This is a genomic window from Cellulomonas humilata, from assembly GCF_030814415.1.
Lineage (GTDB): Bacteria > Actinomycetota > Actinomycetes > Actinomycetales > Cellulomonadaceae > Cellulomonas > Cellulomonas humilata_A.
The window spans coordinates 397,353-512,695 of sequence record NZ_JAUSVB010000002.1 but is presented as its reverse complement, the minus strand read 5'-3'; the positions used below and the strand labels follow the sequence as shown (position 1 = coordinate 512,695).

102 protein-coding genes and 3 tRNA genes (2 of these 105 cut by a window edge) are annotated in these 115,343 nt (G+C 72.3%); 44 read left to right on the top strand and 61 right to left on the bottom strand.

The genetic code is table 11. From position 1 onward, the window contains the following. Both J2X26_RS08460 and J2X26_RS08455 read left to right on the top strand, forming a co-directional pair. A protein-coding gene (locus J2X26_RS08460) for a MarR family winged helix-turn-helix transcriptional regulator (RefSeq protein WP_307491401.1) crosses the window boundary here: on the top strand, positions 1-176 show its 3' end. It extends 244 nt beyond the left edge of the window; the window shows 176 of its 420 coding nt (coding positions 245-420); the start codon falls outside the window, past its left edge; its stop codon occupies positions 174-176. Beyond that, the gene (locus J2X26_RS08455) at positions 173-1,156 is read left to right on the top strand and encodes an alcohol dehydrogenase catalytic domain-containing protein (protein ID WP_307491400.1); all 984 of its coding nucleotides are present in this window, start codon (positions 173-175) and stop codon (positions 1,154-1,156) included. The genes J2X26_RS08460 and J2X26_RS08455 overlap by 4 nt, the downstream gene beginning before the upstream one ends. Before the next feature lie 160 nt (positions 1,157-1,316). Here J2X26_RS08455 and J2X26_RS08450 read toward each other — a convergent pair whose 3' ends face one another. Further along, positions 1,317-1,934 carry a CG0192-related protein gene (locus J2X26_RS08450; protein WP_307491399.1) on the bottom strand — a complete coding sequence of 206 codons (618 nt, stop codon included), beginning with the start codon at positions 1,932-1,934 and terminating at the stop codon, positions 1,317-1,319. A gap of 129 nt (positions 1,935-2,063) precedes the next feature. Here J2X26_RS08450 and J2X26_RS08445 point away from each other — a divergent pair, with 129 nt between their 5' ends. Together J2X26_RS08445 and J2X26_RS08440 are read left to right on the top strand one after the other, a co-directional pair. Next, the gene (locus J2X26_RS08445) at positions 2,064-2,945 is read left to right on the top strand and encodes a trypsin-like serine protease (protein WP_307491398.1); all 882 of its coding nucleotides are present in this window, start codon (positions 2,064-2,066) and stop codon (positions 2,943-2,945) included. A gap of 138 nt (positions 2,946-3,083) precedes the next feature. Continuing rightward, positions 3,084-5,021: an FG-GAP-like repeat-containing protein gene (locus J2X26_RS08440; RefSeq protein WP_307491396.1), complete on the top strand. Its 1,938-nt coding sequence runs from the start codon at positions 3,084-3,086 to the stop codon at positions 5,019-5,021. A 46-nt stretch (positions 5,022-5,067) separates the two neighbouring features. Here J2X26_RS08440 and J2X26_RS08435 read toward each other — a convergent pair whose 3' ends face one another. From J2X26_RS08435 to J2X26_RS08390, 10 genes are all read right to left on the bottom strand, one after another. Beyond that, entirely contained in the window at positions 5,068-6,324 is a 1,257-nt protein-coding gene (locus J2X26_RS08435) for a M15 family metallopeptidase (protein ID WP_307491395.1), read from the bottom strand. 294 nt (positions 6,325-6,618) lie between these two features. Next, the gene (locus J2X26_RS08430) at positions 6,619-8,550 is read right to left on the bottom strand and encodes a glycosyl hydrolase 53 family protein (RefSeq protein WP_307491394.1); all 1,932 of its coding nucleotides are present in this window, start codon (positions 8,548-8,550) and stop codon (positions 6,619-6,621) included. A 188-nt stretch (positions 8,551-8,738) separates the two neighbouring features. Continuing rightward, positions 8,739-9,776 (bottom strand): LacI family DNA-binding transcriptional regulator, encoded by a 1,038-nt coding sequence (locus J2X26_RS08425; RefSeq protein ID WP_307491392.1) that lies wholly within the window; start codon positions 9,774-9,776, stop codon positions 8,739-8,741. A gap of 144 nt (positions 9,777-9,920) precedes the next feature. Continuing rightward, positions 9,921-11,978 (bottom strand): beta-galactosidase, encoded by a 2,058-nt coding sequence (locus tag J2X26_RS08420; RefSeq protein ID WP_307491391.1) that lies wholly within the window; start codon positions 11,976-11,978, stop codon positions 9,921-9,923. An 11-nt stretch (positions 11,979-11,989) separates the two neighbouring features. Continuing rightward, positions 11,990-13,999, bottom strand: a complete 2,010-nt coding sequence (locus tag J2X26_RS08415; RefSeq protein ID WP_307491390.1) for a beta-galactosidase — start codon at positions 13,997-13,999, stop codon at positions 11,990-11,992. Continuing rightward, positions 13,996-14,127 (bottom strand): hypothetical protein, encoded by a 132-nt coding sequence (locus tag J2X26_RS08410; protein ID WP_307491389.1) that lies wholly within the window; start codon positions 14,125-14,127, stop codon positions 13,996-13,998. Before J2X26_RS08410 ends, J2X26_RS08415 begins: the two co-directional genes overlap by 4 nt. Before the next feature lie 127 nt (positions 14,128-14,254). Next, the gene (locus tag J2X26_RS08405; RefSeq protein ID WP_307491388.1) at positions 14,255-17,260 is read right to left on the bottom strand and encodes a glycoside hydrolase family 2 TIM barrel-domain containing protein; all 3,006 of its coding nucleotides are present in this window, start codon (positions 17,258-17,260) and stop codon (positions 14,255-14,257) included. Beyond that, the gene (locus J2X26_RS08400) at positions 17,257-18,069 is read right to left on the bottom strand and encodes a carbohydrate ABC transporter permease (protein WP_307491386.1); all 813 of its coding nucleotides are present in this window, start codon (positions 18,067-18,069) and stop codon (positions 17,257-17,259) included. The genes J2X26_RS08405 and J2X26_RS08400 overlap by 4 nt, the downstream gene beginning before the upstream one ends. After that, on the bottom strand, positions 18,062-18,874 hold the full coding sequence (locus J2X26_RS08395) for a carbohydrate ABC transporter permease (RefSeq protein ID WP_307491385.1): 813 nt from the start codon (positions 18,872-18,874) through the stop codon (positions 18,062-18,064). Before J2X26_RS08395 ends, J2X26_RS08400 begins: the two co-directional genes overlap by 8 nt. Positions 18,875-19,123: 249 nt before the next feature. Next, positions 19,124-20,437: an ABC transporter substrate-binding protein gene (locus J2X26_RS08390; protein ID WP_307491384.1), complete on the bottom strand. Its 1,314-nt coding sequence runs from the start codon at positions 20,435-20,437 to the stop codon at positions 19,124-19,126. Between the two features lie 363 nt (positions 20,438-20,800). Here J2X26_RS08390 and J2X26_RS08385 point away from each other — a divergent pair, with 363 nt between their 5' ends. The 3 genes from J2X26_RS08385 to J2X26_RS08375 are packed head-to-tail and all read left to right on the top strand — an operon-like array spanning position 20,801 to position 24,274. Further along, positions 20,801-21,832 carry a LacI family DNA-binding transcriptional regulator gene (locus J2X26_RS08385; RefSeq protein ID WP_307491382.1) on the top strand — a complete coding sequence of 344 codons (1,032 nt, stop codon included), beginning with the start codon at positions 20,801-20,803 and terminating at the stop codon, positions 21,830-21,832. Between the two features lie 40 nt (positions 21,833-21,872). Continuing rightward, complete coding sequence (locus J2X26_RS08380) at positions 21,873-22,859, top strand: phosphotransferase family protein (protein WP_307491381.1); 987 nt, start codon at positions 21,873-21,875, stop codon at positions 22,857-22,859. After that, a complete protein-coding gene (locus J2X26_RS08375) occupies positions 22,856-24,274 on the top strand; it encodes an MATE family efflux transporter (protein ID WP_307491379.1) in 1,419 nt (472 codons plus the stop codon). The genes J2X26_RS08380 and J2X26_RS08375 overlap by 4 nt, the downstream gene beginning before the upstream one ends. On the opposite strand, the gene J2X26_RS08370 is transcribed toward J2X26_RS08375, so the two are convergent. Next, on the bottom strand, positions 24,197-25,033 hold the full coding sequence (locus J2X26_RS08370) for a glycosyltransferase family 2 protein (protein ID WP_307491378.1): 837 nt from the start codon (positions 25,031-25,033) through the stop codon (positions 24,197-24,199). The genes J2X26_RS08375 and J2X26_RS08370 overlap by 78 nt on opposite strands. A gap of 44 nt (positions 25,034-25,077) precedes the next feature. Then, positions 25,078-28,470 carry a DUF5107 domain-containing protein gene (locus J2X26_RS08365; protein ID WP_307491375.1) on the bottom strand — a complete coding sequence of 1,131 codons (3,393 nt, stop codon included), beginning with the start codon at positions 28,468-28,470 and terminating at the stop codon, positions 25,078-25,080. 68 nt (positions 28,471-28,538) lie between these two features. Here J2X26_RS08365 and J2X26_RS08360 point away from each other — a divergent pair, with 68 nt between their 5' ends. The 4 genes from J2X26_RS08360 to J2X26_RS08345 all read left to right on the top strand — a co-directional run bounded on the left by J2X26_RS08360 (position 28,539) and on the right by J2X26_RS08345 (position 34,430). Further along, complete coding sequence (locus J2X26_RS08360) at positions 28,539-29,432, top strand: helix-turn-helix domain-containing protein (RefSeq protein WP_307491374.1); 894 nt, start codon at positions 28,539-28,541, stop codon at positions 29,430-29,432. A 48-nt stretch (positions 29,433-29,480) separates the two neighbouring features. Continuing rightward, positions 29,481-31,865, top strand: a complete 2,385-nt coding sequence (locus tag J2X26_RS08355; RefSeq protein ID WP_307491372.1) for a beta-galactosidase — start codon at positions 29,481-29,483, stop codon at positions 31,863-31,865. A 121-nt stretch (positions 31,866-31,986) separates the two neighbouring features. Next, entirely contained in the window at positions 31,987-32,991 is a 1,005-nt protein-coding gene (locus J2X26_RS08350) for a Gfo/Idh/MocA family protein (protein ID WP_307491371.1), read from the top strand. A 257-nt stretch (positions 32,992-33,248) separates the two neighbouring features. Further along, positions 33,249-34,430, top strand: coding sequence for a PP2C family protein-serine/threonine phosphatase (locus J2X26_RS08345; RefSeq protein ID WP_307491369.1), 1,182 nt, complete (start codon positions 33,249-33,251; stop codon positions 34,428-34,430). A gap of 142 nt (positions 34,431-34,572) precedes the next feature. On the opposite strand, the gene J2X26_RS08340 is transcribed toward J2X26_RS08345, so the two are convergent. Both J2X26_RS08340 and J2X26_RS08335 read right to left on the bottom strand, forming a co-directional pair. Next, positions 34,573-34,746, bottom strand: coding sequence for a hypothetical protein (locus J2X26_RS08340; RefSeq protein ID WP_307491368.1), 174 nt, complete (start codon positions 34,744-34,746; stop codon positions 34,573-34,575). Between the two features lie 16 nt (positions 34,747-34,762). Then, entirely contained in the window at positions 34,763-34,909 is a 147-nt protein-coding gene (locus J2X26_RS08335; protein ID WP_307491367.1) for a hypothetical protein, read from the bottom strand. 257 nt (positions 34,910-35,166) lie between these two features. On the opposite strand from J2X26_RS08335, the gene J2X26_RS08330 reads away from it, so the two are divergent. The 15 genes from J2X26_RS08330 (at position 35,167) to J2X26_RS08260 (ending at position 52,467) form a co-directional block, all read left to right on the top strand. Then, complete coding sequence (locus J2X26_RS08330) at positions 35,167-35,940, top strand: histidine phosphatase family protein (protein ID WP_307491366.1); 774 nt, start codon at positions 35,167-35,169, stop codon at positions 35,938-35,940. Beyond that, positions 35,924-36,787 (top strand): NAD(P)H-hydrate dehydratase, encoded by an 864-nt coding sequence (locus J2X26_RS08325; RefSeq protein ID WP_307491365.1) that lies wholly within the window; start codon positions 35,924-35,926, stop codon positions 36,785-36,787. Before J2X26_RS08330 ends, J2X26_RS08325 begins: the two co-directional genes overlap by 17 nt. A 25-nt stretch (positions 36,788-36,812) precedes the next feature. Beyond that, a complete protein-coding gene (locus tag J2X26_RS08320) occupies positions 36,813-37,580 on the top strand; it encodes a GAF and ANTAR domain-containing protein (RefSeq protein ID WP_307491364.1) in 768 nt (255 codons plus the stop codon). Between the two features lie 249 nt (positions 37,581-37,829). Further along, positions 37,830-38,525: a hypothetical protein gene (locus J2X26_RS08315; RefSeq protein ID WP_307491363.1), complete on the top strand. Its 696-nt coding sequence runs from the start codon at positions 37,830-37,832 to the stop codon at positions 38,523-38,525. Then, a complete protein-coding gene (locus tag J2X26_RS08310; protein WP_307491361.1) occupies positions 38,522-38,932 on the top strand; it encodes a phage holin family protein in 411 nt (136 codons plus the stop codon). Before J2X26_RS08315 ends, J2X26_RS08310 begins: the two co-directional genes overlap by 4 nt. Then, positions 38,929-39,546 carry a DUF3618 domain-containing protein gene (locus J2X26_RS08305; RefSeq protein WP_307491359.1) on the top strand — a complete coding sequence of 206 codons (618 nt, stop codon included), beginning with the start codon at positions 38,929-38,931 and terminating at the stop codon, positions 39,544-39,546. The genes J2X26_RS08310 and J2X26_RS08305 overlap by 4 nt, the downstream gene beginning before the upstream one ends. Positions 39,547-39,616: 70 nt before the next feature. After that, positions 39,617-40,603, top strand: a complete 987-nt coding sequence (locus J2X26_RS08300) for a manganese catalase family protein (protein ID WP_307491357.1) — start codon at positions 39,617-39,619, stop codon at positions 40,601-40,603. Then, a complete protein-coding gene (locus tag J2X26_RS08295; RefSeq protein ID WP_307491356.1) occupies positions 40,596-40,745 on the top strand; it encodes a hypothetical protein in 150 nt (49 codons plus the stop codon). The genes J2X26_RS08300 and J2X26_RS08295 overlap by 8 nt, the downstream gene beginning before the upstream one ends. A 37-nt stretch (positions 40,746-40,782) precedes the next feature. Continuing rightward, the gene (locus J2X26_RS08290; RefSeq protein ID WP_307491354.1) at positions 40,783-41,982 is read left to right on the top strand and encodes a zinc-dependent alcohol dehydrogenase; all 1,200 of its coding nucleotides are present in this window, start codon (positions 40,783-40,785) and stop codon (positions 41,980-41,982) included. A 330-nt stretch (positions 41,983-42,312) separates the two neighbouring features. After that, complete coding sequence (locus tag J2X26_RS08285; protein ID WP_307491352.1) at positions 42,313-43,425, top strand: YihY/virulence factor BrkB family protein; 1,113 nt, start codon at positions 42,313-42,315, stop codon at positions 43,423-43,425. A 615-nt stretch (positions 43,426-44,040) separates the two neighbouring features. After that, positions 44,041-45,936, top strand: coding sequence for an acyl-CoA dehydrogenase family protein (locus tag J2X26_RS08280; protein ID WP_307491351.1), 1,896 nt, complete (start codon positions 44,041-44,043; stop codon positions 45,934-45,936). A 784-nt stretch (positions 45,937-46,720) separates the two neighbouring features. After that, a complete protein-coding gene (locus J2X26_RS08275) occupies positions 46,721-47,815 on the top strand; it encodes a flavin-containing monooxygenase (RefSeq protein WP_307491350.1) in 1,095 nt (364 codons plus the stop codon). Between the two features lie 45 nt (positions 47,816-47,860). After that, on the top strand, positions 47,861-49,486 hold the full coding sequence (locus tag J2X26_RS08270; RefSeq protein WP_307491349.1) for a LuxR family transcriptional regulator: 1,626 nt from the start codon (positions 47,861-47,863) through the stop codon (positions 49,484-49,486). A gap of 278 nt (positions 49,487-49,764) precedes the next feature. Continuing rightward, on the top strand, positions 49,765-50,121 hold the full coding sequence (locus J2X26_RS08265) for a hypothetical protein (RefSeq protein ID WP_307491348.1): 357 nt from the start codon (positions 49,765-49,767) through the stop codon (positions 50,119-50,121). Positions 50,122-50,358: 237 nt separating this feature from the next. Next, positions 50,359-52,467, top strand: coding sequence for a multicopper oxidase family protein (locus tag J2X26_RS08260; RefSeq protein ID WP_307491347.1), 2,109 nt, complete (start codon positions 50,359-50,361; stop codon positions 52,465-52,467). A 439-nt stretch (positions 52,468-52,906) separates the two neighbouring features. On the opposite strand, the gene J2X26_RS08255 is transcribed toward J2X26_RS08260, so the two are convergent. From J2X26_RS08255 to J2X26_RS08200, 12 genes are all read right to left on the bottom strand, one after another. Next, positions 52,907-52,979: transfer RNA gene (locus J2X26_RS08255), tRNA-Ala, on the bottom strand. Positions 52,980-53,050: 71 nt separating this feature from the next. Then, positions 53,051-53,749, bottom strand: coding sequence for a histidine phosphatase family protein (locus J2X26_RS08250; protein WP_307491346.1), 699 nt, complete (start codon positions 53,747-53,749; stop codon positions 53,051-53,053). Then, entirely contained in the window at positions 53,746-54,135 is a 390-nt protein-coding gene (gene rsfS / locus J2X26_RS08245) for a ribosome silencing factor (protein ID WP_055913093.1), read from the bottom strand. Before rsfS ends, J2X26_RS08250 begins: the two co-directional genes overlap by 4 nt. A 32-nt stretch (positions 54,136-54,167) precedes the next feature. After that, on the bottom strand, positions 54,168-55,352 hold the full coding sequence (locus J2X26_RS08240) for a hypothetical protein (protein WP_307491342.1): 1,185 nt from the start codon (positions 55,350-55,352) through the stop codon (positions 54,168-54,170). Positions 55,353-55,504: 152 nt separating this feature from the next. Next, the gene (nadD, locus tag J2X26_RS08235) at positions 55,505-56,110 is read right to left on the bottom strand and encodes a nicotinate-nucleotide adenylyltransferase (RefSeq protein ID WP_307491341.1); all 606 of its coding nucleotides are present in this window, start codon (positions 56,108-56,110) and stop codon (positions 55,505-55,507) included. A gap of 26 nt (positions 56,111-56,136) precedes the next feature. Further along, positions 56,137-56,289: a hypothetical protein gene (locus J2X26_RS08230; RefSeq protein WP_307491340.1), complete on the bottom strand. Its 153-nt coding sequence runs from the start codon at positions 56,287-56,289 to the stop codon at positions 56,137-56,139. A 55-nt stretch (positions 56,290-56,344) separates the two neighbouring features. Beyond that, positions 56,345-57,652 (bottom strand): glutamate-5-semialdehyde dehydrogenase, encoded by a 1,308-nt coding sequence (locus J2X26_RS08225; RefSeq protein WP_307491338.1) that lies wholly within the window; start codon positions 57,650-57,652, stop codon positions 56,345-56,347. A 181-nt stretch (positions 57,653-57,833) separates the two neighbouring features. Then, complete coding sequence (gene proB / locus J2X26_RS08220) at positions 57,834-58,982, bottom strand: glutamate 5-kinase (RefSeq protein ID WP_055913078.1); 1,149 nt, start codon at positions 58,980-58,982, stop codon at positions 57,834-57,836. A gap of 48 nt (positions 58,983-59,030) precedes the next feature. After that, positions 59,031-60,554, bottom strand: coding sequence for a GTPase ObgE (gene obgE, locus J2X26_RS08215; RefSeq protein WP_307491335.1), 1,524 nt, complete (start codon positions 60,552-60,554; stop codon positions 59,031-59,033). A gap of 120 nt (positions 60,555-60,674) precedes the next feature. Continuing rightward, positions 60,675-60,935 (bottom strand): 50S ribosomal protein L27, encoded by a 261-nt coding sequence (gene rpmA / locus J2X26_RS08210; RefSeq protein WP_055913072.1) that lies wholly within the window; start codon positions 60,933-60,935, stop codon positions 60,675-60,677. 61 nt (positions 60,936-60,996) lie between these two features. Further along, positions 60,997-61,305: a 50S ribosomal protein L21 gene (gene rplU, locus J2X26_RS08205; RefSeq protein WP_186814764.1), complete on the bottom strand. Its 309-nt coding sequence runs from the start codon at positions 61,303-61,305 to the stop codon at positions 60,997-60,999. Between the two features lie 262 nt (positions 61,306-61,567). After that, a complete protein-coding gene (locus tag J2X26_RS08200; protein WP_307491334.1) occupies positions 61,568-62,161 on the bottom strand; it encodes a TetR/AcrR family transcriptional regulator C-terminal domain-containing protein in 594 nt (197 codons plus the stop codon). Between the two features lie 92 nt (positions 62,162-62,253). On the opposite strand from J2X26_RS08200, the gene J2X26_RS08195 reads away from it, so the two are divergent. Further along, on the top strand, positions 62,254-62,874 hold the full coding sequence (locus J2X26_RS08195) for an NAD(P)H-dependent oxidoreductase (protein ID WP_307491332.1): 621 nt from the start codon (positions 62,254-62,256) through the stop codon (positions 62,872-62,874). A gap of 18 nt (positions 62,875-62,892) precedes the next feature. On the opposite strand, the gene J2X26_RS08190 is transcribed toward J2X26_RS08195, so the two are convergent. Beyond that, positions 62,893-66,000: an Rne/Rng family ribonuclease gene (locus J2X26_RS08190; RefSeq protein WP_307491331.1), complete on the bottom strand. Its 3,108-nt coding sequence runs from the start codon at positions 65,998-66,000 to the stop codon at positions 62,893-62,895. Positions 66,001-66,491: 491 nt separating this feature from the next. Between J2X26_RS08190 and J2X26_RS08185 the strand changes: the two genes are divergently transcribed. The 5 genes from J2X26_RS08185 to J2X26_RS08165 are packed head-to-tail and all read left to right on the top strand — an operon-like array spanning position 66,492 to position 74,108. After that, entirely contained in the window at positions 66,492-67,994 is a 1,503-nt protein-coding gene (locus J2X26_RS08185) for a cytochrome ubiquinol oxidase subunit I (protein ID WP_307491329.1), read from the top strand. Between the two features lie 15 nt (positions 67,995-68,009). Further along, positions 68,010-69,068, top strand: a complete 1,059-nt coding sequence (gene cydB / locus J2X26_RS08180; protein WP_307491328.1) for a cytochrome d ubiquinol oxidase subunit II — start codon at positions 68,010-68,012, stop codon at positions 69,066-69,068. After that, positions 69,065-70,702 carry a thiol reductant ABC exporter subunit CydD gene (gene cydD, locus J2X26_RS08175; protein ID WP_307491326.1) on the top strand — a complete coding sequence of 546 codons (1,638 nt, stop codon included), beginning with the start codon at positions 69,065-69,067 and terminating at the stop codon, positions 70,700-70,702. The genes cydB and cydD overlap by 4 nt, the downstream gene beginning before the upstream one ends. Continuing rightward, positions 70,699-72,414 carry a thiol reductant ABC exporter subunit CydC gene (gene cydC, locus J2X26_RS08170; protein ID WP_307491324.1) on the top strand — a complete coding sequence of 572 codons (1,716 nt, stop codon included), beginning with the start codon at positions 70,699-70,701 and terminating at the stop codon, positions 72,412-72,414. Before cydD ends, cydC begins: the two co-directional genes overlap by 4 nt. Positions 72,415-72,428: 14 nt before the next feature. Continuing rightward, complete coding sequence (locus J2X26_RS08165) at positions 72,429-74,108, top strand: GAF domain-containing sensor histidine kinase (RefSeq protein ID WP_307491323.1); 1,680 nt, start codon at positions 72,429-72,431, stop codon at positions 74,106-74,108. A gap of 16 nt (positions 74,109-74,124) precedes the next feature. Here J2X26_RS08165 and J2X26_RS08160 read toward each other — a convergent pair whose 3' ends face one another. Then, complete coding sequence (locus J2X26_RS08160; protein ID WP_307492238.1) at positions 74,125-74,751, bottom strand: response regulator; 627 nt, start codon at positions 74,749-74,751, stop codon at positions 74,125-74,127. A gap of 84 nt (positions 74,752-74,835) precedes the next feature. Between J2X26_RS08160 and J2X26_RS08155 the strand changes: the two genes are divergently transcribed. Then, positions 74,836-75,753: an NAD(P)-dependent oxidoreductase gene (locus J2X26_RS08155; RefSeq protein ID WP_439897839.1), complete on the top strand. Its 918-nt coding sequence runs from the start codon at positions 74,836-74,838 to the stop codon at positions 75,751-75,753. On the opposite strand, the gene mutM is transcribed toward J2X26_RS08155, so the two are convergent. The 6 genes from mutM to coaD all read right to left on the bottom strand — a co-directional run bounded on the left by mutM (position 75,750) and on the right by coaD (position 79,269). Then, positions 75,750-76,652, bottom strand: a complete 903-nt coding sequence (mutM, locus tag J2X26_RS08150) for a bifunctional DNA-formamidopyrimidine glycosylase/DNA-(apurinic or apyrimidinic site) lyase (protein WP_307491320.1) — start codon at positions 76,650-76,652, stop codon at positions 75,750-75,752. The two genes, J2X26_RS08155 and mutM, sit on opposite strands and share 4 nt — an antisense overlap. 1 nt (position 76,653) lies before the next feature. Continuing rightward, the gene (gene rnc, locus J2X26_RS08145) at positions 76,654-77,346 is read right to left on the bottom strand and encodes a ribonuclease III (protein ID WP_307491319.1); all 693 of its coding nucleotides are present in this window, start codon (positions 77,344-77,346) and stop codon (positions 76,654-76,656) included. A gap of 58 nt (positions 77,347-77,404) precedes the next feature. Beyond that, positions 77,405-77,602, bottom strand: coding sequence for a 50S ribosomal protein L32 (rpmF, locus tag J2X26_RS08140; RefSeq protein WP_055913037.1), 198 nt, complete (start codon positions 77,600-77,602; stop codon positions 77,405-77,407). A 2-nt stretch (positions 77,603-77,604) separates the two neighbouring features. Further along, complete coding sequence (locus J2X26_RS08135) at positions 77,605-78,183, bottom strand: YceD family protein (protein ID WP_307491318.1); 579 nt, start codon at positions 78,181-78,183, stop codon at positions 77,605-77,607. 109 nt (positions 78,184-78,292) lie between these two features. Next, the gene (locus J2X26_RS08130) at positions 78,293-78,784 is read right to left on the bottom strand and encodes a hypothetical protein (RefSeq protein ID WP_307491316.1); all 492 of its coding nucleotides are present in this window, start codon (positions 78,782-78,784) and stop codon (positions 78,293-78,295) included. After that, entirely contained in the window at positions 78,781-79,269 is a 489-nt protein-coding gene (coaD, locus tag J2X26_RS08125) for a pantetheine-phosphate adenylyltransferase (RefSeq protein ID WP_307491315.1), read from the bottom strand. Before coaD ends, J2X26_RS08130 begins: the two co-directional genes overlap by 4 nt. 64 nt (positions 79,270-79,333) lie before the next feature. On the opposite strand from coaD, the gene J2X26_RS08120 reads away from it, so the two are divergent. Next, positions 79,334-79,978 carry a GNAT family N-acetyltransferase gene (locus J2X26_RS08120; protein ID WP_307491313.1) on the top strand — a complete coding sequence of 215 codons (645 nt, stop codon included), beginning with the start codon at positions 79,334-79,336 and terminating at the stop codon, positions 79,976-79,978. Here the strand turns inward: J2X26_RS08120 and rsmD are convergent. From rsmD to J2X26_RS08095, 5 genes are read right to left on the bottom strand one after another with little or no spacing between them, the layout of a single operon-like run. Continuing rightward, positions 79,933-80,493 (bottom strand): 16S rRNA (guanine(966)-N(2))-methyltransferase RsmD, encoded by a 561-nt coding sequence (rsmD, locus tag J2X26_RS08115; RefSeq protein ID WP_307491312.1) that lies wholly within the window; start codon positions 80,491-80,493, stop codon positions 79,933-79,935. The genes J2X26_RS08120 and rsmD overlap by 46 nt on opposite strands. Continuing rightward, positions 80,490-82,115, bottom strand: a complete 1,626-nt coding sequence (locus J2X26_RS08110) for a DUF6297 family protein (protein WP_307491311.1) — start codon at positions 82,113-82,115, stop codon at positions 80,490-80,492. Before J2X26_RS08110 ends, rsmD begins: the two co-directional genes overlap by 4 nt. After that, positions 82,112-82,804, bottom strand: coding sequence for an ABC transporter ATP-binding protein (locus tag J2X26_RS08105; protein ID WP_307491309.1), 693 nt, complete (start codon positions 82,802-82,804; stop codon positions 82,112-82,114). The genes J2X26_RS08110 and J2X26_RS08105 overlap by 4 nt, the downstream gene beginning before the upstream one ends. A gap of 42 nt (positions 82,805-82,846) precedes the next feature. Beyond that, positions 82,847-85,120 carry an ATP-dependent DNA helicase RecG gene (locus J2X26_RS08100; protein WP_307491308.1) on the bottom strand — a complete coding sequence of 758 codons (2,274 nt, stop codon included), beginning with the start codon at positions 85,118-85,120 and terminating at the stop codon, positions 82,847-82,849. Positions 85,121-85,122: 2 nt separating this feature from the next. Further along, a complete protein-coding gene (locus tag J2X26_RS08095) occupies positions 85,123-86,646 on the bottom strand; it encodes a DAK2 domain-containing protein (RefSeq protein WP_307491306.1) in 1,524 nt (507 codons plus the stop codon). Between the two features lie 281 nt (positions 86,647-86,927). Here J2X26_RS08095 and rpmB point away from each other — a divergent pair, with 281 nt between their 5' ends. Beyond that, on the top strand, positions 86,928-87,119 hold the full coding sequence (gene rpmB, locus J2X26_RS08090; protein ID WP_029289091.1) for a 50S ribosomal protein L28: 192 nt from the start codon (positions 86,928-86,930) through the stop codon (positions 87,117-87,119). A gap of 85 nt (positions 87,120-87,204) precedes the next feature. Next, positions 87,205-87,729 carry a GNAT family N-acetyltransferase gene (locus J2X26_RS08085; protein WP_307491301.1) on the top strand — a complete coding sequence of 175 codons (525 nt, stop codon included), beginning with the start codon at positions 87,205-87,207 and terminating at the stop codon, positions 87,727-87,729. Between the two features lie 3 nt (positions 87,730-87,732). Here the strand turns inward: J2X26_RS08085 and J2X26_RS08080 are convergent, their stop codons facing one another. After that, complete coding sequence (locus J2X26_RS08080; RefSeq protein WP_307491300.1) at positions 87,733-88,713, bottom strand: thiamine-phosphate kinase; 981 nt, start codon at positions 88,711-88,713, stop codon at positions 87,733-87,735. Positions 88,714-88,760: 47 nt separating this feature from the next. Between J2X26_RS08080 and J2X26_RS08075 the strand changes: the two genes are divergently transcribed. Then, on the top strand, positions 88,761-89,237 hold the full coding sequence (locus J2X26_RS08075; RefSeq protein WP_307491299.1) for a DUF3515 family protein: 477 nt from the start codon (positions 88,761-88,763) through the stop codon (positions 89,235-89,237). Positions 89,238-89,241: 4 nt separating this feature from the next. Here the strand turns inward: J2X26_RS08075 and J2X26_RS08070 are convergent, their stop codons facing one another. Both J2X26_RS08070 and J2X26_RS08065 read right to left on the bottom strand, forming a co-directional pair. Next, positions 89,242-90,318 carry a fatty acid desaturase family protein gene (locus J2X26_RS08070; RefSeq protein WP_307491297.1) on the bottom strand — a complete coding sequence of 359 codons (1,077 nt, stop codon included), beginning with the start codon at positions 90,316-90,318 and terminating at the stop codon, positions 89,242-89,244. Between the two features lie 261 nt (positions 90,319-90,579). Continuing rightward, the gene (locus tag J2X26_RS08065; RefSeq protein ID WP_307491296.1) at positions 90,580-91,773 is read right to left on the bottom strand and encodes a D-alanine--D-alanine ligase family protein; all 1,194 of its coding nucleotides are present in this window, start codon (positions 91,771-91,773) and stop codon (positions 90,580-90,582) included. 119 nt (positions 91,774-91,892) lie between these two features. On the opposite strand from J2X26_RS08065, the gene J2X26_RS08060 reads away from it, so the two are divergent. After that, positions 91,893-93,044, top strand: coding sequence for a trans-sulfuration enzyme family protein (locus J2X26_RS08060; RefSeq protein ID WP_307491294.1), 1,152 nt, complete (start codon positions 91,893-91,895; stop codon positions 93,042-93,044). On the opposite strand, the gene J2X26_RS08055 is transcribed toward J2X26_RS08060, so the two are convergent. The 6 genes from J2X26_RS08055 to leuC form a co-directional block, all read right to left on the bottom strand. Next, positions 93,041-94,093 (bottom strand): NAD(P)H-dependent glycerol-3-phosphate dehydrogenase, encoded by a 1,053-nt coding sequence (locus tag J2X26_RS08055; RefSeq protein ID WP_439897829.1) that lies wholly within the window; start codon positions 94,091-94,093, stop codon positions 93,041-93,043. The genes J2X26_RS08060 and J2X26_RS08055 overlap by 4 nt on opposite strands. Further along, positions 94,090-94,854 carry a lysophospholipid acyltransferase family protein gene (locus J2X26_RS08050; protein ID WP_307491292.1) on the bottom strand — a complete coding sequence of 255 codons (765 nt, stop codon included), beginning with the start codon at positions 94,852-94,854 and terminating at the stop codon, positions 94,090-94,092. Before J2X26_RS08050 ends, J2X26_RS08055 begins: the two co-directional genes overlap by 4 nt. An 18-nt stretch (positions 94,855-94,872) precedes the next feature. Further along, complete coding sequence (murA, locus tag J2X26_RS08045; protein ID WP_307491290.1) at positions 94,873-96,189, bottom strand: UDP-N-acetylglucosamine 1-carboxyvinyltransferase; 1,317 nt, start codon at positions 96,187-96,189, stop codon at positions 94,873-94,875. A gap of 95 nt (positions 96,190-96,284) precedes the next feature. Continuing rightward, the gene (locus tag J2X26_RS08040; protein WP_307491287.1) at positions 96,285-96,884 is read right to left on the bottom strand and encodes an HU family DNA-binding protein; all 600 of its coding nucleotides are present in this window, start codon (positions 96,882-96,884) and stop codon (positions 96,285-96,287) included. Positions 96,885-96,989: 105 nt separating this feature from the next. Beyond that, positions 96,990-97,655 (bottom strand): 3-isopropylmalate dehydratase small subunit, encoded by a 666-nt coding sequence (gene leuD / locus J2X26_RS08035; protein ID WP_307491286.1) that lies wholly within the window; start codon positions 97,653-97,655, stop codon positions 96,990-96,992. A 21-nt stretch (positions 97,656-97,676) separates the two neighbouring features. Continuing rightward, a complete protein-coding gene (leuC, locus tag J2X26_RS08030) occupies positions 97,677-99,131 on the bottom strand; it encodes a 3-isopropylmalate dehydratase large subunit (protein ID WP_307491285.1) in 1,455 nt (484 codons plus the stop codon). A gap of 106 nt (positions 99,132-99,237) precedes the next feature. Here leuC and J2X26_RS08025 point away from each other — a divergent pair, with 106 nt between their 5' ends. Both J2X26_RS08025 and J2X26_RS08020 read left to right on the top strand, forming a co-directional pair. Beyond that, complete coding sequence (locus tag J2X26_RS08025) at positions 99,238-99,957, top strand: IclR family transcriptional regulator (RefSeq protein WP_028046824.1); 720 nt, start codon at positions 99,238-99,240, stop codon at positions 99,955-99,957. 1 nt (position 99,958) lies between these two features. Further along, a complete protein-coding gene (locus tag J2X26_RS08020) occupies positions 99,959-100,189 on the top strand; it encodes a hypothetical protein (protein ID WP_307491283.1) in 231 nt (76 codons plus the stop codon). Positions 100,190-100,244: 55 nt separating this feature from the next. On the opposite strand, the gene J2X26_RS08015 is transcribed toward J2X26_RS08020, so the two are convergent. The 5 genes from J2X26_RS08015 to J2X26_RS07995 all read right to left on the bottom strand — a co-directional run bounded on the left by J2X26_RS08015 (position 100,245) and on the right by J2X26_RS07995 (position 103,091). Further along, positions 100,245-100,317: transfer RNA gene (locus J2X26_RS08015), tRNA-Glu, on the bottom strand. Positions 100,318-100,402: 85 nt separating this feature from the next. Next, positions 100,403-100,474 (bottom strand) — tRNA-Gln (locus J2X26_RS08010). 170 nt (positions 100,475-100,644) lie between these two features. Next, positions 100,645-101,100 carry a DUF6912 family protein gene (locus J2X26_RS08005; RefSeq protein WP_307491281.1) on the bottom strand — a complete coding sequence of 152 codons (456 nt, stop codon included), beginning with the start codon at positions 101,098-101,100 and terminating at the stop codon, positions 100,645-100,647. Positions 101,101-101,158: 58 nt separating this feature from the next. After that, positions 101,159-102,427 (bottom strand): AAA family ATPase, encoded by a 1,269-nt coding sequence (locus tag J2X26_RS08000; protein ID WP_307491280.1) that lies wholly within the window; start codon positions 102,425-102,427, stop codon positions 101,159-101,161. A 1-nt stretch (position 102,428) separates the two neighbouring features. Beyond that, positions 102,429-103,091 (bottom strand): hypothetical protein, encoded by a 663-nt coding sequence (locus tag J2X26_RS07995; protein WP_307491278.1) that lies wholly within the window; start codon positions 103,089-103,091, stop codon positions 102,429-102,431. A gap of 118 nt (positions 103,092-103,209) precedes the next feature. On the opposite strand from J2X26_RS07995, the gene J2X26_RS07990 reads away from it, so the two are divergent. Beyond that, positions 103,210-103,443: a helix-turn-helix domain-containing protein gene (locus tag J2X26_RS07990; protein ID WP_307491276.1), complete on the top strand. Its 234-nt coding sequence runs from the start codon at positions 103,210-103,212 to the stop codon at positions 103,441-103,443. A 5-nt stretch (positions 103,444-103,448) separates the two neighbouring features. Here J2X26_RS07990 and J2X26_RS07985 read toward each other — a convergent pair whose 3' ends face one another. Both J2X26_RS07985 and J2X26_RS07980 read right to left on the bottom strand, forming a co-directional pair. Then, the gene (locus J2X26_RS07985) at positions 103,449-103,973 is read right to left on the bottom strand and encodes a hypothetical protein (protein WP_307491275.1); all 525 of its coding nucleotides are present in this window, start codon (positions 103,971-103,973) and stop codon (positions 103,449-103,451) included. Between the two features lie 40 nt (positions 103,974-104,013). Next, positions 104,014-105,321 carry an APC family permease gene (locus J2X26_RS07980; RefSeq protein ID WP_307491274.1) on the bottom strand — a complete coding sequence of 436 codons (1,308 nt, stop codon included), beginning with the start codon at positions 105,319-105,321 and terminating at the stop codon, positions 104,014-104,016. A 304-nt stretch (positions 105,322-105,625) separates the two neighbouring features. Here J2X26_RS07980 and J2X26_RS07975 point away from each other — a divergent pair, with 304 nt between their 5' ends. Next, positions 105,626-107,746 (top strand): class I tRNA ligase family protein, encoded by a 2,121-nt coding sequence (locus J2X26_RS07975; protein ID WP_307491272.1) that lies wholly within the window; start codon positions 105,626-105,628, stop codon positions 107,744-107,746. Positions 107,747-107,811: 65 nt separating this feature from the next. On the opposite strand, the gene J2X26_RS07970 is transcribed toward J2X26_RS07975, so the two are convergent. Then, positions 107,812-108,447: a hypothetical protein gene (locus J2X26_RS07970; protein WP_307491270.1), complete on the bottom strand. Its 636-nt coding sequence runs from the start codon at positions 108,445-108,447 to the stop codon at positions 107,812-107,814. A gap of 232 nt (positions 108,448-108,679) precedes the next feature. On the opposite strand from J2X26_RS07970, the gene J2X26_RS07965 reads away from it, so the two are divergent. Both J2X26_RS07965 and J2X26_RS07960 read left to right on the top strand, forming a co-directional pair. Then, on the top strand, positions 108,680-109,483 hold the full coding sequence (locus tag J2X26_RS07965; protein ID WP_307491268.1) for a LysM peptidoglycan-binding domain-containing protein: 804 nt from the start codon (positions 108,680-108,682) through the stop codon (positions 109,481-109,483). Continuing rightward, a complete protein-coding gene (locus J2X26_RS07960; RefSeq protein ID WP_307491266.1) occupies positions 109,480-110,121 on the top strand; it encodes an Rv3235 family protein in 642 nt (213 codons plus the stop codon). The genes J2X26_RS07965 and J2X26_RS07960 overlap by 4 nt, the downstream gene beginning before the upstream one ends. Positions 110,122-110,173: 52 nt before the next feature. Here the strand turns inward: J2X26_RS07960 and secA are convergent, their stop codons facing one another. The 4 genes from secA to hpf all read right to left on the bottom strand — a co-directional run. Then, positions 110,174-112,981, bottom strand: coding sequence for a preprotein translocase subunit SecA (gene secA, locus J2X26_RS07955; RefSeq protein WP_307491265.1), 2,808 nt, complete (start codon positions 112,979-112,981; stop codon positions 110,174-110,176). Continuing rightward, a complete protein-coding gene (locus J2X26_RS07950; RefSeq protein ID WP_307491263.1) occupies positions 112,944-113,966 on the bottom strand; it encodes a DMT family transporter in 1,023 nt (340 codons plus the stop codon). Before J2X26_RS07950 ends, secA begins: the two co-directional genes overlap by 38 nt. Further along, positions 113,963-115,228, bottom strand: a complete 1,266-nt coding sequence (locus tag J2X26_RS07945) for a winged helix-turn-helix domain-containing protein (RefSeq protein ID WP_307491262.1) — start codon at positions 115,226-115,228, stop codon at positions 113,963-113,965. Before J2X26_RS07945 ends, J2X26_RS07950 begins: the two co-directional genes overlap by 4 nt. An 86-nt stretch (positions 115,229-115,314) precedes the next feature. Further along, positions 115,315-115,343, bottom strand: the final stretch of a protein-coding gene (gene hpf / locus J2X26_RS07940) for a ribosome hibernation-promoting factor, HPF/YfiA family (RefSeq protein WP_056585262.1). 601 nt of this gene lie beyond the right edge of the window; only the last 29 of its 630 coding nucleotides appear in the window; the start codon falls outside the window, past its right edge — the gene reads right to left on this strand; its stop codon occupies positions 115,315-115,317.

The window sequence follows — 115,343 nt, the reverse complement described above, 5'->3', positions numbered from 1 at the left end:
ACGACCGGCGCTCCTCGCTGATCACGCTCGCCCCGGCCGGGGACGCGGCGCACGATGCCGGCGTCGCGCTCGTCGACTCCGAGCTCGCTGCGCACCTCGCGGGTGAGGACGTCACCGACGCAACCGCCCACCTGACGCGCCTCCTCGACCGGCTCACGACGGTGGTGGCCCGGTGACGGCGACCACCATGCGCGCCGTCGTCGTCGACCGCCCGGGCGGGCCCGAGGTCCTGCAGGTGCGCGACGTGACCGTCCCGCGCGTGGAACCCGGTCAGGTCCTGGTCCGCGTGCACGCGTTCGGGCTCAACCGCTCCGAGCTGCACTTCCGCCGCGGGCAAGCCTCGTCCGGGTCGTTCCCGCGGATCCCCGGCATCGAGGCGGCGGGCGTGGTCGAGAACGCCCCCGGCGGCGAGCTCGCGCCGGGCACCCAGGTCGTCACGCTGATGGGCGGGATGGGTCGAACCTTCGACGGCGGCTACGCGCAGTACGTCGCCGTGCCTGCGGCCCAGGTGATCCCGTTCACCAGCGACCTGCCGTGGGACGTGCTCGGCGCTGTGCCCGAGATGCTGCAGACCGCCCACGGCACGCTCGCGGTCGGTGTCCGTCCGTCCGCCGGGCAGAGCCTGCTGATCCGTGGCGGGACGTCGTCGGTCGGCCTGACCCTCGCCGTGCTCGGGCGGCTGCACGGTCTGACCGTCCTGTCCACGACCCGCTCCCCCGCCCGGACGGCGCTGCTGGACTCTGTCGGCGTCGACCACGCCCTCGTCGACGACGGCCGCATCGCAGCTCAGGTCCGCGAGCTGTACCCGGACGGCGTCGACGGTGCGGTCGAGCTGGTCGGGGTCGACGTCCTGCGCGACACCCTGCGGTCGGTGCGCGGCGGGGGCACGGTCTGCTTCACCGGGATGCTCTCCGACCACTGGACGATCCCCGAGTTCTACCCGATGGACTGGCTCCCGAACGGCGTCCGCCTCACGGCCTACTCCGGCGACGCAGCCGACCTTCCGGCGCCGGTGCTCCAGGAGTTCCTCGACGCCGTCGCCGACGGTCGCGCCCAGGTCCCCGTCGGGCAGGTCTACCGCCTCCACCAGATCGCCCAGGCACACGCCGACATGGAGACCGGCACGGTCGGCGGCAAGGGCGTGGTGGTCCTGTGATCGCGCCCGAGCTGTTCACCGCCCAGGCACTCGCCGCCCGCGAGCCCAGTCCCACGGCGTCGCAGGCGACGAGGGTGACGCTGGCCCGGACCTCCTGGGGGCCGAACGCACGTGACGCCCACCCCGGAACCGGTCTCGACCGACCTGCCGAGATCGAGCCTCAGGCGACGTAGGCGAGCACGACCGGGGACTCGAGGCCGGACCACGTGCCCGTGAGGGTGGACTCGTGGTCCGTGGGAGTCGCCTGCCGGTCGAGACGACGGCAGAGGACGAGGCGCAGGGCTCCGGCCAGGTCCATGACGGTCGTCGTGGCGTCCGAGGACACGCTCACGTCGCCGACGGGCGGGACGCCATCCGAGCGAGAGCCGCTCCCGGTCACGCGCATGCTCGGTTCGCGCGGGGCGTCGGCGCCCTCGACCATCTCCTCGGCCTGGTCGACACCCGCCAGCAGCACGGACGCGAGCACGCCGGCATAGACCGGGTCCCCGGTCGCGTCGTAGATCCAGCGCTGCCCGAGCACGGAGTGCTCCATGGTGCAGATCAGGAACCGTTCCGCCCCGTCCAGCGGGGCGCCGCGATAGGTCAGCGGAACCTGGAGCAGGTCCCCGTCTGCAGTCGACAGGACGTGCGTCTCGATCCCGACCTCGCCGTCGGGGTCGTCGAACCGGTACCCACGGACCAGGTCGAACTCCTGCTCCCCCCAGGGCTGGGTAGGAACCCAGTCGGCGAGCAGCTCCGCCTTGGTCGGACGGATGGTGGCGCGGTGGAGAAGGGCCATCGGGCGACCCTAGCGCGGGGCCGGACGACCCGCGTCGGTGCGATACGTCCGGGATGCCCGGGTCGCTCTCCGGTCCTAGCCTGCGCAGAGGCGGTCGACCCGACCGTCTCATCCCCCGAGGGAGGCATTGTGCGCAAGACCCTCCTGGCGCTCACCGCGCTGCTCGGCCTGCTGATCGTCTCGGCGTCACCCGCCGCCGCGATCACAGGCAACTACGTCAAGGACTTCGAGCACCCGTACGTCGGCCTGCTCACCACCTTCGACGCCGATGGCGAGTTCGCCGGCCGGTGCTCCGGCTCGCTGCTCACCCCCACCGTGTTCCTCACGGCCGGCCACTGCACCGAGGACGTCGCGACTGCGGTCGTGTACTTCCAGCAGGACGCCGGCGTGAACTACGACCCCGAGACCGAGCTCGACCCGGTCACCGGGTACCCCGAGTTCTGTGCCGGCGACACGCTCGGCGTCGTGTGCGCGACGTCCGACGAGACCTACAACTGGGGTTTCGACGACTTCGCGGGCTTCCCCGACACCAAGGACATCGGGATCGTGATCCTCGACCAGCCCATCGCGCTGGACGAGTACGGATCGTTGGCCGCGGTCGGTTCGCTCGACAGCCTTGCGACGGCGCAGGGCACCAAGGACGTGACCTTCACGGCGAGCGGGTACGGCCTGTCGTACAGCAGCCCGGTCGCGGTCGAGTCGTTCCGCGAGCGGCTGATGGCGTCCGCTCGCCTGACGAACCTGACCAGCAACAACACCGGCGGGTTCAACATCCAGACCACCGGCAACGGCAAGGGCAAGGGCGGCACGTGCTCCGGAGACTCCGGCGGCCCGGTGTTCTATGGCGGCTACACGTCGAACACCGTCGTGGCCGTGACGTCGTTCGGGCTGAACTCGTACTGCCGCGGCACCGACTTCGGCTACCGCGTCGACACCCAGGCCGCGCAGGACTGGATCCGGTCCGTCGTCGGCGTCGAGGAGTTCGCGCAGATCGACATCGTCGCGATCTGACACACCGTCGCGGCCCCTCCACCACCCGAGGGGCCGCGACGCGCGACCGATTCTCAGGTCGCCCCGCGGCGGTCCTCGTGGCACGATCCTGCGATCGAGCCAAGCAGGGGCCCGGTCGCGGGAGAACGAGGAAGTCTCATGCGTCGTGCCCTGCTCGTCCTGCTCTGCCTGCTGATCGGCGTCGGGCTGTTCCCGGCCGCCGCTTCCGCCGCACCGACGGTGCCCGTGCCGACCGGGCTCACGGTCGTCGCCACCAGCAGCGGCACCGTCCGGTTGTCGTGGAGTCCCGTCAAGGACGCGATCCGGTACGACGTCTACTGGGGCAACGACCCCGCCTACCTCGACGTCATCGCGACGACGACGTCGCCGGCGTGGACCAACGAGGGAGCCAGCTCCGTGCTCCCGACGGAGACGCTGTACTTCGGCGTCCGGGCCATCACGCGCAGGAGCTCCTCCGAGATCAGCCCGCTCGTGTCGGTGGTCATGCCGCCGGCCGTCCCCAGCGGGGTGACCGCGGAGGTGGTGCAGCCCAACCAGGTGCGTCTCACCTGGGGCTTCGTACCGGAGGGCACCACGTTCCGGGTCAGCGAGCTCACCGACGACCGCGCCGAGCAGCCGTCCCAGGTCCTCAGCACCGACGACCGCGGAGCGTTGGTCGCCACCCTCGCCGACTCCTCGTACGTCTTCCGGGTACGCGCGGTGTGGGACGGCGTCGAGTCCCTCGTCTACGCCGAGGTTGCCGTGACCACCCCGCCGCGCTGGGAGACGCAGGTCGCGTACGACGGGAAGGTGTCCGTGCTCGACTCCGGCCCGCAGACGCTCGAGTTCGGCGTCTACCCGGGGTTCTCGTCGGGCGGCGGCCAGCCGCTGGGCGACGTGCAGCTGATCGTCGACGGGCAGGACGTCGGCACCCAGGGGATCGACCCGGCGCTCAACCGGGCCCGGTTCGACGTCCAGCTGGTACCGGGCGCGCACGACTTCACCGTGCGCTACCTCGGCGACGACGGCTACCTGCCCTCCGAGTCGACCGGCACCATCTACGTGTCCGACCCGGTGCCCGACTACCTCGTCGAGACCCTGGCGACGGCGTCCGTCGTCGACGCCGCGATCGCCGACGTGACGTGCGACCTCCGGGCCGACCTGGTGACGGTGGCCGACGTGACCACCGGCGACGGCTCCACGGGCCGCACCACCCGGGTCAGCACGCAACCCGCCCGTGCCGACGGTTCGCTCGGCGACACCCTCGGTGTGAACGTCACCACGGTCTACAGCCCGACCGACGTCGCCGTGGGCGACCTCACCGGCGACGGCTGCGCCGACGTCGTCGTCGCGGCGGGCGACGTCGTCATCCTCACCGGATCGGCGTCGGGCCTGCGGACCCCCACCAAGCTCAAGGGTCTGCCGACCGCCGGCGCGGTGAGCATCGCCGACCTCACGGGCGACAGCGTGGCCGACCTGCTCGTGTCCACTACCGACGGCCAGCTGCTGCTGCCCGGCACCGGGCGTGGCACGTTCGGCAAGGCCCGGACGCTGCTCGACGGCCAGTTCGGCGGCACCGTCGCCGTGGCCGACCTCGACGGCAACGCGCTCGCCGACCTGATCGAGCTGCGCGACGGCGTCCTGACCGCCTATCGCCAGACGACGCCGGGGACGTTCACCGCAGCGTGGACGCGGTCGACGAGCGGTGGGTACGAGCTCGCGGTGGCCGACGTCGACGGCGACGGCCGCAGCGACGTGCTCGTCTCCGGAGACGTCACGCAGCTGTTCTCCGGCGCGGACGGGTCGGTCACGCAGCCGCCGCTGGAGAACGGGTACAGCACGCACGTCGAGCTCGGCGACCTCGACTCGGACGGCGACGTCGACCTGGTCAAGGTGGAGGGCTACGGCGGGCGCCCGCAGGCAGCCATCACCACGGCCGGCGAGCCCGCCGCCTGGCAGGACCTCACCACCGACCCCTTCACCTACTCGTACGGCACGCGTGGCGTGGTCGTGGGCGACCTCGGCAGCGACGGCACCACGGAGATCGTGGCGCTCGACTTCGACACGACGAGTGTGCTCCGACCCGTGTCCGGCTGAGGTCGACGGTGACCCACGCGACGAGGCAGACGGCGCTGCGGCCACGTCACGGAGCGGGCGGCTCCGTGGAAGCGGTCGGGGTGCTGCTCGGGGTCGGCGTGGCGCTCGGGGTCGGCGCCGGCTCGACCGGAGCGACGGCGGGCTGCTCGACGACGGGCGGCACGGGCGAGGTCGGGGGCGGGGTGGTGGGCGCCGGGACGCCCACGGTGATCGGCACCGACGTGCCCGTGCTGGAGTCGTCCGACGTACCGAACTCCCAGTGCCACGGCTCGTGGGGTCCGCGACCGCCCTCGTCCATGTAGACCGGGTGGTGCCAGCCGTAGGTCATCGCGTTGGCCTTGAGCCAGGCGTACTGCGCGGACCGGTAGCCGTTGGCCTGGTCGAGGTCGATCGCCAGGCCCCAGCCGTGGTTGGACGTGCCGGGCACCGCGGCCATCGTTCCCTTGGCCGCCCGGGTGCTGATCTGCTCGTCGAGCGTGCGGTACGAGCCCGAGATCTTCAGGTCGTGGCCGAAGTCCACGCGGTAGGCCGCGTTCAGTCGCGCCAGCGCCTCCGCCGCGTCGCAGCGCAGGTGCTGGCTCGGCGCGAACGCGACCACGCACAGCACCTTCAGCGGGATGGCCCCGTTGGTGTAGCCGTCGGTCGACCGGGCCTGCTGCTCCACCTTGGCGACCGCCGCCTTGGAGGCCTCGTCCCCCGTCACCGCGATCTGCTGCGCCGCGACCGTGATGCCGGCCGCGGCGTCCCGGGCCTGGACCGCGGAGGTGGCAGCCGCGACGACGTCGCGGACCTCGGCGGCGGCGTGGGTGGCCCCGACGGCAGCGTCGAGCAGCGCCACCTGGGGGTCGGCGGAGACCAGCAGGCGTGTCATCGCGGCGTTCTGCGCCGACTGGTCGCCGAGGTCGAGCGCTACCAGCAGGACGTCGGTCTCGACGCCCTCCACCACGCGCGTCGCCTCGGCGACATCACCCGAGGCCACCTGCTGGCGAGCACCCTGGACCCGGTCCGGGAGCTGCTCGGCGGTCAGCCCCGACGTGACGGGCGCTGCCGTCGCGTCGACCAGGTCGGGACGGAACAGCGTCCGCGAGGCGACCTTCGTGGTGTCGACCAGCGGATGGCCGACGAGCGTGACGGTCGCCGCCTCCACCGCCGCCACGCGGTCGTCGAGCCGCGTCAGCGCCAGCGTGTACGCCGACCCCGTCGGCTCCTGCGAGACCAGCGCCTCGGCGCCGGTCTGGTCGACGTCGGCGGAGTGGGAGGTGTCGACGGGCGGCGCGGCCAGGACGGCCGTCAGGAACACCATCGACGCGAGGATGACGACCGACTCCCACGGCCGCCGCCCCTGCCGCGGGCGCGACGAATGACGACCCTGGGTCGTCCGTCGTGGTCCGAGCACTGGTGTCCTCCGCGATGCAACCGTCCGACGATCCCACCGCGACCCCGCGTTCGTCGACCCGCCAGACGGGGGGACTCACCCCGACGACACCCGTGTCTGCCGCTGCGCAGGCCCGAATGCCCGGAATGCGGAGCCCCAGCAGTGCGACCCGGCGGTGACCCCGCGAGGGGCCACCGCCGGGCGTGCGTCGGGCGCGAGCGCTCAGTGGTGAGCGAGCGCTCTCCGGACCACGTCGACGACCGCGGTCACCGGGCCGTGCTCCGCGGTGGTGCCGGCGATGACGATCTGTCCGGGGGTGGACGGTGCACGGGCGGGGACCGCGTCCCAGGTCACAGCCACCGCGTGGCGCGTGTTGTCGGAGCCGAGGACGTCGACGGTGGTCGGCAGCCTCAGCGCGCTCGAGGTGCGGACCGTCCTGTAGACGGTGTCGGCGACCACGAACTCGGCGTCGCTCGCCTCGTAGACCTCGATCGTCTCGTGGAACGTGAGCACCGGCCAGGCGCTGCTCGACCAGTCGATCATCTCCTGCCAGTTCGCGGGCTCCCAGACCAGGACGCCGGCGCCCCGGTTGCCGGGCAGGTCGTTCGCGATCCGGAAGACGTCCTGGAGGAAGAGGCCGGCGCCCTCCGCGGTCTTGGGGTAGGGCGAGTTCGGGACCGGGAGTCCGTCCCAGTCGTTCGACTGGTGCGACGTCTCGGCGATCTCCATGGCGTAGCCCGGGTGTGCCGCGGCGACCTGGTGCAGGTTCGACTCGTAGTGCTCGGGCGTCCCGTGCCACTCGGGGTAGTAGGAGTGCGCGATGACGTCGATGTCCTGGCCCTTGGCGTTCAGCCTGGTGAGGAACTGCTCCCAGAACTCGAGCGTCTTGTCGACCCGCCCGTTGTCGATGATCACGTGGGTCTCGACCTGGATGTCCTCGCCGTGGGCCGCCGAGACGTCCCGGACAGCCTTGATGCCCGACGCCTGGAGGGTGGTGAACCGGTCCCAGGCCGCGTCGTACGCGGTCTGCTCGGCCGGGTCGTCCGAGCCCCAGTAGTCCCAGAGCAGGGCGCCGCCGGGCTGCGAGACGAACGACGGGTCGTGGTTGAAGAAGCACGAGCCGCACCACGCGGCATCGTCGAACCAGGGCTGCGGACGCTCGCTCCCCCACATGAAACCGTTGATGAGCTCGTTGCCCACCGCGACCTTGTCGGGGGTGGTGCCCTGGGCGACCAGCGCGTCGATGGTCGCGTAGGTGTAGTCGTAGACCGCCTGGGTCAGCTCCTCGAAGGGCAGCTCGCGCCACGCGGTGGGCTTCGCCTGCTTGCTCGGGTCGGCCCACGAGTCGGCGTAGTGCAGGTCGATGCCCAGGCCCATGCCCTGCTCGACGACGTCGCTCGCCACGCCGAGGGTGCGCTCCGGGCTCTGGTACGCGGGCTCGAGGTACTCACCCGTCCGCTCGTCACGCGGGTCGTTGAAGACGCGCAGGCGGATGTACTCCATGCCGGCGTCGGCCGCCGCCTCGAGGACGGGCACCGGCTCGGCACCCTCGTCCACGACGTAGGTCAGGCCCTGTGCGTCGTTCTGGTCGGCGTACGAGATGTCCGCGCCCAGCACGACGTCGTCGCGCAGGTAGTTCCACACGGACAGCTCGCTGATGCCGGCGACGGCGCCCGGGGACACGTCGGTGATCGTGACTCGCAGGAAGGCGATCCCGGCGCGCGCGACGAGGTGCTCCTCGCCGCGACCCGGCCGGTCGTTCCTCTTGCGGTCGACGAGGGTCTTCCACCGGTGACCGTCTGCGGAGGCCTCGACCACGTACTGGTAGGTGCCGTGCGCGTCGGGGAAGACGAGACCGACCTTCCGGATGTTGTCGTACGCCCCGCCGAGGTCGAGGACGAGGGAGTGCCGGCCCTTGCCGCGCGCGGTCCACGCGGTCGCCGGGTCGCCGTCGACGGCGAGTCCCGCGCTCGCCTGCGCCGTGCTGGCGTCCACCGAGACCCAGGGCTTCGCGGCGAGGTTGCTGCGGACGGGTGCGAAGTTGACGAGGCCGTCGGGCTCCTCGGCCGGGGCGGGGCCTGCGCTGCCGAGGACGAGGGCACCTGCGGCGAGGAGGGCGAGCGTGGAGGTTCGGCGTCGGCTGATCGGCTGCATGGGACGTCCTTGTCTCATTGAGGTGTGTGCACGTGCACAGCACAAGGTCACGTTACGAGCGGACGAAAGCGACAGTCAAGGGCGCAGGAACGCGGATCAGCGGTGGGAGCGTGCACAGGCCACGCGGAGATGCGCCACGTGTTTGGTGCGGGATGCCCGATGCCGGGCGGTCGGCGTGATCCGGCTCGTCAGGAGTGGGTCGGAGCAACCGATCCGGTGCTGGCGCGCACCACGAGCGAGGTCGGCAGCGTGACGGCGGCCGGCTCCCCGCCCTCGACCAGCTCGATCAGGAGGCGCACCATCTCGGCGGCGATCCGTTCGAGCGGCTGACGCATCGTGGTGAGCGGCGGGTCGAGCGTCGCTGCGAGCCCGGAGTCGTCGAAGCCTCCGACCGCGACGTCCTGCGGGACGCGTCTGCCGGCCTCGCGGAGCACCTGCAGGGCGCCCGCAGCCATCAGGTCGGAGGCCACGAAGACCGCGTCGAGGTCGGGTCGGCGCTCGAGGAGCGTCCGCATGCCTGCCGCGCCACCGTCGCGCGAGTAGTCGCCATGAGCCACGAGCGACTCGTCGTAGAGCGACCCGAGCTCGTCGCGGTAGCCCTGGAGCCGGAGCCTGCCCCCGGGGGTGTCCAGGGGTCCGGTGATCGTCGCGACCCTGGTGCGGCCGAGGTCGAGCAGGTGCCGGGTCATCCGCCGCCCGCCGCCGAGGTCGTCGGCGGAGACGTAGCCGAGCCTGCCCTCGAAGCCGAGCGGTATGCCGCAGGAGATCATCGGGATGCCCTGCCGCACCAGCGCGTCGAGCAGGGGGTTGCCGCTGTGCGACGAGATCGCGAGGACGCCGTCGACGTGTCCGGCGCCGACGTAGGACGAGACCTGCTTCTGCTCGTCGGGGGTGCCCGCGACCATGAGCAACAGCGGCATGCGGCGGGCGGCCAGCGCCTCGGCGGCTCCGCGCAGGAGGATCGAGAAGTTCGGGTCCTCGAAGAGCAGGTGCTGAGGTTCGGTGAGCAGGAACGCCACCGAGTTCGAGCGTCCCGTGACCAGGCTGCGCGCGTGCAGGTTGGCGGAGTAGCCGGTGGTCCGGATCGCCTCCTCGACGGCTGCGAGCGAGTCCGGGGACACCCAGTGCCCACCGTTGATCACGCGCGAGACAGTGCCCCGGGACACGCCGGCAGCAGCCGCGACGTCACGGATCGTCGGGCGCTTGCGCGGCGCGGTCGGTCCCATCGCACGAGACTCTAGGGGAACGGGGTCACAATCCACGCCTTGACCGCGCTGTCGGCCAGGTCGACGCTGCCATCGCGCTGCAGGTGAGGTGCTCCCAGTGATCGCCGACGTGTACGTGCCCGGCAGACCCAGACCATGAGCGGGTCAGTGCACCTCCTCGAGGATGGTGAGGTCCCAGGCGCCGACAGTGAGGTCGGTGCCCTCCGCGACGGTGGCGTCGTCGAGGACGGACCGGGCCGTGACCGGGCTCGTCACCTGCACCGGGCGGCCGGAGTAGTTCAGGAGATAGGTCAGCGGTGCTCCGGCGGAGTTCACGCCTCGTCGAACGGCGACGGTGCCGGCGAGCTCCTGCGGCCAGTCCCACAGGCCCGCGTCGCGCACCGCCAGGGCGAGCACCTCGCGGACCAGGGCGGGACCGGTCATCGTGCCGAGGTGGATCGCCGTGCCGGCCCCCGAGCGGTGCCGGGTCACAGCCGCCTGACCGCCCCACGCAGGGTGGTCGTACGACGCGAGCACCTCCGCGCCTTCGGGCTGCAGGAGCTCCATGAAGCGCAGTGCGGAGCGGTCGTCGGGGCTCAGCGCGGCGGCGCCGGGGGCGGCCGCCAGGTCGCCGTGCAGGGTGAGGCTCACGTCGACCGGGACGGTGAACTGGTTGTAGGTGAGCCCGAGGACGCCCGTGAGCGAGTGCGGCTGCCGGTCGTTCCACACCGTGACGTGCTCGTCGGCGACGAACGACTTGAACGTCGAGACCAGGTGGCCGCCGTCGCCGACGAACGCGCGCAACCGCTGCAGCGTCGACTCGGGCGCCGAGTACAGCGCCGGGACGACAACCATCGCGTACCGGCCGAGGTCCTCGGTGTCGGCGGAGACGAAGTCACACTCGACGTTCAGCTCGAACAGGGCGTCGTACACCCAGCGGAGCACGTCGTTGTAGCCGATCGAGGGGCGGACGAAGGAGGGGAACCCGGTCTCGACGCTGAACCACCTCAGCGCCGTCAGGGCCTCGTTGCTGACCATGATCGCGACCCGGTTGGACTTGCGCAGGTGCACGAGCGACCGCCCCACCCGCTGGAGCTCGGCACCGACGACGGCGGCCTCGTCGTAGGTGGGGTTCGCCTCGAGGTCGTGGCTGAGCAGGCCGCGCCAGTACGTCTCGAAGGAGTTGTGGATGGAGTGCCAGTGCCAGTACATGACGGAGTCGGCGCCGCTCGCGAGGTGGCTGTAGGCCTGCAGGCGCAGCTGGCCGGGGTAGGGCAGCCAGGCAGGCTGTCCTTGGGCCTGGGTCTCCAGCACGAGGTAGTTCGCGCCACCCTTGATCGAGCGGGTCATGTCCCCACCGAACGCGATCTCCTTGCCGGTGAGCGCGGACTGCGTCGGGTGGTAGATGTCGACGCCGGCGATGTCCACGCTGGCCGCAGCCCGGAAGTGGTCGACGGACGGCTGCAGCCCGTAGGACCAGCCCGGCCCCCAGTCGAAGTCGAAGTTGTGCGTGAGGAACTGGTCGTCCCGCGCGTACTCGCGAACGATGGCGGCCTGCCAGCCGAGGAACTCCTCGACCAGCGATCGGCGGAACCTGTCGAACGCCGCGGCGAGGGACCCGTTGATCGTGCCCCGGACGTCCGGGAAGTCCTCCCAGGCGTCGACGCGGTTGGACCAGTAGTCCAGGCCGTAGGCACGGTTCATCGCGCCGAGGTCGTCGTCGAACGTCTCGCGGAGGTGCTGGACGAACGTGCGCTGGACGTCGCTCGAGGCGACGTCGTAGTACTTCGTCTCGTTGTCGAGCTGGAAGCCGATGACGCCAGGGCGGTGCGCGGTGTGCTCCAGGAGCGCGCGGATGACCCGCTCGCTGTGGAGGCGGTAGGCCGGGTGGGTGATGTTCATGATCTGGCGTGCGCCGTAGCGTCCCTGGCCCGTGCTCGTCTCGGCGAGCACGTCCGGGTGCGACGTCACGAGCCACGCCGGCACCGCGTACGTGGGGGTCCCGACGATGACGTGGATTCCGGCGGCCTCCATCGCGTCGAGCGCCCGGTCGACGTGGGTGAAGTCGAACACGCCAGGCTGCGGCTCCAGCGTGCTCCAGGTCGACTCGGCGATGCGGACCACGTTGAGGTTCGCCGCCTGCAGCATCGCGACGTCGGTGTCGATGCGGTCGGTCGGCATGTACTCGTCGTAGTAGGCGGCGCCGTACAGGATCTCGTCCATGTGTGTCCGGCTCAGTCTTCTCGGACGACGGCGACGCCCAGCGCCGGAACTCCCGCCCCCGCCTCGTGACGTCGGTCAGCCACGAGGTCGTGCCCGGAGACGTGCAGAGGCACATCCGTGCTGGTGTGGTTGATCGCGAACAGCCAGCTGCCGGAAGCGCTCGTCCGACGGACGACCTCCACCCCAGCCGGCGACGGGACCACGGACGACACGCCGGCCGCCGCAACCACGCGTCCGAGCAGATCGGTGAGGGACGGGTCGTCGAGGCGGGTCGACAGGTACCACGCGGCACCGCCCGACCGCGTGCTTCGGCGCGTGACCGCAGGACCGCCCGCCGACGGACCATCGAGGTAGGTCGCCAGGACCTCAGCGCCTGTCGACGTCATCCGCTCGGTCCAGACCTCCCCGGTGCTCCCGTCACTCAGCGTCGTCGTTCCCTCGGCCACCAGAGGCGCGAACTCCTCCACGCGCACGCCGAGCAGGTCCCGGAACGCCCCCGGATAGCCGCCCAGGAGGACCCGGTCGGAGGTGTCGACGATGCCCGAGAAGTACGAGACGAGCACCTGCCCACCCCTGGCGACGACCGCGGTCAGCCGGTCGGACAGGTCCTCGGGTGCGAGGTACAGGGTGGGCACGAGGACGACGTCGTACCCGTCCAGCGAGGCGGCCGCGGGCAGGACGTCGACCGCGACGCCCGCGTCGAGCAGCGCGCGATGCATGCGCTGCGCGAGGTCGAGATAGCGCAGATCGACGGTGGGGTGTGCCTCGAGCTCAGCGGCCCACCACGCCTGGGTGTCCCACAGCAGGGCCACGCGTGCATGCTCGACCGTGCTCCCCCGCACCTCCGCGAGCCGGCCCAGGGTCGCCCCCAGCTCGACGACGTCCCGGAACAGAGCAGAGTCGCGTCCGGCGTGCGGGACCATCCCCGAGTGGTACTTCTCGGCGCCTGCCCGGGACTGCCGCCACTGGAAGTACAGGACCCCGTCCGAGCCGCGGGCGACGTGCTGCAGCGCGTTGCGCAGCATCTGTGCCGGTTCCTTGGCGATGTTGCGGGGCTGCCAGTTGACCGCGCTCGTGGAGTGCTCCATGAGGATCCACGGGTGCCCGCCGGCCAGACCGCGCGTCCTGTCGGCGCTGAACGCGAGCTCGGCCCACCCGCGCGGGTCCTCGCCCCACAGGTAGTGGTCGTTGGACACGATGTCGACCAACGGCGTGGTCTGCGTGTAGTCGATCTGGTGGAAGTCGCCCATGACCATGTAGTTGGTGGTCACCGGGAGGTGCGGCGTCACCTCGCGCAGCACCGCCGCCTCGGCCTCGAGGTGCGCGACGAACGCGTCGGAGGAGAACCGCTCGAACGCGAGCTTCTGCCCCGGGTTCGCGATCGTGGTGGTGCGTCGGGGCGGCAGGATCTGCTCGAAGGACGAGTAGCGCTGCCCCCAGAACGCGGTCCCCCACGCCAGGTTGAGCGCGTCGATGTCCGCGTACTCCTTGCCCAGCCAGTCGCGGAACGCGGCCGCGGACACGTCGCAGTAGCAGCGCCCGTTGTGGCAGGCCAGCTCGTTGGAGACGTGCCACATCTTCACCGCGGGATGGTGGCCGTACCGCTCGGCGACCACCCGGGCGATCCGCGTGGCGTGGTGCCGGATGACCGGCGAGCTCACGCACCACGACTCGCGGCTGCCGTGCGTGAACCGCGCGCCGTCGGCGTCGACCGGCAGCATCTCCGGGTGCTTCAGGTGCAGCCACACCGGGGGCGCCGCACTGGGCGTCGCCAGGTCCACCCCGATCCCGGCCTCGTGCAGCAGGTCCAGGACCCGGTCGAGCCAGCCGAACTCGAACCGTCCCTCCTCGGGCTCGAGCTCTCCCCAGGAGAAGATCCCGACGCTCACCAGCGTCACACCCGCCTCACGCATGAGCGCGACGTCCTCGGCCCAGACCTCCTCCGGCCACTGCTCCGGGTTGTAGTCCGCTCCGAAGGCGATGCCCTCGGTGGGCCACGGGCCGGTCCAGCGCGCGCTCACCGGGCCACCGCCACGAACACGTCCCACGCGCCGAGGGTGACGGAGTCGCCCGCGGTGAACCGGGTCGGGGTCGGCGAGGACACGTGCGGCGCCGCGAGGACGTCGAGGTCGGCAGGAACGGTTACCACGGTGGCCTCCCAGGACCAGTTGTGAACGACGTGCACGCGCGCGCCGGCGGTTCGGATCGAGCTGTGGACGGTGATCCCCGGGCCGGCGCTCCGTCGAGGACGGGCCCGACGACCGCACCCGGTCGTGCTAGAGGAGCCCGCGGAAGGCGAACCGGAACGTGAGCTCGGTCTCCGTCGGCAGCCGGTACTCGGGATGGGTCTGCGCACCCCAGGAGTCGTCGCCACCGACCCCGCGACGCTGGAGCGCCGGCCGCAGGACCGTCTGGTAGATCGGCGGCAGCTCGGTGTGGTGCGCTGCGTTCTCGATCTCGAACGGCGTCCACGGCAGGGCCGACAGCTCCATGCCCTGGTCCGACTCCAACCGCAGGCCCGCTCCTTGCTCGTCCGTCACGGTCGCCCAGCGCACGCCGGTGCGGCTGCCCGCCTCCTGCGGGCGCAGGTAGGGCGTGAGCGCGGTGCGCACGTCCGCGTCCCACACACCCAGCCGGGCGCCTGCCCGGCGGTCGACGTACGACTCCTCGGGCCCGTCCCCGTACCAGCGCAGGTTGCGGAACGCGGGGTCGGTCGCCAGGAGGAGACCGAGCTCGGGCATGTCCGGCAGCCCCGCACCGGGTCGCACCGTGAGGGTCACCTCGACGCGACCGTCACCGTCCACGAGGTAGGAGAGCTCGCACTCCCCCGCGGGTGCGGTGGGCAGCTCGTACCGGAAGCTGACGAGGACCCCGGCGTCCGTCTGCTCGACAGCGGGGTGGTCGGCACCCCGGACGGCCGTCGCGTACCGACTGGCGATCAGCCATCCGCCATCCAGCGCAGGGGCACCCCACCCGCGCTCGTTGGAGGTGGGTGCGTGCCAGAACGACGGTCGGGGCACCGAGCGCAGCAGCTCACGGCCACCGTCCCCCGTCAGCCCGTAGCGGTACGACTGCAGCCCTCCGTGCAGCCGCGAGAACAGGGCGGTGAAGTGCCGGCCCCGGACGCCCACGTTGTGGATGCCGTAGACGACCTCCGGCGCAGCGGCCCGGCGGGCCGGCGTCGTGGTCGGCACGACGACGACCGTCTGCTCGTGGGCGACCTCGTGCCCGGCCGACGCCCAGCGGGTCGTGCGACGCAGCCGGAAGGACACGTCGACCGTGTACTCGCCAGGCCCGGACGGCACCGTGACCGGGAGCGCGTAGACCTGCGAGCCCCCCGGGGCGACGTCGGTCTCGAGCACCTCCTCCTGGAGCACCCGGCCCTCCCGGGCGACGGTCACGACGCACTCGTGCGCCGACGACGACGTGGCGAGGTGACGGTTCTCGACCGTGACCTTGTCGCTGCCCACCGAGAGCCGGTAGCCCTGGTAGAGGTAGCGCACCTCCTGGGCGAGCGGCTTGAGGGACCGGTCGGCGAAGACGATGCCGTTGCCGCTGAAGTCGCCGTCGTGCGGCGCGTCGCCGAAGTCGCCGCCGTAGCCGAAGTACTCGCGGCCACCGGGGTCGGTGCGCCGCAGCGCCTGGTCGGCGAAGTCCCAGATGAATCCCCCCTGGAACAGCGGCTCACGGTAGGCCAGGTCGACGTACTTGTGGACCGCCCCGAACGAGTTGCCCATCGCGTGGGCGTACTCGCACAGCACGTAGGGCTTGTCGCGGTGCGTCGCGAGGAACTCCTCGATCTCGGCGGCGGGCGCGTACATCCGCGAGACGACGTCCGTCGTCTGCGGGTGCCGCGGGTCCCAGTGGACGCCTTCGTAGTGCACAGGCCGGGAGTCTTCCCGGCGGAAGTACTCCGACACCTCCAAGATGTTCGACCCGCCGAACGACTCGTTGCCGCACGACCACATCACGACGCTCGGGTGGTTCTTGTCCCGCTCGAGCATGCTCGCGGCGCGGTCGAGGAGGGTGGGCAGCCACTCGGGACGGTCCCCGGGCAACGCCACGTCGATCCCGGCCCCGGCGAACCTGACCAGGTCCCACATTCCGTGCGACTCGAGATTCATCTCGTCGATGACGTACAGGCCGTACTCGTCGCACAGGTCGTAGAAGTAGGAGTTGTTCGGGTAGTGGCTGGTCCGCACGGCATTGATGTTCAGCCGCTTCATGAGCTGGACGTCGGCCTCGGTCTGCGCACGGGTCATCACGCGACCCTGGAGGCCGAAGTCGTGCCGGTTGACCCCGTTGAAGACCACGCGGGACCCGTTGACCTTCAGCAGGCCGTCCTCGATGCCGAACCGTCGTACACCCACCTGGACGGGGACGTGCTCGGTCAGGCGGCCCGACGAGTCGTAGACGTCGAGCGTGAGGTCGTACCGGTGAGGATCCTCCGCGCTCCACAGCCGCGGGCTCTCGATACGGACCACCAGCTCGTCGTCGCCGGTGAGCTGGCCGGCACCGGCGATGCCGGCGTCCACCCTGCCGTCGCCGGCCAGGACGATGCGCACGCGCACCGTCGCCTCGGAGAGGTCGTCGGCGACGTCGGTGACCACGCGGACGTCCTCGACGTGCACGGTGGGCCGGCGGTACAGGACGACGTCCCGGAACAGGCCCGAGAACCTGAAGAAGTCCTGGTCCTCGATCCACGACCCGGCGCTCCACCGGACCACCTGCGCCACGATGACGTTCTCTCCGTCGACCAGGGCGTCGGTGAGGTCGAACTCCGACGGGGTGAAGGAGTCCGTCCCGTAGCCGATGTACGCGCCGTTGAGCCAGACGGCGACGGCGCTCTCCGCACCGTGGAAGCTCACGCTCAGGCGCTCGCCGGGCTCGAGCGGGTGCTCGAGGGCGAACGTCCGCCGGTACGTCGCGACGGGGTTGTACCGCTGGGGAACCTGCCCCGCCTCGAGCTGCTCGTAGCCGTCCCACGGGTACTGCACGTTGGTGTACTGCGGGCGGTCGTAGCCGAGCAGCTGGATGTGGGCCGGCACCGGCACGTCGTCCCAGCCGGAGTCGTCGACGTCCACCCGCTCGAACCCGGGGACGACGAGGGCGGGACTCTTCGCGTAGTGCAGCTTCCACAGCCCGTTGAGCGACTGCTCGAAGGAGCTCGTCCCGGTCGCCGCCTCCTGCGAGGAGGCGAACCACCGGTGGTCGGAGTGCGCGTCCAGGCGGTTCTCCTGGACGAGTGCAGGGTCGGCGATCCGGTCGAGGTCGAACGTCACTTGATGGCCCCCGTGACGCCCTCGGCGAAGTGACGCTGCAGCGCGAGGAAGATGACCATCGTCGGCACCGAGACGATGAAGACGGCGAGCATGAGGCTTCCGTAGTCGGTGACGTACCCGGCGCGCATGTTCGAGAGCAGCATGGGCAGGGTCTGGTACGCGTTGTCGACGAGGATCACCTTCGGCCACAGGAAGTTGTTCCACGAGAACAGGAAGGTGATGACACCCGCGGCAGCGAGGGTGGGCTTCATCGTCGGCAGATAGATGCGCGCGAAGATGCTCACCTCGCCCAGCCCGTCGAGGCGCGCTGCCTCGATGATCTCGTGCGGGAACGACCGCGACGCCTGCCGGAACAGCAGGATCAGGAACGGCGTCGCGATCAGGGGCACGATGACCGCGAACGTGGAGTTCACCAGTCCCAGCTGCGCGAAGAGCCGGAACAACGGGATCATCGTCGCCGCGAACGGGATCATGATCGCCAGGAGCAGGATCGCCATGACGGTGTCCTTCGCCCGCGAGTGGTAGATCTCGAACGCGTACCCGGCGATCGAGCACAGGATCAGCGCGAGCACGGTCGTCGCGATGGCGTTGACCGACGAGTGGTAGAACGCCGACCCCAGCGGCTGGGAGTCGACGAGCGTCTGGAAGTTCTCCAGGAGGTGGCTGCCCGGCAGCAGCTTGGACGCCACGACCTCGTTGCTCGTGTTCGTCGCCGAGACCGCCATGAAGTAGAGCGGGAAGACCGACAGGACGACGGCGACAGACAAGAAGAGGTATGCGGGGATCCGGCGGAGCTGTGTCTTAGTCACGCTTGTCGCCCACCTTCAGCTGGATGGCGGCCAGGATGGCCACGATGATGAGGATCGCGTAGGAGATGGCAGCCGCGTACCCGAAGTTCGGGCTGTTGCGGAACGACACGTTGTACAGGTAGTGCGACACCGTCATCGTCGTGTTGCCCGGGCCACCGTTGGTGAGGTTGTAGGACTCGTCGAACATCTGCAGCGTCCCGTTGGTCGACAGGATCGCGCAGAGCAGGATGATCGGCTTGAGCTGCGGCATCGTCACGTACCAGAACGTCTTGAACCCGTTCGCGCCGTCGACGCGGGCAGCCTCCAGGGTCGACCGGTCGATGTTCTGCAGCGCGGCCAGGAAGAAGATCATGTTGTAGCCGGTCCACCGCCACAGCAGGCCGAGGATGATCACCATCCGGGCGGTGCCGGTCTGGCCGAGCCAGTTGACGTTGTCGTCGAGCAGTCCGAACTTGATGAGCAGGTCGTTGGCCAGGCCGTCCGTCGCGAAGATCTGCCGGAACACCAGCGCATACGACACCAGGCCGACGGCACACGGCAGGAAGATCGCCGTCCGCCAGAATCCCTTGAACCGCAACCACGGTGCGTTGAGCAGGTTTGCCAGCACCATCGCGATGGCGAGCATGATCGGTACCTGGATGATCAGGTAGATGAACGTCGTGCTCAACGTCAGCCGGAACGTCTCGTCCTCGAACAGCCGCTGGTAGTTCAACCACAGCGGCTCTGCCCAGGTCAGCCGCGTCCCGCGTCCCGTCTGCAGCGACAGGAACAGCGCCTGGATCATCGGCCAGAAGTTGACCAGCACGATGAGGGCTGCGGCGGGGATGAGGAACGTCCACCCCGTCAGGCTGCGGCGGCGCGCTATTGCCGACAGGGGTACCCGCTTCGAACGGCCTGGGGACAGCTTCGTCCCTCGGGGGGGTGCGCTTGACGCGCGGTCCTCGGTTGGTGCGGTGGGAGCGGACACGATCAGCTCACCTCTTCTTCGCCGGTGACGGACTGGGTAGGGACGCGGGCGGCGGAGCCGTGACTGGCTCCGCCGCCCGCGCTGGGATCACCCCATGGCGAACTCGACCGTCGCCTGCGCCTCCTCGAGCGCGGCCTGCGGGTCCGTGCCGTTGAAGATGTTGGTGATGGCGACGCTCACGGCGTCGCGCCCCTCGTAGTAGTACGCGCCCGTGTTGTTGCTGGGCACCTCGGCGGCGAACGTCAGGACGTCGGCGTAGATCGGCTGACCGCCGAAGAACTCCTGCGGCTCGCTGTAGACGTCCGACTCACCCGCCGGCAGCCAGTTGGCGAGCGCGCCGGAGGCCGGGAGGATCGTGTCGTAGAACTCGGTCGAGCCGGCGAACGTCGCGTTCAGGAAGTCACTGGCGAGCGCCTCGTTGCCGTTCGGCGTGATCGCCCAGGACGAGCCACCGTTCGCCGTGTAGTTGGTCGCGCCGTCGACGCCGTCGAGCTTCGGGACGTTGGTGACGGCCCACTTGCCGGACTGGTCCGCGGCCGACTGGATAGAGCCGGAGATCCAGACGCCGTTGACGACGCCGGCCGTGTTCGAGTTGACGATGGTGTTGATGTACTCGTCCCACGAGTTGACCTCGACGAAGACGCCCGCCTCAACCATCTGCCCGTACATGTCGATGGCTGCCAGCAGCGCCTCGTTGTCGGTGATCGTCGGCTTGCCCTCGTCGTCGAACAGGCTCGCACCCGCGCTCTGCAGCATCATCATGATCGTGTCGGCCGAGCCGGCCTGGCCGGTCAGCATCGGCTTGCCCGTCTTGGCCAGCACGTCCTTGCCGATCGTGAGGAACTCGTCCCACGTGATGTCGGTGAAGTCGTCGACCGTGTAGCCGGCCTGCTCGAGGATGTCCGTGCGGTACGCACCGATCGCGGTCCCGTTGTCGAACGGCACCCCGTAGTTGACGTCCTCGTACGTGGAGTAGGCGACGACGGACTCGGGGAACTCGCTGAAGTCCACGTCGGAGTCCGCGAAGTCGGCGAAGATGTCCGGGTAGTTGATGACGTTCTTCTGGAACGCGTTGTTCTGCATGAGGAAGATGTCGGGCAGCTGGTCGGTCTCGCCGGACTGGGCCAGCGTGGTCAGCTTGGTCTGCACGTCCTCCCACGGCGTCTCGACGATCTCGAGCTTGAAGTCCGGGTTGTCCGCCTGGAAGACCTTCTCGGCCTCCTCGAGGGCGTAGATGTTGAACGCCGGGTCCCAGGCCCAGACCGTCAAGGTGTTGTCGCCCGTACCACCGCTCGCGTCAGTCGAGTCGTCGTCGCCGCCACCGCCGCCGCTGCAAGCGGCGAGGGCGAGGCTCAGCGACAAGACGGCGCCCAGCGCCCCGAGCGTGCGTGTCTTCTTCATCGGGTGATCCCTTCGTGCTGTTGGTCGTCCCGTGGACCGTCGCCGGCTCTCGCCGAGCCGCCGGCTCCCCCTCACCACACGCAACGTCGCGGTGGCTGAGCGGGACAGGTCGACTGTGCTGTTTGGAGGTCGTGCGCCTTGCTGAGGGTCAGGCGGTTACCAGCTCCGCGCCACGGGGGTCTCGTCCACACCGACCATGAGCAACAACGGCGTCACTCGACCCTCACTGGCGTTTGGTGACGTCACCATAGCAGCGCTCGACGGCTTGCTCTGCAACGCTTTGGTAACGCTCGCAAGCCACGTTTTCGTGCTGTATCGATCCAATGGTTACGTCATCATGCGTGTCACCACTACGATCTCGGCATGACAACCGCGTCAGCACCTGGCCGCCGCCGCTCAGGTCCTTCGATCGGTGATGTCGCCCGCCTTGCGGGCGTCTCGCCCCAGACGGTCTCGCGCGTCTCGACCGGCGCTGACTCGGTTCGGCCGAGCACCCGCGCACGCGTCGTGCAGGCGATGGACCAGCTCGGGTACTCGCCGAACCGGGCGGCCCAGGCGCTGCGGAACGGCACGTTCGGCGCCATCGGGGTGCTCTCGACCGGGTTCCAGCGCACCGGCGAGGCCCTCACCGCCGAGGCCCTGGTCGAAGCCGCCGCGCTCGAGGACTACTCCGTCACGCTCCTGCACGTGCGCAACCCCGCTCGGGAGAGCTGGGACAGCGCAGCGCACCGCATCTCGCACCAGGCCATCGACGGCCTCGTCATCATGCGGGCCGAGCAGGCGTCGCCGGCGACGCTGGCGCTCCCCGCGGGCATGCCCGTGGCGGTGTCCTTCTCCAAGTTCGCCGGCCACTACCCCACCGTCACCGCCGACCAGGTCCAGGGCAGCGAGGACGCGATGCGCCACCTGCTCGGCCTGGGACACCGCACCGTGCACCACCTCGCCGGGCCGCGGGACTCGGAGCACGCCCTGGTGCGCAGCGGCACGTGGCGCCGCTGCCTCCTGGAAGCCGGGATCCGTCCACCCGAGCCGGTGTACGGAGACTGGAGCGCGCACGACGGCTACGAGGCGGGGAAGCGGCTCGCGGCCGACCCCGACGTCACCGCCGTGTTCTGCGCCAACGACGAGATGGCGCTCGGCCTCGTGCGGGCGCTGCACGAGGCCGGCCGCCGCGTGCCTGACGACGTGTCCGTGGTGGGCTTCGACGACATCGCCGTCGCCGGCTGGACCTCACCGCCCCTGACGACCGTCCGGCAGGACTTCCACGCCATCGGCCGAGCGCTCATCACCCTCGTCGTCGGTCAGCTCCGGACACGGTCCGTCCCACCGCCGGCCCTGACGGTCATCCCCACGGAGCTCATCGTCCGGGCGAGCACCGGACCCCCTCCGCGCTGAACCCGGGCCGCACAGCCCGCCGCTCGACGATGAGGACTCGATGGAGAGCATCACGAAGAACCGCCAGTCGCCCGCGACGCTGCGGGCGATGGTCGAGCGTGCCTACGGCGCCGACCAGGTGCCCACGGGCGAGCCGGACACCTGGCTCGAGGAGCTGGGGCACGGCTGGTTCAACGTCGCCTACAGGATCCTGCTGCGCGACGGCCGGGCCGTGGTCGTGAAGATCGCGCCGCCGCGGGACGTGGCGGTGCTGACCGCCGAGCGCGGCGCGATGCGCATCGAGCTCGACGCGCTGGCGCTGATCGCGGCACGCACCGACGTCCCCGTCCCGCAGGTCGACCACGCCGACCTGAGCCACGAGCTCGTCGACGCCGACTACTTCTTCATGCCGTTCGTCGACGCCGAGAACTTCGGCATCATCACCGACGGCCTGAGCACCGAGCAGCGCGACGCGTACAACGAGGCGCTCGGCGCCGCCAACCGCGACCTGAACTCGATCCGTGGGAGCTGGTTCGGACCGCTCGCCGGCCCGGGTGACCCGTCGTGGCGCACCGTCTTCACCGGCCTCGTCGAGGCCGTCCTGGCCGACGGAGAGGCCCGCAACGTCGACATCGGCCGGGACTACGACGAGATCCGCAAGGTCGTCGCCCTGCACGCCGACGTCCTCGACGACGTCATCGAGCCGCGGTTCGTCGAGTGGGACCTCTGGGACTCCAACGTCATGGTCCGCGACGGCAGGATCGTCACGATCATCGACCACGAACGCGCCCTGTACGGGGACCCCCTGATGGAGGCCGGCTTCGCCGGCACCTATCTGTCCGACTTCGGCGACCCGACCGCGTTCATGCGCGGCTACGGCCAGGAGCAGCTCACGCCGAGGGAGCAGACGCGCCGTGGCCTGTACTGCCTGCACCTGGTGGTGATCATGGCGATCGAGACCGTGTACCGCGGGCACACCACACCCACCCAGTACGACTGGGCACGCGAGCAGATCGGCACGATGATGAGCCTGCTCACGGAGCCGTGAGCACCCGCACGCTCGACGCCGCCGCCCTGGGTGAACGGCCCGTCGGGCGGCTGCTGTGGCACGCCTGCACCCAGACCACCATCGCGGTCGGGGTCTACGGGATCTACGCACTGACCAACGCCTGGTTCGTCGCCCGCGGCGTCGGGACGACCGCGATGGCGGCGGTCAACCTCGTCGCCCCCTTGCTCCTGGCGCTGGGCGCGGTCTCGACCGCCCTCGGCGTCGGAGCAGCCTCGGTGGTCTCCCGGCACCTCGGCGCCGGCGACACGAGCACCGCCGCACGCGCCGCTGGGAACGCCTTCACGGCGTTCTGGGCCACCGCCGTCCTGATCACCGTGCTCGGGCTGACCGGGCTCGAGCCGCTCCTGCGCCTGCTCGGCGCGCACGGCCCGACCCTCGACTACGCACGCGACTACGCCGTGGTCATCCTGGCCGGTGCGATCGTCTCGACCGGGTTCTCCAGCCTGGTGCGCGCCGAGGGCCGGATGCGGTTCGCCACGATGCTGTGGGTCGTCCCGGTCGCCGTCCAGATCACCCTCGACCCGCTGCTCATCTTCGGACTGGACCTCGGCGTCCGTGGAGCCGCCCTGGGAACGGTCGGCGGCCAGGCCGTCTCCGCCGCCATGAGCATGTGGTTCTTCTTCGGCCAGCGGCACCGCCCCTACCGCATCCGCAGGTCCGACCTGCGGCCCCACCTCCCGACGGTCCGGACCCTCGTGGGCATCGGCGCCCCCTCGTTCCTTGCCGGCTTCGGCGCCACCCTGCTCGTCGTGGTGGTCAACACCACGCTGTCGCGGGTGGCCGCCGCCACCGCCGCGCTGGCCGCCTTCGCGATCTGCGCCCGCATCCAGACGTTCGTCGCGATGCCCCAGCTCGGCATCAGCCAGGGGATGCAGCCGATCGTCGGGTACAACGCCGGTCGCCGCCTCGCCGCACGCGTCCGACGCACCCGGACCCTGTCGCTGCGCGCCACCCTCGTCTACAGCACCGTCGCCGCCGGCTCCGTCGCGCTGCTCGCCGAGCCCATCACCGCCGCCTTCGTCGACGACCCCGCGGTCCACGCCGAGTCCGTCGACGCCCTGCGCATCCTGGCGATCGGGTTCGCCGCAGCCGGCGTCACCCCACTGGTCTCCGCGTACTTCCAGGCCATGGGCAGACCACGACCGTCCTACGTCCTCTCCGTCGGAACCCTGCTTCTCGTCAAGGTCCCGCTCGTGCTCGCCCTCGGCCACACCGGCCCCACCGGCACCTGGATCGGCCTGGCCGCGGGCGAGCTCCTCTCCGCGGGCATCGCGCTCCTGGTCCTGCGCCGACTCGATGTCCCCGCCACCGGCGGGTCAGCCCCGGCGGACGGCGATCCGGACGGCCGCGGCCATGCCGCCGTCGCCGTACGTGACGTCCCCGACGGGCAGTGAGCGGTCCGCGGCCACCAGGTCCTCCCACCGTCCGGCGGCGTCCATGGCGCGCGCCTCGAGCGCCAGCAGCACCTCCCGGAGGTGCCGCTCGAAGACGGCGCGATGCTTGTCGACGAGCCGGCCGTAGAGCTCGAGCCGGGAGTCCATGGAGCGGACGTTCGCGGAGGCGGGCGCCGTCCGGTACTCGATGAGCGGCTCCGGCACGACGGCGACGTGCCCACCGTCGCCGACGAGCGAGAGGAAGAAGTCCCAGTCCTCGAACCCGCTGCGCATGTCCTCGTCGTAACCGCCGCACGCACGCCAGGCGTCGCGGCGGACCACCGCGGCCGCAGGGCAGGCGTTGCGGTGCAGGAAGTCGACAGCCGACCCTCCGCCGGGCCGCACGACCGCGTCGATCACGCCGTGCGCACGCAGCCACGACGATGCGGCGAGTGCGCCGGGGTCGCCCCGCAGGACTGCGACGGTCCGCTCGAGGAACGTCGGCGCGAGGCGGTCGTCGCCGTCCAGCACGGCCACGAGGTCGGTCCCGGCGGCGGCGATCCCCGCGTTCCGGGCAGCCGCGACCCCACGGTTGGACTGACGCAGCACCCTGACGCGGCCGTCCCCCTGGAGTCGCTCGATGACCTCGACCGACTCGTCGTCGGTCGAGCCGTCGTCGACCACGATGACGGCATCCGGGACGCGGGTCTGTCGCAGGACCGACTCGACCGCCTCGGCGACCAGCTCGCCCTGGTCGAATGCGGTGACGATCACGCTCACGCTCAGCACGCCTCATGCTGGCATGAGAGGACCGGCGGCGGCCCTTACTGGTCAGCGAGCGGGAACGGATCGAAGAGCTCGCGCCGGAGATCGAGGGCCCGCAGCCGGCTGGGCTCGCGGGCGAGGACGTCCTCGAGGCCTGCCGCCGCGGCGGTGACGTCACCCCGCAGGGCGGCGACCTGTGCCTCCAGGAGCATCGCCGACGTCGTCTGGGCGGCCTGGAGGTCGTCCTGGAAGAGCAACAGGGTCGGCAGCGAGGTCGCGAAGTAGTCCACCGTCGCGGGCGTCGAGCGGAGCGTCACCGCGTGCGTGGCAAGGCCGTCGACCAGGGCGCCGGCGCGGGCGTCGTCGCCGAGACGACGCGAGCCCAGCACGGCGTAGTAGGTCAGCTCGGAGAACTCGACCGGGGCCATGCTCTGGAAGTCGCCCGTGGCGCTGGCGGCACGCGACCAGGCGGCGGAGGCGCCCGCGTCGTCACCCGTCGCGGCGAGGGCGTCGCCGAGCATCAGGTGCAGCTGAGCTGTGGTGGCCAGCGGGTGCCGGGCCTCACCGAGGCTCGCGACGGGCTCGAGGGCAGCGCCGACGTGCTCGAGCGCGAGCTGCCCGTCGCCGTCGTCGAGCGCGCGGCGGGCGAGGGCGAGGTGCGCCTCGTCCCACGCCGAGAGCACCTGTCCCTCCCCGCCCTCCCACGGCTGGAACCGGCGAGCACGGAGGAGCTCGAGCGCGACCTCGGGCCTGCCCGTGGCGGTGTGCAGCTGGGCCAGCTCGACGGTGAGGTCGTCACGGGCGTCGACCGCCGCGCGTTCGCCCTCGAGCACCGCGAGGCGCTCCTCGGGCGACGCGGCGGACCGCTTGGCCAGCTGGTCGCGCTCGTAGACCAGGCGGGGGTCGCCGGGAGCGACCGCAAGTGCGCGCTCGTAGTGCTGCCGTGCGGCGGCCGGGTCGGCCAGGACGTTGAACGCCGCGACCGCACGGTTGCGCCACACCACCGGATCGCTCGGGTCCAGCTCGGTCGACGTGCGCCACGCGGCGATCGCGTCGAGGTGACGACGCTGGAAGTACAGCCAGTGGCCGAGGATCGCCCAGGCCCGGGCGTCGTCGGGGTGCCGCTCGACGTGCGCCTGCAGCATGTCCACGTCGTCGAGGCGCGAGGCGAGGCAGTGCACGGCGGGCACCGTCCGCGCCAGGGCGCGGTGCCGGTCGGCGTCGCCGTGCTCGCCGGCCGCCTCCAGGATCCGTGCGGCGTGCAGGTGCACCAGTGGTCGAACCTCCACCTGACCGAGGGCGGGCCCGACCTCGACTGCGGCCTCGAGCAGCCGGACCGCGTCGGGCCACAGACCGAGCGAGTCGTACTCCAGCGCGACGTCGAGCAGCGTCGGGGCGTCCGTCGCGACGTCGTGACCTGCCAGGTCACGGGTCCACACGTCGAGCGGGTCGCGGTCGAGCGCCCGTGCCAGCACGGCGTCCGCGTCGGCGTCGCGGCCGGCGCGCCGCAGCAGGACGACGAGCACCGCCTGGGCCTGCAGGTTGTCCGCGTCGGCGGCGGCTCCGCGGGCGTGGTCGAGGGCGGAGCGGTCGCGGCCGCGCGCAGCGTCGAGCCGCGCCATCGCGAGGAGCGCCGCGCCGCACCACGCCTGGTTCCACCGCGCCTTGCCCCACGCCTCGTAGGCCTCGTCCGGGCGACCGGTGCGCGCGAGCACCCGGCCGAGGCGGAAGGTCGCCTCGCCGTCGCCGGGGTTCGTGTTCAGACGGGTCTGGCGGGCGAGCGCTGCCCGCAGGTGCTGCTCGGCCTCGGCGTACCGCCCGGCCTTGTAGCGCCGCGCGGCGAGCGCGAGGTTCGAGCGGTAGTCGCCCTCGTCGCGACGCAGGGCCTCGAGCCAGTACGGCTCGGGCGACCGGGTCGCGTGCCGGTACTGGTCGAGGTGCACGCCGACGAGGTACAGCTCGTCGACGGACGGGACGTCGGCGGGCGGCGCGGGCTCCTGCGCGGGCTCGGGCATCGCCGGCGAGCCGTGCGCGACGCGGGGTCGCCACGCGATGACCTCGGCACCGCCGTGCTCGACGACCAGCGTCAGGTCCTCAGGAGCCCAGGCGGCGTCAAGTGTCAGGTCATGCACGATCGGACGATCCGGACCCGAGTCCGCCTCGACCTGCCAGAGCGTCGCGCCGTCCGGCCCGGTCAGCCGCACGGCGACTCCGGCGCGGACCTGCGTCATCGCGACCGCCACCCGCACGGCGGTGCTGGCCGGGCCCGGCGTCACGTCGAGGCGGACGGCCGCCTCGAGGTTGGCCTGGTGGACAGGACCGGTCTCCTGGATCGGGTACCAGTACTGGCTGAACGTCTTCGTCTCGCCCGGCGCCAGGAACGTGAAGTCCGGCTGGTTGTCCGTGAAGACGCCGGCCATCAGCTCGACGTAGGGCCCGTCGGTGTCGGTGAGGTTCGCGTCCCAGGCCTTGCCGAACGCGCCGGTACCCCAGGTCCACTGCTTCTTCCCCGGCGCCACCTGGTGGTCGGCCCAGTGCACGAAGCCTGCCCGGCGGCCGTGGTCGTAGCCGCCGAAGAAGTCGTCCTGCGTCCCGAGGGCCATGTAGGACGTGGGCACCGGGATGTTGCGGTACCAGTCGATCCGGTCAGGGTCGGGGGCACTGGCGGGGTGCGCCCCAGCCTTCCGGGCCTGGTAGTCGATCCCGTAGTACGGGCGGTCGGCCGCGGGGAACGCGGTCACCGCGCGCTTGGCGTGGTCCGCGACGGCGTGCACGTCGGTCGGGAAGAACGACTGGTAGTCGTCGTTCACTGCCGCCGCGACGTTCGCCCACCAGAGGAACGTCTGCACCTCGTCGGTGCGGTTGAACAGCCTGACGCGCAGCTCGATCACCGAGGAGTCCGGACGCAGGCGGATGCCGTGCATGCCCTTCATGCGGGCGAACGGGTCGTGGTCCGAGCACCACACCGTGACGGCTCCGTCGGCCTCGTGCTCGATCGTCGCCTCGACCGGCAGGAAGGTCGCAGGGCGGTGGTGCTGTGGCCAGTTGAGCTCGACGCCGCCCGAGAGCCAGGGTCCCGCGAGCCCGACGAGCGCCGGCTTGATGACGTTGTTGCGGTAGAAGAAGTCGTACCCGTTGGTGGTGTCCATCCCGACGTGGATGCGGCCTCCGAGCTCCGGCAGGATCATCAGCCGGATCCACGGGTTCTCGAGGTGGATCGCGTCCCAGCCGTGGGGCGCCTTGGTGGGGCTGATGCGCTCGTGGAACGGCAGCGGGTACACACTCCCCGACGAGCCCTGGTAGACGCGGTTCTCCAGGAACGCCGGGTAGCGGTCCGCCGGGTCCGGCTGGTACGTGTCGATCGTGACCGGCTGGCGCCACGCGGCGACAGCCTGACCCACGAGGTGTGCGGGCACGGCGGGGAGGTCCAGGCGGGACTCGTCATCGAGCATGGCATGACGCTACGTTCCGGTCGCCATGCTGCAGAATGGGCACTCTTCCGAGACACATGGACGAATCGATGATCCCAGCGACTGAGGCGCCGCCCCGCCGACGCGAAGGCTTCCCCGGGCAGCGCATGTGCGTGCTCCCCCGCCCGCTCGTCGCGCAGGCCTCGGCGACACCGCCGCTGTCGCAGCTGCTCGTCACCGACGTCGGGTACTTCCCGCGAGCGTCGACCCACGGGCGCACCCGCACGCACGGCGCCCCGCAGCACATCGTGATCGTCTGCGCGGCGGGCCGAGGGACCTGCACGCTGCCGTCGGGTGTGCACCAGGTGCACGCGGGGCAGGCGCTCGCGATCCCCGCGGGCGTGCCCCACCGGTACGAGGCGGACGCCGAGGAGCCCTGGACCATCTGGTGGATGCACCTGGTGGGCCAGCAGGTGCCCGACCTCCTTGCGGCGATCGGCGCCACGCCGGACCAGCCGGTCTTCGGGCTCGGCGACCCGGCCCCCGTCATCTCCCTCGTCGACACGATCATCCGGCGCATGGAGCGCGACGAGACGATGGCGAGCCTCCTGGCGTCCGCCGGTGCTGCGTGGCACGCGATGGCGCTCCTGGCGGCCGACCGCCGGACGATCGGCAGGCAGCAGCCGGACCCGATCGCGGCGACGATCGAGCACCTGCGCGCGAACGTCTCCACCCGCATCTCCCTGGCCGACCTCGCGGGCATGGCCGGGCTGAGCGTCTCGCACTACTCCGCGCTGTTCCGGCGGTCCACGGGCTACGGCGCGCTGGAGTACCAGACCAGGCTGCGCATGGGCACGGCGCGCGAGCTCCTCGACACCACCGACCGGCCCATCGCCTCCGTGGCCGCCCGGGTCGGGTTCAGCGACCCCCTCTACTTCTCCCGCCAGTTCCACCGGATCCACGGCATGAGCCCGACCGAGTACCGCTCGCACGACAAGGGCTGAGCGCAGGCATACTCAGCGACGAATCCAGGCTTTGCTCCAAGGAGAGACATGACCAGCGCCGTCCGCCCGGGCACCCTCGTGGCGCCGCACCACCTCACCGTCGTCGCCCCGACGGCACCGCGCCGCGGCCACCTGAGCGTCGGCGAGCCGCCTGCGGGCGACGACCGGATCGAGGTGACCAGCAGGTGGGTCGAGCGGGGTGGCATCCCGTGGTTCCCCATCACGGGCGAGATCCACTACTCGCGGGTGCCTCGCGATCGCTGGCGTGACGTCCTGGGCCACGCCCGGGCCGGCGGCCTGACCTCGGTGGCGACCTACGTGCTCTGGCAGGCCCACGAGCCGGAGCCCGGCGTCTTTCGCTGGGACGGCCAGCTCGACCTGCGCGCCTTCATCGAGGAGGCCAGGGCGCACGGCCTCGATGTCGTCGTCCGGCTCGGCCCCTGGGCCCACGGCGAGGCACGGTACGGCGGCTTCCCCGACTGGCTGGTCGAGCGGAACCTCGCTACCCGCACCAACGACCCCGCGTACCTCGACCTCGTGCACGCCTTCTACGCGCAGACCATCGCGCAGCTCCGGGGTCTGGCACATGCCGAGGGAGGGCCCATCGTCGGCGCACAGGTCGACAACGAGCTCTACGACCAGCCACAGCACCTCGCACGCCTGCGCGAGCTCGCCGAGGAGCTCGGGCTCCGGGTCCCGATCTGGACGGCGACCGGCTGGGGTGGTGCGCAGGTCCCCGACACGCTGCTGCCCGTGTACAGCGCCTACTCCGACGGCTTCTGGGACGACGAGCAGACGGAGTGGCCCGAGTTCTCCGCGTTCCACTTCCGCTACAGCCCTGTGCGCGACGACCTGTCCGTCGGGGCGGACCTGCGCGAGGCGCTCGACGGGATCACCCTCGACCCCGACGCGGTGCCGCTGAAGGACGATGACGCCGTGCCCTTCGTGACGTGCGAGCTGGGCGGAGGGATGCACGTCGCGTACCACCGCAGACCGATCGTCGCGCCCGCGGACGTCGCCGCACTCGCGCTCGCCAAGGTCGGCAGCGGCTCGATCTGGCAGGGCTACTACATGTACGCCGGCGGGACGCAGCGCACGGGTGCACACGGCTCTGAGCAGGAGTCTCATGCGACCGGCTACCCCAACGACGTGCCACGCGTGACCTACGACTTCGCCGCCCCGATCGGTGAACACGGTCAGATCCGCCCCCACCACCACGGGCTGCGGGCCCAGCACGTGTGGCTCCAGCAGGACGGGCACCGCATCGCCACGATGGCCACGACGGTCGGCGGCGGCAGCGCCGACCCGGAGATCCTGCGGTGGGCAGTGCGATCCGACGGTCGCAGCGGCTACCTGTTCGCCTCGACGTACCAGCCCGCGAAGGCGGCGCTGCCGGAACAGCGCGACGTCCAGCTCACGGTGACGCTCGACGGCGGGGACGTCACGGTGCCCACCCAGCCGGTCACGATCCCGGCCGGTGTCTCGCTGGTGTGGCCGCTTCGGTACCCGCTCGCGCCGGGCGTCGTTCTCCGGGGTGCAACTGCACGGGTCCTCGCTCGCGTCACCGTCGACGACCGCGAGGTCGTCGTGCTGGGCGCCTACGACGGCATCCCCGTCGAGCTCGTCCTCGACGGGGACCACGAGGTCGGCGGGGCGGGTGTCGCCGTCCACCGCGAGGGCGCGACGATCATCTCCCTCGCCGCACCGGCCGGCCCGACGTGCGTCGTCGAGCTCGAGAGTGCGCGGATCATCGTCCTGGACCAGGAGAGCATCGACCGGCTCTACCTGCTCGAGGTGGACGGCCGGGAACGGCTGGTGCTGTCTTCCGCGCCGCTCTACGCGGTGGACGGCGAGCTCGTCGTGCAGACGGAGAGCCCCGACGTCACCGTCTCCCTCCTCCCCGCTCCTGAGGCACTCCGGGCCGAGGGCAGCGACCTGAGCGAGCCGTCCGACGACGGCCCCTGGCGGTCCTGGCAGGTGAGCGCGCCGCAGGCCGGCCGCCGCACGCTCGTCTCCGGGCTCCGCCCCGAGGCGACCTCCCCACGCCCTGAGCGCGGCGGCCCCCTCAACCGGCTCAGCGCGCCCACCGACTTCGCCGGTGCCGCCGTCGTGCAGGTCGAGGTCCCCCCGGAGCTGTTCGACGGCGTCGACCGCACGCTGCTCCGGGTGCGATGGACCGGCGACGTCGGCCGTGCGTTCGTGGGCGACGAGCTGATCAGCGACCACTTCTGGCACGGTCGCGACTGGGACCTCGACCTCACGCCGTGGGCGTCCGCGATCGCTCGACACGGTGTGCGGTTCGAGCTCCTGCCCTGGCAGCGCAGCACCGGTGTCTGGGTCGACCCGACCGTGCGGCAGATCCCCGACGGGGTGCACGTGGCAGCAGTGGATGTCGTACGCGTCGGCAAGGTCCGGCTGACCTGGTCGATCTGAGGGAGAGATCGTGACCAGCGAGGGCCGAGCACGAACGGGAGATCCACGTCGCGATTGACGGGAGCAGTCAGCCGGGGCTTCACTGCAAGCGCGAGTTGCCCCACCACGAACGGGGAAGGTCATGGCGCCGGCCGACGTCAGCCCGAGCAGCTCGCCCTTGCGCGTCGCCGTCGTCGGTCCCGGCGGTTGGGGCAGGCAGCACGTCCGGGTCTTCTCCGAGCGGCTCGACACGACCGTCGTCGCGATCGTCGGCAGGGACGAGGAACGAACACGCCGGCAGGCAGCGGAGGCGAACACTGCCGGGTTCACCGACATCGCCACCATGCTCGACGCCGTCCAGCCGGACCTCGTCACCGTCGCGCTGCCGAACGAGCATCACTTCGCCCCGACGCTCCAGCTGATCCGGGCCGGAGTGCCGCTCCTCGTCGAGAAGCCGCTCGTCTTCGACCTCGCTGAGGCGGACCAGCTTCTGCGCGAGGCGGCCGAGAGGGATCTGTTCCTGGCCATCAACTTCAACCACCGCTACGCCGAGCCGATGCTCCGCGCCCAGGCCGCGATCACGGCGGGCGCCCTCGGCGACATCGTCTTCACGAGCTGGCGGTTCGGCGGCGAGGCGAACATCGGAACCCACCCGCACGCACAGCTGATCGAGACGCAGTGCCACGCGTTCGACACGATCGAGCACCTCTGCGGACCGATCGTCTCCGTGATGGCGCAGATGGCGCGAGCCGGCGGCGGCCCGTACACGACCGTCGCCATCGCGCTCGAGCTCGCGAACGGGGGCGTCGGCAGCCTCGTCGGCACGTACGACTCCTCCTACGCCTATCCCCTGACCCATCAGATGGAGATCAATGGTCGGGCCGGCCGCCTGCTGATCGAGGACACCGTTCGTCGACTCACGATCTCCGCTGCGGGCGACGAGACGAGCCAGGTGTGGCAGGCCGGCTACTTCAACGACGAAGCGCGGGAGTTCCAGCGCACGTTCGACCGGCACGTCAGCGCCCTGCTGCCCGCTCTACGGTCCGGCGGCCAGCCGCCCATCCACGCTCGCGCAGGCCGACGGGCCCTCGATCTGGCGATGGGGTGCATCGCATCGTTCGAGACGGGCCGACGCGTGAGCGTCTGAGCAGCGCCCGCTCCTCGTTCGCGCCTCGTGCGAAGGCCCGCGTGCCCGCCCTGAGGTCGAGTCCGAACCGACACGTCCACCCAACGGGGAGCGAACGGCGGCTCGGCGCGCTTCCGCCACGACCTTGTTCGCGTGAGCGCACGGAAATCGTCGCGTCTGTGTGAGCCTGGGGGCGCAACAACCTGTCGGCCGGGAGGCGCAGCGCCATGGACTGGAACGACCCAAGCGGTTCGGGCGTCACGCGTCCCCTAGCGGCGATGACGTCCCTGTTGCGTCGCACGCACATGACGCCACCAGACCTGCTGCCGGATGCAGTTGATGAAGCGATCGTGCACCTCGGCGCTCGGGCGACGGTGTACCTCGCGGACTACACGCAGACGTTGCTCGTCGCGATGGCGAGGCCCTCGATCCAGCCTGGGCCGAACCTGACGATCGACGGCACCCTGGGCGGGCGGGCCTACCGGATGCTGGTGGTCCAGACGGCGGTGGTCGACGGTGAGGCGCAGCTGTGGATGCCGATCATCGACGGTGTCGAGCGCCTGGGCGTCCTGAAGATCGTCGTTGCGGACGCGGGTTCGCTCGAGGACCGCGCGTTCCGGCGCCAGTGCTGGTGGTTCGCCCACTACCTCGGGCACCTGGTGACGGTGCTGGACACCTACGGCGACGGCATCGACGCGGTACGGCGTCAACATCCGCGAACGCTGTCCGCCGAGCTGATCTGGCAGCTTCTGCCCCCGCTGACCTCGGGAACCGACAAGGTGATCGTCAGCGGACGGCTCGAGCCGTCCGGCAGCGTCGGCGGCGACGTCTTCGACTACGCGCTGTCCGACACGGCAGCGGAGTTCGCGATCCTCGACGCGACGGGCCACGACCTGCAGTCCGGACTCGCCGCAGCGGCAGCCCTGGCCGCGTACCGCAACGCCCGTCGGCAGGGGCACGGCCTCTTCGAGCAGACCGAGTCCATCCATCGCGCGGTCCAGGACGCGTTCGAGGGCCGCATGTACGCGACCGGGGTCCTGGGCAGACTCGACCTCGGCTCCGGTCGACTGCGCTACCTGTCGGCAGGTCACCCGTCGCCGCTGCTGCTCCGTGCCGGCAAGATCGTCAAGACGTTGGATGCGGGACGCCGTCCCCTGCTCGGTCTCGACATGCGGGAGGGCAACATCGCCGAGGAGATGCTCGAACCCGACGACACCGTCGTCCTGTACACCGACGGCATCACCGAGGCCCGCGACGAGCAGCACCAGTTCTTCGGCATCGACCGCCTCACCGACTTCATCGAACGCGAGGTCTCGGAAGGCACCCCGATGCCGGAGATGGTGCGACGCGTGTGCCGGCGCATCCTCGACCACCAGAACGGAGTGCTCCAGGACGACGCGACCATGCTGCTCATCCAGTGGACCACGACGGGTCAGGCATACCTCGAGCCCACACGCTGATCGCCTGACGTCGAGGTCCGTCCGACAACGCGCCGACGGTGGGTTGCCCGCCGCCGTCAGGACGTCGGCCGCGCCCGGTGAGCACGTGGGCGATGGGCCCGGTGTCGCCCGTGCCAACCCCCTGACCGCGCCGTCCGCGGCGTCAGGCGTTGTCCTCGGCAGACTCCTCGTCCACCAGGGGACGCGACCCGCGCGCGTCCGCGGCGGCCCGTCCGGCCGCGACCGCGTCGTCGCGCTGAAGGAACCCGCCGTCGACGTGCGAGCCGTCCAGCTCGTTGAACCACAACCCGGCCCGCGCGTGCACGCCCTTCGTCATGGCTCGACGTCCTCGTTCATGCCTGGACGATCGGCCCGTGCGCGTCGGGGTTGCCGGGGTCCTCGCTCGCGGGCGGTGAGTCGGCGGGCCGGTCGTCGGGCAACCCGTCGACGTCGTCGGGCAGGTCAGGGACGCCGTTCTTCGGGGTCGGTTCGATGCTCATCTCGTTCCTCCATCTCGGCAGGTCCTGGGCGGATCCGCAGGACCGGCGCACTCTGCCCGACGCCGTCTCCATCGTGGGCTGACGCTCCGCATCACGCACGTCCACAGCGGCACATCTGCCGGCGGCTGCATGCGGTTGCGGGACGCCGGGGCCGGGGCTACGTTCGCCGCGACGTGGCCCAGGCCACCTGAGGCGGTCAAGTCGCGGCCCCGACTCGGATGCGGCAGCTCACCCGGCTGCAGCGAGCGGAGGTGCTCATGGCGCAGCTCGACGCGGAGCCGACGAACCCCGGTCGTCCCGGGGTTCGCGAGCTGGTACTCGTGCGCCACGGCGAGAGTGCGGGGAACGTCGCGGCGGCCGATGCGGAGCGTGCGGGTCTCGAGGTCATCGACCTGGAGACGCGGGACGCCGACACCCCCCTGTCCAGGCTCGGCGCCGAGCAGGCGGCCGCTCTCGGCACCTGGCTCCGGACGCAGATCGCCGGCGACGCCCCGGACGTCGTCTGGTGCTCGCCATACGTGCGCGCGCTCCAGACGGCGGTGATCGCACTGCAGGAGGCGGGCTCGACGCTGGCCGTCCGCCAGGACGAACGGCTGCGTGACCGCGAGCTGGGCATCCTCGACCTGCTCACCAGGACCGGCGTCGCGACCCGCTACCCGGACGAGGACGCGCGGCGGCACCATCTCGGCAAGTTCTACTACCGGCCACCCGGTGGGGAGTCGTGGGCGGACCTGACGCTCCGGGTCCGCAGCTTGCTCGGTGACCTCGACCGGGCGGAGCCGGATCGCTGCGTGCTCGTCGTCGCGCACGACGCCGTCATCTCGACGGTCCGCTACGTGTGCGAGGGGCTGTCCGAGAGCGAAGTGCTCGACCTCGCCCGCCGGTGGCCGGTCCGCAACGCCGCAGTCACCCGCCTCGTCCGTCGTCCGACGGGCTGGGTGGCCACCGTCGTCAACGACGACGCGCACCTTCGCCACGACGACACCCCTGTGACCGAGCACCCCGGAGACCGCGATGCCCTACCGCACTGAGGCGCTCACGCCCGCGCTGCTGCGCGGATGGCCGCTGCCGGAGCCCGCCGGGTCCAAGTACGGGCGTGGCCAGGTGGTCGTCGTCGGGGGCGCACGAACGAGCCCCGGCGCGGCCATCCTCGCGGGCGTGGCCGCGCTCCGGGTCGGTGCCGGGCGGCTGACGCTCGGCGTCGCACGCTCGGTGTCGGTCGCCCTGGCGGTGGCCGTGCCCGAGGCCGGCGTCCACGGGCTGCCCGAGTCGGAGGCGGGTGCTGTCGACGGCACCGGGACGGAAATCCTCGGACCGGATCTCGACGACGCGGACGCCGTGCTCGTCGGACCTGGTCTCGACGATCCCGACTGCACGATCGCCCTGCTGCGCGCCCTCGCGCCACGGCTCGGCCCGGGTGCTCCCGTCCTCCTCGACGCCTTCACCCTCGGGGTGCTCACGGATCTGCCGGACGTGTCCGAACCGCTGCGCGGCCGCCTCGTCCTGACCCCGAACCTGAAGGAGGCGGCAGCGCTGCTCGACGGCGCGGACGTCGACGACGGGGCGAGCGCGCGGATCGCCGAGCGGTACGACGCGGTGGTGAGCTGCGCCGGGACCGTCGCCGCGCCAGACGGTCGGACGTGGACCGTGTCCACGGGCGAGAGTGGCCTCGCCACGTCCGGCAGCGGTGACGTGCTCGCCGGCGCGCTCGTCGGGCTCCTCGCGCGCGGAGCGGACCCGGCGCAGGCGGCGTGCTGGGCGACGCACCTGCACGCTGCAGCCGGCGACCGTCTGGCCGCGCGCGTCGGGCGCGTCGGGTACCTGGCCGGCGAGCTCGTCGACGAGCTGCCCGCCGTGCTGACGGAGCTCTCACCATGACGTTCTCTGACGGAGGGAGACCACGATGAACGACGACGACACGGCGCAGGTCGCGGCTCTCGTCGCACTCCAGTCGCTCCTGGTCGACGCAGTCAGCGTGGAGGACTTCGCCGACGGGGTCGCACAGGCGGCGGCACACCACGTCAGCCCGGCGACGTCCGCGACGATCACCCTGCGTCGCGAGGGCCGACCGACCCTCATGAGCGCGAGCGACCCCGCCGCCGCGGCCTGCGACGAGGTCGAGTACGCGACGGGTCACGGGCCCTGCCTCGAGGCGATCGACACCGGGCGCCTCGTGCACGTCGCCGACGTCGCGCGGGAGACTCGCTGGCCCCGCTGGCAGGCGACGACGCTGGCCCACGGGTTCGGCTCAGCAGCCGCGCTCCCCCGCCCGGTGCGACCGGGCGTGGAGATCGCACTGAACCTGTACGCACCCGAGCCGCGGGCCTGGACGGAGTCGGCACTCTCGATCGCCGACGTCTACGCCGACCAGGTCGCGTGCGGGCTGACGCTGTTCCTGCGGACCGCCGACCAGGCCGAGCTGAACGCCGACCTGCGCGCTGCGCTGGTCTCGCGCGCCGTGATCGACCAGGCCATCGGCGTGATCATGGCCGAGAACCGCTGCACCTCGGCGGACGCGATGTCGATCCTGCGCAGAGCATCGCGGAACCGCAAGACCAAGCTGCGTGACATGGCGGCGACCGTCCTGGAGGGGGTCGCGGGGAGCCCCCCGTGCGACGTCGACACCTTCGTCGAACGCGCTCGAGTGGCGGACCGGGTGTACCGCGCCTAACGTCCGAACCACCGGTCGGAAGGCTCGACCGGCAGACCGTCGCCCGGGACAGGACACGTCGCCGGGCATGGGACAGACGTCCGAGCAGAGGCGCTCGGACATCCCGACAGAGCAGCTCGAGGGCGCCCACGGCGCGCCTCGGCCCCATGCGGACGGCGACGCGGCAGAAGGCCCGCGACCAGGTCAGCCCCACCACGGTGGCTCACCCCTGCGCCCGTCCGCGCCCGCACCCCTGCAAGCGAGGACACCATGACCGACCAGTACGCACCTACCTACCCCCAGACCGGCGCGACACCGCCCCCCACGCCGACGTCCCCCACGACGGCCCAGACCGCCAGGGACGAGAGCGTGCACCTCAAGGACAAGGCCGCCGACGCCGGCGGCCACCTGGTCGACGAGGCCAAGGTCGAGGCAGCCGCAGTCACCCGAGAGGCACGTCGCCAGCTCGGCGACCTCTGGTCGCAGGCACGATCCGAGCTCTCCGACCAGGCGAGCAGCCAGCAGAGCCGGCTAGCCTCCGGCCTCACCTCGGTGGGCGGCCAGCTCACGCAGATGGCCTCGGCACCCTCCGAGCAGAACCTGGCCACCGACATCGTGCGCGAGGTCGGCGACCGGGTCGACGCGCTCGGCGGCTGGCTGGAGTCGCACGGCCCCGACGACGTGCTCGACGAGATCCGCGGCTTCGCGCGACGTCGGCCTGGCACCTTCCTCCTCCTCGCCGCAGGGGCGGGCGTGGTGCTCGGTCGCCTGACCCGGGGTCTCAAGGACGCGCCGAGCAGCTCCTCGAGCACCCCCACGACGGCTCCCGACGCGAGTCGGTGGACGACACGCACCGAGCCGCTGCCGGTCTACGACGACGCGGTCGAGCACCGCCCACGGTTCACCGACGAGCTCGCGTCACCGGTCCCCGGCGCGTCCGCGACGACGTCCTGGGAGGAGCGATGACCGACCCGGTCGAGTCGCCGCCGCGCCAGTCGGTCGGTGACCTGCTGGGCGACGTCACCCGGGACCTCTCGACCCTGCTGCGCCAGGAGGTCGAGCTGGCCAAGGCCGAGGCCCGCCAGTCGGCGAAGCAAGCGGCCAAGGGCGGATCGATGTTCGCCGGCGCTGCCGTCGCCGGCCACTTCGTCCTGCTGTTCCTGTCGGTCGCGCTGTGGTGGGCGCTCGGCGACGCCATGGACTCCTGGGCGTGGTCGGCGGTCATCGTCGCCGTCGTCTGGGCCGTCGTCGCCGCCGTGCTCGCCCTGCGGGGCCGGGCCGAGTCCCGGCGCGTCAGCGGCCTGGCCCAGACGACCGACTCCGTGAAGAAGATCCCGAACGCCATGCAAGGTCACGAGGAGAAGAACCGATGAGCACCGACCCGGACCAGATCCGCGACGACATCGAGCGCACGCGCGCCGAGCTGAGCTCGGACGTGGACGCTCTCACCGACAAGGTGAGCCCCACCCAGGCAGCCCAGCGCCAGGCGGACCGCATCCGCGCGACCGCCACCGACGTCAAGGAGCGCGTCATGGGCGGTGTCTCCGACGGCGCCCAGTCCGTCGGCTCCGCCGCTTCCGCGGTCGGCGACACGGCGACGAGCCTGCCGGCCGCCGCGCGGTCGAGGGCGAGGGGCAACCCGCTCGCCGCAGGCCTCGTGGCCTTCGGCATCGGCTGGCTGGCCTCCTCGCTGCTCCCCAGCACGCGCCAAGAGCAGCAGCTCGCACAGTCGGCGAAGGAGCAGGCCGCACCGCTGGTCCAGGACGCGAAGGACGCCGCACAGGGCATCGCCGAGAACCTCCGCCAGCCCGCACAGGAGGCTGCAGCGGCGGTCAAGGACCGGGCGACCGAGGCGGGTTCGACGTTGAAGGACGAGGGCCGGTCTGCCGCTCAGGACCTGCGCTCCGACGCCACGGACGCCGCGGAGAACGTCCGTGGGTCCAGCACCACCACCCCGCCGCCCTCACCGGGCGGCACCAGCCTCTAGCAGGCGGCGCGGCGGGGCTGACATCGGCCCCGCCGCGCAGCACGCCACCCGGCTTCGACGAGGAGGACGCATGTACCTGCACGTGCAACGACTGATCAACGAGATCGAGGCCGACGAGCCGGATCCCACTGCCGCCAACGCCCTGCAAGAAGGCCTCGGGGGCCAGTTCGGCGAGATGCGGACGATGATGCAGTACCTGTTCCAGAGCATCAACTTCCGTGGCCCGAAGGGGAAGCCGTACCGCGACCTGCTCCAGGGGATCGGCACCGAGGAGATCAGCCACGTCGAGCTCATCGGGACCACGATCGCCCGGCTGCTCGACGGGTCACCGCGCTACAACGGCAAGAAGTCGGACCCGTTGGACAAGCCCGGCGCCGGCGGCGCGACGCCGCTGGAGTCCGCACTCGACCAGGGCAACATCCACCACTACCTGGTCGCCGCCCAGGGTGCGCTGCCGGTCGACGCCGCCGGCAACCCGTGGTCCGGGTCGTACGTCTACAACTCCGGGAATCTCGTCCTCGACCTGCTCTACAACCTCATGCTCGAGTCCACGGGCCGACTCCAGAAGTGCCGGATCTACGAGATGACCGCGAACAAGACGGCGCGCTCGACGATCGCCTACCTGATCGTGCGCGACCAGGCCCACGAGAACGCCTACGCCAAGGCGCTGGAGACCCTCGGGGTGAACTGGGCGTCGGTCCTGCCGATCCCCAAGACCAACGCGGAGAAGTTCCCCGAGGTCAAGAAGCTGCTCGACCTGGGGCTGCAGAGCAAGCAGTACAGCTTCGACCTCACCGCCGCGTCGGAGGCGGGCAAGATCTTCCAGGGCATGTCGCCCTCGAAGGACGGGACCGAGCTCGACGCCACCGAGCAGGCGCCTGCGGGCGTCCCGTCCACGATCGCCGACGAGCGGTTCGAGGAGTTCTCCCCCGGGCTCGACGCCGACCTGCTCGCCCTGATCCAGGCCACCGCCGACCTGGAGATGGCCGACGTCCAGCCGATCTACGGCCCCGTCACGCCGACCTCGGGCTCGACGAAGGGTGCATCCGATGAGTGAGCACACCGTCCCGCACGACGACGACACGCCGCCCCTCCCGGCGACGACGCCGGACTCCGGCGACCCGGACCAGGGCGACAACCAGGACGTGCCGGCGGAGCGGATCTATCCCTCCGATCCGACCGGCCAGGACCCCGCGTGAGCGGGTGTCCGATCGTGACCGCCTCGAGGAGACACGCATGCACGCACTGACGTGGCAAGGACGCGAGAAGGTCAGCGTCGAGCAGGTACCCGACCCGACGATCCAGGAGCCCACCGACGCGATCGTGCGCGTCACGTCCACCGCGATCTGCGGCTCCGACCTGCACCTGTACTCCGTGCTGGGTGCCTTCCTCGACGCGGGCGACATCCTCGGGCACGAGGCGATGGGCGTCGTCGAGGAGGTCGGTCCCGGGGCCGGGTCGCTGCGCGCAGGTGACCGCGTCGTCATCCCGTTCGGCATCGCGTGCGGCACCTGCTGGATGTGCAGCCGAGGCCTCTACTCGCAGTGCGAGACCACCCAGGTACGCGCCCAGGGCAAGGGCGCGGCCCTGTTCGGCTACACCAAGCTGTACGGCCAGGTGCCCGGCGGGCAGGCGCAGTACCTCCGCGTCCCGCAGGCGCAGTTCGGCCCGGTCGTCGTCCCGGACGACGGCAGCCCCGACGAGCGGTACCTCTTCCTGTCCGACGTCCTGCCGACCGCGTGGCAGGCGGTCGCGTACGCCGATGTCACCGTGGGCGACACCGTGGCCGTGCTGGGGCTCGGGCCGATCGGCCAGATGTCCGCGCGCATCGCTGCCCACCGAGGAGCGTCCCAGGTGATCGGGATCGACCTCGTCCCGGAGCGCCTGGCGATGGCGCAGCGCCACGGCATCGACGTCCTCGACCTGGGCAGCACCGACGACCTGGTGGCCGCCGTGCAGGACCTGACCGATGGGCGTGGAGTCGACGCGGCGATCGACGCGGTCGGCATGGAGGCCCACGGCTCGCGCGTCGCCGCGCTCGGGCAGAAGGCAGCCGGGCTCCTGCCCGACGCCCTCGCCGCACCGCTCGTCGAGAAGGCGGGCATCGACCGGCTCGACGCCCTGCGCTCCGCGATCGACATCACGCGCCGCGGTGGCACCGTCTCGATCTCCGGCGTGTACGGAGGGGCGGTCGACCCGCTGCCGATGATGACGATGTTCGACAAGGGACTGACCCTGCGCATGGGTCAGGCGAACGTCCGGCGCTGGGTCGACGACCTCCTGCCGCTGCTGACCGGCGACGGCGACCCGCTCGGCGTCCTCGACCTGCGCACCCACCGCGTGCCGCTGCAGGACGCACCGGCTGCGTACGAGATGTTCCAGAAGAAGCAGGACGGGTGCATCAAGGTGGTGCTCGACCCGCACGCGGCCGCATGACGACCCGTCGGCGCGGTCCGAGGCGGGCGGCGACCTGGCTGCTCGCCGCCCGGGCCCTCTGCCGGTCGCAGAGCGTGCGCGCCATCCGGTGGTCCCGTCAGGCGCGACGCACCGTGAGGTGATGGGGCGACGACAGCTGCGTCGAGGTCCGGCCTCGCCCGACGTCTCTCGCTCGGACGCGATGCCGAGGCTCGACGCGGCGGAACCGTGCACAGCGCCTGAGATGCGTGACGCTACGCCCCGTCCGACGATGGACGTGACGCGGTGCAGCAGACGCCGTCCCCACGCACCGGCCCCGGAGGCCGCGCGCGTCGACGGAGAAGAGGCGCCATGCGCACACGGGCCCACGACGAGAGCAGCACCGCCAGCACCGACAAGGCCGCTGCCCCAGCGCCGGAAGATCCGCGCAAGCCCGACACCCTCGACGACATCACGAGACGCTCGTGGCTCTACGTGCTGCGCAAGACTCTGCGCGAGTTCGTGGACGACCAGTGCACGGACCTCGCGGCGGCGCTCACCTACTACGCCGTGCTCGCCATCGCCCCCGCGCTGCTCGCCGTCGTCTCCGTCCTCGGCCTGGTCGGCGATCCGGAGGCGGCCATCCAGGGTGTGCTCGACCTCGTCGCGGACGTCGGTCCGGCGACCGCCGTCGAGACGCTCGACCCGATCCTCACGCGTCTGACCGACGCGCCGACGGCGGGTCTCGCGCTCGTGCTCGGGTTGGTCCTCGCGCTCTGGTCGGCCTCGGGGTACGTCGCGGCATTCAGCCGAGGCATGAACCGGGTGTACGAGATCGACGAGGGCCGGCCGGTCTGGAAGCTCCGTCCCGTGCTGCTCGCGGTGACGCTCGTCCTGGTAGTGATCGCCGTCGGCGTGGTCATCGCCGCCGTCCTGTCCGGCGGAGTCGCTCGCGCGGTCGGCGCGACCATGGGGTTGAGCGACACCGCGGTAGCCGTGTGGGACGTCGCGAAGTGGCCCGTCGTGGCCCTGCTTGTCGTGACCGCGATCTCGCTCCTCTACCACTGGGGGCCGAACGTTCGTCAGCCGAAGTTCCGGTGGATCAGCGTGGGCGCGTTGGTCGCGCTCGTCGTCTGGGTGCTGGCAACGCTGGGCTTCGGGTTCTACGTGTCGGGATTCGGGAGCTACGAGAAGACCTACGGCTCCCTGGCTGGCGTCATCGTGTTCCTGCTCTGGCTGTGGATCACCAACCTCGCGCTGCTGTTCGGGGCCGAACTCGATGCGGAGCTCGAGCGTGGACGCCAGCTGCAAGCCGGCATCGAGGCCGAAGAGACCATTCAGCTGCCCCCGCGAGACACGCGGGCGAGCGTGAAGCGGCAGGCCAAGCAGGAGGAGGACGTCCGGCTCGGCCGTTCCCTGCGTCTGGCCCGCGGGCACGACCAGACCACATCCCCCTCCTCCGGCCGGGAAGGGGACCCGCCCTGACCGACAACAACCCCAGCAGACGAAGCGACGCTGCTCGGACCAGCTCGTGATGCACGATGCGAACGGCAGAGATCGCGCGATCAGGGTGCCGTGAGTCCGTCGTCGAGCGGCCCGACCGCTCGGGCCGCGCCGTCGGTGCCGGCTTCGGACCCGGAAGGCCTGGCGTCGTCCGCCAGGCCCCCGCAGCTCGGTGGCCGACATCACGGTGGTCTCCATGCCAGCAGGTGTGCGGCAGTTCGCCCAACACGCGCGAGGAGGTCCGAGAGCGGTTTGAGGCGCTGACCTGGCCGAACGCCGGGATCGGCGTTCCTTTCGAACTCCCTTGTCGGGGTTCTTCGAGGGATTTCGAGCACGTTCAGCGCCAATAAGCGTCCACCGCGGCCACTCACCTCTCGCCGACCGCCAACCGAGGTGCCCTCCTGTCCCCGGGAGGTGCCCTGCTCCTCCCAACGGGGGCAGGAGGAAGGCGACGGCAGCTCACACACGACACGCGGCTCGTACGACGTCGAACCGGTGGGTTCCCCGTCCGCAGGGAGCGCACCCGCGCGACCGGTCGGTAGCATCGACATCGAGCGGCTGGCCCGTTCGGTGCGGGTCCCGCTGAGGAGGCTCGTCATGAGCAGCGTCGCCGTGGACCAGACCCCCAACGCCGGTGAGCGGAAGGCTCGTGAGGTCGCCGAGGCGGCCCGGGAGCGGCAGTGGACCCGACCTAGCTTCGCCAAGGGGCTGTACCTCGGCGCATTCGACGTCGGGCTCATCCACCCCTACCCGGCGTCCGACCCGGACGCCGCGGCGCGCGGGGCGGTGTTCCGCCAGGCGTTGCTCGAGGTGTGCAGGACCATCGACGGCCTGGCGATCGAGCGCGAGGACCACGTCCCCGATGAGGTGATCGACGCGCTGCGGCGCGTCGGCGCGTTCGGCATGAAGATCCCGCAGCGGTACGGCGGCCTGGGACTGTCGCTCGTCGACTACTGCAGGTCCTTGATGCTGGTCAGCACGGTCCACCCGAGCCTGGCCGCGCTGCTGTCCGCGCACCAGTCGATCGGTGTGCCCGAACCCGTGCACCTGTTCGGCAGCCCCGAGCAGAAGCAGGCGTTCCTGCCGCGCTGCGCCGCGGGCGCGATCTCCGCGTTCCTGCTCACCGAGCCCGACGTCGGCTCGGACCCCGCCCGCCTCGGCACCACCGCCGACCCGATGGACGACGGGACGGCGTACCTGTTGGACGGCGTGAAGCTGTGGACCACCAACGGTCCGATCGCCGAGTTGCTGGTGGTCATGGCCGTCGTCCCGCCGCACGACAACGAGCGCGGCGGCATCAGTGCATTCGTTGTCGAAGCCTCCACCCCGGGGATCACCGTCGAGCACCGCAACCGGTTCATGGGGCTACGCGGGATGGAGAACGGCGTCACCCGGTTCCGGCAGGTGCGGGTGCCGGCGGCCAACCGGCTGGGACGCGAGGGCGAGGGTTTGAAGATCGCGCTGACCACCCTCAACACCGGCCGCCTGTCGATACCGGCGATCTGCGCCGGCGGCAGCAAGTGGGCGCTGTCCATAGCACGGCAGTGGTCTGCCGAGCGGGTGCAGTGGGGCCGGCCGGTGGGCGAGCACGAGGCGGTCGGTTCCAAGCTGGCCTTTATCGCTGCCACGACGTTCGCGCTGGAGTCGGTGTGCGATCTGTCCGCGCGGCTGGCCGACGCCGGCCAGAAGGATGTGCGCATCGAGGCGGCCCTGGCCAAGCTGTGGGCCAGCGAGATGGGCTACCGCGTGGCCGACGAGCTGGTGCAGATCCGCGGCGGGCGCGGGTACGAGACCGCCGACTCGCTGGCGGCGCGCGGTGAGCGGGCGGTCGCCGCCGAGCAGCTGCTTCGGGACATGCGGATCAACCGCATCTTCGAAGGCTCGTCGGAGATCATGCGCCTGCTGATCGCCCGCGAGGCCGTGGATACCCACCTGGCCGCCGCGGGCGACCTCGCGTCCCGCGACGCGTCCCTCGGCGCCAAGGCCCGCGCATCCGTCGGCGCCAGCCGCTTCTACGCCCGCTGGTTCCCAACCTTGCTGGTTGGGCAGGGCTCCAGGCCCAGCGCCTACGCCAACTTCGGTGCGCTGGCCCGCCACGTGCGCTTCATCGAGCGGTCGTCCCGCTCGCTGGCCCGGCACACCTTCTACGCGATGGCCCGCTACCAGGCCCGCCTCGACCGCAAGCAGGTGCTGCTGGGTCACATCGTCGACATCGGCGCCGAGCTGTTCGCCATGTCCGCCGTGTGCACCCGGGCCACCGCGATGCGCCACGAAGACCGAGCCGTCGGTCGCGACGCGATCGATCTCGCCGACGCCTTCTGCGCCCAGTCCCGCCTCCGGGTAGAGGCCCTGTTCCGGGGCCTCCGCGGCTCCACCGCCTCCGACGACCGGCTGGCCGGCGCCGTGATGGCCGGCCGGCTGCGGTGGGTCGAGGACGGCATCGTCGACGCATCCGAGGGCACCGGCCCGTGGATCGCCACCCGGACGCCGTGACCGGGAACGCGTCCCGCAAGGGCATCAGCCTGTGCGAGACACGACCATCGTGTCGGCCGGATGTGAGGGCGCCGCGGCCCGTCAGAGCGATGGCGCGCGACTCCGGTCAGAGCCTCGACACTTGAACCCCTTGCACGGCATGGGCTTCAAGTCATGCAGCTCGTGCCTCTGACCAGCAAGGACGCACCCGCCAAGCCGCCGTCTAAAGTGTCCAATTTCTGTCCATTCCAGACCAAAAGGCCGCCTCTCCGACTGGAGAAACGGCCTCTGACCAGCACAATTGGTGGAGCTGAGGGGATTCGAACCCCTGACCCGGGGCGCACGTTCTCGCGTCTCCCGAAATCGCGCCGGCCGCGGCCCGACACTCGTTGCTACCTGAACGTGCTGCAGACCCCGGAGCGCAGAAGGGCCACCGATTCCGTCGGGGACACGGGATCGGCGTCCACGTCTTGCCCCGGTGCACGCATTGGGACACCCGGTGTACCCGCCGTCGCCACCGCCGGACAGACAGCCACTGGATCCGCAGCTCGCCGCCGCCTGCGTCGCGGCAGCCTCCTTCTCGGCCGGTGCAGCCGCGGTAGGCATCGGCTGATCGTGGCCACGCGGGATGACCTCGGGCCCCGCTGGTCTGGCAGAGCCGGAGCGCCCCAGACCGGCTCCGCGGCGTGTCGGCGTGTGCGTGATTCTTCCCATCCCGGGCCGGAGAAGATGAGCAATCGTGCCGACGCGTGCCCGGTCCCCGCGCTCCTAACGTGCTGCCGTCCAGCAATGACAGGAGCACGCCATGATCACCCAGCACATCGAGACCCTGGTGATCGGTGCCGGCCAGTCCGGCCTCGCCACGGGCTATCACCTGCAACGGCTCGGCCGCCCGTTCCTGATCGTCGACGGCGAACAGCGCGTCGGGGACGCTTGGCGCCGACACTGGGACACGCTGAGGCTCTACAGCCCGGCGAAGTACGACGCGCTCCCCGGCCTCAGCTGGCCGGCCGCGCCATGGTCGTTCCCCGGCAAGGACGAGGTCGCGGATTACCTCGAGAAGTACGCAATCCACCACGACCTCCCGGTGCGGACGAGCACCCGTGTCGACCGGCTTGAGGCGAGGGCCGAGGGTGGCTACCGCGCGGTGCTCAGCGAGGACACGATCACCTGCGACAACGTGGTCGTGGCCACCGGCACGTTCGGGCGGACGCCGTACGTCCCGGCCTTCGCCGCCGATCTTGATCCGTCCATCCAGCAGCTGCACTCGTGCCAGTACCAGCGTCCGTCGCAGATCTCCGCGGGCCCGGTGCTCGTCGTGGGCGCGTCGCACTCGGGGTGCGACATCGCCTATGAGGTGGCCGAGCACCTGCCCACCACGCTGGTCGGGCGGGACTGCGGGCAGATCCCCTTCCGGTGGGACCGGAGGCCGCTGCGGATCGGCTTCCCCGCGGTCGTCTTCGTGTGGCAGCACGTACTCACCCGGCGCACGCCCGTGGGACGCAAGGCGCTCGACGAGGTCCGGCACCACGGCGGCCCCATGACCCGGGTCAAGCGAGAGGACCTCGCGCGGCGGGGCGTCGGACGAATCACCCTGCGGGTCGCGGGCGTCGAGGGCGGGCGACCCGTGCTGGACGATGGCCGGGTGATCCCCGCCTCGACGGTGATCTGGTGCACGGGCTTCCAGCAGGTCTTCGACTGGATCAGGGTTCCGGTCTTCGGTCCCGACGGATGGCCGCAGGAGTACCGCGGCGTCGTCGAGAAGGCGCCCGGGATGTACTTCTGCGGCCTCGCGTTCCAGTACGCCTTCAGCTCCATGGTGCTGGTGGGCGTCGGGCGCGACGCAGAGTACGTCGCGCGCCGGATCGCGGCCAGGATCGACGCGGTCATGGCCGCATGACGGGTCGTACGCGCACGTCCTAGCATCAATTGAGGGTGGTGCGCCGTGGGACTGGTCGACGATCTGGAACGAGCACGGGAGGCCTACGAGCGCCGCGAGTGGGTGGCGGCGTACGACGCCCTCTCGGACGCCGACGACTCCGCCCTCGACGCCCAGGACTTCGGACGGCTGGCGACTGCGGCCTACCTTCTGGGCCGGCAGAACGACTGCGTCCAGGCCCTGCAACGGGCCCATAAGGCGCATATCGACGCCGGGGAGACCGTGCAGGCTGTCCGGATCGGATTCTGGCTGTCCATGGTTCTCCTGGAGAACGGCGAGTCCGCCGTCGGGGCCGGCTGGGTCGGGCGCTGCCAGCGGCTGCTGGAGCAGGTTCCCGGCGACGTCGTGGAGCGGGGCTACGTCCTGTTGCCCGTGATGATGCGCCACATCTACGCGGGCGAGTTCGAGCTGGCGTCGAAGCTAGCCGTGGAGATCACCGAGTACGGGCGGAGGTTCAGCAACGCCGACCTGCTCGCCCAAGGGCTCAACGCACAAGGCCGGATGCTGATGTACGCGGGCCGCGTGCCGGAGGGCATGTCACTGCTGGACGAGGCGATGATCGGCATCTCGATGGGCGAGGTCTCCCCCATCATCGCGGGGCACGTGTACTGCTCGCTCATCGAGGCGTGCCAGGAGGTCTCCGACTACGGGCGCGCCGCCGAGTGGACCCGCGCACTCACCGGGTGGATCGAGGATCAGCCCGGCCTGGTCCCCTTCACCGGGCAGTGCGCGATCCACCGCGGGCAGATCATGGGGATCCGCGGCGCTTTCCGCGCGGCGCTAGAGGAACTCGACCGCGCTGTAGCGAGGTACCTCGATTCCGAGACGCCGGCGGCCGCAGGACTGGCCTTGGCCGAGGCCGGCAACCTCCATCGCATCTGCGGTGACCTCGACGCCGCCGAGACGGACTACGAACGAGCGACCGGCTTCGGCTACGAACCCCAGCCCGGGCTGGCGCTGCTGTGGCTCGCGCGGGGCCGCACCGCGGCGGCAACCAACGCCGTCCACCGCCTGCTGGCCGAGCCGCGGGACCCGGTCCACCGCTCCCAGCTGCTCGCCGGCTCGGTCGAGGTGCTGCTCGCGACCGGCGAAGTCGAGGAGGCGCGGGCCATCGCCGACGAGCTGGCAGCGATCGCCGATGCGTTCAGGTGCACGGCACTGTCAGCAGCCGCCCACCAGGCGCGAGCGAGCTGCCTGCTCAGCACGGGAGAGCCTGGAGCGGCCGCACTGGAGGCGCGCAATGCCGTGGCGCTGTGGCGGTCCCTCGACGCGCCGTATGACGTCGCACGCTGCCAGGTGCTCCTCGGACGTGCACTGCGGAATCTGGGCGACGACGACTCGGCCGTCGCCGAGCTCGGCCAGGCACGACGCATGTTTCAGGGTCTCGGGGCGGCTCCGGCGGAGCGCGATGTGCTTCGGCTCGTGCAACCGAGTCGGCCGGCGGGACTGACCGAGCGCGAGGTGGAGGTGCTCCGGCTGGTGGCGAGCGGCCGCAGCAACTCGGAGATCGCCGCCGCGCTCGTGCTGAGCGAGAAGACGGTGGCGAGGCACCTGTCGAACATCTACACGAAGCTGGGCGTTGCCTCCCGGACAGCGGCCGCCGCGTTCGCGTTCGAGAACGGGCTCGCCTGACACGTGCCGTCCGGTCAGATCTCAGAACCGGTGATCGACTCCACCAACTCAGGCGACTAGCCCGAACCGCGCCTTCCGAGTCCGATAGATGACCCATGCCCCCTTCGGCAGAAGTGCGTGATTCTCCCGATGCGACCGGACGCGCCGCTCCGCGACCGTGGAGCGAGGAAAGCGTTGGGGGATCCCATGGCGTCATCGACGAGGACGGTACCGAGGGCCTCCGCGCCCGCCTCGGGCCGGGTCCATGAGCCCCTTGCCGCAGCGGTCGAAGCTGCCCTGTGCTGCACAGCGCGCTGGGGATCGGGGCCACGCGGGGGCCCACCGTGATCGCGTTCGCCGAGATCGCCGGACTCGCTGGCTCGGCGGTCTCGCTGGTGCTCTGGTGGCCCCAGGCCTTGATGGTCTGGCGCAGCCGGGGCGACCCGGACCGCCTCCGCGGGGTGTCCGTGACCTCGCAAGTCCTGCTGCTCCTCAACGCGGTGATCTGGGGTGCGTACGCCGCGTCCACCCAGTCCCTGTGGGTCGGGGCACCAGGGTTGGTCAACGCACCGCTCGCCCTGCTGACGATCGGAGTCCTGCGGAAGGCCCACAGGCACGCCGAGTCGCTGACCTCCCGGCGCCTCACGAGAACATGAGCTCAGCGAACCGGTCCACCACCCGTGGCCAGGGGTGCCCTGTGCAGCAGACCCGGTTGAGTGTCGCGGAACGCATGTGCTGCGGGCACCCAAAGGTCGAGGGCGTGGCTGGTGCTCCGAAAGCGGCTCCCGGCCGGTGATGCTCGTAGCAGGTGGTCATATCAGGACAAAAGGCCCTAGACGGGCCTCCGGACGCCGGGCATAGCGTCCAAGCAACGCGCTCAACGAGGAGTCGGAATGAGTGACACCACCACGTCGCCGACAGCAGCCGGCATCACACGACGGACCGTCCTCAAGACTGCCGGCGCCGCCTTCGGCCTCTACTTCGTCGGGGTCCTCGACGGCAGGCCCTGGGTGCTCGAGGCTGCGGCCGGCGAGGTAGCCGCCGGTTTCCTCGACCCATTGTCGGTGCCGAAGTGGGTGGCCCCTCTCCTCGTCCCGCCGGTCATGCCGACCACGGGCCGCACGACGCTGCGCGGAGGCAAGAATGCCGACCTGTACGACATCGCAGTCCGGCAGATCAGCCAGCAGGTGCTCCCTGCGCCGCTCCCACCGACCACGCTGTGGGCCTACGGACCGACGTCGGCCCGCAAGGGCAAGGCTGCCCTCCTCTTCCACGCACCCAGCGCGACGATTGAGGCCAAGTGGCAGCGGCCGGTCCGCGTCACCTGGCGCAACGAGCTCGTCGACGCCGACGGCCGCTTCCTGCCGCACCTCCTGCCCATCGACCCGACGCTGCACTGGGCGAACCCACCCGGCGGCACCACCGACCGCGACAGCCGGCCCGTGTTCGCCGCGACGCCGGAGCCCTACCGAGGTCCGGTGCCGGTCGTGACGCACGTCCACGGCGCCGTCGGCGTCGGCGACGAGAGCGACGGCTACCCGGAGGCCTGGTACCTGCCCGACGCGGTGGACCTCCCAGCCGGTCACGCGCACGACGGGACCTGGTACGCATTCTTCCGATCGAAGGCCGAGAAGGCGCACGGCCTGGCCTGGCCCACGGGCGGAGCGACCTTCCACTACCCCGACGACCAGCGCGCCTCCACGCTCTGGTACCACGACCACACCCTGGGGATGACGCGCGCGAACGTCTACGCCGGACCCGCAGGCTTCTACCTGCTGCGGGGCGGGCCAAACGGAGACGACGCTGTCATCGACTCGCGGGCAAAGTTGCCCGCGGTGCTACCTGGGCCTGCTCCTCAGGAGGCGGACGGGTTCCCCAGCAGCAAGCAGTACCGCGAGATTCCGCTCGCGATCCAGGACCGGTCGTTCCTCTCGGACGGGTCGCTCTTCTATCCAGACTCCCGCGAGTACTTCGACGGCACCGTGGGCCCGTACGTGCCCGAGGGTGACGTCTCGCCGATCTGGAACCCCGAGTTCTTCGGCAACACGATCATGGTCAACGGCCACACCTGGCCGACGCACACCGTCGAGCAGCGCCGATACCGGTTCCGTCTGCTCAACGGCTGCAACGCGCGATTCCTCATCCTCGACCTCGGCCTCCCCGGTGCCGAGGCGTGGCAGATCGGAACCGAGGGTGGCTTCCTCGCCGCGCCGGTGAACCTCACCGCCGAGCACGGTGGCCGACTGCTCCTCGGCCCGGCCGAGCGCGCTGACGTGATCCTCGACCTCACGCACGTGCCGGTCGGCTCGCACATCATCAGGAACCTCGGACCGGACGAGCCCTTCGGTGGAGGGCAGCCCGACGCCGACTTCGATGTCGCCAACCCGGCGTCCACCGGTCAGGTGCTCCAGCTCGTCGTGGTCCCTGCGACGAGCCCGGACCCCACCACGCCTGCGGCCTTCCTGGTGCTCCCCGCGATCGACCCGCTCCCGACGACGGCGGTCCGGCGACTCGCACTGGTCGAGGAGATGTCCACGGCTCCCGAGCTCGCGGACGACCCCCCACCCATCGCTGCGCTGCTGGGCACCGTGGACGCAACAGGCACCTGGTCCACGTACATGTGGAGCGACCCGATCACCGAGAACCCGGCCGTGGGCGCGGCGGAGACTTGGGAGATCTTCAACTCAACCGCGGACGCCCACCCGATCCACGTCCACGAGGTCGTCTTCCAGGTCGAGAACCGGGAGCCGGTGGCGATCGACGAGGCGACGCACTACATCGCCCCCGCAGGCGGGGCCCGACCTCCCGAGCCCGGCGAGAACGGCTGGAAGGACACGGTCATCGCCTACCCCGGGGAGGTGACCCGGATCCGCATGCGGTTCGACCGCGGCGGCCAGTTCGTCTGGCACTGCCACATCGTCGAGCACGAGGACAACGAGATGATGCGGCCATACCGCATCGGCCCCGAGCAGCCGGGACAGCCGGGACTGCCGCCGGCCTAAAGTGGCCGACTACCGACCGACACCGCTGGTCGTCGTCACCCTCGACCGGCAGCCAGAACTCGACCGTGGCGGTGTGGACGACCCCGTCGCAGCGACCGTACATACGCCTGCAGCGCACGTACTCCGACAGCGGCGTCCCCGGCCAGCGACGAGCACATGCGACGCAGGTGGTACTCGGTGGTTCCGAGCACAGTGGCGAGGCAGGCGACGAACTCCCAGATGTGCCGACATCCGTTGCTGATCACGACGGAGCCGCGACCTTCGGACCCTCGGGATCCGGCTTCCATGCACGGCATGGAAGTCAAGTCTCAGGCTCTGCGCCTCTGACCAGCAAGGACACACCCCCCAGGCCGCGACCTTGAGTGTCCAGCTTGTGTCCACCGCAAGCCGAAAGGCCGCCTCCCCGAGTGGAGAAACGGCCTCTGACCAGCACTTTCGGTGGAGCTGAGGGGATTCGAACCCCTGACCCCCTGCATGCCATGCAGGTGCGCTACCAGCTGCGCCACAGCCCCGCGGTCCCCCGAGGGGAACCACTTACGCCCGTAGGCGCTCGGAGAGTCTAGATCGAACGCGGGCCGAAACGCTAATCGGGGTCCCGGGTCTCGGTATCGGCGTCGGAGTCGCGCGTGGTGTCGGGTCCGGCGTTCCAGTCCGTCGACGCGTCGGTGGGCCCGAGGTTGTACCCGACCATCCGCCACGACGGCGAGAAGTCGCCCCGGGTGGCCACGAGCTCGGTCCAGTGGGCGTTGAGCATGCCCGCGAAGCCGTGCCAGTCGGTGGGCATGCCGAGCAGGTCCCCGACGGCGCAGCTGATGGCGGAGCCGTGCGAGACGACGACCAGGGTGTCGTCCGGACCGAGCGCGGCGGCGTGCTCGAGGATCCCCTCGCGCACGCGTTCGGCGACCTCGGCACGGGTCTCCGCGCCGACGCCCTCGGGCTGTCCGCCGGCCCGCCAGACGGCGAACTCGTCGGCCCAGTCCCGGCGCAGATCGTCGCCGGTGAGGCCCTCCCAGAGGCCGAACGCCCGCTCGCGCAGCCGGGCGTCGACCGCAAGGTCGAGACCGGCGGCACGGGCCAGGAAGCTGGCCGTCTCGTGGGCGCGGCTGAGGTCGGACACGACGATCGCGGTCGGCTCGTGCCGGGTCAGCAGCCGGGCGGCCGCGGTGCGTGCCTGCCAGCGGCCGACGGCGTCCAGCGGGATGTCCACCTGGCCCTGCAGGCGCGCCTCGGAGTTGTACGCGGTCCGGCCGTGCCGGACGAGGAGCAGACGCCCCGCCGTCACGCGTCGGCGCCCTCGTCGGTCCCCCGCGCGTCAGCGGGGAGCTCGATCAGAGGGCAGTCCTTCCACAGCCGCTCGAGGGCGTAGTACACCCGGTCCTCCGCGTGCTGGACGTGCACGACCACGTCGCCGAAGTCCACGAGGACCCAGCGGCCCGCGGCCTTGCCCTCGCGGCGGATCGGCTTGGCGCCGAGCTTGAACAGCGCCTCCTCGACGGCGTCGACGATGGCGCCGACCTGCCGCTCGTTGGTGCCGGAGGCGATGAGGAAGACATCGGTGAGGACGAGCTGCTCACTGACGTCGAGAGCGATGATCTCCTCGGCCTTGATGTCGGAGGCGGCACGAGCGGCCGCCACGGCCAGCTCGATCGCTCGTTCGGTCGCAGCCACAGGTCTCCTTGGTTCGGGGTGAGGCAGGTCTGTCAGAGTCCAGCAGGGTCGGCCGGCGGGCCGATCACCAGGTGCGCCGCGGCGGTGGAGCCGGCGTCGTCGGCCGAGTTGTTGCTCAGCAGCAGGACGATGAGGAAGCCGAGGACGAACGCGACGAGTGCGAGCACGATGAGGTGCAGCCACGTGTACGGGTGGCGCGGGCGCTCGACGTAGTCGTCATCGTCGTCGAAGTCGTCGTCCTCGTCGTGGGTGGTACCGAAGCCGACGTGGTCCGGCCGGCCGGCCGACGAGGCGGCGAACGCGGGCGCGGCCGGCTCTCCGCCGGCGCGGGGGGCGGGCACGGTGCCCGACGGCGAGAGCCCTGTCGGCGCCCAGGCGGCCGGTGCGGTTGCTGACTCCGGGGCAGGGGCGGCGGGCGTCTGCGCCCCGGACCAGCCGGGCTGGCCCGTCGGCTGTGCTGCGGGCCGGCTCGTCGCCGGCGCCGACGCCGAGCGTGCTGTCGACGGTGTGGACTGCCACGCGGCGGGCTGCGCGGCAGGAGCCGGTGCCTGGGCAGGACGCTGCTGCTGCCACGGCGCCTGCGGCGGGGCCGGGGCCTGCGGAGCGGGCGCCTGAGGTGCGGGGGCCTGCGGTGCGGACGGCTGCGTGCCCCAGGACCCGACGGTCCCCGCTGCGGCGGCTCCGGAGCCGGTCCAGCTGGGGCTCTCGCGACGGACGGGCTGCGCAGGGGTGCCGCTCTGCGGCGGCGTCGCGGCGCGCTCCTGCGACGGCGACCACCCGGCGCCCGGCGCGGCCGGACCGGTCGGCTCGGCGCTGCGCTGGCCCCACTGCGCCGGAGCGCCCGAGGAGGGTGCCGGGCGCGAGGTGGCGGGACCGCTCGGGGCGGCGGCAGCGGGGCGGGACGTCGCGGGCGACGTCGGTGCTGCGGGACGCGTCGCCGGCGGGGGCACGGCGGCGGGGGGACGCTGGGCCGCCGGCGTGCGGGAGATCGCGGGAGCGCCGGACGGAGCCTGGCGCGGCGGCGGCGGTGCGGTCGGCCGGCTGGGCGGGGTGGCGGCCGGCGGCTGCGCCGACCACGCGGGGGTGCCGGAGCCTGCCGGGGCGGGGCGCGAGCTGGTCGGGTCCAGCGACGTGTCGCGGATGGATCGGCGGGACCGGCTGGCGTCGGACGCGGTGCCGCGGGGCGGGGTGTCCTCGCCGCCGCTCGGTCCACGCATCGCACGACGAGAGACGGGGGCGGAGTCCGGACGGGCAGGTGCGGGGGTGGCCGGCGGTGCCGCGGGCCCGGGGTCGGGTGCGGCGCCCTGGACGTCACCCGTCTCAGGGTTGCGATGGAGCTCGCGACGACGGCGCCGCTCTCCCGGTTCACTCATGACTGACCTCGATACAACCTGTGCTTGGCGATGTACTGGACGACCCCGTCGGGGACGAGATACCAGACTGGCTGCCCGGCGCGTGCTCGTGCGCGGACGTCGGTCGAGGAGATCGCCAGGGCGGGAACCTCCAGGACGTGCACACGATCACCGGGGAGCCCGTCGACCGACAGTGCGTGCCCGGGGCGGGTGACCGCCACGAACTGCGCCATCGAGAAGAGCTCGTCGGCATCCTTCCACGTCACGATCTGTGCGATGGCGTCCGCACCCGTGATGAAGAAGAGTTCGGCGTCCGGGCGCGTGGTCTTGAGGTCGCGGAGGGTATCCACGGTGTACGTCACACCCGAACGGTCCACGTCGACGCGGCTCACGGTGAAGCGCGGGTTCGAGGCGGTGGCGATGACCGTCATCAGGTAGCGGTGCTCGGCGGCGGTGACGTCCTGATGCAGCTTGAACGTCGGCTGACCTGTCGGGACGAAGACGACCTCGTCGAGCTCGAACCGTGCGGCGACCTCGCTCGCGGCGACCAGGTGACCGTGGTGGACGGGGTCGAACGTGCCACCCATCACACCCAGCCGCGTCCTGCGCGGTCGCTCCGACATCTGTTCGGTGCCCTCCGGTCGGTCGGTCAGTGGCGCGTCCCGACACTCCGGAACGCGAACGTGATCAGCAGCAACGCGACGAGACCCACGAACGCACCGACACCGAACACCACGGGCGGGAACGGCAGCTCGTTGGTGTGCTCGGCGGCCTCAGCAGCGGTGATCAGGGCAGCATGCACGTCAATCCTCCAAGGGTGGGCGAGAGCCAACAGTGTCGCACGATCGGCTGTGCGATCAGGGGCGGACGTGCCCGTCCCCGTGCACGATCCACTTGGTGGTGGTGAGCTCGCCGAGGCCCATCGGCCCACGCGCGTGCAGCTTCTGCGTGGAGATCCCGATCTCGGCGCCCAGGCCCAGCTGACCGCCGTCGGTGAAGCGGGTCGACGCGTTCACCATGACCGCCGCGGAGTCCACCTCGGCGACGAACCGCTCGGACGACGCGAGGTCCCGCGTGATGATCGCCTCGGTGTGCCCGGAGCTCCACTCCCGGATGTGGTCGAGGGCCTCGTCGAGCGAGTCGACCACGCGGACGGCGAGGTCGAGCGACAGGTACTCGGTCGCCCAGTCCTCGTCCGTGGCCGGCACGCAGGAGACCTCGTCCGGGGCCAGCGCGAGGGTCGTCTCGTCGCCGTGGATGGTCACGCCCGCGTCGGCCAGCATCGCCAGCGCCACCGGCAGGAACTCGTCGGCGACCGCCTGGTGCACCAGCAGGGTCTCGGCGGCGTTGCAGACACCGACGCGCTGGGTCTTGGAGTTCAGGAGGATCGGGATGGCGACCGCGAGGTCGGCCGTCTCGTCGACGTAGACGTGCACGTTGCCGACGCCGGTCTCCACGACCGGCACTGTCGACTCCCGCACGACCGTCTGGATGAGGTCCGCCCCGCCGCGCGGCACGAGCACGTCCACGAGGCCGCGAGCGTGCATGAGTGCCACAGCCCCTTCACGTCCCCACGCGTCGATCGACTGGACCAGGGCCCCGGGCAGCCGCTGCCCGACGAGTGCCTGCGACAGGACGCCGACGATGACCTCGTTGCTCGCCGCCGCGGCCGAGCCGCCGCGCAGGATGACCGCGTTCCCGCTCTTGAGGGCCAGCCCCGCGGCGTCGACCGTCACGTTGGGCCGAGCCTCGTAGATCATGCCGACGACACCCATCGGCACCCGCACCTGGCGCATCCGCAGACCGTTCGGCAGCGTCTGGCCGCGCACGACCTCTCCGACCGGGTCCGGCAGCGCGGCGAGCTCCCGCAGGGCATCCGCGATCGCCACGATGCGCTCGGGCGTCAGCGCCAGGCGGTCGAGCAGCCCGGCGGACGTGCCGTTCGCCCGGCCGCGCTCCAGGTCGACCGCGTTGGCCGCGACGATCTCGGGAGTGGCCGCGACGAGGGCGTCGGCCATCGCCCGCAGCGCTGCGTCCTTGGTGGCGCGGGTGGCGGTGGCGAGCCGACGGGAGGCGACCTTGGCCCTCTCGGCGACCGCGCGGACCTGCGCGGTCACGTCCGTCTCGGCTGTCGTCTGCACCGGCTGGTCGAGCGACGTCGTCATCGCACCAGGGTAGTCCCGCCGGATCGCGACACCGGCGCCCCCGCTCTGGGTCCGCACCCCCACGCGCTGGAGCCCACCGGAGTGCGGCCGTCGTCGCGCGAGCTCTCGGCGTCACGCGCGGGGGCGCAGACCTCGTGCGGGTGCGGGCGACGCGTGCCCGTCGGCACCGGCGCGAGCAGGGTCAGCGGCGCTTGCGGACCAGGACCAGGTCGTCGCGGTGGACCAGCTCGCGGTCGTATCCCGGGCCCAGGGAGGCGCGCAGCTCGGAGGTCGAGCGGCCCAGCAGCGGCGGGACCTCCTCGGCGTCGTAGGAGACCAGCCCGCGCGCCACCAGGTGACCGTCGGGGCCGACGAGCTCGACGGGGTCGCCCGCCTCGAACGTGCCCTCGACACCGGTCACCCCGGCGGGCAGCAGCGAGGTCCCCCGCTCCAGGACGGCCCGTACCGCACCGGCGTCGAGCACCAGCCGTCCGCGCGTGTTCGCGGCGTGCGCGAGCCACAGCCGGCGGATCGACGTGCGTCGACCGGTCGCCGTGAACCAGGTGCCGACGTCCTGTCCGGCCAGCGCCTGCGCCGCCTGCGCGGCGGACGTCAGGACGACCGGGACCCCGGACTGCGTCGCGATCGCGACCGACTCGAGCTTGGTCACCATCCCGCCGGTGCCGACGGCACTCCCCCGCGACGCGACGTCGATGCCTTCGAGGTCCTGCGCGTGGACGACCGACGCGATCCGCCGGGACCCGTCGCGCGACGGCGGCCCGGTGTAGAGCGAGTCGACGTCGCTGAGCAGCAGCAGCGCGTCCGCGTGCACCAGGTGCGAGACCAGGGCGGCCAGACGGTCGTTGTCCCCGAACCGGATCTCGTCGGTGGCCACGGCGTCGTTCTCGTTGATGACGGGCACGATCCCGAGGTCGAGCAGCCGGGTCAGTGCTCTGTGCGCGTTGCGGTAGTGGACCCGTCGGACGGTGTCGTCGGCGGTCAGCAGCACCTGCCCGACCTGCAGCCCGTACCGGGCGAACGCGGCCGTGTAGTGCGCGACGAGCAGCCCCTGACCGACCGACGCGGCAGCCTGCTGGGTCGCCAGGTCGCGCGGGCGGGCCGCCAGACCGAGCGGGCCGAGGCCGGCGGCGATCGCGCCGGACGACACCAGCACCACCTGTCCGCCCGCGGCGCGGCGCGCGGCGAGCACGTCGACCAGCGCGTTCAGCCGCTCCGGAGCGAGCCGCCCGTCCGGCCCGGTCAGCGACGACGAGCCGATCTTGACGACCACCCGGGACGCCGAGACCAGCTGTTGGCGGTCCTGCAGGGCGTCGACGGTCACGTCCCGCATTCTGCCGCGTGGCCGCTGCAGGTCACGCGCATATCCGGTGGCCGGACGTCAGCTCTCCGCCGCGTCGGTCCAGACGCCGGCCTCGCGCTCGGTCCACAGCTCCTCGCGCGCCTCCGTCTTGGCGTCCATGCGCTCCTTGTACTCCTGGCGCTTCTCGCCACGCGTCGGGCGCGAGTGGTCCTCGAGCCGCAGGTCGACGCCGCGCGGACCGCCGAGGAACTCGGAGCCGGTCATGAGCGTGGGCTCCCAGTCGAACACCACCGCGTTGTGCTCCGGGCCGATGCGCACCTCGTCGCCGGCGACGGCACCCGCGGCGAACAGCTTCTCCTCGACCCCCAGCCGCGCCAGCCGGTCTGCCAGGTAGCCGACGGCCTCGTCGTTGGAGAAGTCGGTCTGGCGCACCCAGCGCTCGGGCTTCTCGCCCCGCACCCAGAAGTACACGCCCTGGCCCTCGACCTCGCGGCGCGTCACGGTGAACCCGGCGTCGTCCACGGCCTTCGGGCGCAGCACGACGCGGGTGTTCTCCGGCGCCGGCGCGTCGCGACGGGCCTTGTCGACGATCTCCCCGAGCGCGAACGTCAGCGGACGCAGGCCCTCGTGGCTCGCGGTCGACACCTCGAACACGCGGAACCCGCGGGCCTCGAGGTCAGGCTTGACCAGCTCGGCCAGCTCGCGCGCCTCGGGGACGTCGATCTTGTTGAGGACGATGATCTGCGGTCGCTCCAGGAGCGGGACGCGCCCACCCTCGATGCTCAGGTCGCCCGCGTACGTCCGCAGCTCGACCTCGATGTCCTCGAGGTCCGAGAGCGGGTCGCGGTCGGGCTCGAGCGTCGCGCAGTCGAGCACGTGCACGATGACCGCGCAGCGCTCGATGTGCCGCAGGAACTCCAGGCCCAGGCCACGCCCCTCGGACGCGCCCGGGATGAGCCCCGGGACGTCGGCGACGGTGTACCGCGCGCTGCCCGCCTGCACCACGCCCAGGTTGGGGACCAGCGTCGTGAAGGGGTAGTCGGCGATCTTCGGCCGCGCCGCGGAGATGGCGGCCACGAGGCTGGACTTGCCGGCGCTCGGGTAGCCGACGAGCGCGACGTCGGCGATCGTCTTGAGCTCGAGCACGATGTCCTGCTCGTTGCCCGGCTCGCCGAGGAGCGCGAAGCCGGGTGCCTTGCGGCGCTGCGAGGCGAGCGCGGCGTTGCCGAGCCCCCCGCGACCGCCGGCAGCCGCCACGTACTCGGCGCCCACGCCGACGAGGTCGGCGAGCACGGTGCCGTCGGGAGCCTTCACGACGGTGCCGTCCGGGACACCGAGCACCAGGTCGGCGCCGGTGGACCCGGAGCGGTGGTCACCCATGCCCTGTGTCCCCGACGGGGCGTGCCGGTGGGGCGAGTGGTGGTAGTCGAGCAGTGTGGTGACCTGCGGGTCGACCGCGATGATCACCGAACCACCGTTGCCGCCGTTGCCCCCGTCGGGGCCGGCGAGCGGCTTGAACTTCTCCCGGTGGATGGACGCACAACCGTGCCCACCGTCACCGCCGGTCGCATGCAGCACGACCCGGTCGACGAATGTCACCACGGCTGAACCTCCCTTGCATTGCTACTTATCGATACTCACACGCAGAAGGGGCGCACCGCACCGGTGCGCCCCTCCCACGAATGACCCGACGCGGACCGATGCCGCATCGTCATGAAGAACTCAGACCTCGGCCGCCACGACGATGTCGATGACCTTGCGGCCACGGCGCGTCCCGAAGGTCACGGCGCCGGGGGCGAGGGCGAACAGCGTGTCGTCGCCGCCACGGCCGACGTTCACGCCGGGGTGGAAGTGCGTGCCGCGCTGGCGGACGATGATCTCGCCGGCCTTGACGACCTGGCCACCGAAGCGCTTGACGCCCAGGCGCTGGGCGTTCGAGTCGCGACCGTTGCGCGAGGAGCTCGCGCCCTTCTTGTGTGCCATGACGAACCTGCTTTCGTGCTCAGAGAATGGGGGTCCGCAGCCTGCAGGCCACGGCGCGAGATCAGGAGATGCCGGTGACCTTGAGGCGGGTCAGCTTCTGGCGGTGACCCTGGCGCTTGCGGTAGCCGGTCTTGTTCTTGTACTTGAGGATGTCGATCTTGGGACCCTTCTCGTCCCGCACGACCTCCGCCGTCACCTTCACCTTGGCCAGGGCCTTGGCGTCGGTGGTGACCTTCTCACCGTCGACGAGCAGCAGGGCGGTCAGCTCGATGGTCGACCCGGCCTGCGCGGCGAGGCGGTCGACGACGACGACGTCGCCCACCGCGACCTTCTCCTGGCGGCCGCCAGCCTTCACGATCGCGTACACCACGTTGCTGCTCATCTCTGCTCGTCGAACTGCCTAGGTCACTAACGCTCTGGGTGTGCCCTGCCTGCGCCCGCGCACATCCCGCTGCCACCGGTTGTCGCCGGTTCCCGTGGGGGTTCGCGTCGGCGCCGCTGCGGCGGCACACCTGACCAGCGCGCACACGACGCGCCGACGTTCTAGGGTACGGACCCCACGCCGCAGGGTCAAACCTGACGGTCCCGCCACCGGGGCGACGTGACCTAACGCACGTCGTCCAGGGTACCCGTCAGCGGGCCGCGGTTGCCGCCACGCCGTCGACCGCGACCCCCAGCCGGGACTCGAGCCCTCGCACGATCACGTCGACGCCGAACGCGAAGCGCTCCTCGACGTCGCCGCTCGCGCCCGCCGGCATCGCCTGCTCCTCCACCGCGAACCCCTGGACGAACGCGAGCAGCGTCCCCCAGGAGCGGGTCGCGTCGGGCACGGTGAAGCCTGCCCCGACGAGGATCGACAGGGGCAGGTCGATCCACCCGGCCAGCCGTTCGTCGGCGAGATACGTCCCGCTGAACACCCGGGCGCCGTCCCTGCGGGCCAGCAGCGCCGCGCGGAACCGGACGGCCGAGAGTCGCACGCAGTCCTGCCACGGCTCCCCCTCGAGCGCGGCGAGCTCCTCGTTGGCCTCGACGATGAGGTCGCGCAGCATGGTGGTCGCCATCTCGTCGAGCAGCGCCGCCTTGCTGGGCACGTGCCAGTACAGCGCCGCGGCCTGCACGCCGAGGTCGCTCGCCAGGCGGCGGAGCGTGAGCCCGTCCAGCCCGACCTCGTCGAGCAGGTCCAGCGCGCGCCGCACGATCCGCTCGCGATCCAGCCGTTGCGCCATCCGAACCTCCTCGGGTCTCGGCCCACCTTGACAACTGAACGGCGTTAAATCAATCTAACAGCGTTCAATTTAACACCGTTCAAGGAGTCGTCATGCGCACGATGGTCATCGTCAACCACCCGTACGAGGGCAGCTTCTGCCACGCGCTCGCCGACGCCGCGGCGCAGGGTGCGCGGCGGGCCGGGAGGGACGTGGACCTCCTCGATCTCGACGCCTCGGGCTTCGACCCGGTGATGCGCCGCGCGGACCTGGCGGCCTGGCGGGAGCACACGACCATCGACCCGGTCGTGGCCGACCTGCAGCGCCGGATCGACGCCGCCGACCACCTCGTCCTGGTGCACCCCGTCTGGTGGGAGACCGCGCCGGCGGTGATGAAGGGGTTCATCGACAAGGTGCTCGTGCCCGGCTGGGCGTACGAGGACGGCGCGTTCGGCCTGCCCCGCGGACGGTTCGTCCGGCTCCAGCGCGTCACCGTGGCCACCACGATGGCGACCCCGGGACCCGCCTACCGGTGGCTGTTCGGCAACACTGCGCAGAAGGCGTCGGTCCGCGGGGTGTGGCAGAAGATGGGCGTGCCGGCGCGATGGCTGAGCCACCCGCGCGTGGCCGAGGTGTCCCCGCAGCGACGCGAGCGGTGGCTCGCGCGCATGGAGGACCGGGTGGCCGGCGTGCGGCTGGCACCCCGCGACGAGGCGCTCGTGCCGGTCGGCTGACCGGCACGAGCCCTGTCGTCAGCCCTGCTGGGTGTCGGCGTCGTCCGCAGGCTCGGCGTCCGCGGGCTCGTCGTCCGCAGGCTCGGCGCTGTCCGCCTCGAACACGTCCGCGGGGACCGCCGTGAGCTCGAGCTCCTCGACCGGTCCGTCCGACTCGGGCTCCGCCGGCAACTGCGTGCCGGCGAACTCGGCGAACACGTCGAGAGCGGGAGCGCTGGGCGCCGGCGCCTCGTCGGTCTCGGCGATGACGGCCGGAGCGTGGTGCTCGTGGTCGTGCTCGTGCGCGTGGGCGGCGGCCGCGGCGATCGTCGCGAGCGTCGCCTTGACCGCCTCCCGGGCCTCGGGCAGGACCGGCACGCCCGCGTGCGGGACGTGCGCGACCGGCTCCTTGGCACCGCCGCGCTTGCGACGAGACCGCTTGGCCTCACCCTCGGCGGCGGTGGTGGCCGGCTGCTGCTGGGCACCGGCGTCGGGACGCTGGTTGTTCTTCTCGATCGGCTCCTCATGCACGATGAAGCCGCGCCCGTGGCAGTGCTCGCACGTCTCGCTGAACGCCTCGACGAGGCCCTGGCCGACGCGCTTGCGCGTCATCTGGACCAGGCCGAGCGAGGTGACCTCGGCGACCTGGTGCTTGGTCCGGTCGCGGCCCAGGCACTCCACCAGGCGGCGCAGCACGAGGTCGCGGTTGGACTCGAGCACCATGTCGATGAAGTCGATGACGATGATGCCGCCGATGTCGCGCAGGCGGAGCTGGCGGACGATCTCCTCGGCGGCCTCGAGGTTGTTGCGCGTCACGGTCTCCTCGAGCGTGCCGCCCGAGCCCGTGAACTTGCCGGTGTTGACGTCCACGACCGTCATGGCCTCGGTCCGGTCGATGACCAGCGAGCCGCCCGACGGCAGCCAGACCTTGCGGTCCATGCCCTTGGCCAGCTGCTCGTCGATGCGGTGCACCGCGAAGACGTCCGTGTCGGACTCCCAGCGGGACACCTTCTGCGCCAGGTCCGGGGCGAGCTCGTCGATGTACGACGAGATCGTCGACCAGGCGTCGGCACCCTCGACCACGAGGGACGAGAAGTCGTCGTTGAAGATGTCGCGGACCACGCGGATGGCCATGTCCGGCTCGCCCTGGAGCAGGGCCGGGGCCGACGCGGTCTTCGACTTCTTCTCGATGGCCTCCCACTGCCCCTGCAGGCGGGCGATGTCGGCGCGCAGCTCGTCCTCGCTGGCCCCCTCGGCGGCCGTGCGGACGATGACGCCGGCGGAGTCCGGGACGATCTCGCGCAGGATCTTCTTCAGGCGGTTGCGCTCGGTGTCGGGCAGCTTGCGGCTGATGCCGGTCATGCCGCCGCCGGGCACGTACACCAGGTAGCGGCCGGCGAGCGTGACCTGCGAGGTCAGACGCGCACCCTTGTGGCCGATCGGGTCCTTGGTGACCTGCACGAGCACGGGGTCACCGGACTTGAGCGCCTGCTCGATGCGGCGGGCCGACCCGCCCTCGAGCCCGGCGGCGTCCCAGTTGACCTCACCGGCGTACAGCACGGCGTTGCGGCCCTTGCCGACGTCGACGAACGCGGCCTCCATGCTCGGGAGCACGTTCTGCACGCGACCGAGGTAGACGTTGCCGACCATCGACGACTGCGCCTGGTTGGACACGTAGTGCTCGACGAGCACACCGTCCTCGAGCACGGCGATCTGCGTGCGGGCGTTCTTCTCGCGCACGATCATCGAGCGGTCCACCGACTCGCGGCGGGCGAGGAACTCGGACTCCGTGATGATCTGGCGGCGACGGCCGGCGTCGCGACCGTCCCGGCGGCGCTGGCGCTTGGCCTCGAGCCGCGTGGAGCCGCGCAGGGCCGTGACCTCGTCGCTCGGCGCTCGCGTGCGGGCCGGGCGGGCCTCGCCCTGCTCGCCGGAGTCGCCCCGCGAGGAACCCCGACGGCGGCGGCGACGCCGACGGCTCGAGCCGTCGCCCTCCACCGCGGAGTCGTCGGCGTCGGACTCGGTGTCGCCCTCGGCACCCTCGTCGGACTCGTCGTCCGACTCGTCGGCGTCCTCGGTCGTGCCCGCCGACTCGGGACGGCTGCGCCGACCCCGGCCGCCACGGCGACGACGGCGACGGGGTGCACCGGCGGCGCCCTCGTCGGACGCCTCGTTCTCGTCGTCCTCGTCCGACTCGACCTGGTCGTCGGCGGTCTGGTCCTCGGCGACCTCGTCGGCAGGGATCTCGTCCTGCGCGTCGACGTCCTCGGCGGCGGCGTCCTCGACGGACGCCGCGTCACCGGTGCGGCCACGACGACCACGGCGGCGTGATCCGCGCGACGACGTCGACGAGGGCGCTGCGGCCTGCTCCGTCGGCTCCGCCTGCTCGACCGTCTCGGCGACCAGCTCGGCGGCGTCGCGGTGGGCGGCCTCCGAGATCTCCTCCGGCGAGCCCGTGCTGGCCTGAGCGCGGCGGCGGCGCGGCCGTGCGGCGCTCGGGTCCGGCGCCTGGAAGAGCAGCGCGGTCGTGGCGAAGCGGGAGCCGGTGGAGGTGGTGCTCGTGGTGGCGCTCGCGGGCTCGGCCGGCTCCCCCGCCTGAGTCGTGGCAGCCAGCTCGGCGAGGACGTCGAGCGTCGCAGCGCCCTCGGCCTCCTCGTCCTCGACGACCTCGGCCTCGGCCTCGACGACGGGCTCGGGTGCCGGCTCCGGAGCGGAGGCGGCGCGAGTCCCGGAGCGGCGGCGGCGAGGCGCAGCCTTGGCCGGCTCGGCCTCGGGCTCGGACGGCGTGGCGGCCGCGGGGGCCTCGGCGACGACGGGCGGAACCTCGGCCTCGGGGGCGGTGACGGCCGGTGCCTCGTCGGACGCGCCGACGACGACGGTGCGCGTCACGCGGCGGGACTTCTTCTTGGGCGGGGCGACCGGCGCGGCGGATGCGTCCGAGCTCTGCTCCTCGACGACGGACGCCGTCTGGACAGGCGGCTCGACCGGCTCTGCGGTGGGGGCCGGCACGGTGACCACGGCGTCGGCCGGGGCGTCGTTGCTGGGAGCGGCGGTCACGCGGGTGGCACGGCGGCGGCGCGGGGGTGCGGGCGGTGCCTCACCCCCGGCGGTCGTCACGTCTGTGGTGGGGGTGTTCTCGTCGGTCACGCGAAGTGCTCCTGGGTACCGGGCATCGCCACCCACACGCGGCGGTACTCGGTCGGTCGGTCGTCGCACGCGTGCTGCGCGGCGACGGAAAGTCGGCGGTCGTGGCTGCTGCACCCGGTCGGCGCCATCGCCTGCGGGGCCGGAGCCGTCGGTCCCGATCGGGGACCAGCGGGTGGCGAAGCGGCGGCTGGCGCGCACGACATGCTGGTGCTGCGAGCTCAAGGGTCCCGAGACGGTGTGGTCGTCCTAGGAGCCGGGGTCAGTATCGCACAGGGGTCTTCGCACGGCGTGCCGCGTGTCCACGTCGGCGCGTCCCGGTGTGACGCACACCCGGCCGCGTCTGGCTTCCAGCACCCCCGCCACAGGAGCAGACTGGACCCGGTCCTCGCGTTGCTGTCCAGGCCACCTGACCTGGACGGTCGTCTCGTCCGTCGGGCGCCCGGACCGTAGACCCGACGCACCCGCAGCTCCTGTAGCACCCCGGAGGACTCGTGGACACGCTGGACGTGGCACGGTGGCAGTTCGGCATCACGACCGTCTACCACTTCATCTTCGTCCCGTTGACGATCGGCCTGGCGCCACTGGTCGCGATCATGCAGACGGCGTGGGTGCGGACGGGGAACGAGCGCTGGCTGCGTCTCACCAAGTTCTTCGGGAAGCTCCTGCTCATCAACTTCGCGATCGGTGTGGCCACCGGCATCGTGCAGGAGTTCCAGTTCGGCATGGCGTGGAGCGAGTACTCCCGCTTCGTCGGTGACGTGTTCGGTGCCCCGCTCGCCATGGAGGCGCTCGCCGCGTTCTTCGTCGAGTCGACGTTCCTCGGGCTGTGGATCTTCGGCTGGGACAAGCTGCCGAAGAAGGTCCACCTCGCCTGCATCTGGGCGGTGGCGATCGCCACGAACCTGTCCGCCTACTTCATCCTCGCCGCGAACTCCTGGATGCAGCACCCGGTCGGTGCCACGTTCAACGCGGAGCGCGGGCGCGCCGAGATGACGGACATCGGCGCCGTGCTGTCGAACAACACGCTGCTCGCGGCGTTCCCGCACACGATCTCGGCCGCGTTCCTCACCGCAGGGACGTTCGTCGCCGGCATCGCCGCCTGGTGGATGGTGCGGCTGGTGCGCGCGGGCCAGGCGGACAAGGCGCGCGACGTCTACCGCCCCGCGGTCGTCCTCGGGGTCATCGTCATGGTGATCTCCGGCGTCGGTGTCGCCCTGAGCGGCGACCAGCAGGCCAAGCTCATGTTCGAGCAGCAGCCGACGAAGATGGCGGCCGCCGAGGCGCTGTGCCAGACGACCTCCAGCGTGCCCTTCTCGATCCTCGCGATCGGGCCGCTGGGCACGGGCGACGACTGCGACCAGGTCACCCACCTCCTCGAGATCCCCGGCGCGCTCTCGTTCCTGGCGACGGGTGACTTCTCCGCCACCCTGCAGGGCACCGACCAGCTGCAGCAGTCGTACGAGGAGAAGTTCGGGTACACCGACGCGAACGGCGACCCGATCAGCTACATCCCGAACCTCGCCGTCACCTACTGGGGCTTCCGTCTCATGATCGGCTTCGCGCTCGGCTCGGCCGCGCTCGCGGTGGTGGCGTTCTGGGTGACCCGCAAGGGCCGCGTGAGCGGGAACGTGTGGGTCGGCCGGCTCGGCATCGCCGCGATCGCGACCCCGTTCCTGGCCTCGTCGTTCGGCTGGATCTTCACCGAGATGGGCCGTCAGCCCTGGGTCGTCGCGCCCAACCCGAACCCCGGCGGCGTCGACGGCGTCTGGCTGCTCACCGCCCGCGGCGTCTCCACGGTGACCAGCACGGGGACGATCCTGACGAGCCTGATCGCCTTCACGCTGCTCTACGGGGTCCTCGCCGTGTTCTGGTACCGCCTCATGCACCGGTACGCGATCCAGGGTGTGGCGGACAGCGAGCACGACCCCAGCCCGGACAACCCCGACAACGACCCAGGCACGGCGCACGAGCGTCCCCTGTCGTTCGCGTACTGAGCGGAGCCGACGACCATGGAGCTCACGACCGTCTGGTTCATCCTCATCGCGGTCCTGTGGACCGGCTACCTCGTGCTGGAGGGGTTCGACTTCGGCGTCGGCATGCTCCTCGGCCTGCTCTCCCGCGGCGACCGCGTGGCCAAGGACCGGGACCGCCGCGTCATGATCAACACGATCGGCCCGGTCTGGGACGGCAACGAGGTGTGGCTGCTCACCGCGGGCGGTGCGACGTTCGCGGCGTTCCCCGAGTGGTACGCCACGATGTTCTCCGGGTTCTACCTGCCGCTGCTGCTCATCCTCCTCGCGCTCATCGTGCGCGTGGTGGCCTTCGAGTGGCGCGGCAAGATCGACGACCCGCGGTGGCGGTCCCTGGCCGACCGGTGCCTGATGGTCGGGTCGTGGGTGCCCGCCGTGCTCTGGGGCGTGGCGTTCGCCAACCTCGTCCGCGGCGTCGAGCTCGACGCCGACCACCAGTACGTCGGGGGCTTCTGGGCGCTGCTCAACCCGTTCGCCCTGCTCGGGGGCGCCACGACGGCGCTGATCTTCCTGACGCACGGTGCGGTGTTCCTCGCGCTGAAGTCGGACGGGGACGTCCGCGCCCGTGCCGGGGCGTTCGCGGCCCGGTCGTCCGTCGTGACGCTGGTCGTGGCGGGTGCATGGGCCGTGTGGACGCAGGTCGCGTACTCCGTGCCGTGGACGTGGGCGGCCGTCGTCGTCGCGGCCGGGGCACTGGTCGTGCTCGTGGTCGCAGCGCAGCGCCGCTCGGAGGGCCTCGCGTTCACCGCGTCCGCCGTGGCGATCGTCGCTGCCGTCGTGCTGATCTTCGGCTCGATGTACCCCGACGTCATGCCCGCGTTCGACCCGGCCAACTCGCTGACCGTCACCAACGCGTCGTCGACCGACTACACGCTCACCGTGATGACCTGGGTGGCCGCGTTCCTCACGCCGCTCGTCCTGCTCTACCAGGGCTGGACCTACTGGGTGTTCCGCAAGCGGATCTCCGCGGACCGGATCCCCGACCACACCGGCCTGACCTTCGACAAGCTGCCCGCCCTGAGCACCCCTGAGAAGTGAGGCCGCTCGACCCACGCCTGCTGCGGCACGCGCGAGCCGCCCGGGGTTACGTCGCCCTCACGGCGGCGCTCGGCGCGGTAACGGCAGCGTTGGTCGTCGCCCAGGCGCTGCTGCTCGCGCACGCGCTGGGTGCCGCCGTCTCGGACGGCGCCACGCTGGACGTCCTGCGCCCGACGATCGCGTGGCTCGCGGCCGTCGTGGCGGTCCGGACGCTGGTCACCGCGGTGCAGGAGCGCTTCGCGCACCGCGCGGCCACCCGGACGGTCGGCGAGCTGCGCGAGCAGGTCGTGGCGCACGCCGTGGCGCTGGGTCCGCGATGGCTGGCCTCCGGCGAGGGCCCGGCAGTGGTCACGCTCGCCACGCGAGGGCTCGACGCGCTCGAGCCGTACTTCGTGCGCTACCTGCCGCAGCTCATCCTCGCGGCGACCGTCACGCCGGGCGTCCTGCTCGTGGTGCTCGGGCTCGACTGGGTCTCCGCCGCGATCCTCGTCGTCGTGCTGCCGCTGGTGCCGATCTTCATGGTCCTCGTCGGGCGGCTCACGCAGGGCAGGTCCGAGCAGGGCCTGGTCAGCATGCAGCGGCTCGGTTCGCAGGTCCTCGACCTGCTCGCCGGCCTGCCGACGCTGCGGGCGCACGGACGGGAGCGCGGTCCCGGTGCCCGCGTGCGGACGCTCGGCGACGCGCACCGTCGGGCGACCATGGGGACGCTGCGCATCGCGTTCCTGTCAGGCATGGTGCTGGAGCTGCTGACCACGTTGTCGGTGGCTCTCGTCGCGGTCGGCATCGGGCTGCGACTGGTGGAGGGGAACCTCGACCTGGTCACCGGGATCGCGGTCCTCGTCCTGGCGCCCGAGGTGTTCCTGCCGCTGCGTCAGGTCGGGGTCCAGTTCCATGCCGCGGCCGACGGGGTCGCGGCGGCGGGGCGTGCGTTCGAGGTGCTGGAGACCCCCGTTCCCGCCGCGGGGACACGGACGGCGCCCGACCTGCGGACGGCGGTCCTGCGCCTCGACGACGTGGCGGTCCGGACCTCGGGCGGCAGCACGCCGCACAACCTCGACCTGGTGCTGCGACCGGGCACGGTCGTCGCACTGACCGGTCCGAGCGGCGTCGGCAAGACCACGGCGCTCGAGATCGCGCTCGGGCTGGTCCGACCCGACGAGGGCACCGCCTCGATCGACGGCGTGGACCTCACCGAGGTCGATCCCGCGTCCCTCTGGGCACAGGTGTCCTGGCTGCCGCAGCGACCCGTGCTCGAGCCGGGCACGGTGGCGGAGCTCGTCGGCGGCGACGACGGCTCGCGCGCGACCGCCGCCGCGCTCACGGGCCTCGACGCCGTGCTCGCGACCCTGCCCGACGGCTGGGCCACCTCGCTGGGCCGCGGCGGCGCGGGCCTGAGCCTGGGCCAGCGCCAACGCGTCGCGCTGACCCGCACGCTGCTGTCGAGCACACCGCTGGTGGTCCTCGACGAGCCCACGGCACACCTGGACGCAGCCGGCGAGCAGGTGGTCCTCGACACCGTCCGCGCGCTGCGGGACGCAGGCAGGAGCGTGCTGCTCGTGGCGCACCGCCCGTCGCTGGTCGCGGTGGCCGACGACGTCGTGCAGGTCCGGTCGACCGCTGCGGTGCTCGCATGACCCGGGGCACGCTGCGCCGCGCGGTCCGGCTCCTCGACCTCGATCCGCGCCGGTTCGCGCTCGCCCTCCTGCTCGGGACGCTCGCGCTCGGCTGCGGGGTCGCGCTGGCCGCGGTGTCGGCCTGGCTGATCGCCCGCGCCTCGCAGATGCCACCGGTGCTCCAGCTGTCGGTCGCGACCGTCGCCGTGCGCGCGTTCGGCATCGGCCGCGGGGTGCTGCGCTACCTCGAGCGACTGGTGTCCCACGACGTCGCCCTGCGTGGCATGACCGAGCTGCGCACGACCCTGTACGAGCGGCTCGCGGTCGCCCGGCCCGAGACGCTCCTGCGGGTGCGGCGCGGGGACCTGCTCGCGCGGGTCGGCGCGGACGTCGACACGGTCGGTGACGTGGTGGTGCGGGGTCTGCTGCCGGCGGGGGTCGCCGCGGCGCTCGGCGCGGGCACCGTGCTCGCCATGTGCGCGTTCTGGCCCCCGGCCGGCCTCGCGCTGGGCGTGTGCCTCGTGCTGGCGGGCGTCGTCGCCCCCGCGATCGCCGCCCGCGCCGCGCACGGCACGGAGCAACGCGCCCTGCAGAGCCGCGCGGACATGACCGCGACTGCGCTCGGCCTGCTGGACGACGCCGGTCCGCTCCTGGTCGGCGGCCGGGCGGACGCCGAGCTCGCGGCGCTGCGCGCGTCCGACCGGCGCCTCGCGGCCGCCACCGACGCCGGGGCCGGTCCCGCCGCGATCGCTGCCGGGCTGGGCCAGCTCGCCGTCGGAGCCGCGATGCTGGCGGCCCTGCTCACCGGCGTCCCGGCCGTCGGTGCCGGGCTGCTGTCGCCCGTCGAGCTCGCCGTGGTCGTGCTCACCCCGCTCGCGGCGTTCGAGGCGACGTCGCTCCTGCCCGCCGCCGCGATCCAGGTCCAGCGTTCCCGCGCCGCGGCGGCCCGGGTGCTCGCACTGCTCGACGCCCCGACGGACCCACCGGCCACCGACGACGCCCCCGGCCGTCCCCCGCTCGTCGCGACGGACCTCGCCTGCGGCTGGCCGGGCACTCCCCCGGTCGTCACCGAGCTGGCGCTCGACCTGCGGCCCGGCCGCTCCGTCGCCATCGTCGGACCGTCCGGCACGGGCAAGACGACCACGCTGCTCACCCTCGCAGGACTGCTCCCCCGGCAGGCCGGCACCCTCACGCTCGACGGGCACGACGTCGAGCACCTCGACCGGCACACCGTCGCCGCGGCGGTCGTCGTCGGCACGGAGGACGCCCACGTCTTCGGGACCACTGTGCTGGAGAACCTGCGCGTCGCGCGCGGTGATCTCACCGCCCCGGAAGCCACCAGCGTCCTGGCCCGGGTCGGCCTGGCGGAGTGGCTCGACGGTCTCCCCGACGGGCTCGACACCGTCGTCGGCCCGGACGCCCGCACGCTGTCCGGCGGCGAACGACGCCGGCTGCTCGTCGCGCGGGCCCTGGTGTCAACCGCGCCGCTCCTCCTCGTCGACGAGCCCGCCGAGCACCTCGACCCGGAACGCGCGGACGCCCTGGTCACGGACCTGCTGAACGACCCGCGCGGGGTGGTCGTCGTCACCCATCGGCTCAGCCCGCTGGCCGCCGCCGACGAGGTCCTCCTGCTCGACGCCGGACGCATCCGCGCGCGTGGCGCGCACACCGAGCTCCTGGCGACCGTCCCGGACTACCGTGACGCGTGGGAGCGAGAGCGCGCGACCGACTGACAGGAGACCGGACCGTGGCCGAGCAGACGCGTTCGGGTCCGCCGCCGATCACGCACGACGCCGTGGTCGCCGCGGTCGTGGCGATCACCGGCGAGCTCGAGCTGTCCACCGTGCTCGAGCGGTTCGTCGAGGTCGCCGCTGACCTCACCGGAGCCCCATACGGGGCGCTCACGGTGCTCGACGAGCGCGGGGTGTCCACGGCCCTCGTGTCCACCGGCGTGCCGGGGACGGTCGCCGAGGTCCTGCGCACGGCGCCCATCGCGCTCGGTGCACTCGGTGAGGTCCCCGAGACCGGGACGCTGCGCCTCACCGACGTGCGCGAGCACCCGGCGTTCCGCGGCATCCAGCCCGACCACCCGTCGGAGGTCGCGTTCCTCGGTACCTCGGTGCGCGTCGGCGGACGCGTGTTCGGTCTGCTCTACCTGTCCGAGAAGGCCGGCGGCTTCACCCAGGAGGACGAGGACGTCGTCGCATCGCTGACCTCGGCAGCCGAGGCAGCGATCACCAACGCGAACCTGTACGCCGACGCGCAGCGGCGCGAGCACTGGCTCCGCGCCGGGCAGGACCTCACCACCATGCTGCTCGAGGGCATCGACGAGGAGGACGCGCTCGAACGCATCGTCTCGACCGCCCGGGACGCCGACCAGGCGGACGCAGCGGCGCTGGCGCTTCCCGGGGTGGGCGGCGAGCTGCTCATCGAGGTCGCGGTGGGTCGCGAGCGTCAGAAGCTGCTCGGCACTCCGATGCCTCCCGGCTCTCGGGCGTGGACGGTGATCACGGAGGGCAAGGGGCTGATCACGTCGTCCCTCGCCCGAGCCCGCACCGTCGCCACGCCCGCCATGCGGTCGTTCGGTCCGGCCTTGTTCACCCGTGTGCCGGCGCCCGGCGGCGCTGTCGGGGTGCTGATCCTGCTGCGGAAGGTCGGCGCACCCCCGTTCGAGCCGAGCGACCTGATCACCGCGGAGTCGTTCGCCGCCCAGGCAGCGCTCGCCACCCAGCTGGCCGCCGGACGTCACGCCCACGACCTCGCGGCTCTGCTGGACGAGCGCGAACGCATCGCCCGCGACCTGCACGACCTCGCCATCCAGCAGCTGTTCGCGACGGGGCTGCAGCTGGAGACCGTCCGACGACGTGCGGCCCGCGGCGTGGACGCCACCGAGCTGACCGCCATCCTCGACGAGGCCCTCGACAACGTCGACGGCTCGGTGCGGCAGATCCGGCAGATCGTGCACGACCTGCGGGACCCGGACGCCACGACCGGCCTGGTCGAGCGGCTGGTGCGGGAGACGTCACTCGCGCGGACCGGCCTCGGCTTCGCCCCGTCCTTCGTCGTCAGCCTCGACGCTGTCACGGTCGTCGGGGGCAGCCTCGACGAGGACAGGCTGAACGGTCGGGTCGGTCCGGAGCTGACGTCCGACGTGGTGGCGGTCGTGCGCGAAGGGCTGGCCAACGCAGCCCGGCACGCGCGGGCCTCGGCCGTCGCCGTACGCGTGCACGTCGTCGGCGCGGGCTCGCAGGGCTCCGTCCGGGTCGAGGTCGAGGACGACGGCGTGGGGCTCCCGGCGGACGGCCGCCGCAGCTCGGGCACCCGGAACCTCGCGCAACGCGCCCGTCAGCACGGGGGGACCGCACAGATCGGCGCGCGTCGCGACGGCCCCGGCACGCTGCTCACCTGGGAAGCACCTCTGGAGTGACCCCGAGGACGCCGGCTCAGCCGCCCGGCTCGACCCGCCAGCTCGTGCGTGCTCGCGACGCCACCCACGCCGCGACCTGGGTGCGGCGCTGCAGGCCCATCTTCGCGAGCACGGAGGTGATGTGGTTCTTCACGGTCTTCTCGACGACCCCGAGCCGTTCCGCGATCTCGCGGTTGGACATCCCCTCGCCGATGAGCTCGACGACGCGCAGCTCGCTGGGCGTCAGTCCGTCCGTCGGGTCGTCGTGACGGGCCTTGTGCCGGGTGACCGTCCGCTGGTCGAGCAGGACCCGCCCCGCCGCGACCGCGCGGATCACCTCCGTGATCTCCGCACCGCGCACGGACTTCAGCAGGTAGGCGGCTGCTCCCTCGTCGAGCGCGGCCGCCAGCGCGCCGTCGTCGTCGAACGACGTCAGGACGATCGCCCGTGCCTCCGGGAGCCGTTCGCGCAGCGCACGCAGGAGCTCGATCCCGGTGCCGTCCGGCAGCTGCAGGTCCACGAGCACGATCTGGGGCCGGACCAGGTCGGCTCGCCGCACCCCGTCCGCCACCGAGCCGGCCTCCGCGACGACCGTCATGCCCTCGGCCCGGTCCACCACCTCCGCGATGCCCCGACGGACCACCTCGTGGTCGTCGACGATCATCACGGTGATGGGACCTGCGGAGGCGCTGGGTGAGGCCACGATGGCATCGTAGCCAGAGTGACGACACTGCTGCTGCCCACGACGATGTCCGACGACCCGACCGTGCCTGCCGACGTGCGGGTGGTGCGCTACGACGTGCACGCACCGGTGCCCGACGACGCACTCGATGCCGAGGCGCTCGTGCTGTGGGGCAACGATCCGGAGCAGACGGCCGACGCCGCCCGCCGCCTCACGGCACTGCGGTGGGTGCAGACGCTCGCGGCGGGCCCGGACGCGGCGCTCGCGGCGGGGTTCGCGGACGACGTCGTCCTCACCTCGGGACGGGGGCTGCATGACGGGCCGGTGGCCGAGCACACTCTCGCGCTGGTGCTGGCGGCGGCCCGACGGCTGCCGGACCTCGTCCGCGCGCAGGCGGAGCGCCGCTGGGCCGGCGAGCTCGGTGGCATGCAGGACGCCCGGAGCGCACCCGAGTTCCGGTCGCTCGACGGCGCGCACGTGCTGATCTGGGGCTTCGGGTCGATCGCCGCCCGGCTGGCGCCGCTGCTCAGCGCACTGGGCGCGCAGGTCACGGGCGTCGCGACCGTCGCCGGTGACCGGCACGGCTACCCGGTGATCTCGGCGTTCGACCTGCCGGACCACCTGCCGCACACCGACGTGCTGATCTCGTTGCTGCCCGCCACCGAGCAGACCCGGCACGCGGTCGACGCCGGCGTCCTGTCCCTGCTGCCCGCGCGGGCATGGGTGGTCAACGTCGGCCGCGGTGCGACGCTCGACGAGGCCGCGCTGCTCGACGCGCTCCGGTCGGGCCGGCTGGCAGGCGCCGCACTCGACGTGTTCGAGACCGAACCCCTCCCGGCCGACTCCCCGCTCTGGGACGAGCCCCAGGTGCTGATCAGCCCGCACGCCGCGGGCGGTCGCCCGAGGGGCGCCGGGGAGCTGGTGGCCGCGAACCTCACGGCGTTCCTGTCCGGGGGCCAGCTCCGCAACGTCGTCGCGCGCTAGAAGCGGCCTCTGCGCGGACGCGGCTGGCACCGCGGGCAGCTGTAGGACGAGCGGTTCATGAACTCGTCGCGGCGCACCGGGGTGCCGCAGCGGGGGCACGGTCGGCCCTCCTGCCCGTACACCGCGAGCGAGCGGTCGAAGTACCCCGAGGCGCCGTTCACGTTCACGTAGAGCGCGTCGAAGCTGGTCCCGCCCTGCACGAGGGCCTCGGTCATCACCTCGGCCGCACCGTCCAGCGCGCGCTCGACCTCGGCCCGGCGCAGCGTCTCCGTGGGCCGCGCGTAGTGCAGCTGCGCCCTCCAGAGGCCTTCGTCGGCGTAGATGTTGCCGATCCCGGACACGACCGTCTGGTCCAGCAGGGCGCGCTTGATCCCGGTCTTCCGCCGACGCACCGCCGCGACGAGTGCCGCGCGGTCCAGCACCGGGTCGAGCAGGTCGCGGGCGATGTGCGCGACAGGCTCAGGGACGACCGGACGCGGGGAGCCGAGGCCGCCCGGTGCACCGTCCGGCGTCGGGACGAGGTCGGGGACGCTCAGGTGCCCGAACGTGCGCTGGTCGACGAAGTCCAGGGCGGACCCGTCGTCGAGGTCGAGCCGGACGCGCAGGTGGGGGTGCTCCGGGCGCTCCTGGCCCGCCGCCCGGACCAGCAGCTGCCCGCTCATGCCCAGGTGCGCCATCAGGGCGTCGTCGTCCTCGTCCAGCAGCAGCCAGAGGAACTTGCCGCGCCGGACGGCCGCGTCCAGGCGTCGGCCGCGCAGCCGTCCCGCGAAGTCCAGGGGGCCGTCGACGTGGCGCCGGACGCTGTAGTCGCGCCGCACCTCGACGCCGGTCACCGTGCGGCCCAGCACGTGCCGCGCCAGCCCGTCCCGGACGGTCTCGACCTCGGGCAGCTCCGGCACGTCAGGGCTGTAGCTGCGCAGCGAGCACCCGGTAGGCGTCCGCGGCGGCGTCCTGCTCGGCGAGCTTCTTGGCCGGACCGACGCCGACGCCGCGCGGCTCACCGGCGACGATGGCGCGCGCCGTGAACGTGCGCGAGTGGTCGGGCCCCTCACCGCTGACGTCGTAGCTCGGCGCACCGAGGCCGAGGGCCGCCGACAGCTCCTGCAACGACGTCTTCCAGTCCAGGCCGGCGCCGAGCTCCGCCGCGGCGACCAGCGAGGGTCCCACGAGGCGCTCGACCACCGCGCGGGCGGTCTCGACGCCGTGGTTCAGGTAGACGGCCCCGAACACCGCCTCGAGCGTGTCGGACAGGATCGAGTCCTTGTCCTGCCCGCCCGTCGACAGCTCGCCCTTGCCCAGCAGCACGTAGCTGCCGAGGTCGAGCTCACGCGCGACGAGCGCGAGCGCGCGCTGCGACACCGTGGCGGCCCGCATCTTCGCGAGTGCGCCCTCCGGCAGGTCCGGGTGCGCGCGGTACAGCGACTCCGTGACGACCAGCCCGAGCACCGCGTCGCCGAGGAACTCCAGGCGCTCGTTGGTCGGGATCCCGCCGGCCTCGTGCGCGAACGAGCGGTGCGTCAGGGCAAGCACAAGAAGCTCGGGGTCCAGATGGACCCCGAGCTTCTCGTGCAAGAGCTCTGCCGCGGCACTCACGCCGGTCCTCCGGTCATCGAATGCTCCACGGCGGGGCGCGTCGCCCACGAGCCTCAGGTCAGCGAACCTCGAACTCGGTACGGACGGCCTCGGCGTAGGCACGGTCCTTGTAGGTACCGCACGACGGGCACGCCGTGTGCGGCATCTTGTTGGCCTTGCACTGCGGGCAGGTGTGGAGCGTCGTGGCAGTGGTCTTCCACTGCGACCGACGCGCACGGGTGTTGCTGCGCGACATCTTGCGCTTCGGAACAGCCACGGCTAGCTCTCTTTCGTCTCGTCGTTCGAACCCAGCAGGCCGCTCAGGGCGGACCAGCGGGGGTCAAGCGTCTCATGCGAGTGGTCAGGGTCGTCCGCCAGCCGCGCGCCACACTCGGAGCACAGACCGGGGCAGTCGGGACGGCACAGCGGCTGGAACGGCAGAGCCGGCACGACCGTGTCCCGCAGCGCAGGTTCCAGGTCGACCAGGTCGCCCTCGAGCTCGCGCACGTCCTCCTCGTCGTCGCCGTCCTCGACCGCGACGGCCGCGCGCTCGGGGTAGACGTACAGCTCCGTGAGCGAGACGTCGACATTCTCGACGACCTCACCCAGGCAGCGCACGCACTCCCCGATCGCCCGACCACGGACGGATCCGGTGACCAGGACCCCCTCCATGACCGCCTCGAGCCGCAGATCCAGCTCGACGTCGGTCCCGGTGGGGATGCCGATCACGTCGGTACCGAGATCATCCGGAGCACCCACGGTGCGCTGCACGGTCCTCGTCGATCCCGGACGTCGACCGAGCTCGTGCGAATCGAGCACGAACGGCGAACGGGGATCGAGGTGAACAGGGCGCGGCACGGCCAGGGTCCCCTCGTTGATCTCGGTCCAGCCATGAGCGGCAGAACCAACGGATAACTCTACGGCACAGGTCAGGGGCCACCCAAATCCTCTGGGAGTGGCGCAGGTCTCACGTCTCGTCGACGCCCAACCGCCCTGCGAGCTTGGCGCGGCCTGCCTGCACCTGGCTCAGCACCTTGCCCAGGTCGATCTCGAAGTCCGCCAGCCGGCGGTCGCAGTAGTCGTCGGCGTCCCGCCGGAGGCCCTCGGCCACCTGCTCGGCCTCCGCGACCAGTTCCGCGGCGCGCTCCTGCGCGGCGACGACCACGGCCTCCCGGTCGACCAGCTCCGCGGCCTGCGCCCGCGCCTGCGCCAGGAGCGCATCGGCGTCCGCCTGCGCGACCGACCGGGCGGCGTCCGCGTCGGCCAGCACCTCGTCGGCCCGCGAGAGCTGGCTGGGCAGCACGTCCCGCGCCTGGTCCACCAGGTCCAGCAGCTCGGCGCGGTTCACCAGCACCGACGACGACATCGGCATCGCCCGGGCGTTCGCGACCGCCGACGCGATCGCGTCCAGCACGCCGGTGAGGCCCTCGGGCCTCGTGGTCGGGTCCTCGTCGGTCATCCTGCGTCCCCTCCTCGTAGTGCTGCTCGCACCGCCTCCGCGACGCCCGCCGGTACCAGGTCGTCGATCGGACCGCCGTAGCGCGCCACGTCCTTGACCAGCGACGACGCGATGTGCGCCAGGGCCTGGTCGCCCACGACGAACACGGTCTCGACACCCGACAGGTGCCGGTTCATCAGAGCCATCGGCAGCTCGGCGTCGAAGTCGGCGCCACCGCGCAGCCCCTTGACCACGGCGACCGCACCCACCGTACGGACGAAGTCGGCGAGCAGCCCGTCGACGGCCTCGACCCGCACCCCGTCCACGTCCGCGAACGCGGCGCGCGCCAGGGCGACCCGTTCCTCGACCGGGAGCAACGACGCCTTCGACGAGTTCCGCGCGACCCCGACGACGACCTCGTCGAACATCGAGCGCGCGCGCCGGACGACATCCACGTGCCCGAGCGTGAGGGGGTCGAACGACCCGGGGCAGACGGCAGTGGTCACCTCGTCAGGGTAGGCCAGCGCCCCGCTCCGACCACCGGAACGCGCGGCAGCCCTACCCTCGGGCATGGCTTCCGACGTCGTCCTGAGCCGAGCGACCGCCGCCGACTCCCCCGCGGTCCGAACCGTCCTGGCCCGCGCCTACCGCACCAACCCGCTGATGGCGTGGGCGTTGCCGGACGCCAGCACCCGCGAGGACGCCTGCGCGGCGTGGCTCGGCCCTTCCGTCGACCGCTACCTGGCGGTCGGTCGTGTGCACGTCGCCCGGCTCGACGGTCGCGTCGTGGGTGTGGCCGCGTGGCGGCTGCCCGGTGCCGCGACGCCGCCGGGCACCCTGCCGTCGCCGGCCGGGGTCCTCGCCGCGCTGGTCGGCCGCGCGCGGGCCGGCGAGGTCTTGGCCGCGCTCGGCTCCGCGGCCCCGCTCGCACCCGAGCGGCCCGCGGCCTACCTCAACTACCTCGCCGTCGACCCCGACCTGCAGGGCCAGACGATCGGCCGCCGGCTGGCCGACGCCGGGATCGCGGCCGCCGACGCGAACGGCCTCGGCACCTACCTCGGCACGACGGATCCGCGGAACCTGCCGTTCTACGGCCGGCTGGGGTACGTCGAGGCGGGTGCGGTGGCGCTCGGACCGGACGGCCCCACGCTCACGGTGCTGCACCGCGATCAGGACCCGGCGAGCTCCGCGAACCACATGACGGTGTCGCCGTAGGCGCGCCGGTCGAGACGCACGAGAGTCGGCGGCCAGGTCGGCTCCGGGGTGCGTGATGCCCGCTCGACGACGACGACCCCGTGGTCCGTGAGCGCGTGCCCGATCCCGGTCAGCACCCCGGCGAGGTCGTTCTCCGGCAGGTCGTACGGCGGGTCGATCAGCACCAGGTCCCAGGGCGCGACCGCCGGCCGCGCTGCGAACCGCTCGGCCTTCTCCGCGACCACCTGCACGGTCGTCGCCGCCAGGCCGAGCGTCGTGACGTTGCGGCGGCAGACGTCGGCGGCGTCGCGGGCCGACTCGACCAGCGTCACGTGCGCGGCGCCGCGGCTCGCGGCCTCGATGCCGAGCGCGCCCGACCCGGCGTACAGGTCGAGCACGCGCGCGCCGTCGACCACGTCGAGGTGCTCCAGGCGGGAGAACAGGGCCTCCCGGACGCGTTCGCTGGTCGGCCGGGTCCCGGCGCGCGGCACCTGCAGCACGCGGCCACCGACCGTGCCCGCGACGATCCGGGTCACCGGCGCGCTCCGGCCCGCTCCTGCTCCTGCGCGTCCATCAGGGACTCCATCAGGGACCGCGTGCGGATGGACGAGGCGATCGCCACGGCGATGACCGCCAGGAAGATCTGCGAGTACAGCAGGGGCGCGTTCACCGTCCGGAGCAGCACTGCGATCCACACCGGCAGCAGACCCAGGATCACAAGGTCCGGCCCGCGGGCCAGCACGGTGGCGACCCCCGTCGGCAGGGCACCCATCGGCGTCGACACGAGCGCGCCGCCCCAGTCGGGGGCCGGTCGGTAGGACCCCCGCACGGCCGCGGCGGCCCACACGGGCGTCGAGGCGATGCCGAGCGCGATCCAGCCCGGGACGTCGGACGCCCACCGACCGACGGCCGCGAACGCGACGACCGACCACAGCAGCATCGCCGCGGCCGGCACGACCATGCGCAGCCGCCGGACCGTCTTGGCCTCCAGGGGCAGCAGCCGGTCGAGGATCGGCGCCATCTCGGCGCGCCGGGCACCCTCGCCGGTCGCGCTCGTCGCGACGGAGCCCGCGACCAGCAGGGCGAGCAGGACGCCGACCGGGCTGGCGAGCTGCGGCACCGTGCTGACGAGCACCGGCACCAGCGCCGCGACGACGAGCTGCACCATGTGCCGGGCCGAGCGTCGCAGCACCACCAGGTCGGCCGTGATCAGCGCGGACACGGGACCGCGAGCCGTGATGAGGGGCGAGATCCACCGCCGCACGGGCGCGGCCGCGCCGTCCGTCAGCGCGCGACCGAGCTCGCGGGAGTCCATCGAGACCACCGCGCCGACGGCCTGCGTGGCCACCGACCCGCTCTCCCGCAGGGTCCGCGAGGGGATCCGGCCCAGCCGACGGTCGACGAGGACCGCGAGCAGGACGATCACGGGGACGAGCCCGACCACGAACCACCACGGTGCACCGGGCACCTCGTCGACGGACCAGCCGACCCGCGCGAGGACCACAGCAGCGACCGGGGCCAGGAAGAGCAGGACGTCACCGGCGAGCGCGATGGAGCGCCGGGACACGCTCGCCGACTGGCCCACGGCGGCGAGCAGGACGATCCCTGCCGCGACCAGGGCCGCGGTGGACGCCACACGGACGACGCGCAGGCCCGGGTCGGCGAGCAGTCCGGCGTCCAGGAGGGCGACGAGCAGCGCACCGACGAAGCCGGCGAGCAGCGGCAGGCGACGCGCCGCGGGACGCAACAGCCCGCGGCGGTCGACCGGCAGCGCGAGCCACCAGGCGGCCTCCGCTCCCCCGGCTCCGACGGGGCCGAGCCGCCCCGCGAGCGACAGCAGCGCCCCGGCGAGCGCCACGATGATGACGACGACGAGCGTCGCCAGGCTCAGCGTGAGCGGCGTCTCCACCTCGGGCGCGGGCGGCAGGGCCGCGCGCATCGCCTGCGCGAACCCGAGCGCGATGCCGGCGCTGATCGCGATGCTGATGACCGCGTAGTAGACGCCACCCAGCAGCGAGCCGATGCTGGCGCCCCCGCGGGAGTTCGCCGCCTGGGACGTGAACCGGCGGATGCTCTTCGCGGACGGCACCGCGCCGACCTCGAAGGGCTGGACCGCGGGCTCGTCGTCGTGCTCAGGCTCGTGGTCGTGGTCGGTCACGGGTTCTCCCGCGAGATCAGGTCGGCCGCCTGGTCGGTGGGTAGCAGCCGGGTGACGTCGTCGGCGACGTGCACGGCCCGGTCGGCGACCGCCCGGAGCAGGTCGGGGTCGTGCGTGGCCAGCAGCACGGACCCGCCGGCTGCCTTCTCCGCGACGATCCGCGCGGCGAGCCGGTCGCGCATCGCGCGGTCGAGCCGTTGCTCGGGCTCGTCGAGGACGAGCAGGGAGCGCGGCCGGACGAAGCCCGCGGCGAGCAGCAGCCTGCGGCGTTGACCCGACGAGAGCGCGACGGGCAGCGACCGGGCGTGGTCGGCGAGCCCGAACTCGGCGAGCAGCTCGGCGACGACCTCCTGCGCGCCGTGCACGCCGTGCCCGCGGGCGGTCAGGTACAGGTGCTCGGAGACGGTGAGCGCCGGGAAGTACGCGTCGTCGTCGAGGACGCTGGCCACCTTGGTGCGGAACGCGACGTCCCGCTCGTCGACCGGGCTGTCGAACACGCGGAGCGTGCCGCCCGACGGCTCGAGCAGCCCGATCACCGCCCGCAGGACCGTCGACTTCCCCGAGCCGTTGGCGCCGACGAGGGCGAGGACCTTGCCGGGTGCCAGCGTGAACGTCACGGGTGCGCACACGGGCGCCCCGCCGTAGCCGACGATCAGGTCCTGGGCGCGGATGACGGGCTTCTTGGGCACGTGCGTCAGGGTATGCGAGGTCGCAGCTCGCTGAGGCAGCGCTCAGCTCTGGCCGAGGAACTCCTCGCGCCCGTCGGCCAGCTGCAGGTCGATCGCGGAACGCAGCGCCGGCCACGCGGTCAGCTCCGGGTCGGCCTCGACCAGCGCGCGGGCGTCGTCGCGCGCCCGGTCGATGACCGCGCCGTCGCTCACGATGCGCAGGAACCGCAGCGTGCCGCGCTTCCCGGACTGCGCCGAGCCGAGGACGTCGCCCTCCTTGCGCAGCTCGAGGTCGACGCGCGCGAGCTCGAACCCGTCCGTCGTCGCCGCCAGCGCACCCAGCCGCTGGGCGGCGACGGTGCCCTCGGGCGCGTCCGCGACGAGCAGGCACAGGCCCGGGGCGCTCCCCCGGCCCACCCGGCCGCGCAGCTGGTGCAGCTGCGAGAGACCGAAGACGTGGGCGTCGAGGATCACCATGATCGTGGCCGCGGGAACGTCGACACCGACCTCGATGACGGTCGTCGACACGAGCACGGGCGTGCGTCCGGAGGCGAAGTCGGCGATGGCCCGGTCCTTCTCCTCGCTCGTCATGCGCCCGTGCAGGAGGCCGACCTCCAGGCCACCCAGCCGCGGGTCGGTCCGCAGGGTCTCGGCGACCTCGAGGACCGCGCGCAACGGCTTCTTGGGTGCGCGCTGCGCGGCGGCCTGCGCCTCTTCGACGGTGGCCGGCTCGTCGGGCACGAGGTCGGCGCCGTCGGACTCCTCGTCGGCGTCGATCCGTGCGCACACGACGAACGCCCGACCGCCGCGCTCGACCTCCTCGCGCACCCGGCTCCACGTCCGGTCCATCCAGGGCCGGTTGTCGGCCGGCACGACGTGCGTGGTGATGCCGCTGCGACCGGCCGGGACGTGCCGCAGCTCCGAGATCTCCAGCTCGCCGAACACCGTCATCGCGACGGTGCGCGGGATGGGCGTCGCGGTGGTCACCAGCAGGTGGGGGGCGTTCGCGGCCTTGGCCTGCAGCCGTCCGCGCTGCTCGACGCCGAACTTGTGCTGCTCGTCGATGACCACGAGCCCGAGGTCCGCGAACTGCACCGGGTCCGAGAGCAGCGCGTGCGTGCCGACGACGATCCCCGCCTGGCCGCTCGCCGCCTCCAGCAGGTTGCTGCGCCGCTCGGCCGTGCTCTGCGCCCCGGTGAGCAGCGCCACCCGGGTGCCGATCTCCGAGCCACCCAGCAGGCCGCCCTCGGCGAGGTCCCCCAGCAGCGCGCGCAGCGTGCGGACGTGCTGCGTGGCAAGGACCGACGTGGGTGCCAGCAGCGCCGCCTGCCCGCCCGCGTCGACCACCTGGAGCATCGCCCGCAGCGCCACGACGGTCTTGCCCGAGCCGACCTCTCCCTGGAGCAGCCGCTGCATGGGGTGCGGCCGCGCGAGGTCGGCGGCGATCTGCTCCCCGGCCGCGACCTGCCCGTCGGTGAGGACGAACGGCAGCCGCGCGTCGAACGCCTCCAGCAACCCACCGGAGCGGGCCGGGCGCGCGGTCGACTCCTCCCGCTGCGCGTGGGCCCGACGACGCGCCAGCTCGGCCTGCAGGACGAAGGCCTCCTCGTACCGCAGCCGTGCCTGGCCCTTGCGCCAGTCGTCCTCGGTCTGCGGCACGTGCACCCCGCGCAGGGCGCTCCAGCGCGACGCGAGATGGCGTTCCGCGCGCACCGGCTCCGGCACCGGGTCGGGCACGTCCTGCTCGGTCAGCGGCTCGAGCGCAGCCCGGACCGCCGCGCGGATCTTGTCCGACTCCAGCCCGGCCGTCGCCGGGTAGATCGGGATCGGCCACTCCGCCTCCTCGAGCGCGACGGCCTCGTCGACCTCGTGCCCGAAGATCGCGTACGTGGGGTTGGCCAGCTGCAGCCGCCCGTTGAAGATGTTGATCTGCCCGGAGAACAGCCCGAGCGACCCCGGCACCAGACGCTTCACGTGGAAGTCCGCGGCGCCCCGGTGCGGCATGAAGATCACCAGGTCGAGCGTGCGGGCGCCGTCGGTGACCTTGGCCTCGACGCGCGGCTTGCCCGTCCGCTGCGCCAGCTTGACCTCGGCGCTGCGCACCTGCGCGACCAGCGAGACGTTGCGGCCCACGGCCAGGCTGGCGATGTCGGTGACCTCGCGCGAGTCGGCGTAGCGCCACGGGTAGTGGGACAGCAGGTCCCCGACCGTCTCGATGCCGAGCGTCGCGAACTTCTTCACCTCGGCGGGCTTGCCGTGCACACGCTCGTCGAGCGGGTCGACGTGCGTGTGCACGCTGTCCTGGTACGTGATGCCCTTGTTCTTGCTCGTCGCCACGGTCAGTCCAGCCCGAGCACGAGGGCGGGCCCGTGCCCGGTCGGTCCGACCACCGTCGCCTCGATCCCGGGGTGGTGCGTCGCCAGGTGCGCGACGAGGGCGTCCAGGAGCGCCCCGTCCGGCGCGTCGCGCCCCAGCACCGTCAGGCTCTCGGCGGGCGTCGGCCGAGGCGTCCGCACGAGCGCGTCGACCGCGTCGGCGACGGCGTGCACCGACGCGGCCTCGACGGTGCGGACGCCCAGACGGGCCAGCGCCGCCTGCGCAGCAGTGCGACCCTGCGCCGTCGGGCCCTCGCCGGCCAGCGCCAGCGACCCGACGACGGCGCGCACCTCGTCGGCCGCGTCGAGCGTCTCGATGACCACGCCCGGGACGGACGGCGCCGTCGAGACCTCCGCACCCGTTCCCGGCAGGAGGACCACGTGCGCCGCGCCCGTGTCCGTGACCGCGCGCTCGAGGTGCTCGGCGCGGACGGGCGCCTCGGGACAGCGGACAAGCACGACCGCACCCGCCGCCGCGTACCAGGCGGCGAGGTCCGGCGCCGCGGTGCAGACCACGACACCCCATCGTTCCCGACCGTCCGCCCGGTCGTGCAGCGCCGACCCGCCCGCGTGCGCCCCGGCGAGGAGGCGGACGAGGATCTGCTCGCGCCGGCCCAGCGCGGCCGCGGTGATCGCGGCGGTCGGCTGGTCGGTGTGGACGTGCACGTGCCACCAGCCGTCCCCGCCGACGACGGCCACCGAGTCCCCCAGCGCGCCCATGCGCCGTCGGAGCTCGGCCCCGGTGTCGACCGCAGCGCCGTGGGCCGCGGCGTCGTCACTGACCAGCAGCATGACCTCGTACGCACCGCCCGTCGTCTCCACCGACGCGTGGTCCGCGGCGGTCGTCGGCAGCCAGTCGAGCGGGACGTGGACGGGCCGCTCGTCACCGACCGCGCGGGCCAGCGCGTCCAGGACGACCAGCAGGGCGCAGGCGCCGGCGTCCAGCACGCGCGCGGCGCGCAGCACGGGGTGCACGGCACTGATCCGCCCGAGCGCGCGCAGGGCCTCCGCGACGCTCTCCGCGAGCGTCGTCGCCAGGTCCGCGCCCGCGTCGGCCGCGGTAGCCGCAGCGCCCGCGACGACGTCGGCCAGCGTGAGGACCGTGCCCTCCTGCGGTTCGACGGTCGCCTCGCGCGCTGCCCGGGCCGCCACCGTCAGGGCGTGCGCGACCTCGGGTGCTCCCGCCCGCGCCGGCAGCGCGCGAGCGAAACCCGTCAGGTACTGGCTGACGATGACGCCGGAGTTGCCGCGCGCCGCCAGCAGGGCGCCACGCCCGAACGCCCTCGCCACGTCCGCCGCCGCGGCGTCCGCCGGCACGAGCGCGACCGCGTCGGCACCGCCCACGACGGTCAGCAGCACGTTGGTACCCGTGTCCGAGTCGGCGACCGGGAACACGTTCACGGCGTCGATCCGGTCCGCCGCCGCCCCGAGCGCCGTCCGTGCCGCCATCGCCCAGGCGCGCAACGCCGCTGCCTCCAGCAGGTCCACCGCACCTCCGTCGTCTCGTCCGCGTCCCACGCCCACCAGGCACCAGGCAGACCCACTGTGACGAAGCACCACCCTGCCTCATCACACCCACATTTGGGCCGACGTGCTCGATGGGCTAGTCTTGACCGGTTGCCCGGCCATGCTGGGCACTGGTGGTGCCCGGTGGCGGCCCCCGAATCCTTGTCCGGAAACGGTACGGAGACGGTGTCGCTCGTGCGCCCCGACCCCTGACTTCGCCGCACACGCGGCTCATGATCCGCAAAGAGCAACAGGAGAAGACCGTGGCTGCCAACTGCGACGTCTGCGCCAAGGGCCCGAGCTTCGGGCACAGCATCTCGCACTCGCACGTGCGCACGAAGCGGCGCTGGAACCCGAACATCCAGCGCGTGCGTGCCGTCGTCGCGGGGACGCCCAAGCGTCTCAACGTGTGCACGTCGTGCCTCAAGGCCGGCAAGGTGCAGCGCGCCGTCTGACGTCGACCCGACGCATTCGAAGGCCCGCGAGGTTGTCACCTCGTGGGCCTTCGTCATGTCCGATCCGTGTGGCAGGGTGACGTCCATGGTCGAGCAGCTGGACGAGGTGACGATCCGTGTCGCCACCGAGGGGGACGCTTCAGGCATCGCCCGGGTGCACGTACGGTCCTGGCAGGAGGCGTACGCGGGCATCGTGCCCGACGCGTACCTCGCCTCCCTCGACGCGGGCGAACGCACCGCGCAGTGGGGCCGGTACCTGCGCGAAGGGCCGGCCGACGAGATCCGTACCTGGGTCGCTCTCGCGGCGGACCGCGTGGTCGGCTTCGTCACCGTCGGGCCCAGCCGCGACGAGGACGCACGCCGCGGTGACCGGGAGATCTTCTCCATCTACCTCGACCCGGGCACGTGGGGCCACGGCGTCGCCCGCGACCTCATGCGGACCGTGATCTCGGAGGTCGGCGACAAGACCACCGTGACGCTCTGGGTACTCGCCGACAACGAGCGGGCCCGGCACTTCTACCGTCGGCACGGCTTCCAGGCGGACGGTGTGGACCGCTACGACGACATCGGCGGCGCGAGCCTCCTCGAGGTCCGGTACCGCCGCGGCTGAGCCTCACCCCGCGAAGTGGTCCCAGCCTGACCGGGCCGGGGCAGGCACGCCGTCGACGGTCACCCCGGCACCCTCGGTCACGCGACCGACGGCTCGGAACGGCGCCGGCAGCGGGGAACCGGCCGGGAACGTCGCCAGCAGGCCGTGATCCTCGCCACCGTCCAGCACCCAGCGCTCGGCCACGGCGCCGAGCTCGTTCGCGACAGTGCGCAGCCGGTCGCGGTCCGGGGCGAACGCGTCGGCGAAGAGGTCGATCCGCACCCCGCTCGCGCGCGCGATCCGGCCCGCGTCGCGCAGCAGCCCGTCGGACACGTCGAGCATCGCGGTGGCACCCGCGCTCGCGGCGACCGGCCCGGCCGCCAGCGGCGCGACCGGGCGCAGGTGGGCGTCCACGAGCGCACGGTCCAGCTCCCCACGGCCCGCCTCCAGCAGCGCGAGCCCTGCCGCGGACTCACCGGCCACACCGGCGTGCGCGAGCACGTCTCCCGGCCGCGCGCCCGATCGCAGCACCGGCGCGCGTCCCGCGAGGTCCCCGTGCGCCGTGACGGCGACGACGACGGCCGGCCCACCCGACAGGTCTCCCCCGACGACGCCCACCCCCAGAGGTGCGCACTCGGCGGCCAGCCCGCGCGCCAGACCCTCCACCCACGCCACGGGCAGGTCACCCGGGATGACCAGGGCGACGACGATGCTCGTGGGCCGCGCACCCATCGCGGCGACGTCGGCCAGGTTCTGCACCGCGGCCCGTCGACCGACGTCCTCGCCCGAGGACCACGCCCGGCGGAAGTGCCGGTCCTCGACCAGCACGTCCGTGGTGACGACGAACCTGCCGTCCGGTGCGGCCACGACTGCGGCGTCGTCACCGGGCGGGACGTGCGTGTCGGCACCCAGCGGCAGGAGCGGGAAGATGCGGGCGAGGAGCGCGTCCTCGGACAGCTCGGCGACCAGAGGGCCGTCGGACGGTGCGCGGGTGTCGGCGGTCACCCCGACACGGTAGAGGTTCGGCGCGGCCCACGGGTTACGGTGAGCCGGTGCCCCGGATCCGCCGACGACTGCTCCTGATCGCCCCCGTCGCCGGCATCGCGGCCCTGGGCGGCTGCGCGGTCACCGTGCCCGTCGAGGTGGCACCGAACGCCACCGAGCCGGTGTGCGCGAGCGTCGTCCTGGCGATACCGGACTCGCTCGGCGACGGGCTGCCGCAGCGGGACACCACGGCGCAGGCGACGACCGCGTGGGGCGACCCGGCGGCCCCCGTCGTCCTGCGGTGCGGTGTCGAGCCGCTCGGGCCGACGACGGAGCACTGCCAGACCGTGGAGACCCCGGGCGGCACCAGCGTCGACTGGGTCGTCGTCGAGGGCGACGACGGCTGGACGTTCACCACCTACGGTCGCGAGCCGGCCGTCGAGCTGCACGTCCCGGCCGAGGTCGCGGCGGAGCGCTCGACGGCGTTCGTCGACCAGCTCGGCCCGGCGGTCGCGCTGACCGAGCAGGTCCGGTCCTGCATCTAGCCGGTCAGCGCCCGTACGTGGCGGCCACCGGGCAGTCGAACGCGGCCCGGTCGGCCAGACCGACGCGGTTGAGGTACGCCACGATGATCTTGTACGACCGGAAGAACCCCACCTCGGTGTACTTCACGCCGAGCTGCTCGCAGTAGTCCCGCACCACGGGCTGCACGTGCTTGAGGTTCGGGCGGGGCATGCTGGGGAACAGGTGGTGCTCGACCTGGTAGTTCAGGCCACCCATCACGAAGTCCACGGCGGCGCCGCCCTTGATGTTCCGGGACGTGAGCACCTGCCGACGCAGGAAGTCGACCTTGAGACCGGCCGGGATGATCGGCATGCCCTTGTGGTTCGGCGCGAACGAGCCGCCGAGCATGACGCCGAAGAGTGCCATCTGCACGCCGATGAACGCGAAGGCCTTGCTGGGCGGGAGGAGGTAGAAGAGCACCCCGACGTAGAGGGCCAGCCGGGTGATGACGATCGGAGCCTCGACCCACCGGTGCGGCACCGCCCCCTTGGCCAGCAGCAGGCGGACGCTCGAGATGTGCAGGCTCACGCCTTCGAGCATGAGGAGGGGGAAGAAGAACCACCCCTGGTTGCGCCCGAACCAGCCCTTGAACCCGGTGCGGGTGTCCAGGACGTCCGCCGTCCAGACGACGACCCCGGGCGCGATGTCCGGGTCCGTGCCCTGCTGGTTGGGCGAGGCGTGGTGCCGGTTGTGCTTGTTGCGCCACCAGGTGTGGCTGAGACCGGCGAACGCCCCGGCGAGGATCCGCGAGGTCCAGTCGTTCCAGGGGCCGGAGTTGAAGATCTGGCGGTGGGCGCTGTCGTGACCGAGGAAGGCGATCTGCGTGAGCACGAGCGCGAGCCCGGCTGCGACGGCGAGCTGCCACCACGAGTCGCCGACGAGGACCACGGCGACCCAGATTCCCGCGAACGCCAGGACGACGGCGATGAGGCGCGTCCAGTAGTAGCCGTAGCGGCGCTTCAGCAGGCCGGACTCACGCACGTAGGCCGCGAGCGCCGTGTAGTCCTGGGCGTTCTTCGCGACGCGCGCAGGCGCGGGCGGCGGCGAGACGGCGGCGCTCACGCGAGGCGACCGGGAACGGTGTCGACGAGCAGGCGACGCGGTGAGGCGGCGTGGGGAGCACCCATGACGGTCACGACCGATCTGCGGAGAGCCGTCACTGCGTGTCGGCCAGTCGGCGCACACCCGAGCCGGGGTGCGTTGGGCCGCCCGGAGGACGTCCCGATCGTGCTGGCAGCGGGTACGGCCACACGTGTGGCGCCGTCGCCCGATCCGTCACGACCTACGGAAGCGTAACCTGCGCGGCTGGGAACGCCCACAGGCTCAGCGCAGCCCGGTCGGACGCGCGAGCGCCAGGCGCAGCAGCTCGTCGACCAGCTCGGCATATCCGACGCCGGACGCCTCCCACAACCGGGGGTACATCGAGTACGGCGTGAACCCCGGCATGGTGTTGATCTCGTTGACGACGACCTCGCCGTCCGGGGTCACGAAGACGTCGACGCGGGCGAGCCCCTCGCACCCGACCGCCTCGAACGTCCGCACCGCAGCGTCCTGCACGGCCTCGACGATCCCCTCGGGCAGGTCGGCCGGGCAGGCCAGCGTGACGCCGGCCTCGTCGAGGTACTTGGCCTCGAAGTCGTAGAACGTGTGCCGGGGGTCGGTGACCACGATCTCGCCGGGCAGCGACGCGCGCGCCCGGTCGCCGTCGTGGCCGCCGAGCACGCCGCACTCGATCTCGCGCCCGACGATCGCCGCCTCGACGATGATCTTCGGGTCGTGCACCGCGGCGGCGGCGATGGCGGCCGGCAGGTCGGCGAGGTCGGTCACCCGGGAGATGCCCAGGCTGGAACCGGCGCGCGCCGGCTTGACGAACAACGGCAGCCCGAGCTCGGCGATCCGAGCCGTGACGCCGTCGGGGTCGCGGTCGAGCTCGCCCGGGAGCACCACGCGGAACGGGCCGACGGGCAGGCCGTGGCCCGCGAGCACCAGCTTCATCATGTGCTTGTCCATGCCGACCGCGGACGCGAGCACCCCGGCGCCCACGTACCGCACGTCGGCCAGCTCGAGCAGGCCCTGCAGCGTGCCGTCCTCGCCGAACGGGCCGTGCAGCAGCGGGAAGACGACGTCGACCTCGCCGAGGACGCGCGGCAGCTGCCCCGCCTCGAGCACCTGGACGTCGCGGTCGTCGACCGCCTGCGGGAGCAGCACGTGCGCGGCCGTGTCCTCCACCTGCGGCAGGTGGCCGTCGGAGATCGCCCAGCGCTCGGGGTCGTCGTCGGCGAGCACCCAGCGGCCGGCGGGCGTGATGCCCACGGCGAGCACGTCGTAGCGGTCGCGGTCGATGGCCCGCAGCACGCCTCCGGCCGTCGCGCAGCTGATCGCGTGCTCGCCGGAGCGCCCGCCGAACAGGACCATCACGCGGGGGCGGCGGCCGTTCCCGGGGGTCTGTCCACGGGTCTGAGCGGGGGTCTGGGCGGAGGTCTGGGCGTGGCCCGAAGGCTGGGAGGTGGCGTCCATCGCGCCCGACCCTACCTGGCGGTGACGGCTGGTCAGGGCTGTCCGAGGCATGGGTGGACGCATCCGTGGGTCAGCCCACCGCTGCGTCCGCGGGGCAGCCCACAGGTAACCTGCGGCGGGTGACCTCCGACCACGACGACGACCTCTCCCCCGCGACGCTCGTCGTCGCCGCCGGCCGGCCGGCGCGCACCCAGGGCGCGCCCGTGAACCCGCCCGTCGTGCTCTCCTCCACCTTCGTCTCGCAGGGCGTGCCCGCAGACGGCGAGCCGCTGTACGGCCGCATGGACACCGCGACGTGGCACCCGTTCGAGGAGACGCTCGGCACGCTCGAGGGCTCCACGCACCCGGCCCTGGTGTTCGGCTCGGGCATGGCGGCCATCGCGGCGGCGCTCTCCCTCATTCCGCCCGGCGGCCGGCTGGTCATGCCCCGGCACGCCTATCAGGTGACCCTCGGCTACGCGCAGGACCTGCAGGAGCGCCTCGGCATCGACGTGACGCTGGTCGACATCGACGACACCGCCGCGGTGGTTGCCGCCCTGAGCGCGCCGCGGCCGGCGTCGCTGCTCTGGGTCGAGACGCCGACCAACCCCATGCTCGAGGTCGCCGACCTCCCCGCGCTCGTCGAGGCGGCGCACGCGGTGGGTGCGCTCGTCGGCGTCGACAACACGTTCGCGACGCCCCTGGTGCAGCGCCCGTTCGAGCACGGGGCGGACGTCGTCGTGCACTCCGTGACCAAGTACCTCGCCGGGCACACGGACGTCGTGCTCGGCGCCGCGCTGGCCGACGACGACGACCTGCACGCCCGGCTGCACGCGTACCGCACGCTGAACGGGTCGATCGCCGGACCGTTCGAGGTGTGGCTCGCCCTGCGCGGCCTGCGCACGCTCGCGCTGCGGGTCGAGCGCGCGCAGAGCAACGCCGCCGAGCTCGCCCGACGTCTCAGCGAGCACCCCGCCGTCGCGGAGGTCCGGCACCCGAGCCTGCCCTCCGACCCGGGCCACGAGCGCGCTGCGCGGCTCATGGACGGCTTCGGCGCGATCATCGGGCTGCGCCCGCACGGTGGACCCGACGCGGCGGACGCTGTCGTCGCGGCCCTGCGGCTGTGGGTGCCCGCAACGAGCCTCGGCGGAGTGGAGTCGACCCTGGAGCGCCGACGCCGGTTCGCCACCGAGTCGCTCACCGTGCCGGAGGACCTGCTGCGGATGTCGGTCGGCATCGAGGACGTCGAGGACCTCTGGCGCGACCTCGCGCAGGCGCTCGAGAGTCGCTAGGCGCCTTCGGCCTTGTGCGGTCGCGCGAGCAGCAGCGGGGCCAGCTGGTCGACCGGCAGGCCCTCGTGCAGCACCTTCACGACCGCCGACGTGATCGGCATCTCGACGCCGAGGGTGGTGGCGAGCTCCAGGACGGACCGGCACGACTTCACGCCCTCCGCGGTGCCCCCGGTCGCGGAGATCGCCTCGTCGAGGGTCATGCCGCGGCCGATGTGGCCGCCGAGCGTGTGGTTGCGCGAGTCGGGCGACGCGCAGGTCGCCATCAGGTCCCCGAGGCCGGCGAGGCCGGGGAACGTGTCCGCGTCCGCGCCCAGGGCCAGCCCGAGCCGGGTGATCTCCACCAGGCCGCGCGTGATGACCGTCGCCATCGTGTTGTAGCCGAGGCCGCGACCCTGCGAGATGCCGACCGCGAGCGCGATGACGTTCTTCACGGCCCCGCACAGCTCGACGCCGACGACGTCGTCGTTCGTGTACGGCCGGAAGTACGCGGACGCGCACGCCCGCGCCACCAGCTGGGCCGTCGCCTCGCTGGTGGATGCCACGACCGTCGCGGTCGGCTGCCGGCGGGCGATCTCGAGCGCCAGGTTGGGCCCGGAGACGACGGCGATCCGGTCGGCCGGGATGCCGAGCGACTCCGCGACGACCTCGCTCATGCGGCGATCGGTCGACAGCTCGACGCCCTTCATGAGCGAGACGGCCACGGCGTGGCCCGCCACGGCGTCGGCCAGGGGCGTCAGCGTGGCGCGCGCGCTCTGCGACGGGATGGCGACCGCGACGACGTCGGCGCCCGCGAGGACGGCCCGGGCGTCGCTCGACGCGGTGACGCGTGCCGGCAGCTGGACCCCCGGCAGGTAGGCCTCGTTGCGGTGCTCGTCGGCGATCTGCCGGCAGACCTTCTCGTCGCGTCCCCAGACCGTCACGTCGCACCCGGCGTCAGCCATCACGGCCGCGAACGTGGTGCCCCAGGCACCGGCGCCCAGTACCGCCGCGCGCAGTCGCGGCGCACCCGGCGTGTGCGGCCGGTCGTGCGTCACCTGGTCCGCCGTCACGGCAGCTCGGGGTGGGTCGCGTGGTCTCCGCCGACCCTCTTCTCGCCCTGCGCGAGAGGCTTGCGCATGTCGTAGCGAACCGCCGGCGGCTCCTCGTCGCGCACCTGCGCCAGCAGGGCCGTGATCGCGTCCATCACCCGCTCCGTGGCCTCCCGCAGCGTCGCGGTGTCCTGCGGGCGGTCGTACAGGTCGTCCAGCACCACCGGGGGGCCGGCGACGACCGTCACCAGCTTGCGCGGGAACGGCTTGAGCAGCTTGCCGTAGCGGGCCAGCAGGTTCTGCGCGCCCCACTGGGCGACGGGGATGACCGGCGCCCTGGTCGTCAGCGCGAGGCGCGCGATGCCGGTCTTGCCGACCATCGGCCACAGGTCCGGGTCCCGGGTCAGCGTGCCCTCCGGGAACACCGCGACCACGTCACCGTCACCGATCGCGGTGACCGCCGCGGTCAGCGACTCGCCCGCCGACGCGGTGTTCCGGTACACCGGGATCTGGCCCGTCGCCCGCAGCACGCCCGCGAGCACGGGGATCTTGAACAGCGGCGCCTTGGCCAGGATCTTCGGCGCGACGCCGTTGTCCCACAGGAAGTGGGCGAACGTCAGCGGATCGATGTTCGTCATGTGGTTCGAGGTGACGATGAACCCGCCCTCGCGCGGGAAGTTCTCGGTCCCGCTCCAGTCGTGACGCGTCATCGCGCGCAGGATGGGCCGCACGATGTGAGCGACGATGCGGTAGGCGCGATTGGATCTGGCCGGCGGTTGCACGGGAGCCGATGCTACCTGTCAGTCCCGGCTGAACTCGGCGCCGAGCGCCTCGAGCTTCGCCGTGAACCGCTCGTACCCGCGGTCGATGAGGCTGATGCCCCGCACCGACGACGTGCCCTTCGCCGTCAGCGCGGCGATGAGGTGGCTGAACCCCCCGCGCAGGTCCGGCACCTCGATGTCCGCGGCCGCGAGCGGCGTCGGGCCGGAGATCACGGCCGAGTGGTAGAAGTTGCGCTGCCCGAACCGGCACGGCCGGCCTCCCAGGCACTCCTTGTAGACCTGGATGGTCGCGCCCATGCCCACCAGGGCCTCGGTGAACCCGAACCGGTTCTCGTACACCGTCTCGTGCACGATCGACAGGCCCTTGGCCTGGGTCAGGGCCACGACCAGCGGCTGCTGCCAGTCGGTCATGAACCCGGGGTGCACGTCCGTCTCGAGCGTGATCGAGCGCAGGTCCCCGCCGGGGTGGAAGAACCGGATGCCGGCGTCGTCGATGGCGAACTCGCCGCCGACCTTGCGGAACGTGTTGAGGAACGTGGTCATCTCGGGCTGCGTCGCGCCGCGGACGTAGATGTCGCCGCCCGTCGCCAGGGCCGCCGACGCCCACGAGGCCGCCTCGATCCGGTCCGAGAGCGCGGTGTGCTGGAAGCCGACCAGCCGGTCGACGCCCTCGATCCGGATCACCCGGTCGGTGTCGACGGAGATGATCGCGCCCATCTTCTGGAGCACGTTGATGAGGTCGAGGATCTCGGGCTCGATCGCCGCGTTGGCCAGCTCGGTGACGCCCTCCGCCCGGACGGCCGTGAGCAGCAGCTGCTCCGTCGCGCCGACGCTGGGGTACGGCAGCGCGATCTTGGTGCCCTGGAGCCGGCGCGGAGCACGGATGTGGATGCCGTTGTCGGTCTTGTCCACGACCGCGCCGAACTGCCGCAGGATGTCGAGGTGGTAGTTGATCGGCCGGTCGCCGATCCGGCAGCCGCCCAGGTCCGGGATGAACGCCTCACCGAGCCGGTGCAGCAGCGGGCCGCAGAACAGGATCGGGATGCGGCTGGACCCGGCGTGGGTGTCGATGTCCGCGACGTGCGCCGACTCGACGTCCGTCGGGTCGAGGTGCAGGACGCCCGCCTCGGCGTCGGCGTCGACCTTGACGCCGTGGAGCTCCAGCAGCCCCGTGACGACGGCGACGTCGCGGATCTGCGGGACGTTGCGCAGCGTGCTCGGCGTCTCACCCAGCAGGGCCGCGACCATCGCCTTGGAGACGAAGTTCTTCGCACCGCGGACGGTGATCTCCCCCGAGAGCGGGTTGCCACCGTTGACGTACAGCAGGTCGGTCATCGAACCATCGTCTCCCACGCGCGGGCGTGCTCCTGACCGCACCCGCACCGGCACGCCGGTGTGGGTGCGAAACCTTCACGTGACTGGGCCGGGCGTCACTTCTTCTTGGCGTGACCCTTACCGGACTTCTTCTTGTCCTTGGCAGCGGCCTGCTTCTTCGTCTTCTTCTTGGCGTCGGCGCGCTTCTTCGCGTCGGCCTTCTTGGCGGCGTCGGCGCGCTTCTTGACGTCGGCCTTCTTCGCCTCGGCCTTGGCCTTCGCCTTCGCACTCGCGCTCGCCTTCGCCTTGGCCGACGACGTTCCCGACGGCTTCGACCTCGGTGCCGGGGCGGGCGTGGGTGCGGCGACCGCTGCAGGCTCGGGCGCAGCGAGGCCCTGCAGGGTGCTCAGGTCCGCGACGGCTCCGAGCGGCTCACCCGGACCAGCGGCGACCCGCGCGCGCAGCGTGGCGCCGGGGTGGAACCGCGCCACCGTCGTCGCGGCCACCTCGAGCGCCTCACCGGTGCGCGGGTTGCGTCCTGTGCGCGCGGCGCGACCGGTGGCCTCGAACGTCCCGAACCCGGTGAGCGTCACCCTCTCGCCGGCCGCGAGCGCGGTGGTGATCTCGTCGAGCACGGCCTCCACCGCCGCTGCGGCGGCGGCTCGAGAGGCGCCTCTGGCGGCGATCCGGTCGGCGATCTGCGACTTGCCCGGCATGGTGGTCCTCCCTCGGCCGGCGCGCACTGCACCGTGGCCCAGCGCACACGCTAGTCACTGTCGCCGTCCGGCGGGCCGCAACGCCTGCAACCCGCCGGACAGGCGTCAGGGGCGGCGGCCGATCTCGACCGGTACGCCGCTCGGCCGCGCGGCGACGATCTCGACGGGCGGCAGGTGCTTGGCGGGCAGCGTGGCGGGCCGCCACGACTCACGACGGGCCTCGAAGTCGGAGATCTCGTCGGCGTGCTCGAGCGTCAGCCCGATGTCGTCGAGGCCCTCCATGAGGCGCCAGCGCGTGTAGTCGTCGACCTGGAAGGGCACCACGACGTCGTCGCAGGTGATCGTCTTCGACTCCAGGTCGACGGTCACCTCCGTGCCGGGGCGCGTCTCGAGGATCTTCCAGATGAGCTCGATGTCCTCCTGCGCCGCCTGCGCGGCGAGCAGACCCTGCTTGCCGGAGTTGCCGCGGAAGATGTCCGCGAAGCGGTTCGAGATGACGACCTTGAAGCCGTAGTCCTTGAGCGCCCAGACGGCGTGCTCACGGGACGAGCCGGTGCCGAAGTCGGGCCCGGCGACCAGGACGGAGCCGGACGAGTACGCCTCCTGGTTGAGGATGAACGACGGGTCGCCGCGCCAGGCGGCGAACAGCGCGTCCTCGAACCCGGTGCGCGTGACGCGCTTGAGGTAGACGGCCGGGATGATCTGGTCGGTGTCGACGTTGCTGCGGCGCAGCGGGACCCCGACGCCGGTGTGCTGGCTGAACTTCTCCATGACAGTGCTCGCTTTCCTGGGTCAGACCGTCTGGAGGTCGGTCAGAGGGCTGCCGTCGGGCGTGGGCGCCCCGGTGTCGAGGTCCGCGTACGACGACAGCGTGCCGCGGATGGCGGTGGCGGCGGCGACGAGCGGCGAGACCAGGTGCGTGCGTCCGCCCTTGCCCTGCCGGCCCTCGAAGTTGCGGTTCGACGTGGACGCCGAGCGCTCCCCCGGTGCGAGCTGGTCGGGGTTCATGCCCAGACACATCGAGCAGCCGGCGTTGCGCCACTCGGCGCCGAAGTCGAGGAAGATCTTGTCGAGCCCCTCGGCCTCCGCCTGGAGCCGCACGCGGGCCGACGCCGGCACCACGAGCACGCGGACGTCGTCGGACTTGTGCTTGCCGCGGATGACCTTGGCCACCGAGCGCAGGTCCTCGATGCGGCCGTTGGTGCACGAGCCGATGAAGACCGTGTCGACCTTGATGTCGCGCAGGGGCTGGCCCGGGGTCAGGCCCATGTACTCGATGGCGCGCTCGGCGGCTCCGCGCTCGTCGGCGTCGGCGATCTCCTCGGGCACCGGCACCGAGCCGGACAGAGGAAGACCCTGGCCGGGGTTGGTGCCCCACGTGACGAACGGCTCGAGGTCCTCCGCCTTGAGGACCACCTCGACGTCGAACTCGGCGTCCTCGTCGGTCTTCAGCGTGCTCCAGTACGCCACGGCTGCATCCCAGTCGGCACCCTCGGGCGCGTGCGGGCGACCCTGCAGGTAGTCGAACGTCGTCTGGTCGGGCGCGATCATGCCCGCGCGCGCGCCGGCCTCGATCGACATGTTGCAGACCGTCATGCGGGCTTCCATCGACAGCGCGCGGATGGCCTCGCCGCGGTACTCGAGCACGTAGCCCTGACCGCCGCCGGTGCCGATCTTGGCGATGATCGCCAGGATGATGTCCTTGCTCGTGGCTCCCGCGGGAAGCTCGCCGTCGACCGTGATCGCCATCGTCTTGAACGGCGCCAGCGGCAGCGTCTGCGTGGCGAGCACGTGCTCGACCTCGCTGGTGCCGATGCCGAACGCCAGCGCGCCGAACGCGCCGTGCGTGGACGTGTGCGAGTCACCGCAGACCACGGTGAGCCCGGGCTGGGTGAGGCCGAGCTGCGGTCCGACCTGGTGCACGATGCCCTGGTCCGCGTCGCCGAGCGAGTGGATGCGCACACCGAACTCCGCGGCGTTGTTGCGCAGCGTCTGGATCTGCGTGCGGCTGGTCTCGTCGGCGATGGGCCGGTCGATGTCCAGCGTGGGGGTGTTGTGGTCCTCGGTCGCCAGGGTCAGGTCCGGGCGGCGCACGGGGCGACCCGCGAGACGCAGGCCCTCGAACGCCTGCGGGCTCGTCACCTCGTGCACGAGGTGGAGGTCGATGTAGAGGAGGTCGGGCGCCCCGTCGGTGCCCCGTCGCACGACGTGCGCGTCCCAGACCTTCTCCGCCAACGTGCCGGCCATCTTCTCGGTCCGTTCTCTCGTTCGATCCGTCGGCCGGGAGAGTGGTTTTCCCGGCTCGTCTGCTGTCGTACTTGCATCTCAGCCTTCGAGACGCCAATATCGACCTATGGACAACTCTAGCGGAGTCGGCGTGCTGGACAAGGCCGCGTCCGTTCTCAGCGCCCTCGAGGCAGGCCCGGCCACGCTCGCGCAGCTCGTCACCGCCACCCATCTTGCTCGACCCACGGCCCACAGGCTGGCCGTGGCGCTCGAGCACCATCGTCTCGTGGCGCGCGACATGCAGGGCCGGTTCGTGCTCGGCCCCCGCCTCTCGGAGCTTGCCACGGCCGCCGGCGAGGACCGCCTGCTCGCCGCCGCCGGCCCCGTGCTGGCCGCGCTGCGCGACCACACCGGCGAGAGCGCCCAGCTCTACCGCCGCCAGGGTGACCAGCGGATCTGTGTGGCCGCCGCCGAGCGCCCGATCGGTCTGCGCGACTCGATCCCGGTGGGCGCCACCCTGACCATGCACGCCGGTTCCGCCGCGCAGATCCTGCTCGCCTGGGAGGAGCCCGACCGGCTGCACCGCGGCCTGCAGGGCGCCAAGTTCACGGCGACCATCCTGTCCGGGGTCCGTCGCCGCGGCTGGGCCCAGTCGGTCTCCGAGCGCGAGGTCGGCGTCGCGTCGGTGTCCGCTCCGGTGCGTGGCCCGTCCGGTCGCATCGTCGCCGCCGTGTCGGTCTCCGGGCCGCTCGAGCGGCTCTCCCGGCAGCCGGGCCGGCTGCACGCTGCCGCGGTCGTGTCGGCGGCCAACCGGCTGACCGAGGTCCTGCGACGGACGGCGGACTGAGATGGCCGTGCGCGGCGCCGCGGCCTCGCGGCGTCGCCTGCGTCGGCGCGTGGCACTCGTCGCCGGTGGTGTCGGCCTCGTCCTGGGCGCGGTCCTCGCCCTCCTGGGCGGTGGTGGTGCCGGCGACGCCGTGCTCACGGGCATCCTCGTCGGCGCGATCGCGGCCGTGATCGGCTGGGGCGTCGTCGCGCTCCTGCCGACGTCGTCGCACGGCCCGCCCGGCCAGCACTGAGGAGCTCAACAACGCAGAAGGCCCGGTCACCGTGGTGACCGGGCCAACTTGTGCGTACCCCCGACCGGATTCGAACCGGCGCTACCGCCGTGAGAGGGCGGCGTGCTAGGCCGCTACACAACGGGGGCCTATACGCTGCTCGGCCCGTAGGCCTCGCTTGCGAGTGAACACTCTACCCGATGCTCCGAGGAGATCGAGCCAGCGGTGCTCGCGCTGGGGTACCAGGACTCGAACCTAGACTAACTGAACCAGAATCAGTCGTGCTGCCAATTACACCATACCCCATGGGGGTATAACGCCCGGAGCTCGAAGGTCGCCTGGCGGGGCGGACCAACGCGCATCCGGACGTCGTACCGGCGGTGAACACTACCCGAGCGCTGAGGCCGGGTCCAACCGGCGACCCTCCACGTGACGAAGCCCACCCGCCGGCAGCCCTGTGGCCGGCCTGCCCGCCATCAGCGCGGGACGTTTGCCAGCTCGGTCGCGTCGTACCAGAGCAGGTCCCGCTCGTCGAGGCGCGCCGCCGCCTCCTCGTCTCCCCCGGCGGCCAGCGCGACGTCGGTCGCTGCCGCGGGCTCGTCGACGTGCACGCAGATGACGTCGGCCTGCGGTACCGCGCGGGTCAGCTCGACCGCGCTGGGGACGTCGTCGTCGTCCGACAGAGCGAGCACCGCGGCGTCGGCCACGTCCGCCGACACGACGCACCGCAGCTGCGGTGCGTCCGGCCGCCCGCCCAGCAGCTCGAGGGAGTCGTCGGCGGCCGCCAGCTGCGCGGCGTACTCCAGACCTTCGTCGTCCTCGTCGGCGAACATCGCCCGCAGCGCCGGTGTCACCGCGTGGGCGCGGCGGGCCGACAGCGGGGCGGACGCGGGATCGAGCTCGTCGAGCGAGGCGGGGAGGTAGATGCGCACGAGGCCCAGTGTGCCCCGTGCGCGCACGTCCGCCCGTTCGGGCGCGCACGGCGGACCGTCAGGCGCGCACGGTCTCCGCGACCGGCTCCTCGGCGGGAGCCGCCACGAGCAGCGCATCGATGCGCGCCGCCACCCCCGCCAGCGCGCGTCGCACGGGCGATCCCGGCGCGGCCTCCCGCAACGTCCGCGCCTCCAGCAGCGCCGTGTCCAGGGCCGGACGGTCGTCGGGCACCACGTGCGCGTCGGTGACGCCCGCGTAGCGCGCGAGGGCCTGACTGACGGCCTCCGCAGGGTGCGGGCCTGCGACGGTCGCGCGCACCCGGTTCACGAGCACGAACCTCGTGCTGCCCAGCCCGAGGTCGGTGAGCTCGCCCAGGCCGCGGACCAGGCGCTGGATGCCGACCGGGTCACCCCCACCCACCACGAGCACCACGTCGGCCGCCTCGAGGGCGCTGATCGTGGCCGCGTTCCGCCGTGGCGCCCTGGTGTCGTAGGTGAGCGCCTCGTCCTGCTCCAGGCAGAAGCCGCAGTCGATCACCGTCCACTCGGCGAGCCCCCGCGCGACCGTCCACACGGCGTCGAGCGACGAGGACGGGAGCTCCGGCCACCGGTCCGCCCGGGAGATGCCCGACAGGACCCGCAGGTCGGGGGCGATCGTCGGGGTGAGCCGGGCGAGCGTCATCAGGTCGAGGGTGCCCTGCCCGGCCGCGCGTGCCGCCGCGGCGAGCCCGGGTGCCTCGTCCAGCATGCCGACCACCTGCGCGACGCTCCCGCCGTAGGTGTCGGCGTCCACGAGCAGCGTCCGGCGCCCACCCGCGGCAAGCTCCGCGGCCACGTTCACGGCCACGGTCGTGCGGCCCGGTGCGCCCGTCGGACCCCACACGGCCACGACGAGACCGCGTGACGGACGGCGGTGGGTGTGCTCGTCGGGCCACGACGGCTCCGGCGTGCCGTCCGGTGCGGCGCCGAGGATGGCGAGCGCCTCCCGGACGACATCGCTCGCGGAGGCCTCGTCGTGCGGCGCGACCGCCACGAGGTCCGCGCCGAGCGCCGCGAGCCGCTCCCCGAGCCACGGACGACTGGCGTCGCCGATGCCGACGACGCGGACCCCGGCCCGGTGCAGCAGGTCGATCGCCTCGCGGTCCAGCAGGTCGAGGTCGCCCGAGACGACGGCGAGCCGCCCGAGCCCGGCCTCGGCGGCCGCGAGCAGCTCGGTCAGGTCGGCACACCGCCTGGTCACGCTGAGCCGTCCGCCCGTCTGCTCGACGGCCTGGACGATGATCGCCTCCGCGGACCCCTGGACGGCACAGAGCACCCCGACAGCCACGTCAGCCCCCCGTGCCCAGGACCGGGACGACGTCGACCGTGCCCTCGGCCGCGAGCGCCGTGAGGATCACGGGGAGCAGCGAGCTGGGGACCAGCACCTGGACCGCGCTCCCGCCCGACGCGCCGAAGGCTCCCGACGGCGTGCTCACCTCGGCGACCGTGAGACCACCGGCCAGCTCGCTCGGTTCCGTCGGCTCGGCGTCCTCCTCGGGCGCGGGAGGGGTGAACCACAGGTCCACGAGCGCGCCGGGCACCACGTCGCTCGAGGGTGCGCGCGTCAGCGTCACCGAGACGGGCCGCAGGTCGAGGTCGGCAGACGAGCCAACAGCGGACGCAGGCACGAGCTCGCCCCGACCGACGGCACGGACCGCGACGCCGTCGGAGGCGACGGGCCGGTCGGCGCGCAGGTAGTGGTCCAGGTTGACCGTGCCCAGCCGGACGTCGACGACCGCGAGGTCCGCTGCCGTGACGCGGTCTCCCGGCACCAGGGCGGCGCGCGTCACGTACACGGGGACCGTGGCCTGCGCCGTCCGCACCGCCCACGAGCCGAGGAGCACCGATGCAGCGACCATCGCGACGCCGGCCAGGAGTCGCGGGTCGCGCCAGCCGGGGCGTCGCAGCCGCGCTGCCACCGGTGCGGGCAGGTCCATCACGCTCGTGTCCATCGGCTCCCCTGGTTCGTGGTGCATCGCTGCAGACGGCCATCCTGCCGTCTGCAGACCGACGCGAACGGAGCATTGTGGACAACCGGGTCCGGGCGCTACCGCGTGCCACACTGCGGTCATGTCTTCGCGGTTCCTGACCCTCGCGGACGTCACCGAGGTGCTGAACATCTCGGCGCCGCAGGCCTACGCCCTCGTGCGCTCCGGTGAGCTGCCCGCCATCCAGATCGGCGGACGGCTGCAGTGGCGCGTCGAGTCGACCGAGCTGGAGAAGTACATCCAGCGGATGTACGAGCAGACGCGTGCCCGGATCTCCAGCGACGGCAGCACGATCGACGACGCCGCCGGGGACTGACCGGCTCAGCCCGTCCGGACGACCTGCAGCGTCGCGAACGCGACGGCCCACCCGCCACGACGCGCCCCGTCGACGTCGGCGAGGTCGAGATGATCGGCGCCGACCCGCTCGATGCGGCCGGTCAGGTCGGCACCGCCGGCCCGCACCCGGACCACGGCCCGGTCCCGGGCGAGCGCCCGCAGCGCGTGCCCGAGCCCCAGCCGCGACTCCACCGCTCCGGCCGCGGGTGCCGCGTGCGCGGCGAGCCCGTCGATCGCCGACGCGGCGGCGAGCGGGACGAGGGCGCGACGTACGGATGACGTCGCCACCAGGAGCCACTCCGGCGTCGCGTCGATCAGCTCGCCCTCGACGACGTCGGCGCCGCCCACCAGCATCCGTACAGGGCGACCGACGGACGCGCGCGCCCGCGCGGCGAGGGTGATCGAGGCGCGCTCGGCGCGCGCGAGCTCGGCCACGTCCGCCCGGACGTCAGCGAGTCGGCCGGCCGCGAGCTGGGCCTCCATGTCCGCGAAGAGCGACTCCCACCGCATGCGTGCACGGTACCGGGGTGGCAGCGCGCCCCCGTGCGGGTCAGCGACCGGCGTCGAGCGCCCGGCGTCGCCGCGTCCACGCCTCGTCGACGACGACGGCGAGCCCGACCAGGACGATCATGGCCCAGAACGAGCGCCGGTCCGACGCGTACAGGTCCACGACGAACCACACCAGCACGAAGCCGGAGACCGCAACCGCGACCGCGGTCAGCACCGGGGACGCGCCGAGCTCGGTCCTCAGCCGGAAGGCTGCCACGGCGACGAGCAGGAAGACCGCGAGCGACACGGCGCTGCCGACCGAAGCGAGGGCCCCGACGCTGAGCACGGTCACGAGCGCGACCATCAGCGCCGCGGTGATGAGCAGCCCGCCGTGCCGGCCCAGCCGCGTGCCCGGGCCGAACACCCGCGGGAAGGTCCCGGAGCTCGCGAGTGCCGCGCTGAGCCCGACCGAGCCGTAGAGCATCGCGGTCACCGTGGAGGCCGTCGCCAGCAGCGCCGCGCAGGCCATCATCACGAACCCGGCCTGGCCGAGCGCCGGCTCCGCCGCGACGGCCAGGGCCGTCGGACCCGCGGCCACGACCTCGTCGACGGGCAGGGTGCCGAACACCGAGAGCGCGACGGCCACGTACAGCACGGTGGTGATCGCGAGCGCCGCGTACATCGCGACCGGCAGCTCGCGCCGAGGCTCTGCCAGGTCGCCGCCCGAGAACGAGATCACCGCGAAGCCGAGGAAGGCGAAGAACGTCAGGGCGATGCTGGCCACGATGTCGTCGACGCCCGGGTAGGTGCTCGGCGCCAGGAGCGCTGCGTCCACGTGCGGGAGCGTGCCGACGACGAAAACGGCGAACACGACGAGGAGCAAGCCCACGATCCCCGTCTGCACCCGGTCGATGAGACGCGGCCCCGCGACCGTGACCCAGGTCCCGAGCACCACCAGCGCTGCGGCGCACAGCTTCGACAACCAGCCGCCCGGAGGTGCGTCGGCGAGCAGCACGGCGGCGTAGTCCCCGAACGACGCGGCGACCATCGCGCCCACCACGACGATCGCGGTCAGGTACCCGAGCCACGCGGCGACACCGACGAGCCGCCGGCTGCGGAAGCCGTGCTCCAGGTACACGATCAGCCCACCGGACGACGGCCAGCGCATCGCGAACTTCACGAGCGTGTACCCGAGCGTCGCGGACATCGCCCCGGCCAGCAGGAACGAGATCCACACCGCGGAGCCGGCGACCGCGCCGGCCTGCCCGAGCAGCGCGAAGATCCCCGCACCGACCATCGCGCCGATCCCGAGCACGACGGCGCCGCGGACCGTGAGATGGGCTGTTTCCGCAGGTGCCGGCTCGGACATCGTGCTCCCTCGGGTGCAGCCGCAGGTGCCGCGGCGGGCACGCCCGACGATAGCCGTGACGCCGGGCGGCGCGGGGGAGCTTGGGCGCGTCAGGATCGATGGGTGCGCATCGCCGGTACACGCGCACAATGGGGTGCATGGCTCGCGCACACGCACCCCGCTTCCTGGGTTCGCTGCGCCCTGCGTTCGTACGCTAGCCCTCGCCTGTCCGTAGGACTCCTGGCGAGGGCTCTCCTGTGCTCGTCGAGCAGATCTCGACTCGAGCTGCACTCCCCCAGGACGTGGACGAACGGACGGAACGACCATGCACACCTCGACCACCTTCAGCGACCGCTACCGCGGTTGGGAGGATGCCGGCGCCTTCACCACCAGTGACACCGCCGGTGCGCCCACCTGGGCGATGATCCTGCCGCCACCGAACATCACCGGCGACCTGCACATGGGGCACGCCTACGAGCACACACTGTCCGACGCCCTGACCCGCTGGCAGCGGATGCGCGGAGCCGACACCCTGTGGCTCCCCGGGCTCGACCATGCCGCCATCGCGACGAACGCCCTCCTGGAGCGGCAGCTGCGCGCCGAGGGCACGAGCAAGGACGAGATCGGCCGCGACGAGTTCACGCGACGGGCCTGGGAGTGGAAGGCGCGGTGCACCGCGGGCATCACCCACCAGATGCGGCAGCTCGGCGCCGGCCCCGACTGGAGCCGGCTGACGTTCACCCTCGACGACGGGCCGAGCCGCGCGACCCGGACAGCGTTCACGCGCCTGTTCGACGAGGGGCTCATCTACCGCGCCGAGCGGGAGACCCTCTGGTGCCCGGGCTGCGCGACCACGTTGTCCGACATCGAGGCGATCGAGACGGCCGCGGGGCCGACGTGCTCGCGCTGCGGCACCACGCTCGACCTCCGGACGACTCCGCAGTGGTTCCTGCGCACCAGCGTCCTGGCGGCCGCGGCGGCGAGGGCGATCACGACCGGTGCCACCCTCATCGAGCCGGCTGACGCACGCCGGGACTACCTGCGGTGGGCGGCGGGCCTCGACGACTGGTGCCTGTCGCGCCAGCTGTGGTGGGGGCACCGCATCCCGATCTGGTACGGGCCCGACGGGCAGGCTCGCGCCCTCGCGTCGGACGACGAGATCCCCGACGGGTGGACGCAGGACCCGGACACGCTGGACACGTGGTTCTCGTCGGCACTGTGGCCGCTGTCGACGCTCGGCTGGCCGGACGACACGACGGACCTGCGCCGGTTCTACCCGAACGACCTGCTCATCACCGGCAACGACCTGATCTTCTTCTGGGCGCTGCGGATGTCGCTGCTCTGCACCCACCTGACCGGGAAGCCGCCGTTCCGTCGGATGCTGCTGCACGGGCTGATCCGGGACGCCGACGGGAAGAAGATGTCGAAGAGCCTCGGCAACTCCATCGACCCGTTGCCGCTCATCGCGGAGCACGGTCCCGACACCCTGAGGTTCGCGTTGGCCCGCAAGGCTCGCCCCGGGGCGGACCTCCTGTTCAGACCCGAGGACCTGCAGGGAGCTCGGGGGTTCCTCACCAAGCTGCGCAGCATCACGGGCCTGGCCGGCCGGTTCGCATGCTCGTGGCGGAGCGCCCGTCCTGCGCCTTCGCACCTGCTGGACCGGTGGCTCCTGACGCGCTTGGACCTCACGCTCGCCGGGGCTGCAGCCGGCTACGACGCCGGCGACCTGGCCCGCGCTGCGGATGCGCTGGCCACGTTCGCGGAGGACGACCTGTCGGGTCTGTACCTGGAGGCTCGCAAGGACGCCCTGTACGGGGGCGACGACGGCGCGCGTGACGCACTGTCGTTCGCGTTGAGCGCGCTGCTGCTGGCGCTGCACCCGATGCTGCCGTTCACCACCGAGGAGCTGGCCGAGGACCTCGGCTGGTCCGGGATCATGGACCACCTCCCGTGCCCGGCACCTGCAGCCCCGGATCACGAGGCGGCCGCGGCCGGTGAGCAGCTGCGGGCCCTGCGTGACGCGGCGCGAGAGCACCGCGGGCGGCAGGGGTTTGCGGCCGCTGCGTGGCTGCCGGCGCGCGCCGAGGGCCTGACGCTCTGGTCCGAGCTGTGCCGGACCGCTCGGCTCACGACCGGCGACCCTGGTCGGGGGACGCGCATCAGCCGGTGGGGTGCGACGTTGACGCTGCCGTCCATGCCGGCGCTCGACGAGGCTCAGCGTCGTGGCCTGGAGCGTCGGCTCGACCAGGCACGCACGCAGATCGCCACCTTGTCCGCCCGGCTGGCTCAGCCCGCGTTCCTCGAGCGTGCGCCTGCGGCCGCGCAGGCGAAGGCGCGGGACGACCTGGCCGCCAACGAGCTCGAGTGCGAACGTCTGATCGGCCTGCTCGTGACCACGCCCAACCCGGCCCGCTCGCTCTCCGGCACGCACCGGCCGGCTCCATGACAAGGCGACCGGTCAGGTCGGTACCGTCGGCCGGCACCCGGACCACGTCCCGTCCGAGAGCGTGATCAGCTCGTCGCGGCATCGACCCATCGGCACCAGGTGTCGGCGGTTCCGTCGTCACCCATCTCGGCGGGGTCGGGGACGATCTCGACAGCGGTGCGCGGGATGGTGACGTCGAAGGTCGACTCGACCCACGTGCGGTACGGCTCGTTGAGCACGGAGCGGTCGGGCTCGGGCACCGGCGGGTTGCTCCAGTCCTCGCTCCAGCAGATCTCGTCGTAGCCGATGCCGATCAACCGGAGGAAGTCGACAGCGTCGTCGCCCAGGACGCAGGTGAGCAGCGATCCGCTGCCCGAGCCCAGGTGGACGATGCGCGTCGCGCTGTCCGGGGCACGCCAGAGCGCGGCCACGGAGCCGTCGGCACCTGTACGACAGAACGGCCACAACGTCGGCGACTCCCCCCGTGCGGAGCCGAACCAGGCCGCGACGTAGTCCGCGGTCTCGCCGGGCCGATAGCCGCGCAGGAGCAGGTTCGTCCCGGGCCCGGGCCACTCCGCCGACAGGCTGCCGTAGAGCTCGCCATCGCGGCCGGTGCTCGTGAACCCGTGTGCATCGACCCACTCGAACAACATCCGGAGCGGCTCGGGTACGTCGATCCCCGCAGGAACCCGGGACAACGTCACCTCGGCGAAGGAAGCCATGCCTCGCCACCGTAGGCGCCGGTCCGGAGCCGCGCGCACCAACCGTGTACGACACACCCGGAGCCCTCGCTGGCACAGCGTGGTGCCCGCTCGTGCCGGGCCGCCGGGCGGCGTGCAACCACGGTGCAACTCACTCTCGTGGACACCACTGGACAAACCTAGGCATTTCCAGGTACATCTATCCCCATCAAGCATTATCAAACTGCATCAAACAACATGATCAGGGGCGAACATGGTGGGCACCGGAGTGCGGAGAGCGGGGAGGTCGATCGGCGGGCTGCTCGCGGGGACGCTGGCGTCAGCGACGCTGGCTGGGGTGCTCGCGCTGCACGTGCGAGCCGTGCTGACCGACCATGTCGGACCGTGGCAGGTCGACTCGGTGATCGAGATCGGGGTGGCCGTCGTCGGCATGCTCGTCGCCCTCTGGCTGGCGGCCGCCTCGCTGCTGGGCACGGTGTGCGTCGTCGTCCGCACCGCCGGTGCCAGCTGGCGCGCCGGTGAGCGGCTGGTCCACCGGTGCGCACCGCAGGTCGTGCGCAAGGCGCTCGTGCTCGCCGTCGGAGCAGGGATCGGGCTCGGCATGGCGACGGGCGCGTCGGCGACCGCGCTGGAACCGTCGCCCTCGGCCACCGTCGCGGCCGCGCCGACCGACCTCGGCTGGTCGGAGACCGCGTCCACCACGGCCAACGAGGCCGCGAGCCCATCCACCGTGGCCGCTAGATCCGTGGTGGAGCCCGCAGCGCAGCCCGTGCCCGCCGAGGCCACGCCCGCGCCCGCTCCGCCGGAACCCCTGTCCGCCGCCGGAGCACCGGCGTCCACCGTGGCGACGGTCGACGGCGTGGTCGTGGCAGCCGGGGACAGCCTCTGGTCGATCGCGGCACGCCACCTCCCGCCGGGCGCCACCGACGCGCAGGTCGCCGCCGCGTGGCCGCGCTGGTACGCGGTGAACGCCGCGGCGATCGGTGCCGACCCCGACCTGATCCGACCGGGCCAGGTTCTCGCGGTGCCCGTGACGGCCGACGGAGCTGCGCTGTGAGCGCCGACGTCGGGGCGCTCGTGCTCCCCCGTGGCAGGACGCCCGCCGAGGACGCGTTCGCCCGGGTGCGCGGGGCCGAGCACGGACCCGTTCCGCAGCGCCCGACCGGCTCCACGCGTCCGGGAGGTGTCCGCTCGCGGCGCCCGCAGGTCCGGCTGGTCCCCGCCGTCGCGCCGTCGCTCGTCGAGGAGGCGACCGGGCCCGCCCACGCGGTGCCCGAGACCGCGGCCGGCCGCATCGCGGTCCTGCGAGTCAGCGACCGGTCGCTCGTCATGGAGGCCGACGACGACACCCCGCGACTGCTCCCCGACGGCGATCCCGCGACGGTCGCCCGCGCGGTCGCGCTGGGCTCGCTGGAGGTGCTGGCCGGTCGACGCTCCGTGGCGCAGCTGGCCCGCTGGCTGACTCCCGGGGTGTACGAGTCGCTCCAGGTCCGCGCCGGCCTGACGCAGCGCGTGCTCGGGACGACCGGAGGGACCCGGCCGCCCGTGATCCGCCGGAGCCGCGCCTGCCGCGTCGACTCGCACGTGCTGGAAGCGACCCTGGTGGCCGACGACGGGGTGCGGGTGCGAGCCGTCGCGCTCCGGCTCGAGGGCCACCGCGGCGCCTGGCGCGTCACCGCGCTCGAGATCGGCTGAGCCCCGACGCACGGAAGCCCGCCCCCGGTGCAGGGGGCGGGCTTCCGACGTGTCAGCGCTTGCGCTGCTGCTTGGCGGCCTTGCGACGCGCCTCGCGGTTGGACTCCCCGTCGGCCACGGCCGGACGGGTGCCGGCGTTCTTGCCACCGGCCTCGCCGCGCGTCACCACACCGCCGTCGCCGTCCACCGACGGCGCGCTGTACTGCAGAGGAGCACGCTGCTCAGGTCCGTCGATGCCCTTGGCCACGAGCTTGCCGCCCGTCGGGCCGTCGGAGACCGACCGCGGCAGCGTCGCCTGCGCACCGGCGCTGGCGGCGGCCGTGACGGCGGAGTCCGCCGTCACCGCGGGGGCGTCGGGTGCCGCGACCTGGACCTCGAGGTTGTAGAGGTACCCGACCGTCTCCTCCTTGATGGCATCGGTCATCGCGTTGAAGAGCTGGTAGCCCTCGCGCTGGTACTCCACGAGCGGGTCGCGCTGGGCCATCGCGCGCAGGCCGATGCCCTCCTTGAGGTAGTCCATCTCGTAGAGGTGCTCGCGCCACTTGCGGTCGAGGACCGACAGGGTCACGCGCCGCTCGAGCTGGCGCATGTTGTCCGAGCCGATCTGCTCCTCGCGCTCCGCGTAGGCGTGCTCGGCGTCGGAGAGGATCTCCCGCTCGATGAGCTCGGAGGTCAGCCGCGTCGGGCCACCGGCCTGCTCGACGACCTCGTCGGGAGTGATCGAGACGGGGTACACGCCCTTGAGCGCGGTCCACAGCGCGTCCAGGTCCCAGTCCTCCGGCCGGCCCTCGGTGGTGGCGCCGGTGATGTAGGCCGAGAGCACGTCGGACCGGAAGTGCTTGACCTGCTCGTGCAGGTCCTCACCCTCCAGCACGCGGCGGCGCTGCTCGTAGATGACGACGCGCTGCCGGGACATGACGTCGTCGTACTTCAGGACGTTCTTGCGGATCTCGAAGTTGCGCGACTCGACCTGCGACTGCGCCGACTGGATGCCACGCGTCACGATCTTCGACTCGAGCGGCATGTCCTCGGGGAACCCGGCGCGCGTCATCATCGACTCCGCGAGCGAGGAGTTGAACAGACGCATCAGGTCGTCCTGCATCGACAGGTAGAAGCGGGACTCGCCCGGGTCACCCTGACGGCCGGAACGACCGCGCAGCTGGTTGTCGATACGTCGCGACTCGTGGCGCTCCGTGCCGAGCACGTAGAGCCCGCCCAGCTCGACGACCTCGTCGTGCTCCGCGGCGACGGCTTCCTTGGCCGAATCGAGCGCGGCCGGCCAGGCGGCCTCGTACTCCTCCGGCTGCTCGGCGGGCTCCAGGCCACGGGCGGCCAGGTCCGCGACCGCCATGAACTCGGCGTTGCCGCCCAGCATGATGTCGGTCCCGCGGCCGGCCATGTTCGTCGCGACCGTGACGGCGCCCTTGCGGCCCGCCTGCGCGATGATCGACGCCTCACGCGCGTGCTGCTTGGCGTTGAGGACCTCGTGCGGCACGCCCTGCTTCTTCAGCTTGGACGACAGCAGCTCGCTCTTCTCGACGCTGGTGGTACCCACGAGCACCGGCTGACCGTGCGCGTGACGCTCGACGATGTCGGCGACGACGGCGTCGAACTTGCCGTCCTCGCTCTTGTAGACGAAGTCGCGCTGGTCGATGCGCTGCATGTCGCGGTTGGTGGGGATGGGGACGACACCCAGCTTGTACGTGCCCTGGAACTCCGCGGCCTCGGTCTCGGCCGTACCGGTCATCCCGGCCAGCTTGCCGTAGAGACGGAAGTAGTTCTGCAGCGTGATCGTGGCGAGCGTCTGGTTCTCGGCCTTGATGGCCACGCCCTCCTTCGCCTCGATCGCCTGGTGCATGCCCTCGTTGTAGCGGCGGCCGGGCAGGATGCGGCCGGTGTGCTCGTCGACGATCAGCACCTCGCCGTTCATCACGACGTAGTCCTTGTCGCGCTTGAACAGCTCCTGCGCCTTGATGGCGTTGTTGAGGAAGCCGATCAGCGGCGTGTTGAGGGACTCGTAGAGGTTGTCGATGCCGAGGTAGTCCTCGACGCGTTCGATGCCAGGCTCCAGCACACCGACCGTGCGCTTCTTCTCGTCGACCTCGTAGTCGCGCTCGTTCTGCAGGCGGCGGACGACCTTCGCGAACTCGGCGTACCAGCGGTTGGCGTCACCGGACGCCGGGCCCGAGATGATCAGCGGGGTCCGGGCCTCGTCGATGAGGATCGAGTCGACCTCGTCGACGATCGCGAAGTTGTGGCCGCGCTGCACCAGCTCGTCGGTGCTCCACGCCATGTTGTCGCGCAGGTAGTCGAAGCCGAACTCGTTGTTGGTGCCGTAGGTGATGTCGCACGCGTACTGCTTGCGGCGCGTGGCCGGGTCCTGGCTGGACAGGATCACGCCGCTGGTCAGCCCGAGGAAGCGGTACACGCGTCCCATGAGCTCGGCCTGGTAGCTGGCCAGGTAGTCGTTGACCGTGACCACGTGCACGCCGTTGCCCGACAGGGCGTTCAGGTACGCGGGCGCCGTCGCGACGAGGGTCTTGCCCTCACCGGTCTTCATCTCGGCGATGTTGCCCAGGTGCAGGGCGGCACCGCCCATGAGCTGCACGTCGAAGTGGCGCTGACCGAGCGTGCGCCGGGCGGCCTCGCGAACCGTGGCGAACGCCTCGGCGAGCAGGTCGTCCAGCGTCTCGCCCTCTGCGAGCCGGGCGCGGAAGCGGTCCGTCTCCTCGCGCAGCTCGGCGTCGGACAGCGCGACGAAGCTGTCCTCCAGGGCGTTGACCTGCTGGGCGATGCCCGACAGCTTCTTGACGATCCGGCCTTCACCGAGGCGCAGGACCTTCTCGAGGATCGCTGGCACGCACTACTCCCGACGTGTTCGCGCTCCGGGCGCGCGCGGCGTCGGAGCGGCTGAGGTGACCGGCCGCACGGCCGGGCGCGTCCATCGTAGGCGAGCCCGCGCGGCGTGGGCGAAGAACGACCACCGCAGCAGCCAGCAGGACGGCGCCGACCACGCCGGCGGGGCCGAGCCGCTCGTCGCGGAGCACGACCGCGCCGACGGTCGCGGTCAGCGGCTCGAGGAGGGCGAGCAGGGCGGCTGTCGTCGCCGGAACGTGCCGCAGGCCCGTGAAGTAGGCGCTGTAGGCCGCCGCGGTGGGCACCACGGCCAGGTAGGCCAGGAGCACCCAGCCCTCGGCGTCGGAGGGGACGGCGAGCCCTGGACCCGCCAGCGCCGCGACCGGCAGGAGCAGGATTCCGCCGAGCGTGAACGCCGTCGCCGTGAGCGGCAACGGACCCAGTCCGGGCACGCTGCGGCGGTTCAGCCCGGTCATCGTCGCGAACGCCGCGGCCGCCACGAGGGCGAGCAGGGCGCCTGCCGCGGTCCCCGGACCGGCGGCGTCCGACGGCCCCACCAGGAGCACCAGCCCGGCCAGCGCCAGGCCGAGCGCCACGAGCGTGCGCGGCGACGGCAGCCGACGCGCGGACACGGCTGTGCCGACGGCCACGAGCAGTGGGGCGGCCCCGAGGGCGACCAGCGTGGCGACCGCCACACCCGCGCGCTGGACCGCCGCGAAGTACGCGGCCTGGTAGACCGCGGCCAGCACGGCGGTCTCCACCACGAGCACGACCACCGGGCGTGTCCGGGCCAGACCACGCAGCGCGCCGGCCGCCGCGAGCGCCAGCAGCAGCACTCCCCCGCCGCCGAGCAGCCGGTAGGCGGCGACGGTCAGCGGCGGCAGACCGGCGGCGTCGGCCAGCGCCGCGCCGGCCAGACCACCCGTCCCCCACAGGACTCCGCCCAGCGCGACGAGGGCGAAGTCACGGGGCCGCGTCTCGTGCGTCACGCCGACCGGACAGCCAATGCCAGGTCCGGCGCGAGGTCGCCGCGCAGCAGCCCGTCCCGGCCACCGACCACGATGTCGTCCAGGCCGAGCCACCCGGCCAGCTCGCGCAGCTCGGCCGCCAGCGGCTCCACCACGTCGGCGTCCGGCACCGAGGAACCCGTCGCCCGGTGCGCGGCGAGCACCCGCAGGACCCCCGCCTGACGGTCGGCCTTGAGGTCGACCAGCGCGGGCAGCGACTCCCCGAGCAGGAACGGCAGGACGTAGTACCCCCAGACCCGCTTGGGCTCGGGGGTGTAGATCTCGATGCGGTAGCGCAGGCCGAAGAGCGCCTCCAGGCGTCGGCGCTCGAACACCAGCGGGTCGAACGGGTTGAGCAGGGCGCGACCGGTGGCACGACGGGGCAGGTCGGCGTCCCGGTGCCGCCACACGGGTCCCTGGTTCCACCCGTCCACCACGACCTCCTGCAGCACCCCCTCCTCGACGAGGTCGGCGATCGCGGGCGCGACCCGGGTCTCCTTGATGCGGAAGTAGTCGGCGATGCTGCGCAGCGTGCCGATGCCGTGGGCACGCGCACCGATCTCCGTCAGCGCCCGCACAGCGTCCTCGTCGGAGGGCTCCGGGAGCGCCAGCACGTCCGGCGGCAGCACGCGGCTGGTCAGGTCGTAGCGGCGCTCGAACGCGCCGTTGCGCCCGGCCGACGTGATCTCCCCGGTGAAGAAGAGGAACTCGAGCACGCGCTTGGCCACCGACCAGTTCCACCCCCACTCCCCGCGGGTGGTCGGGTGGTCGGCCTCGAAGTCCTCCTGCACCTGCCGTGCGGTGACCGGGCCGCGCTCGGCGATGATGGCGCGGATCTCCTCGACGAGCGGCGAGTGCTTCAGGGGCACCTCCGCGATCGCGCCCCACGCCTGCTCCAGATAGGCGCGCTGCCGCCAGCCGAGCAGCCGGAACGTCTCCGGCGGCACGTAGGACGCCATGTGCGCCCACGTCTCGACGAGCCGCCGCGGAGCCGCACCGGACGCACGGTCGAGGAGCGTCGGGTCGTAGGCGCCCACGCGGGAGAACACCGGCAGCAGATGGGCGCGGGCCAGGATGTTGACCGAGTCGATCTGCAGCACCCCGAGCCGGTCCACCACCTGCTGGAACTGTCGCATCGTCGGTTCCGCGGCACGGACCGGCCGAGGACGGTCGAGGCCCTGCGCACGCAGCGTGATGCGGCGGGCCTGCGACAACGAGAGACGTTCTGCACCGGAGACGGTCACGTGCACATCCTGTCGTGCACCACCGACACGACGACGCCCGGCCGGTCGGGTCGACCGGGCCGGGCGTCGTCGTCGATCGAGGCCGGTCAGCCGCCGACCGTCGCCAGCGGTGCTG

Excerpts from the sequence above, each read along its gene's own strand:
- J2X26_RS08450 (WP_307491399.1), bottom strand. The coding sequence starts at position 1,934 with ATGGCCCTTCTCCACCGCGCCACCATCCGTCCGACCAAGGCGGAGCTG.
- J2X26_RS08440 (WP_307491396.1), top strand. The coding sequence starts at position 3,084 with ATGCGTCGTGCCCTGCTCGTCCTGCTCTGCCTGCTGATCGGCGTCGGG.
- J2X26_RS08435 (WP_307491395.1), bottom strand. The coding sequence starts at position 6,324 with ATGGTGTTCCTGACGGCCGTCCTGGCCGCGCCGCCCGTCGACACCTCC.
- J2X26_RS08430 (WP_307491394.1), bottom strand. The coding sequence starts at position 8,550 with ATGCAGCCGATCAGCCGACGCCGAACCTCCACGCTCGCCCTCCTCGCC.
- J2X26_RS08425 (WP_307491392.1), bottom strand. The coding sequence starts at position 9,776 with ATGGGACCGACCGCGCCGCGCAAGCGCCCGACGATCCGTGACGTCGCG.
- J2X26_RS08420 (WP_307491391.1), bottom strand. The coding sequence starts at position 11,978 with ATGGACGAGATCCTGTACGGCGCCGCCTACTACGACGAGTACATGCCG.
- J2X26_RS08390 (WP_307491384.1), bottom strand. The coding sequence starts at position 20,437 with ATGAAGAAGACACGCACGCTCGGGGCGCTGGGCGCCGTCTTGTCGCTG.
- J2X26_RS08385 (WP_307491382.1), top strand. The coding sequence starts at position 20,801 with ATGACAACCGCGTCAGCACCTGGCCGCCGCCGCTCAGGTCCTTCGATC.
- J2X26_RS08380 (WP_307491381.1), top strand. The coding sequence starts at position 21,873 with ATGGAGAGCATCACGAAGAACCGCCAGTCGCCCGCGACGCTGCGGGCG.
- J2X26_RS08365 (WP_307491375.1), bottom strand. The coding sequence starts at position 28,470 with ATGCTCGATGACGAGTCCCGCCTGGACCTCCCCGCCGTGCCCGCACAC.
- J2X26_RS08360 (WP_307491374.1), top strand. The coding sequence starts at position 28,539 with ATGATCCCAGCGACTGAGGCGCCGCCCCGCCGACGCGAAGGCTTCCCC.
- J2X26_RS08355 (WP_307491372.1), top strand. The coding sequence starts at position 29,481 with ATGACCAGCGCCGTCCGCCCGGGCACCCTCGTGGCGCCGCACCACCTC.
- J2X26_RS08350 (WP_307491371.1), top strand. The coding sequence starts at position 31,987 with ATGGCGCCGGCCGACGTCAGCCCGAGCAGCTCGCCCTTGCGCGTCGCC.
- J2X26_RS08345 (WP_307491369.1), top strand. The coding sequence starts at position 33,249 with ATGACGTCCCTGTTGCGTCGCACGCACATGACGCCACCAGACCTGCTG.
- J2X26_RS08340 (WP_307491368.1), bottom strand. The coding sequence starts at position 34,746 with ATGACGAAGGGCGTGCACGCGCGGGCCGGGTTGTGGTTCAACGAGCTG.
- J2X26_RS08335 (WP_307491367.1), bottom strand. The coding sequence starts at position 34,909 with ATGAGCATCGAACCGACCCCGAAGAACGGCGTCCCTGACCTGCCCGAC.
- J2X26_RS08330 (WP_307491366.1), top strand. The coding sequence starts at position 35,167 with ATGGCGCAGCTCGACGCGGAGCCGACGAACCCCGGTCGTCCCGGGGTT.
- J2X26_RS08325 (WP_307491365.1), top strand. The coding sequence starts at position 35,924 with ATGCCCTACCGCACTGAGGCGCTCACGCCCGCGCTGCTGCGCGGATGG.
- J2X26_RS08320 (WP_307491364.1), top strand. The coding sequence starts at position 36,813 with ATGAACGACGACGACACGGCGCAGGTCGCGGCTCTCGTCGCACTCCAG.
- J2X26_RS08315 (WP_307491363.1), top strand. The coding sequence starts at position 37,830 with ATGACCGACCAGTACGCACCTACCTACCCCCAGACCGGCGCGACACCG.
- J2X26_RS08310 (WP_307491361.1), top strand. The coding sequence starts at position 38,522 with ATGACCGACCCGGTCGAGTCGCCGCCGCGCCAGTCGGTCGGTGACCTG.
- J2X26_RS08305 (WP_307491359.1), top strand. The coding sequence starts at position 38,929 with ATGAGCACCGACCCGGACCAGATCCGCGACGACATCGAGCGCACGCGC.
- J2X26_RS08300 (WP_307491357.1), top strand. The coding sequence starts at position 39,617 with ATGTACCTGCACGTGCAACGACTGATCAACGAGATCGAGGCCGACGAG.
- J2X26_RS08295 (WP_307491356.1), top strand. The coding sequence starts at position 40,596 with ATGAGTGAGCACACCGTCCCGCACGACGACGACACGCCGCCCCTCCCG.
- J2X26_RS08290 (WP_307491354.1), top strand. The coding sequence starts at position 40,783 with ATGCACGCACTGACGTGGCAAGGACGCGAGAAGGTCAGCGTCGAGCAG.
- J2X26_RS08285 (WP_307491352.1), top strand. The coding sequence starts at position 42,313 with ATGCGCACACGGGCCCACGACGAGAGCAGCACCGCCAGCACCGACAAG.
- J2X26_RS08280 (WP_307491351.1), top strand. The coding sequence starts at position 44,041 with ATGAGCAGCGTCGCCGTGGACCAGACCCCCAACGCCGGTGAGCGGAAG.
- J2X26_RS08275 (WP_307491350.1), top strand. The coding sequence starts at position 46,721 with ATGATCACCCAGCACATCGAGACCCTGGTGATCGGTGCCGGCCAGTCC.
- J2X26_RS08260 (WP_307491347.1), top strand. The coding sequence starts at position 50,359 with ATGAGTGACACCACCACGTCGCCGACAGCAGCCGGCATCACACGACGG.
- J2X26_RS08240 (WP_307491342.1), bottom strand. The coding sequence starts at position 55,352 with ATGCGTGGACCGAGCGGCGGCGAGGACACCCCGCCCCGCGGCACCGCG.
- nadD (WP_307491341.1), bottom strand. The coding sequence starts at position 56,110 with ATGTCGGAGCGACCGCGCAGGACGCGGCTGGGTGTGATGGGTGGCACG.
- J2X26_RS08225 (WP_307491338.1), bottom strand. The coding sequence starts at position 57,652 with ATGACGACGTCGCTCGACCAGCCGGTGCAGACGACAGCCGAGACGGAC.
- proB (WP_055913078.1), bottom strand. The coding sequence starts at position 58,982 with ATGCGGGACGTGACCGTCGACGCCCTGCAGGACCGCCAACAGCTGGTC.
- rpmA (WP_055913072.1), bottom strand. The coding sequence starts at position 60,935 with ATGGCACACAAGAAGGGCGCGAGCTCCTCGCGCAACGGTCGCGACTCG.
- J2X26_RS08200 (WP_307491334.1), bottom strand. The coding sequence starts at position 62,161 with ATGGCGCAACGGCTGGATCGCGAGCGGATCGTGCGGCGCGCGCTGGAC.
- J2X26_RS08195 (WP_307491332.1), top strand. The coding sequence starts at position 62,254 with ATGCGCACGATGGTCATCGTCAACCACCCGTACGAGGGCAGCTTCTGC.
- cydB (WP_307491328.1), top strand. The coding sequence starts at position 68,010 with ATGGAGCTCACGACCGTCTGGTTCATCCTCATCGCGGTCCTGTGGACC.
- cydC (WP_307491324.1), top strand. The coding sequence starts at position 70,699 with ATGACCCGGGGCACGCTGCGCCGCGCGGTCCGGCTCCTCGACCTCGAT.
- J2X26_RS08160 (WP_307492238.1), bottom strand. The coding sequence starts at position 74,751 with ATGATCGTCGACGACCACGAGGTGGTCCGTCGGGGCATCGCGGAGGTG.
- J2X26_RS08155 (WP_439897839.1), top strand. The coding sequence starts at position 74,836 with ATGTCCGACGACCCGACCGTGCCTGCCGACGTGCGGGTGGTGCGCTAC.
- J2X26_RS08130 (WP_307491316.1), bottom strand. The coding sequence starts at position 78,784 with ATGACCGACGAGGACCCGACCACGAGGCCCGAGGGCCTCACCGGCGTG.
- J2X26_RS08120 (WP_307491313.1), top strand. The coding sequence starts at position 79,334 with ATGGCTTCCGACGTCGTCCTGAGCCGAGCGACCGCCGCCGACTCCCCC.
- J2X26_RS08085 (WP_307491301.1), top strand. The coding sequence starts at position 87,205 with ATGGTCGAGCAGCTGGACGAGGTGACGATCCGTGTCGCCACCGAGGGG.
- J2X26_RS08065 (WP_307491296.1), bottom strand. The coding sequence starts at position 91,773 with ATGGACGCCACCTCCCAGCCTTCGGGCCACGCCCAGACCTCCGCCCAG.
- murA (WP_307491290.1), bottom strand. The coding sequence starts at position 96,189 with ATGACCGACCTGCTGTACGTCAACGGTGGCAACCCGCTCTCGGGGGAG.
- J2X26_RS08040 (WP_307491287.1), bottom strand. The coding sequence starts at position 96,884 with ATGCCGGGCAAGTCGCAGATCGCCGACCGGATCGCCGCCAGAGGCGCC.
- leuD (WP_307491286.1), bottom strand. The coding sequence starts at position 97,655 with ATGGAGAAGTTCAGCCAGCACACCGGCGTCGGGGTCCCGCTGCGCCGC.
- leuC (WP_307491285.1), bottom strand. The coding sequence starts at position 99,131 with ATGGCCGGCACGTTGGCGGAGAAGGTCTGGGACGCGCACGTCGTGCGA.
- J2X26_RS08025 (WP_028046824.1), top strand. The coding sequence starts at position 99,238 with ATGGACAACTCTAGCGGAGTCGGCGTGCTGGACAAGGCCGCGTCCGTT.
- J2X26_RS08020 (WP_307491283.1), top strand. The coding sequence starts at position 99,959 with ATGGCCGTGCGCGGCGCCGCGGCCTCGCGGCGTCGCCTGCGTCGGCGC.
- J2X26_RS07995 (WP_307491278.1), bottom strand. The coding sequence starts at position 103,091 with ATGGACACGAGCGTGATGGACCTGCCCGCACCGGTGGCAGCGCGGCTG.
- J2X26_RS07990 (WP_307491276.1), top strand. The coding sequence starts at position 103,210 with ATGTCTTCGCGGTTCCTGACCCTCGCGGACGTCACCGAGGTGCTGAAC.
- J2X26_RS07985 (WP_307491275.1), bottom strand. The coding sequence starts at position 103,973 with ATGCGGTGGGAGTCGCTCTTCGCGGACATGGAGGCCCAGCTCGCGGCC.
- J2X26_RS07980 (WP_307491274.1), bottom strand. The coding sequence starts at position 105,321 with ATGTCCGAGCCGGCACCTGCGGAAACAGCCCATCTCACGGTCCGCGGC.
- J2X26_RS07975 (WP_307491272.1), top strand. The coding sequence starts at position 105,626 with ATGCACACCTCGACCACCTTCAGCGACCGCTACCGCGGTTGGGAGGAT.
- J2X26_RS07970 (WP_307491270.1), bottom strand. The coding sequence starts at position 108,447 with ATGGCTTCCTTCGCCGAGGTGACGTTGTCCCGGGTTCCTGCGGGGATC.
- J2X26_RS07965 (WP_307491268.1), top strand. The coding sequence starts at position 108,680 with ATGGTGGGCACCGGAGTGCGGAGAGCGGGGAGGTCGATCGGCGGGCTG.